Source organism: Ruegeria sp. CDSB086, from assembly GCF_059611065.1.
Genome location: NZ_JBXWOV010000002.1, coordinates 1 through 110,201 on the forward strand (window position 1 = coordinate 1; position 110,201 = coordinate 110,201).

Consider the following 110,201-nt stretch of genomic DNA (forward strand, 5'->3'; position numbering starts at 1 on the left):
CTTCATATCCGCGGACTTAGTTACTTGCGTTTCTTTAGCTGCCAATGTTCGTGGCAAAGCAATTCCGCTTTGGGCTCAGAGCAGACCTTCGCTGCAATTAGCACCAACGTCAGCCTTGCGCTTCATCGCTGACGTATGAGTTCGAAGCCGTGATACCCAACCCCAGGTCGCTGGAAAGCGCTCTCGCGTGGCGTCAGAACCGCATGCGGTCTTCCCTTCTTGGTCGTTCGGGTCGATAGTTGCCTTGGCGGCGACCGGTGTAAGGATCAGTATCGAGGTATGTGCCTTGGCTTCGACGCATGTATTCGGCGAACTGGGTCAGAGCATCCACCTGATCATCTTTGAGAGCATCCGGAAACGCCAGCAGTTCCCTGCGGAACTCATCAAACCAGGGCTTGTCCGTGGGGATGACCAACTTGCCGGATCTAATCCAGTCGGTCTGTGGGATGAAGCGATCCAGCTTGCTGCTGACCACATTGACGGGCATGAAGACGCCTGCTGCGGTGCGTTTCAACTCATCAAGCAAGTGGATGCCCATCGCCGAGGACTCGATCAGGACTCTGTCAGCGCGCCATTGCTTGCGCAATCGAAGAACAGCGTTCCGCACCTCCGTATAGTTCGTTCGAGCCCGAAAGACGTCGAGTAAGTACCATCTTTCTTCATACGCATGCCAACCAAAGGTCAGCCCCACCGTAAAGTCCGAACGCGGACTATCCTTCGCCGCTGTATCCCAGCTCTGGACCCGCCGGACAAACACGCTTTCGTCCGGCAAGGTTTCCACCAGATGCAAATCGGACATTGAGAGAAATTCGTTTTCACCGTCTGTGGGGTTCTGTTGATACTGCGCCTGGAAAGCAAAATTGCCTATGTCGGCCTTGATCCGATCAAGAACCTCCTGCGGTTCCCGCTCTGGGTTCAACAAGTCCCCTGGCCGACGCTTCAGCACACTATTGTTGTAGAGCGAGATCTCTTCAGGGATCTCCGCGATCGACGGCAAACATAGATGGTCAAACGTGTCCTTTTCCAAAAGGTAGGCGGAGAAGTCATCCGGGTGCAATCGCTGCTGGATCGAGACAATACGGTCCGTGCGCTTGTCGTTCAGCCGTGAGAATAGGGTCTGGTCGAAGAAGTCACGCAACTCCTGCCGGTACGTATCGTGGCGCATTTCGGAGGGTTTACCCAGATCGTCGATGATAATGAGGTTTGCACCGAAGCCAGTGATACCTCCGCCAAGAGAGACCGATTTGCGCCCGCCTCCTTTAGTGGTTTTCATATGTTCGAACCGGTTGTGTTTGGGATCGACCTTCATCTTTGGAAACAGGCGCTGATAGAACCGACTGGTTACCAGCCGTCGAAACTGTTCGGCATGTTCGCGCGCCAGATCTTTGCCGTAACTGACAACAACCACTTTCTTTGCCGGATCGCGTCCAAGCTCAAAGGCTGGCAACAAAACAGATCCACAGATCGATTTCAGATGCCGAGGGGCTATCGAGATCATCAACCGTTGGCACTCACCAGAGGCCACACGCTGAAGGGCGTAACACATGGCCTCCAGGTAAGGGGCTCGGGCAAGCCTCTCACCCGGACACAAGATACCAAAACTGCCCGCAAGGAATGCGTAGAGGTTTTCACGCATCGCAGCCTCTGCCAGTCTTTTGCGATCATCAGAATTCAGGGCATTCATCGTCGATGCCTCCCTGGATGCTTGCAAAAAGCTGATCCGGATCGCTGCCAAACATATCCGCCAGCACTTCCAGGGCGGCCAGATCTGAACCGGAGTCGGCCGCTGATGCACCTTCGCCACCCGCCAACTCTGCAGCACGTGCCTCCTGAACCGCAGGCAACAGTTTGAGAACCCGGTCAATCGAACGCATCTCGCCCTTAACTGCCCCATTCACCAGCTGGCGCAGGATTGCTTCCAGCATAGTGACCTCGCGGCGTGATCCATTCTCGGTGATCGGGATTTTCCGAAAGAAGACTTCCTCAAGCATCGACCCAACATTCTTCGAGGCTTTCGGTCGTCCTTTCGGATTGCCGGATTGGCCTTTCTTGAATTGGGTCGCTTTGGGCGGCTTGCCGTAGCCCACCTCAAACTCTTTCGTATCGTCAGACATGATCCGCCTCCAGCTCTGAGGTGGCATTGGTTGCCGCAGAATGCGCATCGAACGTCTGGCCGGTCACCGCGTGCACGGCGTTCTCACCAGTCATCTCCTGCCAGCGGCGGATGGCGACATCGACATAGGCCGGGTCGAGCTCAATGAGCCGCGCCCGGCGCCCGATTTTCTCAGCTGCCAGCAAGGTCGCGCCGGACCCGCCAAAGGCGTCCAACACGACAGCGCCGCGATGGCTCACATCCATGATGGCATCTGCCACCAAAGCTGTCGGCTTCACCGTGGGATGATCCGCGAGATCCGCCTCGCGCCCTGCCCCAAAGCTGTTCACACCGGCATAATCCCAAACATTGGCTCGATTGCGCCCGTGTTTGCCCAGTTCGACATTGTTGATATGCGGCGCACCGGGCTTCTTAAAGATGCAAACCAGCTCGTGCTTAGATCGGTAAAGGCTGCCCATGCCTCCGTTCGTCTTGTTCCAGACGCAGAGATTGATGAGGTCCAATCCACCTGCTTTGCCCGCCGCAATCAGTTCTTCGATGTGACGCCAGTCCATACAGATCATCACGATACCTCCGTCCGGCAGATATACAATCAGCCGGTTGATCACGTCCGAGAGAAAGCCACGGAACTCGCTGTCCGACATTTCTCCGGACGCCATGGCAAACTCGCGGTGATCGCCACTGGCGCCACTGCGGACATGCCCATTGACCGGTACGTTGTAAGGAGGATCGGTGAAGACCATCTGCGGGCTCTCGCCATCCAGCAATGTGTCGTAGCTATGCGCTTGCAAGGCATCCCCGCAGAAGATGCGATGATCTCCAAGAACCCAAAGATCGCCCGGCTGCGTGATTACGGGTGCCGTAGGGTCCGGGGCCTCTACAGTCTCCGCTTCCGTCTCCGTGGCCTCGCCCGTACTATCGATGAGGATGTCGATCTCCGGTGCCTCGAACCCGGTGATATCCAGATCAAAGTCCAGTTCACCATCAAGGCTGAGGTCCGTCAGCTCGGCAAATTCGATCTGCAGCGCCGCTTCGTTCCAGTCCGACAGTTCCGCCAGCTTGTTATCCGCGATGCGCAAAGCACGAACTTCTGCATCTGACAGGTGACCCGCGACAACAGTCGGAACGGACATCAACCCCAGGGCCTTGGCGGCTTCATAGCGGCCATGGCCCGCAATAATAGTACCGCTAGCATCCAACAGGATCGGGGTGACGAACCCAAACTGGGCCACCGAAGCTTTCAGCTTGTCAATATTCTTGGCCGCGTGCACGCGGTTGTTGTTGGCGTAGGGCTTGATCTGGCTGATCTGGGATTGGATAACTTTTTCCGCCATCCAGATCGGCGCATTGGACGCCGTGGCGTCGCTCTGTGGTTTCTTGGCAGGCATATTCGCCCCCTTTTGCTTGGCGCCATATGGACGCCGAGATGGAGGGATCGCGTTGGAAAATCGGAGAGAGCACAAATCGCAACTCCCCGGACCTATCGATCCGAGACGTTGCTCCTTTGAATGCTCTCTGCGGAAACCTGTGTTTCCAATGAGTGCTGCCTGCGGGAGCAGTTTCCCGCCCTGATAGTCCGGGCGATTGGGTTGAATGTAGGCGCCATCACTACGATACGCAACCCCCAAACAAAAAGTAACCGATTAAGATTGTTGACGAATAATCGGGGGTACGGCAGCAACGCCCTGCAAAACACACCCCTCCAGAGCTCGCCCCAGAAAGCGCTGGACTGTTGCTGTGAACCACGCATCACTGAACCCACGCCCGAGCCATTCGGGCGCTCCTCAGTACCAGGGTTCGGCATTCCGCCAGCCCCGGATCAGAGGAGACAATACATGTCCAAATCCAAACAAACCAAAATCGACAAGGTGCAAGCCTTGTTGCGTCGCCCGAGCGGCGCCAGCCTTGAGGCGCTCTGCAAAGCAACGGGGTGGCAGCCTCATTCGGTCCGAGCAGCTATAAGCGGTCTGCGGAAAAAAGGCGTCACAATCGAACGGCGCGAATCCGACAAGTCACATGGTTTTTCCGCATATCACCTCACAGCAAACAAAGGCGGCGAGCCATGACCAAGACGAGCGATGTCGCCGATCTTGCCGCCATGGGTCGATCGGATCTGGTCACGCTTTGGGAGCAACTGTTTGATCAACCGGCGCCCGCCATGCTCAGCCAACCCTTCCTGCGCCGTTTTATCGCTTTTGAGATGCAGTCCCGCTGTCATGGCGGGCTACCCCGGCAGGTCAAAGCCACGCTGGAAAAGGGCTTTGAGAAGAAACTCCGGCCCACATGCCCTGCCCTAAAGCCCGGCGGACGCCTGTTGCGCGAGTGGAATCGCGTGACCCATGTTGTCGATGTGACAGAAGACGGCTTCAGTTGGAACAGTCGGTCCTATCGCTCGCTCTCGGCCATCGCCCGAGAGATTACCGGCGCGCATTGGTCGGGGCCGCGTTTTTTCGGACTCACCGGCAAGGGGGCCAAATGAGCCCGCGCCGCAAAATCAGATGCGCGATCTACACGCGCAAGTCCTCAGAAGATGGGCTGGACCAGGGTTTCAATTCGCTGGATGCGCAGTATGAGGCCTGCGCAGCCTATGTCGCCAGCCAGCGACATGAAGGCTGGACCCTGTTGGCCGAGCGCTACGATGACGGTGGCCTGTCGGGCGGCACCCTAGAGCGCCCTGCACTTCAGCGCCTTCTTGAAGAGATCGATGCAGGGCGCATCGACATGGTTGTGGTCTACAAGATCGACCGGCTGACCCGATCGCTCGCCGACTTCTCCAAGCTGGTCGACCGGCTGGAACAGGCGAACTGTTCTTTTGTGTCCGTCACACAAGCATTCAACACCTCTTCCTCCATGGGTCGGTTGACCCTGAATGTACTGCTGTCCTTTGCTCAGTTTGAACGGGAAGTCACCGCCGAACGTATTCGTGACAAGATTGCAGCGTCTAAGAAAAAGGGGCTTTGGATGGGTGGCAACCTGCCTCTCGGCTATGACCGCCACCCCGATCCAAAAGCAAGAACGCTGGTGGTGAATGAGGAGGAGGCCAGAACGGTCCGGCATCTCTTTGGGCTTTATGGCGGGCTGGGATGCCTGCGCAAAGTAGAAGAACGGGCAACAGCAGACAACCTGCGGTCGAAGCGGGTTGTTCGGGCGGATGGAAGCATAAAAGGGGATTGTCCACTGTCACGGGGTCAAATCTATTACCTGCTGCGCAACCCGGTTTATCTCGGAAAAATTCGCCACAAGGATAAGATCTGGGACGGGCAACACCCGGCGATCATCGACCAAGGCGATTGGGACCGGGTGCAAGAGAAGATGCGGCAGGCCTCCAATCGTTCTCGGGCACGCGGCGGCTCCGATACGCGCCAACATTCCAATGACCCCGGCGCCTGGCTCACCGGTCTGCTGCAGGACGAAACTGGTGATCGGTTGACGCCGACCCACACCACGCGCAAAGGCCGACGGTTGCGCTACTATGTCTCCAACAGACTGATCTCGGGCGGCAAGGATACTTCCGGCTGGCGACTGCCCGGCCCGGCGCTGGAAAACGCGGTCATTGATGTCATCGTCAGACATCTGCAAGACGCCGCCGCCGCGCACCAGATACTGGCGCAGCCGGAGGCCGGGTCAGCCGAGGCAGTTCAGACTTCAGTTGCCGATTTGGTGACCCGGCTCCAAGGCCAAGGCGGTCAGGTCGGCGTTGATATTCTGGCCCGCGGTGGAATTGCACGAGGACAGATCGACCTCGAACTGAACCCCGAAACCCTGGCAATCTTACTGGGCATCGCTGCAGATCTTATGCACACTGATCTCACACACATCACCGCGTCTTTCGATCTGCGCCGCCGCGGCGCCGAGGCCAAGGTCATCGCTGGAGACATGACACCCCAACCCGATCCCCACCTCAGGTCCATGCTGATCCGCGCCCATGGCTGGGCGCGCGATCTGAAAGCCGGAGTTCAGCTAATGGAAATTGCGCGCCGCGAAAGCGTCCCTGGCGCCTTCATCCGCACCCGCGCCCAGCTCGCCTTTCTCTCACCGAAGATTCAGGCCGCGATTCTCGACGGCACCCAGCCACCCGAACTTACACTCAAGCGTCTGGTCAGCGTGCCCCACCCACTTGACTGGGCTGAACAGGAACGCCTGTTCGGCTTTTGATAGCTCCAGATCCTGCGTCCCTGATGCAGGGTTCGCCCTCCCTGATCCGGCGGAACAATTCCCTGTTCCCGCGAGAAAATTCCCTGTTCCACTTTTTAGGGAATTTGCAACATAAACCTCTGAAAAACATGCAGTTCCGACAGGTGAAATGACGGAACTCAGACCTGTTTTGCAGAAATTCCCTGTAAATTGCAGGTTATCAGGGAAATCCAGCCCAAAGCGACCCCGCCAAAATGCGGCACTGAGACTGCGGCCGGAATTACGCTCTGAGTGTACGATCTGCTCCGTCTCTGATTGAATGCGCACGGGCCAACTCGCGGGAATTGCGGAACAATTCCGGGTCAGAAAACACAACTGAAGTGAGACAGGTATGAGTGGCGGGGAGACAGGGATTCGAACCCTGGGAACGCTCTCACGTTCAACGGTTTTCAAGGCTGGCGTAGATTGAGACCTTTCAAAACCTTAGCTACAAGATTTCCCACGACAAACCGTGAACAATGGTCGAACGTGGGAAACTGTTCTATGCGTTGATTTTACTGTAGCGGCAACGGAACAACTCGCTAACAACGTCTTGTCCGTGGAGGACCATACAAGGTTTAGTCGTCCCTTCCCCAACCATCTAAACAGCGATAACAATGCTATTAAATTAGAATACTAGGAAGATAATCAGGCATGAATTTAGAAGAACCCTGGGATGGCGATTTACTTGATTTTGGAAGTATCGGAACGGCATTCACCAACTTAGTCAAATCGATTGACTCCACCAAAGTAATATCCATTGAAGCTGGTTTTGGGAGGGGGAAAACTTTCTTTCGAAAGGCTTGGTCAAAGCATCTCAAACAAGCTGGTGAAGTTGTTGTTGAGGTGGACGTACTGCAATCAGATCACTCAGGTGATCCAGTCATCACGTTACTAGGAGCACTTGTAGAAGCTGTGCCCAATAAAAATGCTGACAAAGCACAAGAAGCGCTTCGTTCAGCAAAACGTATTGGTGCTGTCGGGGCAAGAGCTACAGCTCGAGTACTGCTTCGATCAGGAGCAGACGAAGTAATTGATCTGATTTCAGACAAAGCTATAGATGCCCTTGGCGAGTTTGATGCACTCGACGGCATCGTTAAGGACCTTGGCGAGGGTATGTCAAAAGCCGCCGGTCAGCTTATAGCCACCCAGATGGCCGCTGAAAAAGTTCGACGGGACGAATTACCTCAACAATTAAGCGCGCTTCGCAAGGCACTGGTACAAGATCAGGACACCGACCGAGTTGTAGTGTTGATTGATGAACTTGATCGCTGTCATCCTGACTACGCACTAGCGTTTCTGGAGGCAATGAAGCTGATTTTCGACCAGTCGGGATTTGTTTTTTGTTTGATGGTCAACGCGGACTATCTCGAACGACTTGCAAAGCATCAGTTTGGCTCACCTACAAATGATGAGAAGTATTTGGACAAGTTTGTAGATATACGCCTTGCTCTTAACCCTGAGAAAGAAACGTTCAAACAGGCAGTAACCGAACTGGCAAAAAACCTTCCGGTAGCGATACCTTTTGCTGATACTCCAGAATTTTCTTTGGATCATGCGGCGGCACTGGCAGGAGAGCTTTCTGAGCTTTCCGGTTTGTCGATGCGAAAGGTCAAGCGAGTATTGTTGAAAGTAGAAATGGCGTTACGCTGCTATTCTGATCGTCCGCTTGATACTTCATTGTTGGTTTTTCTAGCCTTCCAAGAAGTCTCCGAAACAGTACAACAAAATCAACTTCCAAGGGCCTTTCTAACCCCCGAAGAAGGTAAAAGAAGGTGGGAGAGCGATGAAAGTAGAGATCTAAGGGTCATGCTCGATGAAAGACAGCTCGGTGCGCAGATGAATTCCGTCATTCAAGACACTGCGCCAGAACTTCTTGAGCTTCCGCGGGATCGATACCAGGCGCCCGATGACAAGGACTACATGAATTGGGCATTGGTTTTCAGATTTCTGGCACCACACTATATCCCTTCCCATAAAAAGGTATTGAATGCCGTGGCTTCCGTTTTGGTCCCTGCCGATTAGTGGCGGCACGAGATGTTCCTACAACTGCTAACGCGAGACTCTCCATGCAGAGGATTTTGAATTCTAACGACTTTCAATAATTTCAGCACCTTATCCGTTTCTACTCACACAAACATACCAAGAACGGAACGTGAAAGTGTGAGTGGGCGCAATCAAACAAATTCGACGGTTTTGTTTTTTCGTATATTTGAGTACAGGATGAATTTAGGATTTTATTCAAAGGCATTTTGCGCATGGGCATCAACACGGCACCGGATGGTTGGAAGTGGTACGAAAAAATTATCGTGTACCTCTTGCTCTTAGCGTCGACAGTCGCATCAGGCTATTCTGTCTACTACTCCGGCTACCGAGGTAACAACCTCGAAGAAGCACGCTTGAAGATAGAGGAAGACTTACTGAAGATTCAAAAAGAAGCCCAACAGCAAACTGCGTCTCTTAACGAAATTGAACTAGCCTTAGGTGAGCAAGAGAAAACAAAGAACAGAATAGACCAGAGACTAAAGTTCTTGGAGTTGGTGCAATTAGCAAGCCCAAATGTTGAGGTTTTTGCGACATCTGCCTCAAGTTCTGCGTCGCACTCGGTCGTAAACTTCTGTTTCTTAAACCAGTCCAGTTTTTCCACTTTTGTAAGCACTGGGCAGATCGAAGTCCGGGGCGTTGGGCCATTGGGTGAAGACAAAGGGACGATCGAACCTTTTCTGTTTAATGACGACCCAAGTGTTGGGTTCATGACGCCACGCAGCGCATCTGGAAACTTGATTGCGTTCCGGCTTAAAGGTGTCGACCGAAGTAAGGAAAAATATAACATAACCGTGACCTTCAACTTTTCTACACCGGTCTATGTACAAAAGGAAATTCAGCTTCTTGCGACTGATATGAACATAGATATAGATGCGACGGCGTTTAAGCATACGGTCAGGCAAACCTTCTCCTTCTACGGTGGTTACTTTGAAAATGAGGAGTTCCGCAGTTGCGAATAACCTCTGCCTTCGGAGGGCAGCGCTAAACGCTTTGTTCGCGCCAAAACCCCTAATTGTTCCGATTTTTGACCCTTTTCCAACGGCTTCAAGACCGGGAAACGGCGGCTATCTCTGATAACGAGAAAGGCAACGCCGTACTCCAGCGACAAGTGTAAATCGAGTGCCACCGTTACAGACAAATCCACCGATTTATGGTATAATTTTCTTTTTTAGCAAGGAGATTAACGATGAAGGGTTTCGCGCATTTAGTTTTGATGTTCTCGATCAGTTTCGCTCTCGCCACACCTTCGGCAGCACAAACGCATCCATGCTGGAAGAACAACCAAGGACAAATTGTGGGTTATATGTTTAGCGATAATAGTATTTGTTTACCCAAGCCCACCGGAGAGGGCATAAACGACAACACACGTAGGGCGATGTACATTCGGTGCAGGGTCGAACTCGGCGGCGGAGATGAGTACACCGCAAACTGCTGTGACCATTTAACGTCAGCTCTAAGCCACGACCTCGGTGTTTGCGAACATCGATGCAACCCACCATGCAAACTCGATCGAGATATACAAATCGAAAAGACTCTTGGCTACTTGGAGTTAATCTCAAAATATACGGGATATTCAAACTAGCACCGCAACATAGTTGCTCTGCTACTTTTCGCGGGCCAACAGTGTTTTGATATCGTTTCGGATTTCTGAGAGATAATTGTTCGTCTGGTTTTCATGTCGAGACAGACGGGCGTGAACCGCGTCAATATCTTTCGCCGTCTCGGCTTTGATATCTCTGAAATTCTGCTCGAACTGGCGATTCCGCCATCTGGTCAGTGTCTGCCCGACCTCTACCCGAATGATAAAACCCAAAAGTAATACAGCCATCGGCCAAAGCAATTTGATCCACTCGACTATAGACATGCCTGCTCTTTCGTAATGGCGTTTCGTGCACCCTGCCCGACGTTCTTCGCCGTTTCCTCTGGCGGTTCCCTACTCTGGACGTTCAGCCCGCACGGCAGTCGTATAGCCAGCCTCCGAAACGGAATGTGACACGGATGCCACCAGCCAATCACCAGACGCGGCCGTGCTAAATCCTATCGGCACGACCTTGCCCTCGGCGACGATCGAGGGGTTGCCAGGCATTTCGAACTCTAGGGTTTCTTTTGCCCGGCTCGCGCGCCGCGCCTCGGATTCGGCAATCGCTCGGGCCTCGGCCTCAGACGCGAACCTCTGACGCAGACGCCGCACAGGCTCTTTGTCACCGATCTTGACCTCAATATCCTGTTTGAGTTTCAGATCCCGATACGTCGCTATCACTGTGCCCGCGACCTCGCCCAACCCACGCCGCATCGCCCATCGGGAAACGTCGCTTTCTAACAACGTCACGGTCGGTGTAGCGCCACCCGAGGCCTTCGTCGCGTCACCGCGCCGCCCAACGAACAGAACACCGCCGGCAGGCTTTGCCACGAGGTCGTGCGCTAATGCGATCCGCGTCAGAACCGAAAGATCGCTTTCGTCGAGCTGGTCAATATGCCCTAAGACGATCGACTTGGCCGCGTCAGTCACGCCCGCTTTCAGATTGTTTTCGCTGGCGATCGTTTGGACCAGCGCCCGCAATGTCATTCCAGCAGCCCAAGAGCGCGTCTTTTGCTGGTGAATGGGTGCCAGCCCGCCTTTGGTCTCGCCCTGCGCCTTTGCGCGCCCCACGATCGAGATATTGCGCGGTGGGCTGGATTCCTCGACTTCATCGGCCACAAACAAGCCCATGGACTTGAACTTGCCCAAGTAGCCCATGGCAATCTCTATCTCTGCCCCGGGCTCGGGCATGACGAACCGAGACGCCGGCGTCACATTGGCGAATGATACCTCAGCCGCATCCGACACAAACCCGGCAACGTCTGTAACTCGCACCGCCGAAAGCTGGGAAAACGCCAGATTCGACAGCGGCACGCCATCAACAACAACGCGCACCAATGGGCGAAAGTCAGTCAGCCCCATAGTTGTTCTGTCTCTTGTGCCGTTTCAGATAGTAGCTCTGGCAGCCATATCCGGACCCCGGCGTCAAGAACGGCGCCGCGTGCCGCAAGTCCCGGGTTGGCCTTAAGAACTGTTTCGACCTTTTCGACGTCTTCGCCGACGTAGTGGGCGCGGACGATCTGATCGAGGACGTCACCGTCCCGCGAGACGTAGTATTGATCTGGGGCCACCGTCATACCGTGCCATCCTCATTGTGAAATCCTGCCGTTGTGGAATGCCCTGCGCCACAAACACTGCTTGGCCCTCTGTGACGCCCTCGATCACCCAAAGCCCCAGCACGTCGCCAATGCCGGAAACCAGCGGGTAAGGGATGCCCAGCGCGCCTTGCGTCCGCATCTTTTTGACCTGGCTAAGCCCACCGCGAAAATGCGGATAGATCACGCCCTCAACCTCGATCGTCTCGGACCCAAGCCCCGTGAACTGTAGGGCGTCGTTTGTTCCAATCCGCGATTGCCGCGCCCAACGGTATTCCGTTGATCGGGTCAGGCTCTGATAGGTCGCCGTATCGATTTCGAACTGGAACGCCCCGAGCTGCATCATTACCTCGGCCATGATCTACCCCCCAAAGTTCCCAATGGCCCCGGCAGCGTCATACAGTGCGTTTTTGGACGCGCGCCGTTCTTCCTGTTTGATCTTGCGAATGACTTCCTCGGCAGAGGTGCCCTGCGCATAAATATGGTGTGTTATGTGCTGCACGACCCCGCCGGCGGTTTGGGCGGATGGTCGACTAGACGATCCGGACAGCAACGCATTCACTCGGGCTGCTCGATCAGCCAGGCGTTGGGTGTCGCGGTTATTTGCAATGTAGCCGGCTCGGTTCTCAAAGCGCATTTCTGCGCCCTTTTCTCCGACCATGATCGGACCCTTGGAAAAGGAGCCACCCAAGGCAAAGCGCCGATTTGGCCCCACCCCGGCCGGTGCTTGATCGGTGTTCGCGGCAGAACTGGAAACCTCGCCACCAAGCCCCAGACTGCCAAGTACCGACGCACCTTTTTCCTTGGTCCATTTCAGAACATCGACAACAGGCTGAACTTTACCCAATAGCCATTCGAACTTTGCCCCTATCCAGTCCAGAACAGAACCCAGAGACGATTGCAGCCCGGTCCACGCATCTCCGATCGCGGCGACGCCGTTGCTCAACCCGCCGATCAAAGGTTTGCCCGCGTTGTCCCAGAGCCAAAGGAACTTGTCGCCCATCCAGTCAATGACAGGTTTTAGGTATGGTTCGACCTTTTCCCAGTTCTGATAGATCAGAGCGGCACCGCCTGCGATCACCGCAATGGTCGCGCCAATCGGGTTCGCTATCATCGCAGCCCCTATGGCACGCACTACCCCGACCACTAGCGGCCCTGCCCCAACCAAGGCCAACATTGCCCGGCCGAGACTAAACACGGCCGAGCCAAACTTAACGACGGTCGCGATTGTCTTCCCGGCTAACACCGTGCCAATAATGACCCCGAAATTTTCCCAGCCGCCCACCATTTCCGCCGTCTTGCCGACAACGCTACCGGTCACCTCAAGAACGCTGCCGATCCCTTTTGCGACTTCCCCGACGATCGGCAAGGCGCGCTCGACGCCATCTGCGAAACTTTCCGCCCAGCGCTGCACGTCTTCCCGGTTGTCGACCAGCGTATCTCCGACCTTGCGCATGGCCTGCGTCACGACCGGTAGCAGCTCGGCCCCTACGGTGTTTTTCAGCCCCTTCATGACCAGTTGGGTATCAAGCAAGGTATCCTGAAACACCTCGGCCTCGCGCGCAGCCTTTTCAGACAGGACATAGCCCGTGCGGCGCGCATCGGATTGAAGCTGCTGCAGCCCTTTAGACCCGCCGCGCAACATGTTGATCATGCCAATACCCGACCGCCCGAAAATGTCGTTGGCAAGCGCCGCACGCTCAGCCGCGGTCTCGACCTTACTCATGCGATCCGCAATCAGGGCAAGTGCTTCATCTGGCGACAACTTGATAAGATCCTCGGCGGCCAGCCCGAGATCCTTCAACGCGTCTTTGGCTGTCCCCGTCCCCCCAGCGGCTTCGCCGAGGTTCTTCTGCATCTTCTCAAGCGCGTTATCGAACGCACCCGTCGCCACACCCGACCGTTCGGCCGCATAGCGTAGTTCCTGCAACTGAGTGGTGCCGATGCCCAGCTTGTCCGCTGTCTTGGCTACATCATCGCCGAGGCTTGCCGTTGAGGCCGCGAGCCCAAACACGGCCCCGCCTGCCAATGTAGCCCCGAGGGTTACCGCACGGGCGGTACGACCCACTTCTGACCGCATGTCGCGCCAGGTCGACCCGACACGACGCGAGGCGGCCGCTGCGTTGTTCCAACGCTCTTGCGCGCGGCGCAGATCCTTAAGGGTGCGTTCAAGCTTTTCGTATTCGCGATCGAGGTGTTCGACCGATTGGCCCTGCTTTTTCAGAACCTCGCGCTGACGGTCGAGTTCTTTCTGCCGGCGGGTCACTTCCTTGATGGAATCGCCAACTTGGCCAAGGCCGGATTTCAGAAAGCCGATGTTCTGCTTTACGGACTGTTCAAGAACAGATCCGATTGTGATCGTCGAACTGAGGCGCTGTTTCTTGCTCATTCTTTCGGCAACCCTTCAATCCACCACACAAAGCGGCTCACCGGCATTGCCAAGATTTCCGCTGCGCCCCAGCCCGTGAACCGGGCGAGGCTCAGAACACCCGCCCGCACTTGGTTACGGCCTAGGACAAAAAATCTTCGTAGGCCGCCTGCAACCGCTTGTATTGGCGCAGCGTCAACCCTCGGACGTTTTCAGGCGACAGCTCCAAGAGGTTTGCGTAAACCGTGACCTCTGCGTCAGCCGTGTTGCTTGTAGCTTGTTGCGCGGTGATCTGGTCCTCGACGGTCGGTTCCCGCATGATCAGCTTTTTGACCTCAGTCCCGTCCAGCTTTACCGGGCGGTCAGAAAAGTCGATTTCCATGCGCCCGTCGTCTAATTCCTTGTGGTGCTTCTTCTTGTCCATGCTTCCCTCGCTGCCTGGAATTGGTTGCGGCGTAACGGGGGCTTTCCCCCCACCACACCCTTTGTTAAAGGCCGATATTGGCGCGATGCTCGGCGAGCTGGTCCACGCCGTTGACGATCCGAACCATATTGATTGGATCGATTTCGTTGATCGTGCGTTGGCCGTGCTGCTCGCGGTAGTAGCGCAGAGACATGTTCACTGTCAGAGTTGGCGCATTACCGCTGCCCCACGTGCCGCGCCCAAGCTGGATCAGCTTGCCGCGCATATTCATAACGACCTGCGTTGTGGTTCCGTCGAGGCTTTCGATCGAGCCGCGGGCGGTCAGTTGCACGCCGGCATTTTGTTTGATGCCCCAGAGCGCCAGAACGTCGGCGTCGTACGATTTCAGGACGAACGAACAGGTCAGCTTTTCCAGCCCCATATCGATATCAATCGGCGCGTCCATACCGCCGCCCCGAAACTCTTCGGTCGAAACAGTCAGATCAGGGGGGCTGAACTCTTCGATCTTGCCCGCGTAACCGCGACCATCGACGATCAGGTTCAGATACTTGAGAATGTCCTCGGCGGCCATCAGTTGAATACCTCCTCAACGTAGTCGTTCACCAAGTGGGAACGGAAAATGATATGTTCGGCGGGGTAAGGCGGGGTGAAATCAAAATTGAAATACACCTTGCCAAGCTGAATGTTTGACGGCGTGTTCAGATCCGGATCAGCCCAGCACTTGCCGCCAAGGATCGCGCCCAGCGAGACCAGGTCGCGAAGGTAGTTGTTCACCCCTTCGGTCACGTCCTCGACGTAAGTCTTGGTGATACTGCGATCGACGGCCCACAGGTGCGCTCGCAACAGCGAGTCATTGATGATATCGGCCGTGCGGCGCACGCAGAGGAAATGCCACTTGCTGTCCGCTGTCAGCGAGCGGTTGCCCCACAGGCGATAACCGTTCTGCCGGATCGTGGTCGCGACCTTGTTCTCGTTCAGTAGGTTCGCCCGGGAACTTGCGTCACCCAGCTTGAAATCGACGGGGCGCGTTGTCCCTATAATGCCGTTGATAAGCTGGTTAGACGGTGACGCCCAGAACCCGATCTCTTTGTCGACCCGGGCGATAATGCCCGCGACGCGCGAAGAGGGTGGAACATCGACGATGTTCGACCCGATCTGCACTTTGTGCCACGGGTCCACGAGGTAGATCCGATCGGAACCGAAATCACCGGCCGATGTTTGGGCGGCTGCATCGGTGATGTTTGGGCCATCCGCGATCACGACGGCGCGCAGGCGCGATGCGATGCCCTGCAACTCTGCCACAACCGGATTAGCGAGGTTTGTCGGCCGTTGATGGGTGAAGCCGGGCGCGATCAGGATACGAGGGGAAAACCCGACCACGCTCTCGGCCCCCACGAGGGCATGCACGCCCTCGAAGTCACCCGTTCCGGCGTTCACACCACCAATCACGTTCGCAAGCGTGGCGGCCTCGTCTGCGCCTTCGTCCACACGAACAACGACCACCACTGCGCCGATCTGGTCGAATATGCCGTCGAGCGCCGCCGGCAGCGTTCCTTTGCTGTCGCCTGTCGTATCCAGTCCAGCCGCTTCACGGCGCGAACCTGCGACCAAAACCGGCTTGTTCAAGGGAAACAGAGCGGCGTCGGCGTCTGGCGCGGTGCCAACGATACCGATAACCGACGATTTAACCGTCTGGATTGGACGGGGGCCGGAATCGATCTCTACGACCTCGACGCCGTGCAGAAATTGTGTGGACATGCTGACCTCGCGCTCGGGTGTTGCTTTGGTCAGAGAATTTCACGCCCAGCGCCGCATTTCCTCTGGCGGTTTCCCCACTTTCGATCAGGCCCCGAAACTGTAACCCGCTACGATGAAGTGTTTCACAGCAATGTTGCGCGGGCGCGTTTCAGTCTGACCGGAAAAGCTGGTGCGGAATGTTTGCACGCCCAAGCTGGTCCCGCTATTGCCCGGAATGTGGTTTTCGTTGGTGACGGAACCGCCCGTTGTTCTGGTGACCGAAATTCCGTGGTCGTGGGACTGAACCTCATAGTTCTGAAGGTCTCCCAAGACCCGCGCATTGTCGACGCCGCGACCGTTATCCAACCCACGCTCAAATTCTCCGCGCGCGTCGAATAGCTGAAAAGTCGTCGAACCATCGCCGGGGCCATAGGCTGCCTCCGACGCCCCTGTCGCATCATATCGGCCGGAAGTCTGAACCTTCGCCCACAAATCGGCATATGTCGCCCGCGAGATGGTTGCCCGGTTCAACTCTAATGCCACGACCTCTGCCGGGATGTCGGGCGTATCATGATACGACTTCACCGGCCTTCCAATTGGGTATGCGTCACGGATTGACTGCTGTCGCGCGTTCGCCAACTGTGCAGTGATTGTGGCCGCAAGATTGCTGTCATTGCCCAGCGCGTCTGCAATCTCTTTCAAGGTGTCCAAAGCTTCGGGCGCATCGCTCAACAGGCTATCGAGTCTTGCTTTCAGGAAAACAGTTCGATCGGCGAGCTGTTGCGCCGCGACGTTGGCGATGCCTTTCGCTTGCGGTAGATCCGGCGGGCCACCAAGTACCGGATCTTGTGTTTCGATTTGATAGATACCAGCAGGCCATTGGTTGGCTTCGATGAGATTTGCCATCAAGCGACTCCGTGCGTGAATTGCCCGTCGTAATTGATCCGGGCGTTGTATGTGTTCAAAGCTTCGGTGAAATCCAGCGCCTTAAGGTGGCACCTGGCGGGCGCTACGTTCGCCAATATCGCGCGTACTTGGTTCGCCTGCTCAACCGTTATCGGGCGGGTCAGTCGTACCCGGTATTCGGCCCAATGGTCCGGTTCGGTATAGTTGATCATCCCATCGAACCGATGCGCACCATCATGCTTTTCCCAGCCGTAGCGCTCTATCACTTCGGCGTCACCGTATCCGGCAGCGGCAAGCGCCTCTTTGACCGAGGCAATCGTGCCTTTGCGGCGATGTACATCGATCGAGGCCTTGATCGCCGAGCGTTTTGCATCGTCGGACCATTCCGGGTCCCAATCATCGACAGAGAACGCCCACGCCAGCCACGGCAAGATATGGGCCGGGCACGTTTGTGGACGCCACAACTCACCAATGGGCTGCGCAAAATCCGTGTGCCGGCTGGAAAGCTGCTCAAGGTCGTATTCGATCTTTTGAGCGTTGAGAGGTAACAACGTGGACAGATCAGACATTGCGGCCCCCGATTGCGACCGTCACCCCCGTACAATGGGCCGCCTGATGAGGCGCAACAACGATATCAGCAGCCGGGCTGGCCAGCGCCACGTTTTGCACACCGGTTTGATGCAAGGCAGCGTGCAAGCCAGAAACAGTGATGTCATGGCCTAGGCGGTGATGATCCGTGACATAAGCGTTAGCGGCGTTCTCAGCGGCCGCGCGCACAACCTCACTGTCTGGCCCCTCATACAAGGTCAGTGTCGCGTTTACGGCGTAAGGCTGGATCGTTGCCGCCTGAACCACGACCTGATCGGTTAGCGGTCGGATCGATTCCTCGTTCAGTTTCGAGTTCACAGCCGTCAACAGATCCGCATCAGCCGAACCGTCGCCGTCAGTCGACAACACCGTCGCCACAACCTGCCCCGGCGTGGGCGATTCAATCCCGATATCCTTGACCTGCGCCGAAGCCGTCAGCCCCCAAAACACATATGATCCACGCGAACCCGCCGTGGTGCGCCCTTCAAGAGACAATTGCACCCTCTGCCGAAACCGTCCGTCATCTTCAAGAATTTCAGCCACGGGCGGAATTGCATCCACGACGGCAGCCTGAACTACAGCGCGTTCGACACCATAGAATGACCCAAGATGGTCGAGCTGTGGCCCGATGGCAAAGGCCAGCATGTTCCCGCGCCCGGCGTCGTCCACCTCTGCGCGCAACAGGCTTTCACGATAAGCCCACGCCTCAAGAAGTTTGGTTATCGGTTCGCTTTCCAGATCCAGCACCGGTGCCAATCCCGGTTCGCGCTCAATCAGCCAGGCCCTGATCTCTGTCAGAACCGTCTCGGCATTCTTTCGCGCGACGATTTGGGGCGCCGGCAGTTTGTCCAGATTGATTTCGGTGAATGCACTCATGACACCTCGATCCCTTCAATCGACACACTGCGACCATCAGGCAGATAACGGCCGGTCAAATCGATCGTGATTTGCCCCGGCTGGAACGTGCGCAAGGTCACGTTCTCAACTTCAATGCGGGGTTCCCAAGTCATCAACGCCTTGGCGGTTGCGGCGATAATCGCCAACTTGGTGCCGGACGAATACGGCTTATCGATCAGCTCAAACAGGCGAGAACCATAGTCACGACGAATGACCCGCGACCCTATGGGCGTGGTCAGAACGTCCCGGATGGACTGGCGCAGATGGTCGATTCCGCTGAGTTTCCGGCCGGTGGCCGCATTGATCCCGTACATGCGGCCATCATGGCCGGCAAACGCACGGCAATCCTCTGGCGGTTTCCCCGTGGTATATGAAGCAGCGGGGGGAGGAACGGCAAGCGCTCCTTATTGTTGACTTAAAAAGCTTCAAAACTAACCGGTACGCCGGTCTAGGCCGGTAACCTTAAGCATTGCTTGCCTTCATAAAATGGCTGCAGCATCCAATTGACGTTTCGAATAACCATCATTCTGAGATAAACAGCCATCGCAAGTTCGAACCATAGCACGTCCTGAGTAAACTGTCCGGTGACCTCGTCCAAACGAACTCGGACCTGTTTGCCCGTCGGATTTGTGTGAAAGACCTCTTCCTTGAATGCGGCATCAACTACATCATCTATGCTGAAATCGTTGTGCCAACCACATACCACGCTGCACTCGGCCCAGTCATCTTTAAATCTATCAAGTTTCGCCTTAACCGAGGCGTCTCTACAGCGACGTTTCAATGTCTTTATGATCTTAAAAAAGCGAGTAGGCTCATCTCCCGAAAAATGACGATAGTCTACAAGATATCCCTTTATTCGAAACCTACTAACCCCCAGCTTTACATCGGTACTGATTGTCCCGCCGGACTCTAGTGTAACCCCCCCTGATAGGTTGAATCCAGAAGCCTTCAAGTCTTCAAAGTTATCCCATAACTCCCGAAATCTCTTCCTAACCAACATTAGATCGAGCTCTTCCTCAGGGGAAAAAGGTTCGGTTAGAGCTACCAGTTTTTGCCTATGGCCATTGGTCAAGAAACATTGCTCCCTTTTGTGAACTCCTGGTCCAGGTACTCTTGACCAGCTTCGAGAATACTGACGCCAGCGATGTTGCGCAGCTCGTTCGGAATACCCGGCGTGGGTCCCGCAGGCATTCCTCGATCAACGCGGATGAATCCGAAGCGCTCAGCCTCTTCCAGCCCAGACAAAATCCCGGTCGCAGGCTCATCTAACAACAGCTGGTGTTGCAACAACTCGGCCAAGCCCGGCCCAACCCCCTGAACATCAGAACCAACAAGGCTACGGATGGCATACAAAATCTTACTGGTGGTTTCATGAAGCAATTTTTCTCTCCTTATTGTGAACTTGGATTATCGAAGCGATATAGGAACAAAAGGTTCGCCATTCTTCTGCAACTCCGCTTCAAGCCGCCTAACATGATCATTCCAATCTGGAAGTTCATCGACGCCGAAGTAGTTGCCGAAATGGGCGGCCAGTTCCTTTTTCTGATCTGAAAGCGACCGATCAGATTGAAACGCTCGACGGCACGCCTCATGCAATTCCTTAAGAGCCTTAACGGTCATACCCTCAAAATCCATGCTTCAACTCCCTATTGTGAACTATTTCGCGGGGCAAAAAACAACACGGCCGCACCCACGAAGCACACCGTACTGGTAATATGAATGGTGTCGTCCAAAGGCGAACTGCGGTCGAAAAAAGCACCATTCCATCCCGGAAATAGGATTTCCCCCATACCCACCGCAAACAAAATCAGTGCCCCCATGTTTGGATTGCCCACGACCTGCTCCTTATTGTGTGTCTCTACCCATTAGAATAATCGCCGTCGAACGCGGTTTTTTCCCACTCGCAATGGGGCTCAGCCAAAGCGTGAGCGACGATAGGCACCTCACCATTGTTGAAGTATTTTTGCCCCCAATACTGGAGGCAAACCTCATATGGCGTACTGGGTCGATCCTTCATATACAGATAGACACCACCGGCCCCTAGAAATAGGCCAATAGCCAGTGTCACCGCCTCAGGCTTTTCGCTGAAAATCTTTTCGAGCAATGCCACGCTCTACTCCTAATTGTGGGTTTCATTGCAATACGTATCACCACCATTACCGCAGCGCAGGCAGTGATGAAACGGGGCATCTGTGGCCCAGCGAACTCGCCACTTGTGACCGAATATCTTGCAAAGTAACCGCCGCACGCGCCGCTCCTACTTGTCGTCTACAGAATACCTTCTAACGCTCTGCCGCTTTTGCCGAATGAAAGCCCAGACCATGGAACAAATGCTAATCGGCAGAACGACATAGAGTCCGAAGTCCGCGTATCCGGACCATCCCGATGAATAGTAGAAGTAAGCCAAAGCTATTAAAGCCAAATAAAAAGCTAAGTCGACACCGAGATTGGAGGCACCAGTTGCCCACCTAAATACAACTATGGCCGCAACCATCACGCACAAAACCGCGAACTCGATCGACCGCCTATACACGCCTACTCCTATTTCCCATCAGAAATTATTTTTTGAAATTTGCTGTCGAATTGAGGTGCTTTGTTGGCAACTTTCTGAGCCGCGGCAAGGCACTTAACTCTCTTTGGGTCAGACCGCAGGGCCCAACTGAACCAACTCGTTGCCTCAGCTTCGTATTTCACCAGAGCAAAGTCATAAGTTAACTTCCCAACATTGAAATTATGTTCTGAAACACATGCGGAAATAACGCTCTTAAGCAAAGGAACGACGCTGGGGTTGATTTGATAGGTAACTAGGTCGCTGTCTGCGGCTAAGGCAAGCTCACGAAGCGCGTCAATCTGCTTCTGTTCTTCAGGGCTTGAAAAATTGTACCATGCACTCAAAATTCCTGCTCCCAAAGCAAGACCGGAACAGATGACAACCCCAGGGTGTTTCAAATCGAAAGAACTCACAAAGAAAAAATAGAGCCATGCGAGACAGAAAATCATTGCCAGAAAGGCGAAAAACGTCAGCACAATTGCAGAATATACCAAAAATACGGCTAGCAGGCTGAGTAAAACCAAGATGATCTTAGTTCGAATAGATAATGTAGAATTCCCTGCATTCATCACAGTTTCAATCTCTCAGACTCATTTTATGCATTCCGATACCCTCCGGCCACTTCTTGCAACCAGCGGTGATTACTTTACTATTTAGGTTTCCGCGCCCCTGATCCGGTCGCTTTTATGACTTGGTCACGCACCCAGTGGTCCGGCACCTCAGCTCCAACAATCTCTCGCGCTCGCGCGACCACAGCACTGCGCTTCATCTCTGACGTATGCCATAGCGCGACAATGGTTTCGATCTGCTGAACAGTTGGAACCGGCCCAAAAAGGCGTTGCACCACGCGCCTCTTTCTTTTCCACTGTGACGTTGATCGGCTCCAACTTTCGCAGATCGCGAATGCTTTGGTCGGTCGGGCATGTGCGAGGTTCGTGGCCGGGGATTTCGAACGTGACGCCACGCGAGGCGATGGCTTTCATCGGCACGACTGGCAGCAAGTTCGACTGCGCCAGAATGACGGTATCGCCCTGACGGAACACGAAGTCAGCCAAATCCTCGTCTTCAAGAATCCCGTCGAGTTCGACATGCGTGATGACCTTTTCAGCCCCCGCCGCAAACAGCGCTTTTTTCTGCGTAGGTATCCCGATTCCCATCTTCATAGGCGGACGTTGCATGGAATTATCTACGGGTTCCACTATTTTCTACACCTCCGTAGTTAATACGTCTTGTGCTGTAGATATTAAATCCGAAGATCATAGTCAGTGGAATTGTAGTCAATTAGGAAGCCAGTCATGACCTATCCCTTTTTTCCTGCTACTTCGGTTCGCCTGTTTCAACCGGCCCCGGCGCCACGTTGCCATGAACGTGAGTTACCAAACTTATTCCCTCGGCGACCACATCGCCTCCGCTGACGGTTACGTCGCCGTTCGAAACGACGACATTGCCTTTTCCAGAAACGTCACCTTCGAAATTGCCCGTCGGTGGTGCGGTTGCGAACGGGCCCGCCAAAATAATCCCTCGCGTCGTGTCGCCCCCCGGTGACAGGACAATAACTTGAGTGCCAACCGTTGGCGGTATCCAAAACTTAAGTGTCTCAGACCCAAGTTGAGCGATCGGTAGCCAGTCGCTTTTCGCACCGTTACGCCAATCCACCTTGGCCCGGGCATTGCCCCGATCGACTTCGATAACGGTCGAAACCATTATCAGGCGCTCAACAATCTGCATGAGCTGGGCAGTCGCATAGTCAGCCATCGGTGCGAACATCCTTATAGTCCGTTTCGTTGCCTGGCCCCACGTCAGGGGCCCATGACGCCAGAACCTGCGTTGGTGTCACGCCTGAATCGACAAAATAACTCGGCCCGACGCAGGCAAAGTGCACCCATTCCAAACGCCAAATATCGAAATTGTCGGCCTGCGGCGCGAACTCGTCGGGCTCAACGGCCAGCACCTCGGCGGTACCCCACTTTACGCCCAACCGGTTGTTGTGCACAAACGCAGCGAGCGCACCGGCTGCTTTGATGCTCTCCCGCCGCACACGTGGCGTTCTATGCCCCATGATGACGCGCGCCTCGACATTAACCAAGCACGGGAACTGACCCGTATGCGGGTCTTTCTTGGCTTCTGGCTCTAACTCCGATACCTGCAACAAGATCGCCGGAACCGGCAGGTCGCGTGGTGCCTGATCTTCGGCCGCAACGGTTTTGAACGCCTGAAACTCACTGGCAATGGTGGCGACGACGGTATCCAATGCCGCGCCCAGATCAATTTCGTCTGCCATCCCCTACCCCCAGAATTGTGCGCGCGCGGATTTCAGATTGAAAGTGCTTGAAGTAGATGCCGCCCACGTCGACGAAAACCTCATCCTCAAGATACGTCATCATCCGATCGGAAACTGGCAGCAAGGCCGGGCTAATTTTCCAACGCTCCGGACCGTTGCGAACCATCACTCTTTGTTTGCCATCTAATTTAGCAATGAATGCACCGAAGATCAGGGTTTCCCCCAACTTAACACCGCCTGCCACTTTGCGTGGACGCCCCTTGAACGACGAGAGAGGAAGATCGTTAGCCCCATACCAGAGCTTTAGGTTTCTCCGACCATTACCGGTGCGGTACTGTCGAAGTCGAACCCGCAATGCCTGAGCGTTCTTCAAGCCGAGTTCTGATCGCAGACCTTTCGATGAAATCCTGCGTAGCGTCGCGGCGGTTCTCTTCACCGCTCGAATTGCTGCCATGTCGATTTGCTTGGGTGTCGCGGCGTATTCCTTCGCGACGGCCTGCAACTCTCGATCATCGATATCAAACGGAAGCATTGTAGACCACGTTCTGGCTCGAAAGGATCAGCCTCGATAGGCCGGTCCCGTCACGCTGCGGCTCTTTCAGCAGATCATACTTTGTGCCTTCGACCTCGACCTCATCGCCCGCTTGCACATTGGCTACGGCGACCTCGGGGCAGGTGAACACCGGCTCATCATGATCCAGTTCATACTCGCCCAAACTGGCGACCTGATTAGGATCGTCAAAAATGCCTAAGACCTCACCGACTGTATTGCCGTCCCGAGTGATGATTGCTGTTGTTGCGAACACGTCGGCGTCAAAAAAGTCGGTGAGGTCTTCCCAATCCGGATGAGGCATTGGTTATTCGGCTTCGGCCGCCTCGATGGCCTCGATCAGCTCGGGCTTTTTCATTTTAGCCGCGCCTTCGATTTCGTATTCTTCGGCGATCTCGATCAGTTTTTTGACCGTGTGATCTTTCAGCGGTTTTTCGTCGCCGTTGTCATCATCTGTCGCCAGCTCGGCACGGCCGCGCTCGAACAGGTTCTTCGCCAAATCTTCCGGCACGGTCAGCGTCTGCCCGGGTGTACGGATTACGCCCTCAAGTGCGAACGCCGCCGTCACTAGAATTTTGATGGGTTTCTGAGCCATGGAAGGCCTCCAATTGTTCAGGTGAAAACTGAGGCGACCGTCAGGCCGCCTCCAGTACAGGTACAATCAGGTTGCAGGCTTGGTGCCGTATGCGAAGCTCTCGACATGCCGATATGCGAAGTCGAAATCTTGAAACGCGACGATCCGCACCCGGCCCTTTTTCGAGTGGGTGTATGGGTCGACAGTCAGGTCCAGGCCGCCCCACATGGCCGCAACCATGTCGCTAAAATTGCCATGGAACACGTCGCCGGTCTCAACCTGATTGGTGATCTCGGTACGGTACCCGTTTACGGTATTGCCCTGTTCCCAGATCGTCGCGCCATTGGTGCCGGGGAACTTCTGCGCGGTCTTGCAGTGACCCCGGAAACCCGCGTTCCCGATATAGGCCATCGTGTTCACGTCCGCATTGTCCGCCGCGATTTCCGATTCCAATTTCACCAGTTCCGGGAACGTCGGCTGAACAGCGGCAAAATCTACCGCGTTGATGCCCGGAATGTTCTTGATACCCAGCGGTTCGTTGCCCGTTCCAGCACCATAGAACCCGGTTTTATCCGCTTTCAGGGCAATGGCGATTGCTAGTTCAAACCGCAGCCAGGCCTCAACATCAAGCGAACTTTGCTGCAGCATCTTGCGAGTGACTTCGGTATAAGCCCCCAACGTTTTCGGCGACAACCCCAGCATGCGCAGCTCGGCCCCGGTTTCGGTGGCGTCGTCGTCTTCGCCCATCCAGAACGCATTCGCACCGGATGACTGGCCCGGAATATCAACATTGCCCTCAAGGCCTGCCATCGGCGTGGCCATGCCCAGCAAAACCGAGCGGTTGCGCAATAGGCCGATGAACGATTGCACCATCAGATCCGTTGCAATCGAGTGACCGCCGGTATCCCCGGCAGCGGTCGCGCTGGTCGAGGTGTTCAATGCACGACGCAACACGTCAGCTGGTACCATGATGCCTTGAGCGGCACGACTCGAGGTTTGCTCGGCCGCGCGCGAGGCTTCGAACTCGAAACCCGCCGCATCTTGGGCCGCGCGATCGTTTGGATTGGCCAGAGCGCGCAACGCACGCACAAAGCTGAACTCGTCGGCCTCGCGCTCGCTCATGCCGATGACGCCCGCGTCGTCGTTCAGCGGCTGGTTGCCCCGGCTGTTGCTTTCGTTGTTGCCCGAGACATGATCGAGAACCGTCCGGGTAAAATCCGCTACCGAAACATTGTTGCGAACAGCGTCAGCCACCAGCGATTGCGCGCCGTACTGCTCGCCAATTTCCATCAAGTCAGCAACGCGGGACTGTTCGCCATCGCGGCCGCGCGTTACCAGCGCCTGTGTTTCGGAGGCGCGTTCCAGCACTTCTAATTCTTCGACGATGTTGCCCTGCGCATCGACACGCGCGCGGACCAGGTCGCCAGCCGCATTGCGGAGAATTCGTTCCATATGTCCCGATCCTTCTGTTTGGTTTGGGTCGATCTCTGCGCCAGTATTGCCGCGCTCGTTTTCGGGTTCCTCTGGCGTTTCCCCCACAGACCGACCAACACCGACGCTCGGGTCTGCAGGCACACTGACCAGCGAGATCTCGTAGGGTTCCCACTCGGTGATTGTCACCTTGTCGACTTCGCCCTCGCGTTCCTCTGTAGTGATGGCGCGCACGAAATAGCCGACAGAAATATGCCGGGTGATACCGTCGACAATGTCATTCCAGATCTCTTCCGCGCGTGCCGAACGTCCGAGGCGCAACACGGCGCGACCGACACGATCACCGTCAACGCGGGAGCTTTCGACGACACCGATTTGCGTGTTGTGATTGTGGTTCCAGAGAACGGCTGCCCCATTGTCCAGCCGCTCAGTGATCATCGCACCCGTTGAGTGGTCTAGGACCTCGTCACCAAACCAGCGCGCGACGGGTGTCTCTGAACTGAACGCGACCTCGATCGTACGCGCATCCTCGTCGACGTTTCGCACCTCGGCGGTTCGGCACAAGGGGCCGTTGCCTTGGTTGGTGTTGATCTGTTCGGCGGTGATCGCACGCGTCAGAGATTGGCCGACCAGAACGGCCAGTTTATTCTTTCCCGTCATTTGGGGGCTCCTCTTGGCTTGGTGACGCTTTTGCGCCCATGGCCTGACCCATTGCTGCCATGATGAATTTGTCGGGGATTCCGGCGTCTTCCATCGACTTGATGTCAGCTGCAAACGTGCGCCAAACCGTTTCCGGGTCGCGCCCCTGTTTGCGGATGATCTCGGACGGGGACGACAGAAGATTGTCCTTGGCCGTAACTTCCGCGTTGATATCCTTCTGCGGATCTACCCACGCCCAGCGGCGAGCCTGCCAGAACACGTTGCGATACTTCGCGATCCGCTCGGGTTTCAGGCGCACCGGGCCATTCTTGACCAACCCGCGCAACAGTGCCGCCTCAAGCGCATGCTGATAGGCCCGGTCGACCAACACCTCGATCAGCCATTCTTGCAGATCCATCCAGTGATCGCGTTCGTCGATGACGCCCTGCCGGATCGAACTAAAATTCACGCCCTCAAGATCGTTGGCCAGGCTGACATATGCCACGCCCATGCCAGCACCCGCACCGCGCAACATAGCCTTGTGAAACGGGGTGAATTCTCCGCTCGGATAGCGCGAGTCGAATGCTTTGTGTTTCAGGCCCTCTGGCAGTTCTTGGAAAACGCCGCCTTCCGGCTCGACGTATAGTTCTTCGTGTTCTTCCGGTTCGTCTTTGCCTGGTTCAGGCCCATAGCCTTCTTCCCATTCCAAGAACCCGCCAACGCTGGCACCCATACGGGCGTTCACCACCGCCGCTTTTTCGAACTCGTTGAGCTGCTTCATACGCCAAAGAGCTGTTGCCGCCCACGGGATGCCGCGCCGCTGACCTTCAATCTCTTCAATAAATCCATGAATGATCTGATCGGCCGGCACCCGGTCGAGGCTTCGACCGTTGAAGGTATACCCGGTGTTTCCCGGGTCGCCGGTCATGAAGAAATAGGCAAGCGGCCGTCCTTCACGCGAGAACTCTATGCCTTGACGAATGACCCGGCCATTTGGCAAGCGTTCGACGTTGTAGTCGACCGGGCAGCGTTGCGGGTCGATGCTTTGCAGAGCGTAGCCCATTGGCGCAGCACGGCCCCGGATTTCCCGGATCATGAACTCGCCGTCTTTGGCCGCCGTGCGCACCGCCGATTTGCACATTCGTCGGAAATTGCGACGGCCCTTGATGTCGCAATTCTTGGCCTGGCTCCATTCTTTGAACCATGCCTCAAGCGCTTCGTTTGCCGCCCGATCGAGGCTACCGTCTTCATCCTTGGCTTGGGCCTGCAACACGACGCCACGAGGCCCGACAACGTTCTGATCGGACAAGCGCAGGAACTGCTTCATGTAATCGTTCTTGGCCGCCTGTTCGCGAGACCGTGCAACAAGGATGCGCTGGTTCCGGTCAATCACCTGATCGGCCGTAAGCGGCGTCGTTGTCCAACTGGCGGTTAACCTGTCTGTCTGTCCTGCGTCATAGGACCGAGAAGCCCGAAAGGTGCGTACGAGGTTCCGGCGACTCACCTTGGGAATATTGGATTCCGCGACTTCGACCACCGGTTCAGCGCGAACCGTCTTACTATTTTTTCCAAACCGCCACCCCATCAGAACCGCACCTTAACTTGGCGTCGCACAAGTTTCTTATGGCGGCCATTGCTGTTGAGTTTTGCGACTTCGAGCCTGTAGGTTTTGCGGAGCTTCAACAGCTCATCGATGCTGGTGCGCACCAGCGTCCGACCGTTGATCGTGTAGGATTGTTGATCCTTGGTCGCTCGTCTTTCGATCACAGCCTCGATCGCGGCCAAGACTTTTTCCGCGTGTTTGCGCGGATCATGACCCGCGTTCAGGCTGGCCACATCGGCGAGGATCTCGACCTCGCCGGATTCGATCTCAAAGACGTCCCCGTCTTTCTCGGCCCGCACCGTGACAGTGTATCGCCCAGCGTCATATGTGGCCGTGTTGGTCCCGGTCTCGGATAACTTGTGATCCGCCCCGTCAGCAACGGCCACAAGGTCAACGGCCTTCGGTCCGCGCAGATACGCTGCAACGGACCAATCGGGCGCGGGGTAGTCATCCGAGGTGATCGTCGCCCGTAGGCTCACCCCGGCTTTGATGGTTGTCGGAAACTGATTGAGCAATGTTGCACCCGCCGCCTAGTAATTATTCGAACGTCGCGCGCGCCTCCGCTTTACGGTGGCCTGCGCTTTACGACGCCTAGTTTTGCGGCGTTTGGTTTTTTCTTCCTCTGGCGGGTTCCCCTCTTCCTCGGCGGCCGCGTCGGGTTTCTGCTCATCGTCTGCGGGCTTGAGGCGGGACAACATAAGTTTGATGTTTGGTTTTTCGATTTTCAGCGCGGCGTAGGCGTAGACGCGGCAATCCAAAGCCTCGTTACGCTCACGCGTTTTGTGCCAATCACGCACCGGGAATCCGCGGATTAGTTTTGTGACCAAGCGTTCGGCGGTCATCTGTTCGAAGTATTCCGGATCGCGATCGATGTTGAAAACGCAAGACCCGGGCCCGGTCTCAAGCTTCAACCGGCGCTGGATTAATAGCTTGCCTTCGTCGGTGCCGATGGTGAACAACTTCACCGGCCGCCCTCTTTTGGGTGACTTCCTGCGCGCGGGTGCTGAAACAATCGGCCGATCCCATCCACCCTTGCCCTTGATGGCAAAAATCCGGCTGGTGTGCTTACCTGCGAGTTGTTCATACGCGGCTTGGGTAAGGCCTTTGTTGCCGCCGGTGTCGACACAGGTCGCACGGATGCGCAGCTCGGCTCCGCTTTCGTGGGTGAATGTCTGGCTAAGATAATCGAACAGCTCGTCCCAAACGTCGGATTGTGTCGGATCTCCCCAGAACACTTGATAGTCAATGTTCCAGCTGCATTCGCCGAGCCCCCACCCCACGACCTCGACCTCTAGTCGGTCGCCCTGCATGTCAACGCCAGCGGTGAGGACGCCGACCTCGGCCGGGACCTGAGCCTTGTATTTCTTTGCGCGTGCAATCAGCGCGTCGGCTTCGACCTCGTCGGCCTCTTCAACCCAAGTTTCAGCCAGAGAAACGTTGGTGAACGTCTGCAAATCGTTCGCCGCTTTCTTATCGAGAAACGATTGCACGATGTCTTTCAGTTTGCGGAAACAAGAATACAGTTCGTTTAGGTGATAGGACGCGTGACCCCGGAAAGGCTTTTCCGCTTTCCACCCTGCCCCGTCCGATTCCGCCGATCGAATTGCCGCCTTGCGTTCTTCGTCAGACCACCGTGCACCACAAACCTCCCCGGTTTCCGGGTCGTGGCCATCGCAAGAATAATATGCGGTTTCCGGCAGGTGGTTTCCGTCTTCATCTTTTTCCCATTTGACGTTCCGCCAGTTCAGCGTTTGGTGGTGACCGCATTCCGGACATGCGACGTGAAAGCGGCGCTTGTCCCCTTCCTCGAAAGAGCTGTCGATCCGGCTCGCGCCCTTGATTGTTGGCGTGCTGATTTCAGCCAGTAGCCGTTGATCACCAAATGTTGCGGCGCGCTGCGACAGCAGCTCGACCGGGTGTCCCTCGTTTGTTCGATCGTACCCGTCAACCTCGTCGCAAACGATCTTGGGCGCCGACCGGCCGCGCATTGTCTTCGGAGATCCCGACCATGAAAACATCATGAACCCACCGGGATAGGATTTCATTCGCTGGTTGTTGACGCCATCACGGCCGCGCGGCTTTGCGATCGCCTCTTGCAGCGCCTCGTTGGCATCCACCATCGGGTTGAATTTGGTTTCGAGCCAGGTCTGCAAATCGCCTTGGCTGGGCTGCATCATGATTTGCGAACATGGATCGTGTGCGATGAAATAGCCTTGCCCACACAAAGCCACCAACGTTTTGCCGACTTGTGCGCCCCACTTCAAACTAAGGTGATCGCACTCCGGATTTGCCATCATGTCCAGTGGCTCGCGCTGATACGGGGCATTGTCGAAACGGATCAAACCCGGGATCGCGTTACCGACAGGAATTTTGACGTTCTTTTCGGCCCACTCAGACGGCGAGAGTTTCGGCGGCGGCCTTAGAAAACGCTGGGCATTTCGGGTCGCGCGAACGATCGATGTAGCGTTTGAAAAATCGGCACGGGCATTCAATCGTCTTCCCCGTCGTCGTCTTCAATGTCGAGATCTGATTCCGCAATCAGATCTCCATCTGCCAGTGCCTCAAGCGACAGGTCGATTTCTTCCAGCAACACCGCCTTGATCTTGGTCTCGCTTTTCTCGCCGACGATCCGGCTCGCCGCGCGTGGCGGCAGCACGTTGCGCATATTGGCGCGGACCTCACCGAATGCCTTGGCCTGCGCGCGTTCCATTTGTTCGATGGGTGCCACCAGTCCTTTGGCCTCGGCTAGCTCAAGTTCGACCAGCTCAGTTTCGGCTTCGAGTTTGCGGCGCTTGAGTTCGTCAGCCGACGCAACCTGCACGCCGGCCGCCTCGGATCTGATATCGTCCTCACGCCATCGCGATACCTGCGCTGAGTTGAACGTCCAAGGTTTGCCGCGAGATCCTTTCTGTACTGCTGGGCAACCGCGACGAACCCAATCATCAAGCGTGGTCATCGCAATGCCGAAATAATCGGCCGTCTCAGCCCTGTTCAGTTTTCGTCCGCGACCGACTTTATTGCTCACGCCACCGCCTCAAGTAATAGTAGTAGTCCACGTTTCCCGGGCGCTCGCACAAATAGTTTTTTGCGCCATTGCACACCCACAGGCCTTACCCCCGCCGGAAGGACCCGCGCTCATCGTCTCAACACCTTCCATGCTCCGACGCCCGTTCCGACAAAGAACAACCACTGGATCATATTGCCGGCCCATAGCTGCATTTGCGGCGTCGGCAGGTCTGACACCTGCTGATCGCCGAACACGTCGCGCGCATACGGAATGCTGTCGATGATAACTGCTGCCCACCACAGCGCGAGCGGCACGAGGAACATGCCGGCAAACGCCCAGAACCACGGGAATTGCAATTTGGCCTTGTTGTAGTCGACCATGATCTGAGTCTCCGCCACTGCCTGGCGCGCGAGTTCGATCGTTGCCGTGGTCTTCAAGCGCTCTCTGTCGTTTTCCAATTCTGCTCGGCGTTCCAAATGACCGATGGCCTTGTCGACAATGCCGCCAAAGCCCAATCGGATCAGAAAGCCGAGGAATTTCGTCATCGCACCGCCAGCGGCTTATCGGTGACCGCCCGCAGGATGGCATTACCAACCAGAACTATGACGGTTAGGAAAGTGCGTGCAACCGCCTCATATCCGGCCGGAAACCCCAACGCCGTGAAGTGATCGAGTAAAGGCAGCAACTCGACGGCAAAAGCCACCAACGCCATGACAAAATTGAACCAGAGTGTTTTTGACAACCACCACGGTTTAGCCATTAGTCATTTCCTCCAATTTTTCACGATAGGCAGCGGCCCGGCGCGCATGTTGTGCCGCGTTCAAGGCAAGGATCAGGGTACAGACGGTCAGAACGCCCATAACGGACCACAAGGCCCATTCCGGCCAATCCACCAGCAGCGCGCCACCACCGCCCACAGGGGCCGCGCGTGCGCCCTTGGCCTGCGTTGCTCGGGCTTTCTGGGCTTTGTCCGCCTCGATCTTGACCCGCTCCGGTGATCGCGTGTCCATCGCGACGGCTTCTGCCTCGGTGTCGGCCACGCGACGGGCCCAACCGCGCCCGAACGCCGACCACGTGCGCAGCTTGCGCAGGAACCCCATACGCGCGGCGCTGGCCCTCTGGATGACTTCCACCCGATCAATGACGTTGATTGCAGCGCCAAGCGTAGCGCGACCGATGACACCATCTGCCTTAACGCCCAAGCCGGCTTGCAGCCACTTCGCGCCGCGTGACGGCCCCGAATTGACAGCGCCGTCTAAGGCAACCAGATCCAGCCCTTGGGGCAGCTCATCGCCTTTGACCTTGTTCCAATAGCGCAAGCGGTAGATGCTCCCGGCCTGCGCGATAGTAAGGGCTTTTACCTCTGCCTTAGTGACCGACCTGCCAAGAAACGCGGAAAGCGTCTTGTGCGTAATCCCGTGATTTGTCGCGCCGCCTGGGTCTTTCGGGTGGTCGACATAGCCACCTTCCCATTTCAGCACATGCGCAATACAAACGTCATAGTTCTTTCTGCTCATTGGAAGGTTCCACCAAGACTAATTTTTCCTTAGTCTTGCGTGGTTGGTCCAGCCAATCCTCTGGCGTTTCCCGGTGCTCAAAAAAAAGTGGGCCACGGAGCTGCCGTTCGCTGCAACCGCGAATAGTCTACTGCAAGAGCGAAGCCATCCAACTGCAGAGCGGAATGCAGTCAATCTCTGCGCTATGGAGCCACCCCAGCCACGAAGATGGAAGTTTACCTTCAGGCGGCCTCAATACTGAATTTCTCGCGGTGGTGAACCTGCCCGATACTAGAATGTACTCCAGCGTTTCAGTTCGTCTGCAAAAGTCATGGCGAACCGTGCGGTCGTGCAATCGGTAATAGCGGTGTCTTAGACTAGCCGAAACTCTATCGCCTCAGCCTAACATAGGCACGCAGAACAGGGTCAAGAAACTCGTATGTGCCTCTCTGATCTTGCTTTCGAACCAATGCGGGGCCGAATTTCTTATCAATCAATCTGGGGACAAGCTGGTCCATGTATTCGATTTCGAGTTCCTGCGCCGCTGATCGAATAGCCCTAAGGCTGATCCCACCTTCGACGTCGTCAATTGTAACATTCTCTTCAGCCAAAAGGGTCAAAAGCAAGGCTCGGCCTGCACTATCCCCTACAGCTCTCTGGAACTTCTGTTCCAAAACAGGAAAAGCCTTGCCTTCGGCAATTTCATCAAGAACGCATTTCAGTATGGACTGGTCGATAGTGTTCGTTCCATTCATGTTACCATGCTCCACGCAGCGCTTGCCAATTAGCTGGGCGAAATATGGATAACCCATTGAAACTTCGTGAATCTGGGTGACCACAGCGTTGTCAAAAATTAATTTATTGCCATAGAGCGTAGACGCAGTATCAAAGATCATCTTTGTCTCTGATTGCGACATGGGAGTTACGTGAGCGTATCCTTGCTCCAACAGTCGATCAATTGACGCATGGTCCTCGACAAGATTGGTAAGGTCATCGGCAATACCTGATATAGCGAACTTTAGAGTACTGGATGACAACGACTTGATTAGCGACCCAACACCGGCCTTGTCCTGCACAACGTCAAATTCGTCCAAAAAGATTATTAGGCCATCTCTTTTTCGCCAAAACTTATTATTGTGCCCCACAACAGAAGAGCAGAAGTTTCTAAATGTTTGAACAATGTCTGCTTTAAGATTTGACGCGTATTTCTCTGCGTCTTCTCCCTTTCCACCCCACTTAAGCAATTTTAGGTCAACCGCTGCCTCCTCCGCTGTGGATCGAGAAAACTCTTGCAATTCTTTCCCTTTGTCAGGAACCAACCTAAGCAAGCCATCGATTGGGTCAGTGTCGGTGCACAAACGCAGCAGGAGGTCTTCAATGCCGGTAATGTTGGAGTCACATGTATAAAATACTGTGTAGTAGCGTCGGGGTCTCTCAGGTATTATGTGATGCAAACCAGCGCGCGTCGCAATTTCGTAGTCTCCGTTTGCTATAAGTTGCACCTGTCTGAGTAGAGACGACTTCCCGACTCCTCTTTTTCCAAACACAGCAATTAGACTGGATGTGGCATTCACTGCGCGCATCGAACTTTCGATTAACCCTGCCCGTCCTACAAATCTCTTAGGGTCTGTAATAACCGCGGAAGTAAACCCAATTTCCGGATCAAGTGTTTGAAAAGTAGTCAAATTATTTTCTCCTGGAGCAGAGGACAGAAATTCAAAAGAAAATCCAGTGCTAGTTGTCTTGCGTGCTTTTTCTTCATCCAAAAGCGGTTCGTCAAGCCCAACCGAAGGTTGTTTGTGTTTGTCGTGGCGACTTAGATCGAACGATACTCTTATTCGATAGTAGCTCCATATGGGCCGGACGACTATGCCGCGATTGCGAACCGGTTAAGTTGGAGCAGTGGCGGCAATGGGCTCATACTTCCAGTTGAGGCACATCGCAAAGAATGACGGCAGAGAGCCCCGAAGCAGGCAATCGGTTCCTAAGCGGAGAAGAGCGGCTATGATGGGCTAAGTAATAGGGTCAATCATCACTGTGTCTTTTAACCCAAACTTTATTGACAGGTTCCGAATTCGGAGCTAAACCGGTGTTGTTCCGAATTCGGAACTAAATTCATTCACTGGCAGACGGCTCAGGGCCGCGCCACTCAGGAGAGAAAACGATGGATGGACAACATCGCCATGACGCTGCTTATGCGACAATGTGTTCTTACCTTGGTCTATCAGCGAGAGACGTAGCGGAAATCGGAGGGTTCTCTGATCGGTTTGCACGAGACATTCTCGCAGGGCGTAAGTCCTTCCCCCAAGACACCAAGATCGGGTTGTTCCAGTTGTTCAAAGATTACAAAACGATCATCGAAGCGATGAAAGCAGACGTGCGCGCTGGCGAAAGATCTTTTTACATCTACCGAACCAACGAACAGCTTCGGGCTTCGCCAGTCGGTGACATTTGGCCTGCGGTCGGTAAGGCCAAAGGTGGATTTGTAGGCCCCTACAGAAGCGCAGCATTCGAAGTCTATCAATGGGCTTCGGACGTAGTTAACGGACCCGCAACACCGATTACACTGGTATTTGCTAAGACTCCTCAAACAGGCTGATCGAGCAATCCCGAAATCTATGCCAAGCCAGCGCAGGCCACGTCTGCGCCCTGCTCTCGGCTGTCCAAATCAAGGGTGAAAAATGTCAAACCCGTTCGTCAACACTTTTAATGTGACCCGAACTTGCACTTTCAAAGGGGACATATTCGATATTCGCGATAACGGTGCGATACTTCGTCGGAAACGACCCGGTGGAAGAAAACGCAAACTCGACAGTTTTTGGACCTTCGGAACCAAGGACGCCAGCTCAGGATACGCAAACTTTGGGAACCACAAAGTTCATCGGATCGTTGCAACGGCTTTCCATGGGGCACCCCCAACCAGCCAGCATATTGTCGATCATATCGACACCAACCGCATGAACAATCGCCCGGAAAACCTGCGCTGGATCACGAGGCTTGAGAACATCTTGTTGAACCCGGTTACTCTGAAGAGGGTAATTGAGGCGTATGGGTCAGTCGAAAAATTCTTTTCTAATCCTGCGATGCCGAAGCATAAGCCGCTTCCGAGCCAATACGATTGGATGCGAGCGGTCTCTGCATCAGAAGCTAAGGAGAGTAGGCGCAAACTTGAGAATTGGGCGGCAAGCTCGAAATCGCCCTTGGGCTCTGGACTGGGTGAATGGCTGTTTGAACACCGCACTCAATTGGAGCGGCCTCAATTGCCCGAGATTATTCCTTCACTAACTGAGGGAGCCGCACAAATTAATTGGCGGACACCGTCGGAATTTCCGTGCTGCCCCAAGCCAGGGCAGGATCGGACGTTGATGGATTACTATCGGGCGCTTTCGTTTGGAGCGATATTTGCATCGAACGAGCACGGAAAGTCATATTTCGTTGATGGGTGTCCAGATCGTCAAAGCGACTGTCTGATAGTGATTTGCCGCATCGAGAATAATCCGATCAATGATTGGGGTATCACGTCGATCTATCTGTATGAAGGTGAATTCATCCATGAAAACAAGAACACTTTCTTCACATTGGTCGAAGCTATGGAGATTTATGCAGCAGGAACCGGAGAAGGTTTTTACCCAGAGAGATACGAGCCGGACTTGGGCCGTCACCCAGCGCTCGTCTCAGCTTCTGAGCAACGTCATCGCTAAGCTGGCATTCAAACAGGGCTCAGCGGACGGCAGTTGTGCCCCGCGTCCTGTGAGTTCGCCAATCAAGCCGTGAAGGTCAGCAATGGATCCAAAGCCGAAGAATGCAATTGCATCGGTCAAATAGAGCGGGAAAGGCAGGTAAGGGCTCAGAATCGCGAGACTCCAGGAATACTACAAAACGTGTTACTAGCGTCTTCAGATTTCCCCCAAAAAAACTCACCGCCCAAGCTTTCAAGAGCGCATTTGTCCTTAAAGAGCCGTTCTGCCTCTTCAGCTGCTTTCCGGTTAGGGAAACTGGCCTCCATAGTGGGTACCCAACGGGCTTTTGCCGCCGGTGGAATGCCCGAGTTCAGTTGGGCCATACGTGCATTCACATCGCTTGAGACGCCAATTTTGAACGCTTCCGGCTGCGGTCCAAACGTCTTGGGTTTACCTATGAAAGCGTGGGCATTTCCATCGTATTTTGCCAGGTAGAGAAAGGTCTCACCATCCTGATAGTTCGACACGCGCTTACCGTGAGAACCAGGGAAGCCACGGGATGGATTGAATTCTTCGCCAAAAGGCGTGTTTGAAAGCGCATCCGAGGTCACTGGCTTCTCGCCAAACACACTTGTTTCAGAGACCTTGATCTTGAGAGCGCTTTCGATCTCTTCTTCCTGAAGCTCCGCACCCCATACGCCAATCGCCTGGCCTGCTTCTGGTCTGTAGGTTCTGAAGGCAATGGTACTTATTGTGACTTTTTCATCGGCGCGCCAAGCGCGCCGAACAGGGATCCCATAAGTCCACTTGTCCTGCCAGCCACGGCTTTTCTTCCATGCCAGAGCTTCCTCGGTTGACCTATCGACATCACGAACTTGTTTAGCGTCCACCTGAACAAATCCCAGAACGTGCGATCTCAGCGTTTTTTTTGTTTCAACTGAACCGGCGCCATAGATCAAAATTAGGTCGCCATCCTGAATGTGTTTCAGAATATGGCTTCTGCCGGCTTCCTTGGACCAGCCGACGTAACCGTCATCTTCAGGACTGAAGCCATAAAAGGCGCGGATCCACATCTTTTTGCCCGAAGGTAGAATGGTATTCATCGAAAGCTCCAAAAAAATCTAACCGGAATGGTACACTGCACTAGGATACAGCGGTTCCCATCTGCGTCTTGCCGCCTTCAGATTGCTGTGGTTGCAAAGTCCAGTATGTCCCAAATGCTATAAAATGTTTCATCTTCGTTAACAGTATTTTGCTCTTTTGAGCCTGGACTTAGCTGCTGGTGTTTCCAGGTTCTTGTAACGCCCGCCGGAATAACGCGCGCAGTCAAGCGCATGCCCAGCGGCGATTACTGCCGCTCCGATGTCTTGACCGTTAAGGTAGCAGACGCCCACCCATCGATCATGGGTGCGGTCCCCATTGAGATCGCAGGTGACAGTCTTGTCCCGAAGGTAGTTGACCATCCAGCGCTTTGCATCCTGCCCGGATCTGGTGCCTAGCTCAGGTGCGTCGACACCGTTCATACGAACCGGAGTACCGTTGACAACAATCGTGTCGGCGTCTCTCACATAAACGCCATCAGCATGGGCGACGGTCGCGCAAACTGTGATTGCAAGGGATAGAAAGAATTTCATGAACAACTGGCTCTTGGGCTTCGCTTCAACACATGCATAGGTAGCTGACGCTCCTACAGCTGTCCATTTGCTCTGAATGAATACTCTTCCTTTTTTCCAATGATGACGTGGTCATGGATGAGAATACCTAAGGTATCGCAAGCCTCTCGAACACGCTCAGTCATGCTAATGTCTGCCTGGCTTGGCGTAGGATCACCAGACGGATGGTTGTGAACCATGATGAGCGAGCTTGCATTGAGCTCTAAACCGCGCTTGACGATCTCCCTCGGGTAAACCGGCACATGATCAACTGTCCCACGTGCTTGTTCTTCGTCAGCGATCAGAACGTTTTTTCGATCTAAATAGAGCACACGAAACTGCTCCGTTTCTCGATGCGCCATTGCCGTGCGGCAGTAGTTCACCAATTCGTCCCAAGAGGAAACAACATCGCGGGCGACGAGCTTGGCCTGAGCCATTCTATGCCCAAAGGCCTCGACAACTCGAAGGTGGTAAAAGACCCAATCGTTGGTCCCCTCTACCTGAAGTACACGATGCTTTGACGCTGCAATTACACCGTTCAAGTCTCCAAATTCAGCCAGTAACCGTTTTGCCAGTGGCTTGACGTCGATTCTAGGGACTGCGTTAAACAACAAGAGTTCCAAAAGCTCGTACTCAGGCATAGGTTCATGACCGCCCTTGAGAAAGCGCTGCCGTAAACGCTCTCTATGACCCCAATAGTGGGGTCTCTTTGCACCATCGTCCCCCTTTACCAAACCGCCTCCAGCCGCGTTTTTAGGGGACAAACGGTCGCGGTTAACAAATGCGGTCGAATACGCAGGTTCAATTATTGCGTCAGGCGGTGGAGTCCGCGCATCGAGATCCTCCAGCCCGCGAAGTGCGTCTTCCGAAAACCCAGTCAAATCGCGTCGTTTGTAGGATGCGCGTTTGTTCTTTTTCTTACTGCCTAGAGCGCTCTTTAGTTGGCTCAGTATTTGGCTTGTCATCTCCGAACCCATCTCATGCTTTCACAGCTGCTAGATTGGTGAATTGATGGTTAACGACTGGTAAACCATCGGCGATTACAAACACCCTGTCGAAATTTGGCAGCACATCCAATCTCGACACTCGATTTCTGGGCTGCCAAAACTATCGCAAATTGAAAAGGAAGGAATGTTAGTGACTTGGGGATTTGAAGTTGGCCAGACATACAACCGGCGCCAGGACATCCACGCTAAGTACTCGGGCCAAGAACAGGGTGGCATCATCACCCCTAAGGAACACAACCTGATCGTCATCGTTACCGGGAAAGAAGGAAGCAGTCACGGTTACGAAGATGGCATGCGATCAGATGGGGTTTTTGAGTATTTTGGCGAAGGGCAAATTGGCGACATGATTATGTCCAAAGGCAATAAGGCTATCCGCGATCATGCTGCTAATGGAAAAGACCTTCTTTTGTTTCAGAAACAGAAAGACGGCCTCCGTTTTGAAGGCCAATACCTAGTCGAAGGTGTGTTAGAACGGCAGGCTCCAGACACTTTAGGCAACATGAGAAAGGCGTTCGTGTTCGAACTTCGCCCACTAGGAGCCGTTCAAACACAGATGGCCGAAGCGCCTATCGACACAAGCTCTACTGACCTGGCCACTCTGCGAGAGCGGGCCTTGGCCGCGGCAGTAAACCAACCGAGCAAAGGGCGTTCCTCCTCAGGAACTGTTTTCGAACGAAGCAAAGCTGTACGGGATTACGTTTTCGCCCGGGCAAAAGGCAAGTGTGAAGACTGCGGTGATCCAGCGCCATTCCAAACGTCTAGTGGCGCTCCATTTTTGGAAGTGCATCACATTCGCAGACTTAGCGACGGTGGTCCTGATGACCCACGTTACATGATCGGGTTGTGCCCAAACTGCCATCGCAGAGCTCATTACGGCTCCGATGCAAAAACTCGGAACGAAGAAATGTTGTATTTCGTCAAAACTATTGAACGGGTTTGACCCTGAGAGAACATGCTCAGGTCTCGGCTAGGATCTCGCGCACTCGGTCAATCGACAGGTCGACCCCATGCGCGATTTCTTTGACCGAACACCCTTGATCAGCCATTTCTCGAATTCGCCGGTTTCGTGCGGCACGTACCAAAAATCTGCAATTCGAGGGCTGCAAGATCATTCCGGAAAAAGCATTCACCAGCTTGTTTGCATCCTTCCATCCCAGAACGTGAACCAGAGGATGATCAACAGAGGGAAGGTGCTTCGGGACGTAGAAGCATTTACGCCAGGCACGGGATCCTGATTGAGGCAAAGACCCAATCAAGTGCAAGGCTTGGTTCCGGCCTATCACCTCGGCAATCTCTGCGACGCTGTCGGGAAGAGGTAACGCTAAATCAGTCGGCACGCTCAGGTCACCAGCACCTTGATACCCTGCGCGGCAAGGATGGACTTTGTAAGCAGAAACTTGTCGGTCGCGTGGCCCTTGCGGTCTTCAATCACCTGAACGCCCAGCGCGTGATCGACATAGACGAAATCTGCAGCCCACGTGCGTTGCTTTTTGCCGCTATCCGTCATGATTGGGCCGTCTCGCCCCTCCAGCGGGATTTTAACCTGACGGCGCAATCCCGAGATCTTGCCAGCCCTCTGCAGCAGCTCCAATTCTCGCCACCGGGAATGCTCGGCTTTGCTGTCAAAGGTCAAACCGTCGACCGTGATGCACTGGGCACCACGAACTCGGCGTTTGTCCTCCTTGGTCGTCTCTGCATCCTGTAGGGCACGAAGCTGTTTGACGGTCATGCGTTCCATTGGGTTACCGTTTCTGCGCCAGAAGTTGTTGGCCGGCAAATTTCAGAGCGTCGGCGACGTCCTTCGCAACAGGGTCGGTTGCGGCCAGACCAACTTGGACCTGATAGGCCCCCCCGGATCTCGTCGAGGCTGTGCAAGCGCATCTTGCGGGGCACCGGGCCCACCGGCCCTTTTCTCGGCGCTGTGACTACGCAGTCACCGGCGGCCAGGTCAACGGTGACCACAACTTGCCCGAAACGTTGGCCGTGTGTGGCCGGATCTGAATGTGGAGACGTCACAGCAGTTTCCCCACGGTGCGGCAGTCCTGCATGGTCACAAGCTGGGCTTGCACGCATTCCCAAGCCGTCTCATCGGATATGGCGGTGCACAGGAAGGCCTTGCCGTCTTTGATGGTCTTGGCGTGGGATTCCAGAATGCGCGCCCGGTCCTCGGAAGCGGAAGTTGTGGGCGTGTGTTGCGTCCAGCGACTATCGCGCAGCCAATTCTCAGAATAAGCGATGTACTGTTTGCGGTTGCCCTTCTGCTCGGCAGCATAGGCGCGGGCCCCGGCTAGGATGGCGGTAGGATCGGCCCCGGCCTCGATCGCAACCTTGAGCGCTTCCACAGTTGCGGGCCCATCGCCGAGACGCGGGTATGCCGTTTCGAACTGGGCAACAAAATCTTCGAAAGAAAAATCTTGTGTGTGGGCCGCGTCAGTCGGCGCACAAGGTTCCTTTACAGGTTCTTTTACTGGTTCATCTATATAGGCTCCACCAGAGTGGAGACGGACCCCCCCTGAAAGTGGAGACGGAACTGCGTCAGAAGTGGAGACGGCTTTACCTTTTTTTCCGGCTCCACTGAGTGGAGGCGGCTTTGGTTGGTTTTCCAGTTCGAAGCCCAAGATGTAGTGTGTTGGTTTTTGGCGATTTGTGCGCGCGTCGCGCTCCTGTTTGCGCAGGATCAAACCCTTTTCCTCCAGGCAGGCCAAAGCCTTGTTGAGCCCGCCGTTAGACAGGCCGGAATGCTCGCGCAGAAAGGCTTGTTTCGGGAAACATCCCATACTTGCGTTGTGGCAATCACACAGGTGGAACAGTACCCGGAATTCGCCGTGCGTCATGGTTTCCGGCGGTAAATCCGCCAGCCAATGGGTAGCTGCGTGGCTCATGTGCCCTGCCTCGAATAACTGCTCGTGAGAATGGTTGACGGTGACAGAAACGAGGACGTTGCCCCGATCTGCCTCTGGCACCCGCCTGTGCCCCGGTAACTGCGCTTGTCAGGTGTGATGAAATCATGCCTTGCCGGGTCTGACACGCAGCACAGTCTTGGTTAAGGCCCTCTCGGGTCCGCTGTCCCGTGATGTTCAGCGGAAGAATGCCCCGGCTATTTCGTGAATTCGTTCGCCCAGCGCGGAAAGTGGGGAAACCGCCAGAGGAACCGCGTTGCGAATCCCCCCAGCCTGAGCCCATCGTTAACCGCGCGGGATGCGCGGCGGGGTCGCCACCCCACCGCGCGCATTCATCCCGCCCACAACCAGCAAAGGGGACGGAATGAAAACCGTTCTTCGGCCGCTTGGCGCGGCATTCAACCCTATCGTCGGAAACACCATTGGTCAGAGCCTGTCGATCGGCCAAACCATCAAACGGAGCCCAATAGTTGGCCAGGCACTTGCCGCCTCGATCCGGTGATATCGCGGGGGCGGCGTTCATTCGCCGCCCTCCTCGTCCGACATCATCAGCCCCCACAGGACAAAGAAGCCGATCAGGTAACAGGCCAGGTCCCAGAAGCTGTCCGCAATAACTACAACTGAGAACCCGCTGTTCGGAATGTCGCCCGCAACTTCTTTCAGCAGAATTACAGCGATCCCAAACCACAACCAGGTGTGCGACAGCCCGCGAAACAGGACAACCGAGCTGACGACCAAGCCTATCCCAAAGTGAGCCAGACTTACAGTCAGCCACCAAACGATCGTTCCTGAAACTGCTTCCGCCCCGGCACAGGAAAGGTCACTGTGCATAAGCGCGGACAATTCTCTGCCGACCACGCTCACTGCTGCCCAATCTGCCCGAGAATGTCATTGCGAGTTCGGTCGGACGTGAGGATCTCCATCGCCTTCCAGACCCCGAGAATGGCGCAAACTGTGTAAACGTCCTCGATAACCGGGCTGCTCAATCCTGACAGCCAGTTCTGAATCTGACGTTCTGATCGACCAAGCACCGGTGCAGCCACCCGGGCGACCTCATTGTCCGATGCTCCGGGAAATGCTTCACGCAAGGCTTCGGCAAACCGGTCGCGGGCCAATTCCCGAGCTTCAACCCTGTTCATTACGAAAGACTTTTCGCGCCCATTCAGCAGAAACTTGATGCCGGATGACAAAACCCGAGGAAACGATGACAACGACATCACCCTGCCCCTTCGTTCAGTTTGATAAACGAGAACAGTTCTTTACTCGGCTCAGTAACGTGAAGTTGTCGAGCCATCCGGCAAAGTGCGTCATACCAAGCAGCCGGAAATACGCCGGCCTGCATGTGGGTGTGCACCGTTGTAGGTTTTTTCCTGAGACGCTCAGCAACCTTTCGGTAGCCGCCGAGTTGATCAACAAGAGTCCGAACATCTGTAGTCATAAGTCACGAATAGTCCGAATTTTTCGAACTATCAAGGTCCGCAAGAAAAACAGTTCGCTTTTTTCGTACTATGGATAAACCAAGCCCATGGATATCGAGCAAAAAGAACACTTAGCCAAAACTGGCGACATAAGCCCGGAGGCGATTAGACAACGGCTGATCGCGGCCCGCCTAGTGACTGGCCTAAAGCAGAATGAAATCGCTAAAGCTCTGGGCGTATCAAAGACCACATACCATTCCCAGGAATCGCGCGGAGCACCAAGTATTAAGGCGATGCGTTACTTTTACCGCCAACATCGCATTGACTTTAACTTTCTTCTTCATGGCGACTTCGCTCAGCTTCCCTTAGACATCCAAGGCAACCTCTTTGACGCCCTTTCAAAGCCATCCGAATAGCCCAGACAGGATCAAAAACTAGATTCAGATCCACTCTCATCCGGGTCAACAACACCACCCACACGCGCATCAACTTTAATCGAATCAACTTTGTTCCCTCTTTGTTCTTACTTAGGTCAACATAGCTGCAATCACCAATCACAAGTTAGTCCGATTTTTTCGGATTTGTGGATTGACCAGTTCGATATTTTCGGACAGTCTACACTCTATCAACTCGATGGAGTCAGACCATGACTGCGAACGAACGGATCAAAACACCTTCAACGCCGTCAGGCCGTACAGACCAGCCACGGCCACAAAAACTGCCATCTTCGGGCTGTCTTTCAACAGACGAAAAAGCATGCACAGTGCAAGAACGAGATACATCCCGTTGTACTCCTCGAGATTCATGCGGGATGTTCCGGGCAGACGGTGCGTCAACACCTCTGTCCACTCCCGCGAGTGATTCATGCCTTCATGATTCCTCGCGGGTTGCAGGTTTTCCTCTGGCGGTTTCCCCGACACCCAGCGCAAACGTGCAATTCAAAACGATCGCCGAAGCCATCGCAGACCCGGGCCGGTTCTATCACCCGGCCCTTGCTGTCATCTCTTGGTGCAAGCTCAAGGCACTGCACGGCCACCCGATCAGTGACCAGCGTCTTGAGCGTCTGGGCATACAGGTCGACAAAATCGACCGCTCGACCATCGAACAAGCCGCACGCGATCAGCGCGTCCGCGACCGGGCGCGCGAGCATGCCGCCCAGCGCGGTTATTACGGCCCTGCCCCGCTGATCTGCCCCGATATCGCCTGATCTACCTCCTCGCCGTCTTCCCTGTTGGGACGTGCGACTGACTGGCCGGGGCAACCCTCCCAATGCCCCGGCCCCTTTCCCAAAGGGTTTTACGATGAACGACTTGATCAACGACAAGCTCGCGCGCCTGCTGACGGATCTGGATAACCTGCCTTACATCGGACGGCGGGATCGGATCGTAAACGAGGTTCTGGAAACGAACGGCGTCTACGTGATCCCCAACGCGACTATGCCCGGGCGTCACTTCGTTTGCGTACTAGATCTGCACGGCATTCGCGCCACTGGCGCTGACGAGGCCGACATGATCACCAATTGGATTGATGCGGCCATGTTCCAGAGCGCAGCGGCATGAGCGGGCGTCTGGATATCAAGCGCATCATCGTCGCGGTCGAGCAATTGGAGCTGACCACGCCCGCGCGCAAGCTGACTGCCCTCAAATACCTGGCTATGCACAACGGCGGCCGTTGGGACCTGCCCAGCGAGAACGGCGACTATGAACCGCTGATAAAGTCGATCGAACTGTTCGGCGTCTATGCGATGGCCGAGGACGTCGAGGAACTGCCCAAAAACTGGCTCGCAGCCGCTCACAATATCCTGCTGGCGGACGAAGCCGGATCAAATGACTCACTCGTTGCCACTCACGGCCATCGCCCCCTATCTGCCCGGGCACACCTCGGGCGAGATGGGGGGCAGGATCATCTCAAGTGATAGGCGCCATGCCCGATACTGGTATTCCACAACTCACTGTAGCAATTGGGTCAGACGCGCTTGTAGTCGTCGCCAAAAAGCGACTCTCCAGCCTGATTGTGTGCTTTGCGATTCATCTTGTCGATCAGCGGAGGTTCATCCGCATAAATCTCGATCATTCGAGTCTTCAGCCCTGCAACATCAAATGCGTTCTTTTCTGCCTCGGCGAGGAGCGCATAGTACCGCCGTTTCAAGTCGCGGTGGTCTCGAGACGTTCCGCCGAAGTCCCAAACCAATTGCGCCGCGCTAACGAGTGCAACTGCTACGCCAGCGGCCTGCCCATAACCTGGAAACTGTGCACCAAATGCGGCAATCGCACCCGACCCAAGCATGACGGTTGTAAACAACGCTGCTTTGTTAAACCACTGCCACTTTCGCTCGCCCATATCGTGGTAAAGGGCAGAGCGCAGAAGATCGAAGCGAATTTGATCTATTTCGGTGGACGTACTCCCGGCGGCTGCCCTCGAGTGTTCGGAATTGACGTCGGAGCCGATGGCTTGGGCACTGGCGACGGGTTCGAAGTTGGTTTCGCACATCTAATTTCTCCGGCATTTCTCATGTCTCCGGTGAACCTCCGCTTCATTGGGGACAAAGCGGGTCGTGCCGTTGCAGCGACGCGACCCGCAATTGTTACTATCCTGGATTGCATAATCTATCTATATTTCGCGCAGCACAATTGGAAATCACCTAGATTTGGTCATGAAAGTTCAAATCCGACGGCTTCCTCACCCGCTCCAAAGTACTTAGCAGCTGTTTTGTTAACCCTCTCTAAATTCATCGTTCGCCCCAGGGCGGCTTGGCCCGGATACCAATCGGGCACAAGCGGCTTACGCTTCGATCGGAACACTCAATGAACAGGGTCACTCCAATCGCCGTAACGGAAAAGAACGCCGCCAAGATGCTCGATATGCCGGTTGGTAGCTTTCGGGATTTGGTGACTGATGGCATCTTGCCAAAGCCTCGCAAAATAGGCCCCCACGAACGTTGGGACGCAGACGAGTTGCGTGCCATTCTGCGAGGCCAGATGATCGACGGCTATGAGGACGTCAAATGGTGAAGAAGAAATTCACAACTTCGAAGGTCATCAAGGGCCGAACATACCAGTACTTCCGAAAGGATGGTCGGTATGTGCGCCTACCAGATGACCCAAACAGCGAAGAGTATGATCGTGAATACTGGAGATTGATGCGTGGCGGCAGTGAGCTTGCAAACCGGTTCACTTTTGAAAAGCTGATCGCCAGTTATAAGCAAAGCCCAAAATGGCAGAGGCTCGCACCACGCACCAAATCGGACTATTCGAAAGTCCTTGAATACCTCTCCGATACGGTTGGAAAAAAGAACCCGACCAAGATGCGGCGCTCGACCATAATTGATGCTCAAATGGCCAACCGGCACCGTGCCAGGTTCGCCAACTACATCCCCCACATGCTTTCCATCCTGTTTGAACACGCAATCGATTTGGATTGGCAGCGTGACAACCCCGCAAAGGGAATTGAGAAGTTGAAAACAGGCGATGGTCACAAACCTTGGCCCGCATCTGCGATCAACACCTACCGCAGCAAGGTTTCGGGTCTGCCGCTATTGATCTTTGAACTGGCTATTGGGACCGGGCAGCGCGCAACGGATCTAACGCTTATGGAATGGGGCCACATTGACGATGACGGCATCTGGGTAACGCAGGGAAAAACAGAAGCTCGCCTTTGGCTTCCCTTTACCAATCGACTTCGGGACGTGCTGGCAGCAACATCCCGGCGTAGCCTGCGTTATATCCTTTGCGACGAACACGGTCGTAAACTGAACTACGACCAAATTCAGAAGGCCACGATCGCAGAACGCAAGAAGTTGGGCCTCGACGCTTACAGCCTTCACGGACTGCGATACAGCGCGGCGAGCGAGTTGGCGGAGGCCGGATGCACTGACCAACAGATTGCGGCCATTACAGGCCACAAAAGCCTTTCCATGGTCCAAAAGTACTCGAAGGGCGCCAGTCAAAAGCGACTCGCGAAGCAGGCCCAGACTAAGCGGGACCAGAACAAGAACTGAACATGAACGTGGGAAACTTTTTGGGAAACCGCAAAATCGACGGTTTCAATACGTGGTCAAAGGGTGGTCGGATTTGCCATATTTTTTATGGCGGGGAGACAGGGATTCGAACCCTGGGAACGCTCTCACGTTCAACGGTTTTCAAGACCGCCGCATTCGACCACTCTGCCACCTCCCCGCGTGGGGCCGGGTCTAAGGCCATCGCGAACCGGTGGCAAGACCAAATAGGGAATTCTTGCCGAAGCGCCCGCTGCGGTCTTTCCATGACACTTTGGCCGCGTTATGATCTGCAGGAAAGACCGAAGCAGGCTGGCAATACAGAACCAGCAATCGGCGGCGGGTCTCGGGAAACGAGGCCCAATCAGGCAAGGGATGACAAGATGAAGCGAGCGACAGAGACACGCGCACATCCGCGAGCGTTAGCGGCTTTGGCCGTTGTGTCCGTGGTTTTGGCTGGTTGCGATGAGGTGCTTTCCCCCGAAAATGTCTCGGCAGATACCCAGAGCTCCGAATCCGCACCAGACGGTCGGACCGACCTTTTCCCCACTCCAAGCGGAAGCCCGAAAGATGATGTCGAAGCGCCTGAGGTGTTTCAACTGTCTGAGCCCGGACTTTGGGACGGCCGCCCGTCTTTGGGCGGAATATGGGTTGCCCACCCGGATGTGACACAGCCCGAACGTGTGCGCGTCAAAAACCCCAAAAATAATAAAACGATCACAGCCGCGTTGTTCCGTCGCGAAAGAAACCTGCCGGGTCCTGAACTGCAGCTTTCCTCTGCTGCAGCCGAAAAACTGGGCATTCTGGCTGGTGCACCTACACAGGTTGATGTCGTCGCCCTGCGTCGCAAAGCGCCCGAACCGAAACCTGAGCCGGTTGAAGAAAAGCCCGCAGCCGAAGAGATCCCTGTCGAAGAAACGCAAACCGCAGCAGCGGATGAGCCCAAGACCGACATCGCCGAAAGTGAGGCCGCAGAAGCTGAACAGCCAGCCAAGCTCAAGTGGTGGCAACGCAAAAAACCTGCAGCGGCGGCCGGTGCCGCGACTGCGGCTGCCGTAGCCGCAGATGCCGCGACCGACACGGCAACCGACACAGCGGCGGAAACAGCCGCCGAGGCGGTCGAAACCGTCACAGAGACGGAAGTACCGGCCAAGCCCAAATGGTGGCAGCGCAAGAAACCAGCCACGGCGGCCGTGGCCGCTGATGCCGCGACCGATACGGCGACCGACACAGCGACTGAGGTGGTCGAAACGACGGCAGAAGCAACATCATCGGCTTCACTGGTGGATCCAGAGGTTACCCCCCCGACTGAACAACCGGCCAAACGTAAATGGTGGCAGAAGAAAAAGCCCGATGAAATCACCGAAACGCCGCTGGACCCGATAGCGGGCGCGGCTGCGGCGATTGACGCGGCAGAACCCACACCGGCCAGCCCCCCCTCTGCCGCAACAGCGGACGCATCGGCAGCTACGGCGGCTTCGGTATCGTCCTTGTCAAAACCGTTCGTCCAGGTCGGCACTTTCGGGGTTGAAACCAACGCCAATAGCGCTGCCAACAAGATCCGCCGCAACGGAATGCCTGCCGAGGTGCGAGAACTAACCTCGGACGGCAAAACGGTCTGGAGGGTCCTAGTCGGCCCAGCCACGTCGCGCTCGGAACGCAATGCCATGCAGCGCGATGTCAAAGACCTGGGCTTTAACGACGCGTTCACCGTCAAAAATTGAAACCTAGGAGGCCCCCATGCTGTCCTCACTGCGATCATCTGTTTTGACCCTCGGGCTGGCGCTGTTTGCCCTGCCCGCCCACGCTTTCGACACAACCGCCCGCGCGGCCTATGTGATCGATCAGACGACCGGAACGGTTCTGCTGTCGAAAGAAGCAGACCAGCCCCTGCCGCCTGCGTCGATGTCCAAACTGATGACGCTCTACGTCGCGTTTGAGGCGCTGCGCGATGGCCGCCTGACCCTGGGGGAAACCTTGCCCGTGTCGGAACACGCCATGAGCTATGGTGGGTCGACCATGTTCCTGAACACGCAGGATCGTGTCAGCGTCGAAGATCTGCTGCGTGGCATCATCGTTTTGTCTGGTAACGACGCATGTGTGGTGATTGCCGAGGCGCTAAGCCCCGATGGGACCGAGGCCGGGTTTGCCCGCTACATGACACAGCGCGCCAAACAGATGGGCATGGACAACTCGAACTTCGCCAACTCGAACGGATGGCCGGCGGCGGGCCACATGATGTCGGTCCATGACCTTGCCGTATTAGCCAACCGGCTGATCAGCGACTTCCCCGAATACTACCCACTGTTCGCTGAAGAAGAGTTTGAGTTTGATGGCCGTGCGCCGTCTAACAAACGTAACCGCAATCCGCTGCTGAAACTGGGGATCGGGGCCGACGGCCTGAAAACCGGGCATACGCAAGAGGCGGGTTACGGCCTTGTCGGCTCGGCCAAGCAAGGCGACCGTCGGGTTGTCTTTGTCCTGACTGGCCTCGATAGCACCGCCCGTCGCGCAGAGGAGGCTGAGGCCGTGGTTAACTGGTCGTTTCGCAATTTTGTCGAGAGGACAATTGCCGACGCCGAAACGCCGATAGCCGAAGCCCAGATCTGGATGGGCGCAGAAAAGACTGTTGGGCTGGTGCCCGAAGGGGATCTGACCTTGTTGTTCCCAGTTCTCAATGACAAGGATGTCAAAGCTGAGGTCGTCTATGAAGGTCCGATCAACGCGCCTGTGGAAAAGGGGCAGAAACTGGCTGAGCTGGTGATCACACCCGAAGGATTGCCCGAAATCCGTCGCCCACTGTTCGCGGCCAAAGACGTGCCTGTAGGCGGCTTTGTCGTGCGCATGAAAACCGTTGGCGGTATTGTTCTAGAAGACGTGATCGGCAATCCGCTGGAGGCGATGTGACGAAGGCAGGGTTGTTTCTGACCTTCGAAGGTATTGACGGGTCTGGAAAGTCATCACAAGCACGAATGCTTGCCGAACATTTGCGTGGCCTCGGTTACGATGTCGTTCTGACCCGCGAGCCCGGAGGATCTGCAGGCGCTGAAGAGATCCGAAGCCTTGTTCTGGAAGGTGACCCGGATCGCTGGTCTGCAGAGACAGAAATCCTGCTGTTTACGGCCGCCCGCCGGGATCATTTGGAACGCACAATCAGGCCAGCGCTGGCCGAGGGCAAAGTCGTGATCTGCGACCGCTTCGCCGACAGCACCCGGATGTATCAGGGCCTGTCTCGCGGCGATCTGCGGGGATTGGTCGATCAATTGCACGACCTGATGATCGGGCGCGAACCCGACATGACCGTTTTGATCGACATGGACCCCGAAACCGGGCTGTCCCGCGCCAAGGGGCGTCAGGGAACAGAAGAACGGTTCGAAGATTTCGGGCTGGATCTGCAACAACAGATGCGTGCAGGGTTTCTGGCCCTTGCGGATGAGTATTCCGACCGTTTCCGCGTGATTGATGGTAACCGGGACATGGACAGTGTTGCACAGGATGTGACAGATATCGTTCTGCAAGCTTTGCGATAGACGATAGATGAGCGACGACACCCCAACCCCGGATCAGGCACCCGGTGCCCCACACCCGCGCGAGACACTGCGCCTGTTTGGTCAGGACGCGGCGGAACAGGCTTTTCTGAGTGCCTATACCTCGGAACGTCTGCACCACGGCTGGTTGATTACTGGTCCACGTGGGGTCGGCAAGGCGACGCTGGCCTGGCGGATCGCGCGATTTCTACTGGCAACACCTCCGACTGAGGATGACGGGCTATTTGGTGCACCGCCACCGCCCGATAGCCTTGAGATCGATCCTGAACACCCCGTCGCGCACCGTATTCAGGCTGGGGCCGAGCCCGGCTTGGCCGCAATTACCCGATCTCTGAACGATCAGGGGCGGTTGCGTAATGAGATTGTGGTTGATGATATTCGCAAGCTTGGCAAGTTCTTCGGCCTTTCCTCGACTGACGGTGGCCGTCGCGTTGTGATCGTGGATGCCGCGGATGAGATGAATGTCAGCGCCGCCAACGCGCTGTTGAAAATGCTCGAGGAGCCCCCGGCCCGCACCACCCTGCTGCTGATCTCGCACCAGCCGTCGCGTCTGTTGCCGACAATCCGGTCGCGGTGCCGGACACTGCGCCTGTCTCCGCTGGGATCTGAGAATATGGAAGCCGCGCTGATGCAGACCGGCACAGAAATGCCGGGACAGGCGGATCATTTGGCTGCACTGGCTGCCGGGTCCGTGGGTGATGCGGTGCGCCTGATAAACCTGGGCGGGCTTGAGATTTACGCCGAGCTGATCGCCATTCTGGGCACCCTGCCCCGAATGGACCGTCAGCGCGCGCTGGCCTTGGCCGAGGCTGCTGCCCAACGTGGCGCGGCCGAACGATTTGAACTGTTACTGACGTTGATCGACGTTGCCCTGTCCCGGCTTGCGCTGACCGGTGCGACCGGCGCGGCCCCGATGCCCGAAGCCGCTCCGAACGAGGCAGAGACGCTTGCCCGCCTGTCGGCTTCACCACATCAGGCCCGCAAATGGGCAGAGGTCGCTGCAGTGATCACCGCACGTGCGCGTCATGGGCAGGCGGTGAACCTTGACCCTGCCGCTCTGGTCCTAGATACGGTGTTCAAGATACAGGAAACCGCCGGTCAGAGCAGATGAGCAATACGCCCGAAATCACCGACAGCCATTGCCATCTGGACTTCCCCGATTTCGAAGGTCAGCTGGATCAGATCGTGGCCAATGCTTCCGAGGCTGGCGTGACCCGCATGGTAACAATTTGCACGCGCTTGCGGAATGAACCCACCGTCCGCGCCATCGCCGAGGCCCACGCGCCCGTCTTCTACGCGGCTGGAACGCACCCAATGAGCGCGGCTGATGAGCCGATGGCATCGGTCGACGAACTCGTCGCCTTGTCCCGGCATCCCAAGTTTGTGGGTATCGGCGAAACCGGGCTGGATTATCACTATACCGCCGACAGCGCAGCGGTGCAGAAGCAATCCTTGCGGGTGCATATTGAGGCCGCCCAACGCACTGGCCTGCCTTTGATCATTCACGCCCGTGCCGCCGATGACGACATGGCACGCATTCTGGCCGAGGAACACCGCAACGCGCCCTATTCCTGCGTGATGCACTGCTTTTCATCTTCTGCCGAACTGGCCAAAGCCGCCCTTGAGCTGGGGTTTTATTTGTCGATGTCCGGCATCGCGGCCTTCCCCAAAAGCCAAGAGCTTCGCGATATCTTTGCCAGGGCCCCGGTTGACCGCATCCTTGTTGAAACCGACGCGCCATACCTGGCCCCTCCCCCGTATCGCGGCAAGCGGAACGAGCCCGCCTATACCGCCCACACAGCGCGCAAAGGGGCCGAGGTGTTTGGGATGGACTACGTCGATTTTGCTGCCCATACGCAGGCAAATTTTGACCGGTTGTTCACCAAAGCAGCGACCTACAAGGCGGCTGCATGACCGAATTGCGATGCACCATCCTTGGCTGCGGATCATCCGGCGGCGTCCCCCGGCTGGGCGGGCATTGGGGCGATTGCGACCCCAAGAACCCCAAAAACATCCGTCGCCGCTGTTCAATGCTGGTGGAACGGGACGGCCCGGACGGTACAACCTCGGTGCTGATCGACACCTCCCCCGACATGCGCAGCCAATTGCTCGATAGCGGAACCGGACGTCTGGATGGAGTTATCTACACCCATTCGCACGCCGATCACGTCCACGGCATCGATGACCTGCGTATGATTGTGTTCAATATGCGCGAGCGCGTGCCCGTGTGGGCCGATGGCGACACGCAGAACGCCTTGCTGGGACGGTTCGGCTACGCCTTTGTCCAGCCCGAAGGTTCACCCTACCCGCCGATCCTTGACCTGAAGTCCATCGACGGCCCTTTCGAGGTGGACGGCCCCGGCGGCCCGATCCCGTTCCAGCCATTCAAAGTCAACCACGGCTCGATCGACTCGCTTGGTTTCCGGATGGGCAACCTGGCGTACCTGCCGGATGTGGCGGAAATCTACGAAGAGGCCTGGCCGATGATGGAAGGGTTGGATTGCCTGGTCATCGACGCGCTACGTCGGAAACCTCACCCGACCCATGCGCATCTGGAAAGGACCCTGGGCTGGATCGAACAACTGAACCCCAAGCGCGCGGTTCTGACCAACATGCATATCGATCTGGACTATGCCACGGTTGATGCAGAAACTGCCGACAACATCACCCCAGCCTATGACGGAATGGTGATCCATCAGGCGCTATAAGACCCCACGCAACCGACCTGGGACGCAGCAATTTTGCGTCGGCCCAGCCTGCAAAGCGGTGCCATGCTTCAAAGTCTGATCGACGTCATTCTACCGGTTTTCCTTGTGATCGGGGCAGGTTATGCCTCGACCCGGTTGGGGTATTTCAAGGAAATTCACATCGATGGATTGATGAAGTTCACCCAGGGCTTTGCAATCCCATGCCTTCTGTTCCTTGCAATCTCGCATCTGGATCTAAGCGCTAGTTTTGATCCCCGGCTTCTGATCAGCTTCTACTCAGCAGCTGGCCTGTGTTTCACTGCTGGTCTGTTCGGTGCACGGTTGATCTTTGGCCGGGATTGGGAAGATTGCGTTGCCATCGGGTTTTGCTGTCTGTTCTCGAACTCTGTCCTTTTGGGACTGCCTATTACCGAACGCGCCTATGGCCCCGAAAACCTGACCGGCAACTATGCGATCATCGCCTTCCATTCACCCTTTTGCTACGGCGTTGGCATCACGGTGATGGAGGTTATTCGAAATCGCGGCCAAGGTGGCCCCCGCATGGTCAAATCCATCTTGTCGGCCATGTTCCGCAACGCACTGATCCTTGGCATCGCGCTGGGTTTTGCCGTGAACCTGTCGGGTATTGGCATACCTGCGGTCGTGGACGAAGCGCTGGGCCTTGTGACTCGCGCCGCCCTGCCCGGGGCGCTGTTCGCGCTTGGCGGAGTGCTTGTGAAGTACAAGCCCGAAGGTGACCTGCGCGCCATCGCCTTTGTCTGCGCGATTTCACTAATGCTGCATCCCAGTCTTGTCTGGTTATTCGGCTCAACAGTTGGTCTGCCGCAAGACCTGTTCCGCTCGGGCGTGCTGACGGCAGCGATGGCTCCCGGTTTTAATGCTTACATCTTTGCCAATATGTACGGACGGGCAAAACGGGTCGCGGCCTCGTCCGTTCTGGTCGGAACCGGCGTCTCGATCCTGACAGTCTGGCTTTGGCTGACATTATTGGGATAGCGTGACGTCCCACGGATTGACTTTGCACCAGCCGGACACACCTAACTGAAAAGCCACAGGATACTCCTAAATGCCGCACGCCCTGATCGTCGCCCACGGCCAACCCTCGGACCCGGCCCCTGCCGAAGCGGCGCTAGCTTCCTATGCGGCAGAGGTCGATGCGTATTGCGATGGCGTCAGCGTTCATTCAGCTACGCTTGCTGCGCCTGGAATGCTGGAGGCTCGTTTGGATGAACTGCCCGACGACACTGTCATCTATCCCCTTTTTATGGCCAAGGGGTGGTTCGTGACACGTGCGCTGCCCAAGCGTCTGGGTGATAGAAACATCCAAATTCTGGACCCGTTGGGCGTTGACCCAGAACTCCCCGCTTTGGCTGCGGGCGCATTGCTGGATGCGCTATCGGGCAAGGGGTGGGACGCGGACAAAACGGATCTGGTTCTGGCGGCACATGGATCGGGCCGTAGCCGCAATCCATCAGCTGTCGCCATTGAGTTTTCCAGGGAACTGGCCCGGTGCATGACCTTCCAATCCATCCGCGTCGGGTTTGTGGAAGAGGCCCCGTCCATTGCCGAAGCCGCGACCGGGGCTGGCGATCACTCTCTGTGCCTACCCTTCTTTGCCTGCACCGGCGGGCATGTTTTGGAGGACGTGCCACAGGAGCTAGAGCGAGCGCGGTTCAAAGGCCACGTGATGCCGGTTGTCGGAGATCTTCCCCCGATCAAGCGCAATATTGCGGAAATTCTGACACGAGCTATTGCGCTGGATTAACTTAAATACCCGCCCCGCGCGGAATTAGAAGTCATTGTGAACTGGCCGGTTTCAGCCCAGAGGCCGCAAGTGCCGAGTACAGACAATGCCGCGACCGTCCCTGCCGCTTTGCCTCGTACAGCGCCTGATCCGCTGCATTCAGCAGCTCTGCCGCATCCGGCGTGCCAAATTGCGTGGACAGAGCCGTTCCGATGCTGGCTGAAATCTTACACTGGGCACCCTGAAACATCATGGGTTGGCATAGCCTGCTGATCAGGCGCCCCGCTATTTCAGACAGGACACTTTCGTCGACCAGACCTTTAAAAATGATAACAAACTCATCACCACCGATCCGGGCGACCGTGTCCTCAGTTCGTGTTTCTTCCTCCATAATGCATGCGGCCTGTTGCAACACAAAGTCCCCCGCCGCATGGCCAAGGCGGTCGTTGACACTTTTGAAGAAATCCAAGTCCAGATGCATAAGCGCAAAAGCGCAATTGGCCGAGATCAGGTGGCCGAGAACCACATCCATCGCACGGCGGTTTTTCAACCCCGTCAACATGTCTGTCACCGCCTGTTCTTCAGCGGCCAGCATAGCTCTCTGCAGTCGCAAGTTCAGTGAGCGCGATGCCTCCATCGCGGCTGTTTTCGCCTCAACCAAGTACAGCAGTTCGATCGCCAGATCCGTGCCAGAGAAATCCGCGCTAGTCAGGGCATAGTCACGAACTGCATCCAGTATCGAAATCCCGAAGGACAGGTTGATGATGGCCCCGTTCCCCTTTGGCAAGGGCGCGATTAGCCCGGTCAGCGCGGTCCGAGGCTCGTCGTGAAATTTCAGATGTACTTTGCCACCGGTCAGAGATAACAGCGTGGAAATCGTTGTTATTGTTCGCGGTCGCACAAGTTCAAAAACGTCCAGAAAATCGCGCCCCTGCATCGGATGGTCCGGACGGAGCTTTTGCAGCGTTGGTCCTGCGTTTACGATCATGCCCTTGTCATCCACCATCACGAACATGGGGCACAAAGTGTCCAAAAGAGCTGAGAGTTCAGAGGCTTGCATCATGACTTGCGCGCCCCAAGATCGAAATGACGCCCTTCGGCAAAGGCGCTTTCGATCAGAACGATCGTGATGACCTCGGCGTCGGCCTGCTGCCCTTCATGCGACAACATGGCCAATGCTCCATAATCGTCTGCAATTGCCCGTAATACGCCGACCATCACGCTGGAATAGCCTGGCAGGCCAGGGTAGCAGTACAAGTGATATTCTGCCGGTGACACCTCACACAACTCCAGCATTGGCAGACGCAGATCGGATACTGCAAGGCGGGCACGATCCGATAAGTCATCCAGCGAGTGCAGGAATTCGACATATGTCACACCGCCGAACCGAAGCAGTCGGCGCAAATCTTCCATATTGGGGTGCGACACCAGATAGGTCCCAAGATCCTCCAGTATCTCGGCCCGTGGACGATTCAGGTCAGCACATAACACGTCCAAAACCTGCGCGGTCATGGCGTCGTCATAAAGCAGCATTGCCTCAAACTCGGCAAAACCCAGGCCCGCAGCCTCGGTCACCCGCAGCCAGCAGGGTTGTCCATAAGTCGCGCAAACAAATGATTGTATTGCCCGATTGATCAGACCATGCATGAGATGCCCCAAATTGGTTACGCCCCAATCTGGACAGATAATCCTTAACAAATAGCCAAAAAACACGTTGTATTGACGGCAATCCGACAGAGTCTTAATCTGGAAGTCACTGTTGTTACATTAGAAATCCGTCGGCGCGCCACCCTCGGCCTTTCGGCGGGCTACAAAGTCCTCCAACTCCTCGCGAATCCCGTCATCTATCGGCGGGGGCTCAAAGCTGGTTACGATTTCCTTGAACATGTGGTGGGCGCGCTCAGCCGTCCAGATACCACCTGCCACATCCCAACCTTCATAGTTTTTCCAATCACTCAGGAAGGGTTGGTAGAATGCGGTCGTGTAGCGGTCCTGGGTGTGTTGAATACCAAAGAAATGGCCATCGTTCCCGACAGACTTGATAGCATCCAGCGCGATTTCGTCTGGGCCTGTCGCTGTAATTTCTGGTTGCATATACCTTTGGATTTGCTGCAGAATTTCACAATCCATGATAAATTTTTCGGGGCTCGCAATCAGACCGCCCTCAAGCCATCCCGCCGCGTGATACACCATGTTGGTACCCGACTGCACAGCAGCCCAAAGTGAGTTCGACGTCTCCCAAACAGCTTGCCCATCGGGTACGTTCGCCGCACACACGCCCGAAGACCGCATCGGCAAACCATAGTATCTTGCCATTTGGCCGGTCATCTGGGTTGAGCGCATATATTCGGGCGTTCCAAATGCAGGTGCGCCGGATTTCATGTCAACGTTGGAGGTGAACGTCCCGATAACACAGGGAATTCCCGGCCGGACATATTGGAACAGCGCAATTGCGCACAGCGCCTCAGCCAGGGATTGCGCAACCGCACCGGCCATCGTAACCGGCGCCATCGCACCGGCCAATGTGAACGGCGTCACGACAATTGCTTGCCCGCGCCGCGCAAGACGCAGGCAGCCGTCAATCATCGGATGGTCGTGTTTCAACGGTGAGGTCGAGTTGATGTTGGTGTACATCCGCGGGGTCGCTTCGAACTCTTCATGGCTGTGACCTCCAGCGATCCGCACCATCTCCATCACGTCCTCAACGCGTTCCTTACCCAGCGAATAGGCATGCATCGCCTTGTCGGTCAGCGTCAGCTTGTCATAGAGCACGTCCAGATGTCGGACGCTGGCGTGGATATCGACCGGCTCGACCGGATAGCCCCCCGCAAAGTGGATGCAGTTAAAGTACTGCGTCAGCTTCAGCAAATTCCGGCACATCTCGCGATTACCGGCCACCTTGGTCCCAATCTCAAGATCCCAGTAGTTCGGAGGAGAAGACACGTTCCCGAACAGCAGGGTTTTGCCACCAACCTCAATCGTCTTGTCAGGATTTCGCGGCGTGATCGTGAACTTTGATGGCGCTTTGGCCACCATTTCCATCACAAAGTCACGACCCATACGAACGTTGTCGCCTTTGACCGTACAGCCCGCCTCTTTCAGGATACCAAGCGCTTCTTCGTTGTAGAACTCGATCCCGATCTCTTCGAGGATGCGCATGGCCCCCTCGTGGATCGCTTCGATGCCAGCTTGATCCAACGGTTCGGTGGGTTTGTCGATGTTGATCGGCGGATTCCACGGCATTTGGTCGATCACCGCGCTGCCCCTGCGTGCCGCCGCACCTGCCCGTCCCCCTCCGCGCCGTTTGCGAGTCTCTGTGTCAGCCATTGGAACCCTCCGGAACTTGCTTTCATCAAGCAAGCCCAGAAGTCGGCCCAGTGGCCGCTCTATCTGCGACAAGGTTTGTCGGTTTTATTACTTGGGCAGTCGAATTCAGCCGAAGCTGGATCAGTTTTCAGCCAACCAGGCGGGAATGTGACCGATATCCGGCAGCACGACATCCGCCATCGGCGCAAGTGCCTCGGCCGAGGCCAGCCCGGTTAGTACCCCAATTGTGGTCATTCCCGCTGCACGCCCGGCCTGAAGATCATGCAGGCTGTCCCCCACCATCGCCACGCGTGACGGGTCGACACCAACATGGGTCGCAAAGGCAATCAATTGCCCGGGTCCGGGTTTGAACCCATGGCCGCTGTCGTAGCCAGCAACAAAATCGAAGTGGTCGCGAATCCCGACTGAGGCGAGATGTTGCAGCGCAGGCATCTCTCCGTCGTTCGTGGCTACACCCAGTTTTAGACCCGCCTGCCGCAAAGCATCGAGGAAGGGAACCAGAGGAACAGCCGGCGCCTGTGTCGCCGTCGCCGATTCCGTGTTCAGAATGTCAATCAGCTCATCGCTGGGCATATCCGGGAAGTAGGGTGCAAGGGCTTCGGCGATCTCCTCGACGGTCCCCGCAATCACGATGCTGTCGTCGGCATATTCTTCCGAAACCGGATCAAACCCGATGGCCCGGCCCAGTTCGGCAGCCCGCTTTTGGTCGCCATCTGACAGCTTTTCCAACACGCTGCGCCCGAAACCACCCCATGTGTCCGCAAAGTCAAACAGTGTTCCGTCCTTGTCGAACAAGATCGCATCGATGGGCATTACATGCTCCTGTCAGTGAATTGAATCAGGTCCAGTGAACGTCGCCACCGGACAAAACAGCCCGCGCCTGACCCGGCAGGTCATAGGGCACGGAATTGGCGTCACAAAAGGCGATCACCCACGAATCGTCAAGCATCAAGAATTCAAGAACCGAACTCAGGAATTCCGACTCTGATGCGCGAACCCGCAAGTCCTCGGTGGATGCACCCGTCGAGCCCAAAAAGATCGGCAGCAATTCGTCATTCCCGACCAGCCAGCCCAGGACGTTCAGGGCAAGCGTTTCGGCGGATTGGGCGGTGATCGGCATAAAGAGGCCTCGAATATGCACTTGGAAAGGGTTTGTTAACCAGACTCATAAACACTTTGGCAACGCATGCAATCAACGGTGACAGATATGTCCGTGCAGGGAACCATCCTTGTCCTCGACGGGACTTCGACCAATCGCATTATGCTAAAAGTTCAGCTGACGGCGGCGTGGTATCACGTGGTTCAGGCTGAAAAGCTGCAGGGGCTGGCCGGGCTGCTAAGTCGCACACGCCCCGATCTGGTGCTGGTGGCGCAATCGCTGCCCGATGGCTCAGCTGCGGACGTCAAAAGACTGGTGATGGCCAACGCGGAACTGGCCGATGTACCGGTCGTTGCAATCGCGCCGCAGAACGACAAGGCGGCAAGATTGCAGGCACTGTCGGATGGGTTAGACGACGTGTTGGCAGCCCCGTTCAAGGACACCCTGCTTCTGGCGCGAATTCGCAGTCTGCTGCGCGCGCGCGCAGATACGCAAGAGCTTCAGCTGGGCGGCGGATCACATCCAGTCGGATTTGCAGAACCCGCGACCGTGCTGATTACGCCGTCGAAATCGGCCCATGTGGCCATACTGACCCAAAGCGCCCGGATCGGAACATTGTGGAAATCCGCGTTGTCCGAGAGATCGCATCACAGCCTAAGCACACATGCAGCTTCGAACATGCGTGCTTTGCTGTCAGGGCCAGTGCCAGACGCGATCCTAATCGAAATAGATACGACCGCCGCGGGCCTGAATACGTTGGCGGACCTGAAGTCACGCGGGGCAACTCGGCATACCGTATTGATCGCCGTCTTGGCCGATGAAAATGCGACAATGGCGAGCGAGGCGCTGGATCGTGGCGCTGACGCCGTGTGTATGGGGGGGTTCTACGTCGAAGAGGTTCAACTACATCTGGATAACCAGATCACGCGAAAGGCCCGAATGGACCAAATGCGCGCCTCACTAAAGCGCGGGCTGGCCGAGTCATGGGTCGATCCGCTGACCGGGTTGCACAACCGCCGCTATGCAATGAAAGCCATGGATCAGATGGCGCGACAGCCATCGCGATCTGGTTACGGTTTTGTCGTCATGCTGGCAGACCTGGATCATTTCAAAACCATCAACGACCGTTTTGGTCATGTCAGCGGCGACCAGGTTTTGACCGAGGCCGCAAAGCGAATGAAGCGCACGGTTGGCGCGGCGGGTTTTGTCGCGCGCATCGGGGGAGAGGAGTTTATGATAGGTCTGCCTGACAGCTCTCAGGCTGGGGCGATAGATCTGGCTAAAACCCTGCGCGACTGTATCAGCAAGACACCATTTTCTCTGCCCGATACCTCGGCCCCTGTGCCAGTCACCATTAGCATCGGCCTGACGGCACCGATCCCGCCCCTACCCCCTGGTGACCCGGTGGAGCGGTTGCTGAAATCCGCCGATACTGCTCTTTATGCAGCCAAGAAGGCTGGTCGCAATCAAGTAAGGATCAGGCAGAGCGCTGCCTGAAACCCTCAGTCCTTTTTCTTGTGGCCACGCGGGCCTCGTTTAACAACCTCCTCCAGCCGGTCGGCATAGACCAGACGCTCTTCATCGCTCATGGCTTCAACCCGGGCCAACCACTCTTGCTGCAGGGCATCCTGCAGGTCCGCCATGGACTGCGCTTGTTGGTCCAGTAGGGCCTGAACCGCCGCAGCGTCAAAGGGGTTTGCCCGCAAAGCAGTGCTGAGTTGGGCAAAATCCTGGGATCGGTTGTGTGCACCCTTTTTGTGTCGATCGAACAGCTCGCCCCGCATGGCTTTACGCTCTTCTTTTGGCAGCGCACGATACAGCGCCGAACCAAAACCTGGCGGAGATTTTGCATGATCCCCCCCTTTGACCCGCAGCGCGGTCCCCAGGGCAACGCCGACGATCAAAAGGTTCAAGGCCAGCGAGATGACCAGCAGAATCGACATCCAGCGGTTTTTGGGTTTGGGACTATCGCTCATTCGGCGTCCTCCAGAAAACTCGTATCCAGACTTAGGTCAGCGACCACGAAACTAACATCCTGCGCGTAGATGTAATTGGCGGGATCAGGCAGAAACGCCGGTGCTGAAAAGCCGATCCAGACACCCGCCATACTGGCAGCAACCAAACCGCCCATTCCCTGCCAGCCGCCAAACCCGGCCAGAAGGCGCGCCCAAAGAGAGTTTGTCTTTGGCTCATCTGGCTTCAGACGACCCAGCCGAACAGATTCCGCGTCGGTGAGAATGCGCACAGCCAGATCATCCGGCAACTCATGCCGATCCTGCCGGGCTTGGGCGAACAACAGATCCAGATTGTCTTTGTCGTCAGTCATCGTCGTACCCCAGTTCATCACGTCGCCCGGCCAGAATCGCCGCTAACGACCGTTTTCCTCGTGCCGTAAGGCTTTCCACCGCTTCCACCGAAATACCCATGATCCCAGCGATTTCAGGGTTGGGCAATTCCTCAATATGCCGCAAAACAACAGCTTGTCGTTGACGCTCCGGCAGTTGTGATAGTGCCATTTGCAGGGCATCCTTTCGGGCTGCGTCCTGCAGACGATCGGCCGCACTGGCCTTTTCATCTGCTGGCTCTGGCACATCCGCCAGTCGGTCCGGCGTCTTTTTGCGGCGCAGATCAACACACAGATTTAGCGTCACGCGATAGAGCCATGTCGATACTTTGGCCTGACCGGGCACCCAATCGGGTGCCATCTGCCACAGGCGCATCATCGCATCTTGTGTCACATCTTCAGCCTCGGCGCGATTGCCCAGAAACCGAAGGGCCACTGATAAGCTGCGCGGCGCAAGCCGATCGGTGAGAACGCGCGCCGCCGCAGCATCGCCATCGGCAAACTGCCTGAGCAACACATCGTCGCCCAATTCGTCCGCGGCGTAATCCACGCCGCGAACGTATTGTGGAGCAGAGGTCAGGTCCTCCATCCCGCATCAGCTGTCGTCAGAGTCCGCTTTCCCATGTTTCTTGTGGCGCTTTCCCATTCTGTCTTTTGCATCGGCAAATTCTTCTTCCGAGATAGCGCCGTCCTCGTTCGCGTCGATCCGGTCAAACATCTTGTCAGCACGGCGCGGCTTGGGCAACTCGTCCTCGCTCAGAAAACCGTCCTTGTTGGCATCGTTGCGTTCAAACATCTTCGTAACACGTTCGTTGGCCTTCTTTTGACCTGCTGCCTGCATCTCTTCGACGCTCAGCTGGCCGTCGCCATCGGTGTCGGCATTGGTGAAACGCTGATTCCGATGAGCCTGCATTTCTTCCTTGGTCACCTGCCCGTCACCGTTCGCATCGAGCTGTTGAAAGGTCACAGGTTCGCGATCTTTACCGCCTGCGGCGAAAACGGATGTGCCAGTGATTGCCAGTGCTGACACAATGATTGCCGGAATGAATTTGGCGCTTTTCATAACGTTTTTCCCTTGTTTTCGCGGCGCCATTGCCGCTGCTTACATAGGTTCAAACGGGGCAGGCATCCCATTCCGTCGCAGGAAGTGAAACTTTTTTAGAAACGTCTTAGCGATGCAAAGCGACGCACCCCCTTTCCCGAAGCTGCAAACAAGCGTTATATCCTCATCATTGGAACGCGCGAGTATCAACATGACAGATCAGACGATCGAAACCCACGATGTAGAAGACCGCCCGACAAAGCCAGCACTGGTCAAAGGGTTCCGTTGCCGTTGCCCAAATTGCGGCGAGGGCAAACTGCTGCACAGCTACCTCAAGGTTAACAACGAATGTTCGAATTGCGGGCAAGAGCTGTTTCACCATCGCGCCGATGACGGGCCGGCCTATCTGACTATTCTTCTGGTGGGTCACCTGCTGGCACCGGCGCTGCACTTATCTTATGTCCATTGGCGCCCTGAGCCCCTGACGATGTTCCTGGTTTTGGCAATTGGCTGTACTGCCCTGTCACTATTCCTGCTGCCACGATTGAAAGGGGCAGTTGTCGCCTATCAATGGGCTCGTCGCATGCACGGCTTTGGCCAGTCCGCGTGATCTTGGACCGCAAGTTGAGCAACGGATGACGGTGGACAAAACAGCCATACGCGACGCGGCGACAGTCATCGTTTTGCGGGATCGTCTGACCAATCCATCCATCCTGATGGGGCAACGCGGTGCAAAAGCCGCGTTCATGCCCAACAAATTTGTCTTTCCAGGCGGCGCTGTCGATGCGTCTGATGCAGATGTTGCACTGTCAACAGATCTGCCCGCTGTGTGCTGTGATCGCCTTGCGGAGCGGTCACAAGCCGGGCTGCAAAATGCCTTGGCGGCGGCGGCGATCCGAGAGCTTTGGGAAGAAACCGGACTGATTTTGGGCCAACCAGGTGATTGGGCGGGCCCGCGGACCGAAGATTGGGCGACATTTGCGCAGATGGGATACCGCCCATCGGCACAAGCACTTCAGTTCGTTTTTCGTGCCGTCACACCGCCTGGGCGACCCCGCCGGTTCGATGCACGCTTTTTCCTGGTAGACGCCGCCGCAATACAGGGCGATCTGGATGATTTCAGCCACGCCTCGGACGAGCTGTCACATCTGCAATGGGTGCCGCTGGACCGGGCGCGCGAATTCGACCTGCCGTTCATTACAGAAGTCGTGCTGGCCGAAATCGCCGCTCGGGTGACAGACCCAACGCCACCTGAAACTGTTCCGTTCTTTCTGAACAGTGAGGAGGAAAGCCTTTTCCTCAAACTTCGCGGTTATCCCATGCCAGAAGCAGACTGAGGGCCGGTGGCCCTCAGACACGTTATTTCATGCGGCTGATTACCGTGGTGACTTCGGGCTTTTTCCCAATCTCGGTCTTTGCTGTTTGGCGAACGATCCGGCGTATTGCCTCTTCCAGTTTGTCATCATCGCGCAGGGTCTTGGCATCGGCCCGCATCAGGAACTGATTCAGGTCTTCTTCTAGAACTTCAACCAATGCAGCCCGGGACGATCCAATCTCGGACAGACCCATCGTATCGCACCACGGCTCGCCCAGTGGTTCGTCCTCTTCGTCCAGAATGACCGTGACAGTGACGTGCCCGTTCAGCGCCATGCGAAGCCGGTCACGCACAACCCCATCCAGGGCGCCAACTTTGACCGTGCCGTCCAGATAGGTCCGTCCGGTTTCGACATAATCGACAACCCGTGGCGCATTCCCTGTCAGATCCAGCATGGTTCCGTTTACGGCCAGAATACCGGTACGCCCACCAGCTTCGGCCAGTTTGGCATGCTCGCGCAGGTGACGATGTTCACCGTGCATCGGAATGATCATCTGCGGATCGACCAGCCCGTGTACTTTCTCAAGATCCGGACGGTTGGCGTGACCAGACACATGGTACAGGCCCGCACTGTCATCGACCACATCCACGCCCTTTTCACTGAGCTGGTTCATGATGAAAATCACGCCACGCTCGTTGCCTGGGATGGTTTTGGACGAGAAGAGAAACAGATCGCCCTCTTTCAGTTCCAACCCGCGGTATTTGCCCCGCGCAAGTTGTGCGCTGGCCGCGCGGCGTTCTCCCTGGCTGCCGGTGACGATCAGCATCAGGTTCTGGCGCGGCATGTCCACAGCCTCTTCGGCGCTGACGACGCGTGGAAAGCTGGTCAGAATGCCCGTTTCGGTCGCGGCTTCGATCATCCGGCGCATCGCGCGACCCAGCAGAACGACCGAGCGCCCCGCCCGTTCACCCGCCTCGGCCAGCGTTTTCACACGTGCGACATTCGACGCAAATGTGGTGGCAACAACCATGCCGCTGGCTTCCTCAACCAGCCTGGTGATCTCGGGGCCGACCTCGGATTCCGAACGACCCGCATGGGGGGAAAACACGTTCGTACTGTCACACACCAGCGCTTTGACGCCAGACTTGGCAACCTCAGCCCAGAGATTGGGGTCAAAAGGTTCACCCACGATCGGATTTTCATCCAGCTTGAAGTCGCCGGTATGTACGATCCGCCCCTCTGGCGTGTCGATCACCAGGGCAGCGCTTTCGGGGATCGAATGCGAGACCGGCAGGAAACCCACCTTAAACGGACCAACGGAAATCTGTTCGGGCCAGGCCGATGCAGTATGTACGGCATCCTCGGGGTGTCCGTGCTCTTCCATCTTGCGGCGCGCGATGTTGGCGGTGAAGGCCCGTGCGTAAACAGGCGCACCCAGCGCCTCATAGCAATGCGCCACAGCGCCCACGTGGTCCTCGTGTGCGTGGGTAACGAACACGGCTTCCAGCCGGTCGGCACGTTCGCGCAGCCAAGAAATGTCGGCATGGATCAGGTCAACGCCCGGGGTGGTGTCCATGTCCGGAAATGTCACGCCCAGATCCACAAGGATCAGCCGTTCCTGACCGGGTTTGCCATAGCCGTAGACATAGGCGTTCATGCCAATTTCGCCGGCACCGCCCAGCGGTAGGTAGATCAATCTTTCGCTGCTCATGTCGAGCCATTGTCCTTGTTATAGCGATGTATCACGGTAAGCCCGTGCATCGTCAGATCATCTTCGATTGCGTCAAACCCCACGTCCGCCTGATCGAACAGCGGCGCGAGCCCACCGGTTCCAACGACTTTCATCGGCATTCCATATTCCGCCTTGATCCGGGAAATCAGCCCCTCGATCAATCCGGAATAGCCCCAATACACGCCGGATTGGATACAGCCAACCGTATTCGTGCCAATCACATTTTCAGGGCGGGTGATATCGATATGCGGCAGGGCAGCCGCGCCCTGGTGCAACGCCTCGAGGCTGAGATTTACGCCCGGCGCAATGATCCCGCCGACATAGGCCCCATCCGCCGCAACCACATCAAAGTTCGTCGCCGTGCCAAAATCCACAACAACCACGTTGCCGCCATGCCGGTCAAACGCAGCCACCGCGTTGGCCAGACGATCCGGACCGGGCACTGTGCCCTCGTCTACACGCGGATTCATCGGCAACAGACAATCGGGCTTGCCCACGACAAGCGGCCGACATCCAAAGAACCGATCAGCAAAGACCCGCAGGTTGAACACAACCCGAGGCACGGTCGAGGCGATGATCACATCAGTAATTTCAGCCTCGATCCCATAGTGTTTCACCAGCGTCGAATACCACGTGAAATAGGCATCCGCCGTGCGCGCATGGTGGGTCGATGTGCGCAGGGTGCACAGAAACCTTTCACCGTCCCAGATCGAGAACACAGTGTTCGTGTTGCCGCAATCAATAGCCAGAAGCATCTGGGCCTCCTTCAGAAAAACACATCCGCCGCCGGAATGCTGACGCGGCCTTTGGCGGTGTTTAGGACAAGATTGCCCGCTGCGTCCACCGTTTCAAAGGTTCCAACCGTTTCCGACGCTGCGGTACGGGCGGTGATGACCTCACCCAACTTGGCAGCCCGGGCCAACCACGCGGTCCGGATCGGTTCGAACCCGTAAGTCACGAATTGGTTCTCGTATCTGGCATAGGCGACAGCCAGTTCGGTCAGAAAATCCTCGGGCGTTACGTTGGCTCCGGCTTCCGATAATAGGGAAACCGGTCGGACGGCGCCGGGTTCTACCTGATCTGCTCCGGGTGCCTCTGACAGGTTCACACCGATGCCGATGGACAGGTGCGAGACGCCGTGCCCCTGCCCTGTGCTTTCCAACAGGATACCTGCTAGTTTGCCACCGTTCAGCAATACGTCGTTGGGCCATTTTAGGGACAAGCCTGTCGCCCGACCTGTCACTGCAACGCAGGCGTCAAACAGCGCCAGCGCAGCCACAAAGCTGCGCAGTGCGGCCTGTTCCGGATTTCCGTGTGGCCGCATCAAAAGGGTCGCGGCAAGATTTCCCTTGGGATTTGCCCATGCCCGCCCCCGTCGCCCACGCGCCGCCGTTTGGTGATGCGCCATGATCCACACCGGACCGGTCGTGGTCGGGGCCATGCGGGTGGCCTCGTTCAATGTGCTGTCGACCTCTTGCAGCACGTGCAGGCCGTATCCCTGTGGCCAGTCTGTCATGTCAAAAAGGCCCGGTCTGCTGACCGAGCCCCCAAGTTTGCTGTGTTACGCTGATCAATTGACAAGAGTGGCCGCCGCAGCTGCCGCCGCGCCTTCAATACCGAACTGATAGAACACACCCACCAGCATCAACGCAGCCGAGCCCATTAGAGCAACCCACAGAACCGGCGAAGAATGCGTTTCGATCGGGTCGTCGTTTTCAGCTCCGAAATACATGTAGAACACGATCCGCAGATAATAAAACGCGCCGATGACCGAGGCGATGGCTGAGGCGATCACAAGTCCGGTCAGGCCCGCGCTTACGCCGGCCTGCCAGACACCGAATTTGGCAAAAAAGCCCAGCATTGGTGGGACGCCCGCCAGGCTGAACATCAGGATCAGAACCGCCAGTGCCTTGCCCGGTTCGCGTTTGGAGTATTGGCGTAGGGCGTCGATGTCCGTGACCGGTTTGCCGTCTCTCTCCATCATCAGGATGAAAGCGAAAGTGCCGATATTCATCGTCACATAGATGGCCAGATACATCAGCATAGCCATGATGCCCAACTCGGTACCTGCAGCCAGTCCGATCAGCGCATAGCCCATATGGGCAATCGACGAAAACGCCATCAGCCGCTTGATGTCACGCTGGCCAATCGCTGCGACCGCACCCAACAGCATCGACAGGACCGAGAGCAAGACGATCACCTGCTGCCAGTCCTTGATCACACCACCAAAAGCGTCGTGCATTACGCGTGCGAACAGGGCCATGGCCGCCACTTTCGGCGCTGTGGCAAAGAAAGCGGTGATAGGCGTGGGCGAGCCTTCGTACACATCCGGTGTCCACATGTGGAACGGTACAGCGGACACTTTGAACGCTAGACCCGAGATCAGGAACACCAGACCAAACAGAAGGCCAACCGAAATCTCACCATCCTGAACCGTTTGAATAATGCCCGAGAACAGCGTGGTGCCTGTGAACCCATAAACCAGCGAGGCACCGTACAGCAGCAGGCCCGAGCTGAGCGCACCAAGCACGAAGTACTTCAAACCGGCCTCGGTCGATTTGGCACTATCCCGGCGCAGCGCGGCCACGACGTACAGCGACAGTGACTGCAGCTCTAGCCCCATGTACAGCGACATCAGATCGCCAGCACTGACCATCATCATCATACCTACAGCGGCCAGCGCAACCAACAGAGGGAATTCGAACCGCAGCAGATCGCGACGCGCCATATATTCCTGGCTCATCACCAGAATGGCAGCCGCTGATAGCAGGATCGCCACCTTCGAGAACCTTGCGAACCCGTCATCGACAAACATGCCATTGAACGCGACATTGGTACCATCGCCGTTGGTCGCGATCCAAATCGCCAGCAGCGCCATCAACCCAGCGGTCGTCCAGACCAGCAAAGGTGCCAGCCCGTCTTTCGTCGTGTAGACAGCCGCCAACAGCGCCGCCATCGCATATACGGCCAGAACAATCTCTGGCAGGATTATCGTCAGATCAGCCTGGATCATGTCTCCAAAGCCCCCTTAATGCGATGCGGCTGACTGGGTCGCGGCCTCTGCCGCGGCCAGAGCCATGTCATAGTTCGAAATCAGCGCGGCGGTCGAGTTGCCGATTACATCGGTCACCAGCGACGGGTAGACGCCCAGCAAGATGGTCATCACGATCAGCGGCGCAAAGATCAGCCGCTCGCGCGAGCTCATGTCCGTCATCGCCTTGAGGCTTTCTTTGATCAGATCGCCAAAGACCACCCGACGATACAGCCATAGCGCATAAGCTGCCGAGAAGATTACGCCAGAGGCCGCAACAGCTGTCACCCATGTGTTGACCTGGAAGGTGCCCATCAGTGTAAGGAATTCTCCGATGAATCCACTGGTGCCAGGCAGACCTACATTGGCCATCGTGAACAACATGAAAACCAGCGCATAGGCTGGCATGCGAATGACCAAACCACCGTAAGCCTCGATGTCGCGAGTATGCATCCGGTCATAGATCACGCCAACACACAGGAAGAGCGCAGCCGAGATGAACCCGTGGCTGAGCATCTGGAAGATCGCGCCGTCAATGCCCTGCTGGTTCGCCGCAAAAATACCCATGGTCACAAAGCCCATATGCGCGACTGAGGAATAAGCTATCAGCTTTTTCATGTCTTCCTGCACCAGCGCCACAAGCGAGGTATAGACAACGGCTATCGCTGACATCCACAACACTACATCGGTCATTACTGCCGAGCCCACCGGGAACATCGGCAGGCTGAACCGTAGAAAACCATAGCCGCCCATCTTCAACAGGATCGCCGCCAGAACGACCGACCCGGCGGTCGGCGCCTGAACGTGCGCATCCGGCAACCAGGTGTGTACTGGCCACATCGGCATCTTCACTGCGAATGATGCAAAGAATGCCAGGAACATCAGCGTCTGCATGCCGCCGACAATATAGATGCCAAGCACGCTGAACCCTTCGGACGAGAAGTGGTGGCTCATCAGTGCTTCGATATCCGTAGTGCCCGCGTCCGCATACATCGCAACCATCGCCACCAGCATCAGCACTGATCCAAGGAAGGTATAGAGGAAGAACTTGAAGCTGGCATAAACCCGGTTCGCACCGCCCCATATGCCGATGATCAGAAACATTGGGATCAGACCTGCCTCAAAAAACAGGTAGAACAGCACCAGATCCAGCGCCATGAACACGCCCAGCATCAGCGTTTCCAACAACAGGAAGGCGATCATGTATTCCTTGACGCGGTCCGTGACGTGCCAACTGGCCAGAATGGTCAGGGGCATGATGAAGGTGGTCAACAAGACAAACAGAACGCTGATACCGTCCACGCCCATCTTGTATTTCAGACCCAGCAGCCATTCGCCTTCTTCCACCATCTGGAAGCCGGTGTTGGACGGATCAAACCCCGTATAGATGCCGATCGAGACCAGGAACGTCACCGTGGTTGCCACCAGCGCGACCCATTTGGCATTGCGCTGTGCGGCCGCGTCCTCGCCATGCAGGAACAGGGCCAGAATGCCTGCTGCCACAGCGGGGATGAATGTGACGATGGAGAGGATATTATCCATTAGTGTGCGCCTCCGCCGATCGAAATCCAAGTGACAAGGGCAGCGATACCCAGAACCATCCAGAAGGCGTAAGTAAAGATGTAGCCCGTCTGCGCCTTGCCAGCGAGGCGGGTAAAGAAGGGTACAACACCCATGGCCACCCCGTTGAGGAAACCGTCAATGGTGTTGCCGTCACCCCGCTTCCACAGGAACCGGCCGAGCGCGATGGTGGGTTTGACGAAGACCGCGTCATAGATCTCGTCAAAGTACCACTTGTTCAGCAGGAACAGGTACAGAGGACGCTGGTTCTGCGCCAAACGCGCCGGCAGCGACGTGTTCACGATGTAGAACCAATAGGCCACGATAAAGCCCAAAGCCATGGCGACAAAAGGCGAAACCTTGACCCACTTGGGGGCAGCATGCGCATCGTCCAGAACATGATTGTCCGGCGCGATGTAAATCGCGCCCTCGCCCGGTTCGCCCGCAAAGACGTAATGGTGGTCGTCGCCGTGAGCCGCTTTTTCTTCGTGTCCGGCGTCATCACCATGGCTTTCATCCGCGTGCGCCTCATCCGCATGCGTATCGTCACCATGGGTCGCATCAGCAGTACCGTGATCACCAGTCTCAGCATGCTCGGACGCCTCAGCCACTGGTATTCCGTAGAACTTGCCGACTTTGTCTGTGTGACCAAAGAAATTGCCATACCAGATCATCCCGGCAAACACCGCGCCCAAGGACAGAACACCCAGCGGCACCAGCATGGTCATCGGGCTTTCATGCGCGTGCTCATGCGTATGCTTGTCGCCACGCTCTTCGCCATAAAAGGTCAGGAAAATCAGACGCCAGCTGTAGAATGACGTGAACGCCGCCGCGATCACCAGCATCCAGAAAGCATATCCGGTGCCGCCGGCAAAAGCGCTTTCGATGATGGCATCCTTGGACAGGAACCCGGCGAACCCAATTTGGGTCAGCGGGATGCCGACGCCTGTAATCGCCAGGGTGCCGACCATCATCGCCCAGAATGTATAGGGGATCTTCTTCCGCAGGCCGCCGTATTCGGTCATCTCCTGCTCGTGATGCATCGCGTGGATCACCGAACCTGCGCCAAGGAACAACAGCGCCTTAAAGAATGCGTGCGTCAGCAAGTGGAACATCGCTGCCGAATACATACCAACACCCGCGGCCACGAACATGTAGCCCAACTGAGAACAGGTCGAATAGGCAATGACGCGCTTGATGTCGGTCTGAACCAGACCAACGGTTGCAGCAAAAAACGCGGTCGAGGCCCCAAGGAAGGTGATGAACCCGGTGGCACCCGGTGCAAATTCCATCAATGGCGACATCCGGCAGATCAGGAACACACCCGCCGTCACCATGGTAGCAGCGTGGATCAGCGCCGACACAGGCGTTGGGCCTTCCATCGCGTCCGGCAACCAGGTGTGCAGGATCAACTGCGCTGATTTACCCATCGCGCCAATGAACAGCAGAACGCAGATCACCTCAATTGCGGTCCACTCACCCCACAGGAAGTGTAGCTTTTCTTCGGCCAGCGCAGGGGCCGACGCAAAAATGTCCGAGAAATTGATGCTGTCCGTCAGGAAGAACAGCGCGAAGATGCCCAGAGCAAAGCCAAAGTCGCCAATCCGGTTTACGATGAACGCTTTCATCGCTGCCGCATTGGCCGTGGGCTTGCGATAATAGAACCCGATCAGCAGGTACGAGGCTACACCCACACCTTCCCAACCAAAGAACATCTGAACCAGATTGTCCGCTGTCACCAGCATCAGCATGGCGAAGGTGAAGAACGACAGATAGGCAAAGAAACGCGGCTTATAGCTCTCGCCCTCGCGCCATTGCGGATCGTGATCCATGTAGCCGAAGGAATAGAGGTGCACGAGCGCCGAAACCGTCGTCACCACGATCAGCATGATCGCGGTCAGACGATCCAGTCGAACGGCCCAGCTTGTCGACAGCGAACCGCTTTCGATCCAGCGCATGATCTCGATCTGCTGTGTCACACCGTCGAACGAGAAGAACACGATCCAGGACAGCAGACAAGCCAGGAACAGCAGGCCAGTGGCGGTCCACATGGCGGCTTTCTCGCCAATGAACTTCCAGCCGAACCCGCAGATCAGCGCGCCCACCAACGGGGCAAAGAGGATGGTGGTTTCCATGTTCTCTTACCCCTTCATCATATTGACGTCTTCAACCGCGATGGTGCCACGGTTGCGGAAGAAGCAGACCAGAATGGCCAGCCCGATCGCCGCCTCGGCCGCCGCCACGGTCAGCACGAACAGCGTAAACACCTGCCCGACCAGATCGCCGAGGAAGCTTGAGAACGCCACGAGGTTGATATTCACCGCCAGCAGCATCAGTTCGATGCTCATCAGCAGGATGATGACGTTCTTGCGGTTCAGGAAGAGACCGAAGATGCCGATGACGAACAGCGTCGCCGCGACTGTAAGATAGTGTTCAAGTCCGATCATCGTCTTAAAGCCCCTGCCCCGGTTTTACGTCCTTCAACTCCATCGCCTTGGCCGGGTCGCGCATCATCTGGCCGACGATGTCCTGACGCTTGATGTCCTTGCGGTGGCGCAGCGTCAGAACGATGGCGCCGATCATGGCCACCAGCAGGATCAGGCCCGCCAGTTGGAACAGAAGGAAGTATTGATCATAAAGGATAACACCTAGGGCCTCGGTGTTGTGCCGGTCCACCGGGATCGGCTGCGCCAGATTGGCCGCTGCACCCTGCGCGCTGTCCCATGCGCCAAAGGCCATGACGAACTGCATTAGGATGACCAGACCGATCAGCAAGGCCAGCGGCATATAACGCGCCATCTCGGCCTTGAGCTCGGCAAAGTCAACATCCAGCATCATCACCACAAACAGGAACAGCACCGCGACCGCGCCGACATAGACGATGATCAGCAGCATCGCCACGAACTCGGCCCCCAGCAGAACGAACAGCCCTGCCGAGGACAGGAAGGACAGGATCAGCCACAGAACCGAGTGCACCGGCTGACGGCTGATCACCGTGAACAGCCCGCCGGTGATGGCGCTGATTGCAAACAGGTAGAAGGCAAAGACGGTCATTGATCCTCATCCTCGTTGTCGCCCATGACCTCTTGCGCCAGTTCCAACGCGCGGGTCATAGCCGGGATGCCGGCAAAGACCGACATCTGACCGATCGTTTCCACGATCTCTTGTTTCTTTGCGCCCGCCTCCAGTGCATGGCGCACGGTCTGCCTTACGGCCGCATCCGCCTGCGCGCCCTGACAGGTCAGCCCGGCCAGCGTCAACAGCAGGCGTGTCTTGGCATCCAGCCCGTCCTTGTTGACAGTGTTGCCGAACATCATCTCCATGACCTCTTTCGGCATGGTCGGCCACAGCGCCTCGAACCCTTTTGGCGAGAAATTCTCCATCGCCGGGTTCATCGCCTTGGCCATGTCCTGAGCCTGCTTCATCATTAGGTCGAACGGATTTGTAGGATTATCAGTCATTGGGGGCGCAACCAGCATGCTGTCCACGTCGCAAAGACGAGAATATATAAAAGGACGTCCAATCCCGGCTTTTTGAATTTCGAAAGCACTAGATCAGCGGCAAAGTACAAAGTGCAAAGGAGAATCCCACCAACGAACGCATCGAAGGGCCTATCGAAACCCATGTACCAATTAAGACCAGAGAACAGCGAAAATCCCGCAATTATTGCAAGATAGAATTTTCGCCTGGACAAGAGCACATTCATCATCGGTACGGCGCGTCCATTTCCAGATTGCGGGCGATCTCGGCTTCCCAGCGTTCGCCGTTATCCAGCAGTTTTTCCTTGTCGTAAAACAGCTCTTCGCGGGTTTCGGTGGCGAATTCGAAATTCGGACCTTCGACAATGGCATCGACCGGGCAGGCCTCCTGACAGAAGCCGCAATAGATACACTTGGTCATGTCGATGTCATATCGCGTGGTGCGGCGGCTGCCGTCTTCGCGTGGTTCGGCGTCGATGGTGATCGCCTGCGCCGGGCAGATCGCCTCGCACAGCTTGCAGGCAATGCAGCGTTCTTCGCCGTTGGGATAACGGCGCAAGGCGTGCTCACCGCGGAAACGCGGGGACAGAGGGCCCTTTTCGTGCGGGTAGTTGATGGTGGCTTTCGGGCCGAAGAAATACTTCAGCCCCAGCTTCATGCCGACCCAGAAGTCCTGAAGCAGAAAGTATTTGGCAGCGCGGGTGTAGTCTATGTTTGCCATATCAGCCTCCTACGCTCCAACGCGCAAACGCGCCCCAGAACCAATCGAATTTTGCCGCAAAGGCCACGAAAACCACCCAGGCCAGAGAGAACGGCAGGAACACTTTCCAGCCCAGACGCATCAGTTGGTCATAGCGGTAGCGCGGCGTGATCGCCTTGACCATCGCGAACAGGAAGAAGAAGAACGCCATCTTGGCGACCATCCACAGCACTCCGTCCGGCAAGCCGGGGATCGGGGACAGCCAGCCGCCGAAGAACAGCAGCGTGGTCAGCGCACACATCAGGAAGATAGCGATGTACTCGCCTGCCATGAACAACAGGAAAGGCGTGGCCGAGTATTCGACCTGATAACCGGCGACCAGTTCCGATTCCGCCTCCGGCAGGTCAAACGGTGGACGGTTGGTTTCCGCCAGCGCCGAGATAAAGAACAGGAAGACCATCGGGAAATGCGGCAACCAGTACCAGCTGAAGAACCCGAACCGACCGTCCTGCGCCTCGACAATGTGGCCGAAATTCATCGAGCCGGTTGAGATGATTACGCCGATAATGATCAGGCCAATGGAAACTTCATAGGAAATCATCTGAGCCGCAGAGCGCAATGATCCAAGGAATGGGTACTTTGAGTTCGACGCCCAACCGCCCATAATCACGCCATAAACTTCCAGTGAGGACACGGCAAAGACATACAGGATTGCGACATTGATATCCGACAGCACCCAGCCATCATTGAACGGGATCACGGCCCAGGCGATCATTGCCAATACGAATGAGGTCAGCGGAGCGAGGATGAACACTGTGCGGTCGGCCCCGGCGGGTATGACCACCTCTTTCACCACGTACTTCAGGGCGTCAGCCACAGATTGCAGCAAGCCATAAACGCCAACCACGTTCGGGCCGCGGCGCATTTGGACGGCGGCCCAGATCTTGCGGTCGCCGTAAACGAGGAACAACAGCGAAATCATCACGAAGGCAACGACTGCAAGCACTTGCGCCAGAATGATGATGGCTATTCCGCCTGGGGTGTTAAAGAAATCAGCCATTGGTCCTCACACCGTGGGTATTCAATTTTTCGCGCGTGATGTTCAGGCCAAGGGCCTGCGCATCTTGCGGTTGGGTCGGCGCATAGGTGTAAACAGCATCCACAGCCATCGCGCTACCTTTTTCATTGCGTTTCATGCGCAGTTCCCTGGTGCCCGCATCGCAAGCGATGTTGGCTTCTGAAAGCGATATGAAACGGGTCTGGTTCATTCTGCCGCAACCTTCCCGGTATTCCGAGACTGCGCCTGAGCAGAAAGCTCGGCCATCAACTGCGACGCCCGTGCAATCGGGTTGGTCAGATAAAAATCCCTGATCACATTGCGGAACGTTGCCTGACCCAGAGGGCCAGCATCCAACGGCTGGACCTCATTCTCGATCACGTGGTCGATTTGGGCCAGATGCGGCACGGCTTCGATCAACGCTGTGCGCAGTTGCGCCAGCGAGTCGAAAGGCAACGTAGCGCCCAGCTCTGCCGACAGCGCCCGCAAGATGGCCCAATTCTCTTTCGCCTCACCCGGGGCGAACCCGGCACGCATCGCCAGTTGCGGGCGGCCTTCAGTGTTCACGAACAGGCCGTTTTCCTCGGTATACGCGGCACCAGGAAGGATCACATCGGCACGGTGCGCGCCACGATCACCATGGCTGCCCTGATAGATCACAAAGGCCCCTTCGCCGATTTCAACCTCATCTGCGCCGAGGTTGTAGATCACGTCAGCCGCACCAACCGCATCCATGCCGCCTTCGTTGGTGGCATCCACATCCATCGCCCCCACGCGAGACGCAGCACTGTGCAGGATCAGCAATCCACTTTCGGTATTGGCTGCAATCGTTTGCGCAGCGGCCAGCACAGCTGCGCCGTCAGCCTCAAGCAGCGCACCTTGCCCGACGATGACCAGCGAGGCTTTGCCCTTGATTTCATCATCGCCGCCCATATCGACGACCTTTTGCAACGCCGCGCGGTCGTCGCCCATATGGTGATACGCGTAGGTCAAATCGACTGCAGGCCCAACCAAGGCCACCTCGGTCCCATGTGCCCAAGCCTTGCGGATACGCGCGTTCAAAACCGGAACTTCGTCGCGCGGGTTCGTTCCGATCAGCAGAATACGCTCGGCTGTGTCGATATCCTCGATCGCGGCCGTCCCAGCATAGGAACCGCGATTTCCCGCAGGCAGCTTGGCTCCATCGGTTCGGCATTCAACAACACCGCCCTGCCCTTCGATCAATTTCTTCAGCGCGAACGCGGCCTCGACCGGAGCGAGATCACCCACGATACCCGCTGGTTTTTCGGCCCCTTTCAGTGCCTCGGCCGCCTTGGTCAGCGCCTCGGGCCACGAGGCCGGGCGTAGCTTACCGTTTTCGCGCACGTAAGGTTTGTCCAAACGCTGACGACGCAATCCGTCCCAGACAAAACGGGTCTTATCACTGATCCATTCTTCGTTCACGCCGTCATGATTGCGCGGAAGGAAACGCATAACCTCGCGCCCCTTGGTGTCCACGCGGATATTGGACCCCAGCGCATCCATGACGTCGATGCTCTCGGTCTTGGTCAGCTCCCACGGGCGGGCGGTAAAGGCGTAAGGCTTCGACGTCAGCGCCCCAACCGGGCACAGGTCGATGATATTGCCCTGCAAGTTCGAATTCAGCGTCTGGTTCAGATAGGACGTGATCTCGGCATCTTCACCACGCCCGGTCTGACCCATTTGCATGATCCCGGCGACCTCGGTCGTGAACCGCACGCAGCGGGTACAGCTGATGCAGCGGGTCATCGCGGTTCCGACCAGCGGCCCCAGATCCAGATCGTCTACGGCGCGCTTGGCTTCCTTGAAGCGCGAGCCCGACACACCATACGCCATCGCCTGATCCTGCAGGTCACACTCGCCACCCTGATCACAGATCGGGCAGTCCAGCGGGTGGTTGATAAGCAGGAACTCCATCACCCCTTCGCGCGCTTTCTTGACCATGGGCGAGTTCGTCTTGACCTCTGGCGGCTGACCTTCCGGTCCCGGGCGCAGATCGCGTACCTGCATCGCACACGACGCCGCAGGTTTCGGCGGGCCGCCAACAACTTCGACCAAACACATCCGGCAATTCCCGGCAATCGACAGACGCTCGTGATAGCAAAAGCGCGGCACCTCGACCCCGGCCTGCTCACAGGCCTGGATCAGCGTCATCGCACCATCGACTTCGATTTCCTGCCCGTCGATATTCACTTTGCGGAGGTCAGACATGGTCTAGTTCGCCCTCAAATACACGCCAATGGCGCTGTTTCTTTCGATCTCTGCCTGCCCCAACGTGCAGAAAGATTTCGGATTGTCATAAGACACACCGTTCGCGGCCAGATATGTCTCGCCTTTGGCACGCATCCGGTCCTTTTCGGCATCCGATTCCACGTAAGCGCGGATTTCGCCGTCCGAATACCCCAGACTGTTCGCTTTGGACTTGAGCCCCCACATCACGCCAATCGCCTTCAGCCTGCGCCCGCTGATTGACGGGCAGTAATCCGAAATCTCGTTTGCGATAGCGATGTAATAGAGTTCGTCGTCAATCTCTTTGACTTCGCGCAAGGGCGGTTTGGCGTCGGCCATGGCCGGGATAGTCAGAACAGACAGCACAGTAAGCAGTTTCACACCAGACATGACAAATCCTTTCGTCTTGGACAGGCCAAAACGATCCAGGACTGGCGCGCTATTTAATAACACGCCCTGCGTCACGCTCTGATATGCGAAAAACCGGTTCATGGTCGCTGGCAGGTTCCTGCAAAGGTCAATTTATTGTCGGTGATGCGCAAATTCTGCGGTTCGGTGTCGGGTCCGACTATCCAGTTGATTTTAGAAGTCCCAAAGGCGTCGATACAGAATTTGGTTCCTTCGTGCCGCCCCGCTTCGCGCGCGCCATCCAAAGACGCGGACACGCCGTTCACCACAACCGTAAAATCCGTCGGAGCGTTCCTTTTGTCGACGGCCTTCGCTTTGGCCCGGAAGGCTTTGCCATCAAAGAGGATTCGGTCACTGGACGACGTGCCGCAGGCCGAGACAAAAACTGCAGCACCCAAGGCGGCGGTCAGTACCACACGTCCCTTCCTGAATTTTGATCCAGTCAACGGATAAGTACCTTTCTTTTCCATTAGAACGCCGCCACCAATGCCATGAAGCCCATCACAACCATGCAGGCCCATCCGATAACGTAGGATACCGATCGAACGCCGCTGTGCGGTTGTCCAATACCACGCATGTGAATAACCAACATGACGATGCGCGCAATCAGAGCGACCGATGCCAATAGGTTCACCCAGAACGGGCTGACCCCAAGCAACATGGCCGCGACCGTGACAGCGATATAGGCCGGCAGCGTCTCGGTCCCGTTCAGATAAGCCCGGTTCAGGCGATACGCCTTGTCGGAATAGTCCTGTTCCGGCGTTGCCCCGGGGGCCAAGCCCTTGCCCTGTTTGGCCAGCGCGGAAAACGGCGCAAGCGCCAGAATGATCAACGTAAAGACCACGAGGGATGCGATTGCATGTGAATACTCAGCAAAAGATTCCATTAGTTCAACTCCCTGATCTCAACTTGGTTTGGGTTTGATCCGATATCCCGCAACTTGATCACTCCGCCGCCATCGCGCCCATACGGCCCGATTTCTGGACCTTGATACGGTCTTCAATCTCTTCGCGGAAGTTGCGGATCAGGCCCTGGATCGGCCAGGCGGCAGCATCGCCCAAAGCACAGATCGTGTGGCCTTCGACCTGCTTGGTCACGTCAAACAACATGTCGATCTCTTCCAGTTCGGCCTCACCCCGCACCAGACGGTCCATCACGCGCATCATCCAGCCGGTGCCTTCGCGGCAAGGAGTACACTGACCACAGCTTTCATGTTTGTAGAACTTCGACAAACGCCAGATCGCTTTGATGATGTCGGTAGACTTGTCCATCACGATTACAGCCGCCGTCCCCAGACCGGACCCCAGATCATTGCGCAAATGATCGAAATCCATGATGGCGTCGCGCATGTCTTCACCGCGGACACAAGGAACTGATGAACCGCCGGGGATCACGGCCAGCAGGTTGTCCCAACCGCCACGAATGCCGCCGCAATGGGTTTCGATCAGTTGCTCAAACGGGATCGACATCGCCTCTTCAACCACGCAGGGGTTATTTACGTGGCCCGAGATCGCAAACAGCTTGGTGCCCGCATTGTTCTGGCGGCCAAATCCAGCAAACCAATCCGCACCACGGCGCAGAATGGTCGGCACAACGGCGATGGATTCCACGTTGTTCACCGTGGTCGGGCAGCCGTAAAGCCCCGCCCCCGCCGGGAACGGAGGTTTCATGCGCGGCATGCCCTTCTTGCCCTCAAGGCTTTCGATCAGGGCTGTTTCCTCACCGCAGATATACGCCCCGGCCCCGTGATGCAGAAACAGGTCGAAATCCCAACCCGAACCGGCGGCGTTTTTGCCCAGCAATCCGGCATCATAGGCCTCATCAATCGCGGCTTGCAGTGCCTCGCGCTCGCGAATGTACTCACCACGCAGGTAGATATAGCAGGTATGTGCATTCATCGCGAAAGACGCGATCAGGCAGCCTTCGATCAGCGTATGCGGATCGTGGCGCATAATCTCACGGTCTTTGCAAGTGCCGGGCTCGGATTCGTCCGCGTTCACCACCAGATAGGCCGGACGACCGTCGCTTTCCTTGGGCATGAACGACCATTTCAGACCGGTGGGAAAACCCGCACCGCCGCGACCGCGCAGGCCCGAGTCCTTCATCGTCTGGATGATCCAGTCACGCCCGTTCCCAATCAGGCCAGCTGTGCCGTCCCAATGCCCGCGGGTCTGCGCGCCTTTCAGCGTACGCTCATGCATCCCGTAGATATTGGTAAAGATCCTGTCCTGATCCTTCAGCATCATGTCTTACCTTCAGCTGTCCTGACGCATGCGCCAGAGTTGAAAAATGTTCACGCCCGCATAGATGAAACCCGCCAAAGCGGCGAAATCAAACAGCAGCGCATAGCGCCCGGGCAATCCCAGCGCCGGGCCGATGAACAACGAAATGGCAAGCCACAACAGCATGGTCACTGCGATGACCACCCCGATATGTCGGCCCTTGCGGGCCATGGCCTGTTCTTTTTCTTTGTCCATCTCACCTTGATGCCCCGAACGGGCACCGTCCTATTCAGTCTTGGTAGGTGCCGTCTTCTTTGGCACGTTTTGCAAATTCGGTTTCTTCGCCTGTCGCCAGTAGGGCTGCTTGTCCGATCCAACCGTCCCGCTCGATCCGGCCCTTGAATTTTAGCCGCGCATCTACCCAGGCCACCTGTTCCGGCGTCCATGCTGCGATCTGGTCAAAGTGGAAAAAGCCAAGTTCGTTCAGCGTCTGTTCAAGCTTGGGGCCCACACCTTTCAGCATCTTGAGGTCATCCGCTTTCCCCTCCCGCGCGGCGGTCAAAGTTTCGGGCTGATCCTCTTTGATCAGTGCCTTCTTTGCCTCTTCCGCCTGCTTCACGGCGGGTTTGGCGGGTGCCGGCGCCTTTGGTGGCTTTGGAGCGGCCTTGGTCGCCGCAGCCTTGCCGTCTTTGCCCAGCCATGGCGTCAGGATCGGAACCTCGGTCCCGTCGATGCGCTTGACCGTATCACCAAGTTCTTCGGCCAGTTCAACACTGGCATTGTACTGCGGTTTTCCGGCATCGTAGTCCGTGAGGCTGGTCAGACCGCTCAGCGGTTCTGCCGCGTATCTGCCATTCTGCGGACCCGGTGTCGGCACCTTGCCTGCGGCCAGATCGTCAATGATCTTGCCAAAACTGTCAGCGGTCAGATCTTCGTAATAGTCCTTGCCGATCTGCGCCATCGGCGCATTGGTGCAGGACCCAAGGCATTCCACCTCTTCCCAACTCAATTTACCATCAACTGAAAGCTCATGCGGTTTGGCAGCGATCTTCTCCTTGCAAACCGCGATCAGGTCTTCGGCCCCGCAGATCATGCAGGAGGTCGTTCCGCAGACCTGAATATGCGCGACAGATCCAACCGGTTGCAGTTGGAACATGAAGTAGAACGACGCAACCTCGAGCACCCGGATATAGGCCATGCCCAGCATGTCGGCGACAGATTCAATCGCGGGACGGCTCAGCCAGCCTTCTTGTTCCTGCGCGCGCCAAAGCAGCGGGATAACCGCGCTGGCCTGACGGCCGTCAGGGTATTTGGTGATCTGTGCTGTGGCCCACTGCTGGTTGGCAGCAGTGAAGGCAAAGCTTTCAGGTTGTTCGGGGTGCAGACGGCGCAGCATTAGCAGGCATCTCCGATCACGATAATATAGGGGTCTTCCTGATGCGCGCGGCGTTGATTGACAAGGCGGGCAATCAGATCAGGCGTTTCGGCCTGAGTAAAACCGGCGGGGCGCAATTTGATCTGAGCTTCTTCGTCGACCATGCGGCACCCGTTCAGACGCACAAAATCATAAAGTGCATCGGCACGGCCCGCCGCATCTTCGAGTGCCAGCCCATGCGCACCGCAAATCGCCGGAGCAATTTCGAATGTCGCACCGTCCAGCCCGGCTACCCCCTGTTCAGCCCAGGAATTAATCACAGCGCTGACATCTTCGGGTCGCAGGTCATGGGCAGAAAAGGCTTCCTCGGCGCGCGATACATCCAGCCGGCAGCCGTTTTCGCGCATCACCTCAAGCACTTTTGCCGTCGGATGGGTCGAGGCGGCCTGCAACGGTGTGGCGGCTGCTAGCGCCAGGATCAAAACAAGGCGTCTCACCGGTCAATCTCTCCGAACACAACATCCATCGTCCCGATGATCGCGGCCACGTCAGCCAGTTGGTGGCCCCCGGCGATATGGTCCATGGCTTGTAGGTGCAGGAAACCCGGCGCGCGTAGCTTGGCGCGGTAAGGTTTGTTGGTGCCATCAGCGACGAGGTAGACGCCGAACTCACCCTTGGGGGCCTCGACGGCGGCATAGACCTCGCCTGCGGGCACATGGAAGCCTTCGGTGTACAGCTTGAAGTGATGGATCAGGCTTTCCATCGAGGTTTTCATGTCCGAACGTTTCGGCGGAGTGATCTTGCCGCGTGCCAGGACGTCACCGGGGCAGTCACGGATTTTGACAATGGCCTGCTGGATGATCGACAGCGATTGACGCATCTCTTCCATTCGGACCAGGTAACGGTCATAGCAGTCACCGTTTTTGCCGACGGGGATCTGAAACTCGAACTCGTCATAGCATTCATAGGGCTGCGCGCGTCGCAGGTCCCATGCCAGACCCGATCCACGCACCATCACGCCCGAGAAGCCGTATTTCTGGATATCTTCCTCGGTCACGACACCGATATCGGCATTGCGCTGCTTGAAGATGCGGTTTTCGGTCAATAGGCCATCTATGTCGTCCAAAACGGCGGGAAATTCGTGGCTCCACGCCTCGATATCGTCCAGCAGTTCGGGCGGCAGGTCCTGATGCACACCACCGGGCCGGAAATAAGCCGCGTGCAGGCGGGCACCGCAGGCACGCTCATAGAACACCATCAGCTTTTCGCGTTCTTCAAAGCCCCACAGAGGCGGGGTCAACGCGCCCACATCCATCGCTTGCGTGGTCACGTTCAAAAGGTGGTTCAGAATTCGCCCGATCTCGGAATACAAAACCCGGATCAGTGAGCCACGGCGCGGAACCTCGACGCCGGTCAGCTTTTCGATGGCCAGACACCAGGCGTGCTCCTGGTTCATTGGCGCCACATAATCCAGACGGTCGAAATACGGCAGGTTCTGCAGATACGTTCGGCTTTCCATCAGCTTTTCGGTGCCACGGTGCAGCAGGCCGATATGCGGGTCACAGCGTTCAACGATCTCGCCGTCCAGCTCAAGCACAAGACGCAAAACCCCGTGCGCCGCAGGGTGTTGCGGGCCGAAGTTGATGTTGAAATTGCGGATCTTCTGTTCTCCGCTCAGCGCGTCAGTGCTGCCGTCATCGTATCTTGAGCCGTCCATCAACGCCCCCGTTTCTTTTTCGCATCAGCCCGAACCCGGACCTTTTCCGCCTCGACAGCCTTGGCCGCAGCCCCTGCCAGCAGGACCCCCAGCGCACCCAAAGCGATCAGTTCCCCCAGCAGCATCAGCATCTTATCGGCGCTCCAACTCTTGTAGTTTCAGCCCGACCCACCACAGCAACGCGATCGTGCCGAATGGAACCAGACAAAGAAGGCACCAGAATTTATTGATCCCGAAAAACGGCAATATCTTCACCATCGGGATGATGGTCAGCGCAGACAGGATCAGCCACCAAATGCCACCCATTATTCGGCCTCCTGCTTTTCATCACCCGGTAGTATGTAATTCGCGCCTTCCCACGGGGACATGAAATCGAACTGACGGTATTCCTGGACTAGCGACACAGGCTCATACACAACGCGCTTTTGGGCCTCGTCATATCGAACTTCGGTGTATCCTGTGGTTGGGAAATCCTTGCGCAGCGGATAGCCACGGAATCCATAGTCGGTCAGGATGCGCCGCAGATCCGGGTGGCCTGAGAACAAGATGCCGAACATGTCGAACACTTCGCGCTCAAACCAATTGGCCGAGGGATGCACATCCACGATCGAAGGCACCATGTCCTCTTCGCGGATCGAGACCCGCAGGCGGATACGCTGGTTCTGATACATCGACAGGAAGTGATAAACCACGTCAAAACGCTTGGCCCGTTCCGGGTAGTCGACGCCGGTGATATCGACGAGCGTGGAGAACTGGCAGCCGCGGTCGGACTTCAGGAATTCAATAAATTCCACAACGTTCGACAGCGCCACATCTACGTTCAACTCACCATGGGTTACGTCCCAGGACAGAACACAATCAGTTCGCTTCAACTCCAGCTGGGTGCCGAGTTCTTTGAGTGCTTCGCTCATCAACTCTCTCCTCAGCGCACGATGGTGCCGGTACGGCGGATTTTGCGTTGCAACTGCATCAGACCGTACAACAGCGCCTCAGCGGTCGGGGGGCAGCCGGGGACGTAGATGTCCACTGGAACAATACGGTCGCAGCCACGCACAACGGAATATGAGTAGTGGTAGTAGCCGCCGCCATTGGCGCAAGAGCCCATTGAGATCACATAGCGCGGCTCGGGCATCTGGTCATAAACCTTGCGCAGAGCGGGGGCCATCTTGTTGGTCAGGGTGCCAGCCACGATCATCACGTCCGACTGTCGGGGGGAAGCACGGGGTGCGATGCCAAACCGTTCCGCATCGTAACGCGGCATCGAGGTGTGCATCATCTCAACCGCGCAGCAGGCCAGACCGAAAGTCATCCAGTGCAGCGAGCCGGTGCGAGCCCAGTTGATGATGTCCTCGGTCGAGGTCAGCAAAAACCCTTTGTCCTGCAGCTCGGCATTCAGGGCCTGGGTGGCGACTTCTTTGTCGACGCCGGCGGTGTTTGCACCCGTCATCACTCCCATTCCAGGGCCCCCTTCTTCCATTCATAGGCAAAGCCGATGGTCAGAACACCCAGGAACACGATCATGGACCAGAAGCCAACATCGCTGATGTCCTTGAAGCCGACAGCCCAGGGGAACAGAAACGCGATTTCCAGGTCGAATATGATGAAGAGAATCGCGACCAGATAGAACCGGACATCAAACTTCATCCGCGCATCATCGAACGCGTTGAAACCACATTCATATGCGCTGACTTTCTCGGGGTCGGGATTGCGGACCGCCAGAACGACTGCCGCCAGAATCAAAACGATTCCAAGGCCCACAGCTACGGCCAGAAACACCAGAATCGGGAGATACTCCCGCAATAGGTCTTCCACGTACAGCTCCTTTCCTGCGCATACCCTGAAAGGGAGCGCCGTCAATTGGCGTGTTGACTGGACATTCTCTATCCCTGCGGGGTCAGAGGGTCAACCGAACACAAACGCACAGGGGGTTAATATTCGACTTATCGAAGCTCTGTCCCAGAAGGTCACCCACACAATCGCGGCCACATCACAAGTGGCGCCTAAACCTTACTAATCCATGCAGGTTTTCTTTTTTCAAAGAATGCGCCGATTCCCTCCTTGGCCTCTTCGGTTTCCCACCTGTCAACCAGCTCGCGGATCGTGTGGTCGATCACGGCATCGTCAATGCGCGGCCCCAGCTGGCGAACCAATTGCTTGGCCGATGCCACCGCGCCGGATGCACAGGTAAGATAGGGCAGGACTTCGGACTCAACCGCATCATTCAGGTCGGCAGCGGGCACAATTCTGGCCAGCAGGCCCAGCTCTACAGCTTCTGCGGCTTCGAAGACCCGGGCCGACATGAACACGCGCCGCGCGCGGGCTTCGCCCATGCGGGCGATGACATAGGGGCCAATCGTGGCCGGGATCAGCCCCAGCTTGGTCTCTGTCAGCCCCATTTTGACCGTTTCCACTCCGATCGCTACGTCGCAAACCGACGCCAATCCCACACCGCCGCCAAAGGCATTGCCGTGGATCGCGCCGATTAGCGGTTTGGGCAACGTGTTCAGCGCCTGCAACATTTCGGCCAGCTTACGCGCCTCGACAAACCGGGTCTCGGATTCTGCCGCCATCTGAGATTGCATCCACCCAAGATCACCGCCAGCACAAAAGCTTTTGCCCGCACCGGTCAGTACAACAACACGCACGGCGTCGTCGGTTCCAAGCTGGTGCGCGGCTTGCGTAAGATCGGTGATCATCTGGGCCGACATGGCGTTGTGCTTGTCGGCACGGTTCAGGGTCAGAGTGGCCACACCGCGCGCGTCCGTGGTCACCGCAATCGTTTCAAACATGTCCGCTCCTTACTGGGATCGTATGGCGCGTGTCATCTGCGCGGCCTCTTCAATGACCGCAAGGTCGAGGCCGGTCTGATATCCAAGCCGCTCCAAATGAGCCACAACAGCTTCGGTGGCGACGTTTCCGGCAGCGCCCGGCGCGTAAGGACACCCGCCCAAACCGCCAACGGCGCTGTCGAAAACCCGAACGCCCAGCGCCAGCGCAGCGTCGATATTGTCGATGGCCCGCCCGTTGGTGTCGTGGAAATGCCCCGCGAGCCGCGTCATCGGAACGCGTTCGCGCACGGCCAGCAGCATATGGGCAATGGTGTCGGGCGTGCCCTGCCCGATCGTGTCCCCCAGCGATACTTCGTAACATCCCAACGAGAACAGCCGGTCCGCAACTTCAGCCACTTTCTCGGGCGGTGTTGTTCCGTCAAAGGGGCAATCAGTCACGCAGGACACATATCCACGTACAGGCAAGTCGATGTGGCGCGCAGCTTCAAGGATCGGGACAAAGCGGTCGATGGATTCTTCAATAGTCGCGTTGATATTGGCTTTTGAGAACCCTTCCGAAGCCGAAGCGAATACCGCGATCTCATCCGCCTTTGCGGCCAAAGCGTCTTCGTATCCCTGCATGTTCGGTGTCAGCGCTCCATAGCGGACACCGTCGGCCCGTTTGATCCCGGCCAACACGTCCGCGCTGCCCGCCATTTGCGGCACCCATTTGGGCGAGACAAAACTGGCCACTTCGATGCGGTTGAAACCGGCCTTGCTCAGGCAATCGACCAGCGCCACCTTGTCCGCCACTGCAATTTCGCGCTTTTCGTTTTGCAGACCGTCGCGCGGACCCACTTCGAAGATTTCGACCCGTTCACCCATTGCTGTGTCCTTCTCTGATTGCCGCATTCGATTCGACTGTGCCACGTTGTTCGAAAAGGGGACAGTTCATTCCTCCTCCAGCCGGACCAACGCGGCCCCAGCCTCAACCTGCGCCCCGGCATCCGCCAGCACTTCGGCAACGATGCCGTCACGGGCGGCCAGCAGGGAATGTTCCATTTTCATGGCCTCAAGGATTGCCAGCCGGTCGCCTTCCTGCACGGCTTGACCCACCTGCGCAAAGACAGCTTTGACCAGACCCGGCATCGGGGCCTCAATCACATTGGTGTCGCCAGCGGCACCGGCATCGCGGTCCAACGGATCAACAATTTCCAGGACTTGACCATAGTTTTCAAAGACTGTGATCTGCGAACCCGAGACAGACACGCGCGGCATAGGGGCTCCGTCGATCATCCAACCGCCCGGACCGCGCTGGGCAAGGATTGTTTGCTCTCGGACCTGCCAGACCTGACGGTTCTGACCTTCTACCTGAACGTCCAGATCAATATCATCACCTGCCCGCAAATGGACCGCGCGATGCAGCGGTGCCCACAGCGAAAACCCTGTTTCCTCAACTGTATCCACCAGATCCAAAGCCGTCATCGCGGCCGCGACGATCGAAGACGCCGGGATCGGCTCTGCACGGGCCAGCACATCCAGATCGCGACCAATCAGGCCAGTATCAACATCACCGACGGCAAAGCCCGGATGCCGCGTCAGTGCACCCAGAAAGCCAAGGTTCGTGACTGTCCCCGCAACCTCAGTGCCTTTCAGGGCGCGATGCAATTGTTCCAATGCGACAGCGCGTGTGGGGCCGTGCACGATCACCTTCGCGATCATCGGATCATACCAGGGGCTGATCGTATCGCCCGCACGAACGCCACTATCTGCGCGGCATGCCGCCGGAAAGCGCAGATGGGTCAGTGTACCGGTCGCCGGCAGAAAGCCCTTTGGCACGTCCTCGGCATAAAGCCGCGCTTCGAAGGAATGGCCTGAGATCGACAGGTCACTCTGCTGCTTCGGCAGGCTCTCGCCCGCCGCAACACGCAACTGCCATTCGACAAGGTCCACGCCGGTGATCGCCTCGGTCACCGGGTGTTCAACCTGCAGGCGGGTGTTCATCTCCATGAACCAGAAACGGTCCGGACGCAGCCCGTCCGAGGCATCCACGATGAATTCAACCGTCCCCGCGCCTTTGTAACCAATGGCCTCGGCGGCACGCACGCCCGCCTGCCCCATCGCCTCGCGCATCTCAACGGTCATGCCCGGAGCTGGAGCTTCTTCGATTACCTTCTGATGTCGCCGTTGCAGGGAACAGTCGCGTTCAAACAGATGCACCGCATGGGTGCCGTCGCCAAACACCTGAACCTCGATATGGCGGGGCTTGGAGACGAATTTCTCGACCAGAACAGCATCATTGCCAAATGCGGTGCGGGCCTCACCCCGGGCGCTGTCCAATGCCTCGGTAAAATCTGCGGGCCGCTCGACCAGCCGCATGCCTTTGCCACCGCCACCCGCGACGGCCTTGATCAGGACCGGATAGCCAATCGTGTCGGCCGCACCCGCCAGATGCTCGGGGTCCTGATTGTCGCCGTGATACCCCGGAACAACCGGCACGCCTGCCTGCTCCATCAATACCTTGGCCGCGTCTTTGAGACCCATCTTGCGGATCGCATCCGCCGAAGGGCCAATGAAGGTCAGGCCAGCCGCCTCGACCGCATCCACGAAATCGGGGTTTTCCGAGAGAAATCCATAACCCGGATGGATCGCCTGCGCCCCGGTATCGAGCGCGGCTTGAATGATCACGTCGCCCTTGAGATAGCTCTCAGCCGGCGCCGCACGACCAATATGAACAGCCTCGTCCGCCATCTGCACATGCCTGGCCGACGCATCAGCATCAGAAAACACAGCCACGCAAGTTACACCCATTTTCTGAGCGGTTTCCATCACCCGACAAGCAATCTCGCCCCGGTTGGCGATCAGGATTTTTTTGAACATAGTTTAGCCCTTATCCACCAGGTCTTCGATCAGGCGGAACCGTTCGCAAAGCAATTCCATCTCGGGATCAAACCCGCCGTTACGCTCAAAGTAACGCCGGTGATCCTCACGCCACCCATCTAACGTTTCGTTTTCACCCTCGGCCAAGGCGAAGTCTTCGGTCATGTCACAATAGCGGCAGATCGAAACTTCGACCGTCTCAATCACCAATGCGGGACGATCATCCCATTCAAGGGCAATATCGCGCCGCCCAACAACCGGGGTATCAAGGCTGCCTTCGGGATAATCGCGCAGTGCGCCGCAGGTTGCCGTTTTTTGCCCTGCCCGAACCAGCGCTAAAAGCTCGGCACTCAGGATTGCACTGTCGCCGAATTTGAACGTCTGTGCATCGGGATAACGCGCTTTTATTTTTTCCAGGTCGATGCTCATCTTACATCCTGAACACGCCAAAGCGTGTCTCCTCAATCGGCGCATTCAGTGCCGCGTTCAACGACAAGGACAGCACGTCCCGGCTTTTGCGCGGGTCGATAATTCCGTCGTCCCACAGCCGCGCTGAGGCATAGAGCGGATGGGATTGTTCTTCGAACATCTCCAGCGTGGGGCGCTTGAACTCGGCCTCTTCTTCCGCCGACCAAGTTCCGCCCTGGCGTTCAATCCCATCGCGTTTTACGGTGGCCAGAACACCCGCCGCCTGCTCTCCACCCATCACGGAAATGCGCGAGTTTGGCCATGTCCACAGGAACCGCGGTTGGTAGGCCCGTCCTGACATGCCGTAATTCCCCGCTCCGAATGAGCCACCCACCAGCATGGTGATTTTTGGCACATTGGTCGTCGCGACCGCAGTCACCATCTTGGCCCCATGCCGCGCGATGCCTTCGTTTTCGTATTTCCGCCCAACCATGAAGCCAGTGATATTTTGCAGAAACACCAATGGAATTTTGCGCTGTGAACACAGTTCCACAAAATGCGCGCCCTTTTGCGCAGCTTCCGAAAACAGCACGCCGTTATTGGCGATGATCCCAACCGGGCAGCCTTTGACATGAGCGAACCCTGTCACCAGCGTCTCACCAAAGCGCGGCTTGAATTCGTCAAAGCGCGAGCCATCGACCAACCGCGCAATCACCTCGCGAATGTCATAGGGCGTGCGCAGATCGGCGGGGACGACGCCCAGAATCTCTTCGGGGTCATAGGCCGGATCCTCGGGGTTGGCCCAATCCACCGTCTGTGGCTTGCGCCGGTTCAGCGATCCGACGGCCCGCCGCGCCAAAGCTAGCGCGTGGGCGTCATCCTCGGCCAAATAATCCGCCACCCCGGACAGGCGCGTATGGACATCTCCGCCACCCAAGTCTTCGGCGCTGACCACCTCACCCGTCGCGGCCTTGACCAAAGGTGGTCCGGCGAGAAAGATGGTGCCCTGTTCCCTGACGATGATCGTTACATCTGACATCGCGGGCACGTAGGCCCCGCCAGCCGTACACGACCCCATCACCACAGCGATTTGCGGGATGCCCTTCGCGCTCATCCGCGCCTGATTATAGAAGATGCGGCCAAAGTGATCGCGATCGGGAAACACCTCATCCTGATTGGGCAGGTTTGCGCCGCCGCTGTCGACCAGATAGATGCAGGGCAGTTGGTTTTCCTCGGCAATCTCTTGCGCGCGCAGGTGCTTTTTGACTGACAACGGATAATAGGTGCCACCCTTCACGGTGGCATCGTTGCACACCACCATGACCTCTTGCCCCTGCACCCGGCCAATCCCTGCAATTACCCCGGCACAGGGAGCGGCGTCGCCATACATCGCATGCGCCGCCGTCGCGCCGATCTCAAGGAACGGCGACCCCGGGTCCAACAGGTTCGCCACCCTACGACGCGGCAGCATCTTGCCCCGCGATTCATGCCGTGCGCGGGATTTTTCGCCGCCGCCCATGCGGGCGGCCTCGGCGGCGTCGACAATTTGCGCCAACGCGTCCAGATGAGCCGCGCGGTTTTCCCGGAAGCCTTTGGACGAGGGCAAAGCAGAGGATCGGAGCTTCATCTTGTGTACTCTCTTAGAAAATCTCGAACGGGGTTTTCGCTGACTGCAAAGCTCTGCATCAGACGCGCGTAACCTTGCGCCACGTTGCTGGAACAAACTGCGTCAAGTTTTTTGATCTCTGGCTCTTCCAGAAAATCTTCCAGATCCGACATCGGGACCATAAAATAGTAGTCAAATGGCAGCATCTCGGCCGCCATCTCCATCGCCTCGATGGCCTCTTCGTTATCCCCGCGGCACAAATAGGCCAGGGATAGGTTGTGATAGGCGCCTCCCATTGCGTCATAGTCGCCGTCCGCCTCGTACTGGCTCACGGCAAGTTTGAAACGCCCGACGACTTCGCGATTGTAAAAATTCTCATCAGCTTGCGCTTCCGGCAGGAACATCGAGACATAGGCCAGATTTTCATCATGCCATCCGTCGGTTTGCATCTCGGTGCTGAAGACACTTCTCAGCATGCGAATTTCGGGTTCATATTTCAAGGTGCTGTAAGAGGCAGAGATCGCATCTAAATAGTTGTCGTAAAATGCAATTTTTCGTTTGTCTTCGTCATCAAGGCTCGCCACTCGACCGGCTACTTTGCGCAATTCAGAGATAGCCTCGTCGGGATAATCATAATAAACTAGAAGGTCTGCCAGTTGCAGTTGCTCTATGACTGCAATTTTGTCTTCGACGGCTTTATCGATTGTGTCCCGCATCCACGTCTCGAAGTAAGCCTTACCGGCCCAAGCCGCGCCAATGACCGCAATTGCCGTCGCGCTGAATTCAATCCCCGTTCTGATACTGGACTTATCCGCCATGATTTCCCTCCTCAGACGCGCGACGCTTCAATTCCTTTCGGATTACTTTTCCGGTCACGGTCAAAGGCAACTCTTGCACAAAAGCCACTTCACGGGGGTAAGAATAATGCGCAAGGCGGGTTTTAACCCACTCCTGCAACTCGGATTCCGAGGCGTCAGCCGCCGGTTTCAAAACCACATATGCCTTGACGATTTCTGTCCGCAGCTTGTCGGGCTTGCCGACCACGCCCACCGTTGCCACCGCCGGGTGGGTCAGCAGGCAATCCTCGATCTCTGCCGGGCCGATACGATAACCGGACGAGGTGATGACATCATCGTCGCGCCCTACGAAACGCAGGTACTCACCCTCCCACACACCGCGGTCGCCGGTAATCAGCCAATCGCCGCGAAATTTCTCAGCCGTTGCCTCGGGGCGGTTCCAATATTCCAACAGCATTGAGGCCGAGCCTCGCCGGATGGCCACGTCACCCTCATCAGCCGTCGGGTTGCCGTCCTCGTCGATCACCGCAATTTCGTGCCCCGGGACCGGTTTGCCTATGCAGCCGGGCCGCACCGGGAAGTCATCTGAGCAGGAAGAGACAACCATGTTGCATTCGGTCTGGCCGTAGAATTCGTTGATCGTTAGACCGAAGGCCTTCTGCCCCCATGCTAACATCTCGGCCCCCAGCGGCTCACCCCCGGACGCGACTGACCGTAGCCCGGGAAGTGCCTGATCCGCCGCCTTGAGCATTCGAAGTGCCGTTGGGGGAAAGAACACGTTTCGCACACCACCGCGCGCAATCACATCGGCGCAGGCTTCTGGGGTGAATTTATCCAGCCGTGCGGCGACTACGGGGATTCCCAGCGCAAGACCGGGCATCAGCACATCGAACAACCCGCCGATCCAGGCCCAATCGGCCGGTGTCCAGAGGCAGTCGCCTTCGCACAGGTTGTTATGGCTGATCGAAACCCCCGGAAGGTGGCCGGTCAGCACCCGGTGGCCATGCAACGCACCTTTCGGGCTTCCCGTGGTGCCAGAGGTATAGATCAACACCGCCGGATCCTCTGGCCCGGTGTCAGCGAATGGCACAACGCCTCCGTCTTCGCCAATCTGGTCCGCCATGAGCGGTTCTGCCAAGTCGCCTAACAGCGTCGCGCCGTCCGGGTCGGTCAGCACAACCTGCGCTCCGGCATCGCCTACCCGAGACCGCAGGGCATCTTGCTTGAATAGTTTGAACAACGGCACAGAGATCGCGCCGATTTTCCAGATCGCCAGATGCGCCGCCGCACACCACGGTGACTGGCTGAGCAACACGCCCACGCGATCCCCCGGCTGCACTTTCTTCGACAGCGCACGCGCGATGCCGTCTGTCATTTCAGCAAGCTGCCCGTAGGTGACGCGCCGCTCGTCGCTTCCTGTCAAGTCGATCACGGCGACCTGATCCGGTGCGTGATCAAGACACTGACGCGCCATATTCAGACGAGATGGCACGTCCCAGCCCCCCGCTGAACGCAAACCCGGTATGCGATTAGCTTCTGGCACGCTGCAATTCCCTTATTTTCAAGGGCCTTACCGGAGAAACCTCCGATGACCCCGTCACACAAATTTGATGCAGATCAGAGTGCGCGGATCGCGCGGCTGTCAATTCAATCTCATCAACTGAACCAAAGGCAAGACCATGACCAACAAACTCGCCGCTTTGACACTTTCCACCGCGCTGGTGGCGCTTGCCGCCCCCGCCTTTGCCCAATCGCAGGGTGATTGGACCGTCGGTGTCGGTGTCGGTTACCTCAACCCCAAGTCCGATAATGGCACGCTGGCCGGACAAAAGGCCGAGATCGACTCGGACACCCGCCCGATCTTCACTGCCGAGTATTTCATCCGTGACAATCTGGGCATCGAATTGCTGGCCGCGACACCGTTCAAGCACACCGTAACCCTGGGCGGAAGCACCGAGGCTGGCACCGTCAAGCACCTGCCGCCCACCCTGTCGCTGAACTATCACTTCCCGACCAACAGCGCATGGAAGCCCTATGTCGGTGCCGGTCTGAACTACACCATCTTCTTCGACGAGCAGTCCGCACTGGGTGATCTGAAGGTCGATGACTCTTTCGGTGTCTCGCTGCAGGCCGGTCTGGACTATATGGTCTCGGACAATGGTGCTGTCCGTCTGAACGTACGTTGGTTTGATATCGACACGGACGTCAAACTGAACGGAACCAAGATCGGCAAAGCCGATATCGATCCCTTCCTTGTCGGCGTATCCTACGTTCATAAGTTCTGATCCTTCCAAGGAAAACGCTTCGCAGTTCCCTCGTCTGCGAAGCGTTTTCTTCTCTCAGCGCATCTCGTTCATCAGTTCCCGCCCGATCAGCATCCGGCGGATTTCGCTGGTGCCCGCGCCAATCTCCATCAGCTTGGCATCGCGGAAAATCCGGCTGACCGCCGAGTCAGACAGGAACCCTGCCCCACCCATCGCCTGAACAGCCTGATGCGCCTGCGACATGCCCTGTTCTGAAGCATAAAGACAGCACGCCGCCGCATCCTGACGGGTTACATCCCCCCGGTCACAAGCCTTGGCGACCTCATAGACATAGGCCCGTGCGGAATTCATCGCGGTGTACATATCGGCGATCTTGCCCTGCATCAGTTGAAAGCTGCCGATCGGTTTGCCGAACTGCTTTCGCTCTGCCAGATAGGGCATGATCTCATCCAGACAGGCCGCCATGATGCCGGTTCCAATTCCGGCCAGAACCACACGTTCGTAATCCAGCCCGGACATCAGAACCGCAACGCCCTTACCTTCTTCGCCCAAAACGTTTTCGAACGGCACCTCGACATCTTCAAAGATCAGCTCGGCCGTGTTCGAACCGCGCATCCCCAACTTGTCGAAATGGGGCGAGGTCGAGAAGCCCTTCATCTCTTTCTCAATCAGAAACGCGGTGATGCCCTTCGATCCGGCCTCCGGGTTGGTCTTGGCATATACGACCAGCGTATCCGCGTCCGGCCCGTTGGTGATCCAGTATTTGTTGCCGTTCAGCCGGTAGTGATCATTGCGTTTTTCCGCACGCAACTTCATCGACACAACATCGGATCCGGCGGAAGCCTCGGACATGGCCAACGCACCAACATGTTCGCCCGAGATCAGGCGCGGCAGGTATTTCGCCTTTTGCTCGTCATTACCGTTCAGCTTGATCTGATTGACGCACAGGTTCGAATGCGCGCCATAAGACAGAGAGACCGAGGCCGATGCCCGCGCAACCTCTTCCACAGCTACAGTGTGGGCCAAATAGGACATCCCTGCCCCACCGTATTCCTCGGACACAGTGATGCCGAGCAAACCCAGATCGCCCATCTCTTTCCAAAGCTCGTTTGGAAATGCGTTCGAGGCATCGATTTCACCCGCCATCGGCTTGACCCGCTCCTGCGCCCACCGGTGTACCATTTCACGCAGGGCATTCACGTCCTCGCCCAGATCAAATTGCATGGCCGCCGTGAACATAAGCGATCTCCTCTTTCGCATTAATGAACAGTTGTTCAATAAATAGCAGCGAATCTGAATTGGGTCAACGACGGCATCCCAAAAACAAACCGCCGCCCTGATCGGGGCGGCAGTTTCATACAAATAAAGCGTGCGCGTCACGCGCACTCGATTGGATTACGACTGATACACTGCGCTCACCTCTGCCCGAATGATCCGTGCGATCAGCGCGCAATCATCAAGCGAAAAGGTTAAGGGAACGCGCATGTCGACGATCCCGGCGAGGATTCGATCACTTTTTGGCATCGGCGCGCTGTCGGCATATCGCCAGCTGTCATAGCGCGATGTAAAGCCGTTCGGCTCGGCCCCGCCGAACCACTTAAGCTCGACCCCCCGGGCCGCGCAGCGCTGGATAACCTCGTTTACCCGCTCCGCCGACCAATCGAGCAACAGGAACTGGATCGAGGAACCGACAAATGTCTCGGCCTCTGGCCGGTCGACAACGCTCAGACCTGGCGTCTCGCGCAGGCCTTTTTCGATTTCGAAATAGCGTTCGTTCCAGCGTTCAATCTGCCGATCCAGATCGCGCAATTGCGGGCGCAGGATTGCGGCCCGCAGATTATCCATTCGCCCCGAGACATTGGGGGTATGATACTTGATCCGCTCAAACACCTCTGGCCCCGGTGCCGCAAGGTGGCGTTCGTACAGCATGTAGGACCCCGACAGCATCGTTGCCTTTGCCGCCAGTTCCTCATCATCGGTGATAAGCAAGCCGCCCTCGCCCGAATTGACGTGTTTGTAGGTCTGGCAGGAATAGCAGCCAATCGCGCCTTGTCGGCCCGAAACCTGCCCATGCCACGCAGCGCCCATTGTGTGGGCGCAATCCTCGATCACCGTGACACCTGCGGCATCGCACATCTGCATCAGCCGATCCATGTCACACAGATGACCACGCATATGGCTCAGCATCAAAACGCGGGCCTGATCCAGCTTGGTTTCGAGATCGTCCAGATCAATCGTAAGGTCTTCGGTCACACCCACAAAAACGGGGCGCGCACTGACCGAAGCAATAGATCCGGGCACAGGTGCCAGAGTGAACGTGTTCGTCAGCACCGGGTCCCCCGGGTTGACCCCCACGGCCCTCAGTGCCGTTGCCATCGCATAGCCGCCCGAGGACACGGCCAGACAGTATTTGGCACCTGTCTGGGCGGCAAATTCCTGTTCCAGCAGGGCGGTTTCGCCCAATTCGCCAGGTACGACGTTATAACGATGCAGACGCCCGTGGCGCAGTACCGCCAGCGCGGCCTCAACCGCCTCTTCTGGAATGGGTTCCTGCTGTGTGAAGCTGCCAGTGAATATCTCGGTCATAAGAGTGTTCTGGTCCTGCAAAACGTTCGGGTCAAGGGATTACGCGGCCGCGCCAATCAACTCTGCAACCAATTCTGGTAAATCATGGAAATGGTGCAGCAGAGCTTCGGGTTCCAGCGCGGCCATATCATCGCCGGACGGGCCGAAGGTAACCAATACCGACGGCACACCCGCGGCGCGGGCCGTGTTTCGGTCAGTGTCGGAATCGCCAATCAGAACACATAAATCAGGATGACCACCCGCCCGGCGTGCAGCTTCACGCAGCGGTTCCGGATCAGGCTTGCGCACCGACAGCGTGTCTGCACCAACTAAAGAGGCAAACAGGTCACGCACTCCCATCTGCGTGAGCAACTGATGGGCCAAGGCTTCAGGCTTATTGGTACAGATGCCAACCCCGTAACCTGCGGACTTCAACATTTCCACTGCGTCCAGCGCGCCAGGGTAGAAATGGGTATGCGTGTCGATATCGTCGGAATACGCTTCAAGCAGCATCGGGTAGTAGTCTTGAACCGTTGCATCGTCATAAGCGCCCACCCGTTTCAACCCATGGGTCAGCATCATTCGGCCACCGCGCAGCGCAACGCCCGCATCTTCGCCGTGAACCAACACATCCCCATGCCCCATATGCCGAAAACAGTGGTTGGCGGCGGCCAGCAAATCGCCCGATGTATCGGCCAAGGTCCCGTCCAGATCGAAGATAACCGTACGCATTTTGCCCCCTAATTCGGCGAGACTTCGCCATAAGTGTTGCAAACGGCAATCTTGTTTGATGCCCGAACCGCTTGCGACTTTGAACTCAGCGGATAAAACGGGCCGCAACAAAACACAAAGAGAAATCGTTTTTATGACCATCGCCCTTGTTATCCTTGCCGCCGGAAAAGGCACCAGGATGAATTCGGATACCCCGAAAGTTTTGCACCCGATTGCCCAAACGCCGATGTTGGTGCACGCGATGCGCGCCGGTGCGGTGCTGTCACCCGAACGAACCGTTATTGTCACTGGTCACGGCTCTGAGGAGGTTGCTAGGACCGCCACTGCCGAGGATGAAGCCGCGCAGATTGTCGTTCAGGAAGAACAGCTTGGAACAGCGCATGCAGTTGCGCAGGCGCGGGATGCACTGGCCGATTTCGATGGCGATGTGATCATCCTTTACGGCGACACGCCCTTTATCGACCCCAGAACACTGGAGCGTATGATTGAGGCGCGCGCATCCTTTGATCTGGTCATGCTGGGCTTTGATATTGCCGAAGTTCAGCCCCGCTATGGCCGATTAATCATGGATGGCGAAAAACTGGTCGAAATCGTCGAGTACAAAGACGCAACCGAAGAACAGCGCGCCATACGCTTTACCAACAGTGGATTACTGGCCTGCAACGCAAAAGTACTGTTCGAATTGATTGACGCGGTCGGCAACGATAACGCCTCGGGTGAATACTACCTGACCGAAATCGTGGCACTGGCAAATGCGCGCGGTCTGTCGGCAACTGCCATCAAATGCGATGAGGCTGAAACGCTGGGCGTGGACTCTCGTGCTGATCTGGCTGCGGCCGATGCCGAGTTTCAGACCCGTGCGCGCAATGAGTTGTTGGCTTTGGGCGTGACGCTGATGGCCCCCGAAACGGTTTATCTGTCCGCTGACACGATCGTAGGTCGAGACACGGTGATCGAACCCAACGTCGTCTTCGGCCCCGGCGTTACCGTCGAAAGCGGCGCGACGATCCGTGCGTTTTCGCATCTGGAAGGGTGTCATGTCAGCCGCGGTGCCATCGTCGGCCCCTACGCGCGCCTGCGCCCAGGTACAGAACTGGCCGAAAACACCCGTATCGGCAATTTCGTTGAGACAAAGAATGCCCAGATCGCTGAAGGCGCTAAGGTCAACCATCTCAGCTATATCGGCGACGCCTCGGTTGGAGCGTCGACCAATATCGGCGCGGGTACGATCACTTGTAACTATGACGGCGTGATGAAGCACCAGACGACCATCGGAGAGAACGTCTTTATCGGCTCCAACACTATGCTAGTTGCCCCGGTTTCTGTCGGTGACGGCGCGATGACCGCAACAGGTACAGTCGTCACGCGGGATGTAGAACCCGACGCGCTGGCCGTGGCACGTGCCAAGCAGGACAACAAGCCCGGCTATGCGCGCAAATTGTTTGAGATGTTGAAGGCGAAGAAGGCTCGCCGCAACAAGGGAGCCTGAGTTATGTGTGGAATTGTAGGTGTACTGGGTGAGCATGAGGCCGCGCCAACTTTGGTCGAGGCGCTAAAACGTCTTGAATATCGTGGCTATGACAGCGCCGGGATTGCCACGGTCAATGGTGGCACGCTTGGACGTCGTCGGGCGGTCGGCAAGTTGGTCAACCTGAGCGATCTGCTGGTGCACGACCCGCTGCCCGGCAAATCCGGTATTGGTCATACCCGTTGGGCTACCCATGGCGTACCGTCGGTGACCAACGCGCACCCGCATCAGGCCGGCCCTGTGGCGGTTGTTCATAATGGTATCGTCGAAAACTATCGTGAGTTGCGGGCAGAACTGGCCGAACATGGCATCGGTTTCGCGACCGAGACGGACACCGAAACCGTCGCCCTGATGACGGAGTATTACCTTAAGACAGGCCTGTCGCCGGTTGAGGCCGCCTTCAAGACCATCGATCAGCTTGTTGGTGCGTTTGCGCTGGCCTTTCTGTTCGACGGTCAGGACGATCTGATCGTCGCCGCGCGCAAGGGATCACCTTTGGCGATCGGTCACGGAGATGGTGAGATGTACGTAGGTTCAGACGCCATCGCACTGGCCCCGCTGACCGACCGTATCACCTATCTTGAGGAAGGCGACCGGGCTGTTCTGACCCGAACCTCTCTGGAGATCCGCAACGAAGCCGGTGAATTGGCTAATCGCGAGACTCGCCAGATCAAACTGGACCACACACAGACCGAAAAGAACGGCCATAAACACTTCATGGCCAAGGAAATTGCCGAACAACCCATCGTGATTGCCGACGCGATCCGGTCATACCTGCCAAGTGGTGGTGATCAGGTGGTTCTGCCTGGCGACGATCTGGATTTCACCAAACTGGATCGTTTGACCATGGTGGCTTGTGGCACCGCATTTTACGCCTGCCTGACGGCGAAATACTGGTTCGAGCAATTGGCCCAAATGCCCGTCGAGGTCGATATCGCCAGCGAGTTCCGCTATCGCGAACCTCCGATCACGGAGCGCACGATGGCGCTGTTCGTCAGTCAGTCGGGTGAAACTGCCGACACTCTGGCGGCGCTGCGCTATTGCGAAGGCAAGGCGGACAAGATCGTCTCGGTCGTCAACGTCCCCGAAAGTTCGATCGCCCGCGAAAGCGATATCGCCCTGCCCATCCATGCGGGCGTTGAGATCGGCGTGGCTTCGACCAAGGCGTTCACGTGTCAACTGAGCGTTCTGCTGATGATGGCGCTCAAGGCGGCTGCGGATCGTGGTACGCTGACCGACAACGAGCTGGCCGACCACTATGCCGCGCTACGCGGCCTGCCAACGGTGATGAATGCAGCGCTGGATCAGAATCCGGCCATCAAGACGTCCGCACAGCGCCTGTCCGAAGCCCGCGACGTTCTGTTCCTGGGTCGCGGCCTGATGTATCCGCTGGCGATGGAGGGGGCGCTGAAGCTCAAGGAAATCAGTTATATCCACGCCGAAGGTTATGCTTCGGGTGAGCTGAAGCACGGACCAATCGCCCTGATCGACAAGAACATGCCTGTGGTGGTCATGGCCCCGCGCGACGCCGTGTTCGACAAAACGGTGTCGAACATGCAAGAGGTGATGGCGCGCAAGGGTAAGGTCATTCTGGTCTCGGACGATGACGGGATTGCCGAGGCTGAAGATGGCGTGTGGAGCATCATCCGGATGCCGCATGTCCACCCTAGCCTGGCGCCGATCCTCTACTCGGTCCCGGCGCAACTGCTGGCCTATCACACGGCGGTGGCCAAAGGCACGGATGTAGACCAGCCGCGCAACCTGGCAAAATCGGTTACAGTGGAGTGAGACATGGCCAAGCAATTTCCGGAACTGGACGACGGGCAGCGTAAATTCATCGAAGAACAGCACATGTTCTTCGTCGGCACTGCGGCACCCGACGGACGGGTCAACATCTCGCCCAAGGGCATGGATTCGCTACGCGTTCTTGGCCCGAACCGGATTGCATGGATGAACCTGACCGGCAGCGGCAACGAAACCGCCGGTCATCTGCTTGAAGCGAACCGCATGACGCTGATGTGGTGTTCGTTCACGACCCGCCCCATGATCCTGAGAACGTATGGCACCGCGCGCACGCTGCATGTGGGGGACGATGGCTGGGATGAATTGGCTGGCCTTTTCCCTGATCACCGCAGCGCGCGTCAGATCTATGATCTGGATATCGATGTGGTCCAGACTTCGTGCGGCTATGCCGTGCCGTTCATGGAATATCAGTCCGAACGCGACACGATGCAGAAATGGGTCGATGGCAAGTCCGACGAGCAGATCCAATCCTACTGGGTTGAAAAGAACCATCAGACCATTGATGGCAAACCCACGCGCACCCGACCCTGAGTTTATTGATGCTTGAAGCCTATCTGAACCAGATCAAAGCCCATTCCGATCCCGAGCGCGCCGAACAAATGGCGGCCTACCACAAGGCCGACCGCACCCATCTGGGCGTGGCAAACCCGATCCTGAATGATCTGACCAAAACCTGGCGACAGGAGTTGGATGTGGCAGCGCGCGTCGAATTGGCAGATGCGTTGTGGCAGACCAATATCCACGAAGGACGCCTTGCCGCTGCAAAACTGCTGACACAGGCACGCATACGACCTGATGATGCCGTTTGGGACCTGCTGCAAAGCTGGTTGCCGGATTTTGATGCCTGGGCTGTGGCGGATCACGCCTGCATGGCGATGCAAAAGCGCCTGTCAGCCGACCCTTCGCGGCTGGATCAGGTGGAAAGCTGGACAAAATCGGACCACATGTGGACCAGGCGCGCGGCGCTGGTGGCGACCCTGCCCTGGACCAAACAGAACCACCCCAAACCGGAAGACCTGCAACGCCGAGACCGCATTCTGGGTTGGGCTGCAGGCTACGTGCCCGATCGCGACTGGTTCATTCAAAAAGCCGTCGCTTGGTGGCTGCGCGAATTGTCCAAGCACGACCCGGACCGGGTCATTGCCTTTTTGAAAACACACGGCGACGTGATGAAGCCATTTGCGCGAAAAGAGGCCGGTAAATATCTGAAAGGTCAGTTGGAATAAACTTCCAGCTCAACCAGTTCATCAAATGGCAGCAGCAGGGCCCGCATCGCATCCAGCGAAAGGCGGCTGCCGCCCCCGGCTGGCCCGGATGCCGGAATCAGCGTGATATAGGCCTGCGCGCCCGTCCGCGGTACAACCACGCGCCCGGTGAATTCAGTCTCCACCAAAGACGTTTCCAGCCATCGACCAGGTGTTGTGGGATCTCCCAGACCGGCAATCGTGGTTTTTGGACCGAGCCAACCAGTGGCGGCAACGGCAACGGGTTGCGGCTCGACCACCTCTTCTACAACGGCTGGTTCTGCCTCTTCAGGGGGCTTGTCACCACCAAAGACACGATCGGTGGTCGACCGAACGGTGTCACATCCCGCCACCAGAACACAAAAAGCCAAAAGCGCATATCTCATGACGCAAACCTATCGCCCTGCGCGCATCTGTTCCAGCGCAAAGCGCAGTTCGCCCTTGTCGCAGGGCGGTTGCAGCTTTACCTATGTCGCATGACAGCTCCGCTTATCGACCCGTTCGCACGTGCCATCACCTATCTCCGCGTATCCGTCACGGATCGCTGCGATTTCCGCTGCGTCTATTGCATGTCCGAGGACATGACCTTTCTGCCCAAGAAAGACCTACTGACGCTGGAAGAGCTTGACCGCATGTGCTCGACCTTTGTGAACATGGGTGTTGAAAAGTTGCGCATCACCGGCGGTGAGCCTCTGGTGCGCCGCAATATCATGACATTTTTCAATTCGATGACCCGACACCTGGACAGCGGCGCACTGAAAGAGCTGACGCTAACCACCAATGGTTCGCAACTGCACCGATTTGCCGATGATCTGTACGCCGCAGGTGTGCGTCGCGTGAACGTATCGCTGGATACGCTGGACGAGGATAAATTTGCCAAGGTCACCCGTTGGGGACGCCTCAAACAGGTTCTTAACGGAATCGACGCCGCGCAGAAAGCGGGTCTGCGGGTCAAGATCAATGCGGTCGCCTTGAAAGGGTTCAATGAACCCGAATTGCCAAAGATCACCGAATGGTGTGCCGAGCGTGATATGGATCTGACCTGGATTGAGGTCATGCCCATGGGTGATATCGGAAACGAAGACCGCCTGGACCAGTACTGGTCTCTTGAAGATGTGCGCAAGGAATATGAAAAACATTATTCCGTCACGGATCTGGCCGAACGTACCGGTGGCCCTGCGCGCTATGTACGGCTTGAGGATACAGGCCAGAAAATCGGCTTTATCACACCGCTGTCGCATAACTTCTGCGAAAGCTGCAACCGCGTGCGCCTGACCTGCACCGGTGAGCTGTACATGTGCCTTGGGCAAGAGGATATGGCCGACCTGCGCGCGCCGCTGCGCGATCATCCCGACAGTGATAGATCATTGGAAGAGGCAATCAGGTCCGCGATCACGCTCAAGCCCAAAGGGCATGATTTCGACTATTCCCGTCAGGCCGTCGGCGGCCAGATGAGCCGCCACATGAGCCACACGGGCGGCTAAAGTGCCAAACAACCCCGACCAGCCAACGCTGCTGTACAAGCTGTATTGCGGCCTGACTTCCATTGCGGCCCCGCTGGCATGGCGCACGGTTCGCAAAAAGCTGCAGACGGCGGGCGTTCCCGAAACGCGCCAGCAGGAACGCCTTGGCCACGCCACGCAAACCCGCCCGGATGGGCAGCTGATCTGGTTCCACGCCGCCAGCGTTGGCGAAACTCTGTCCGTCATCAGCCTCATCAAACGTCTGGGCGAACGCCTGCCCCAGGCTGAGTTTCTGATTACCTCCGGAACTCCAACTTCGGCCGCGCTGATCGAAAAACGAATGCCACCGCGCGCACGCCATCAATACCCACCACTGGACACAGCCGGACCGGTGAAGCGTTTTTTGGATCACTGGCGCCCTGACGCCGGCGTCTTCGTCGAAAGTGAAATCTGGCCACGCCTGATTGTCGAAGCATCTCGGCGCGAGGTTCCGCTGGCGCTGCTCAACGCGCGTCTATCGGATCGCTCGGTCGAGGGATGGAAGAAGCGACCCAAAACCGCGCGATTTATTCTGGACCATTTCACACTGTTCCTAACCCAGAATGACAAGACGGCGGGAAATCTTATCGACATGGGTGCACTCCCCGATCGGGTACAGCCCGGCACCAACCTCAAAGCCATGTCGGACCCCCTGCCGGTCGATCGGACCACGCTGAGCGATATCCGCGCTCAAACCGCCGACCGCCCGGTCTGGATCGCCAGTTCGACCCATGCAGGTGAGGAAGAAGCGGTTCTGGCCGCGCATGCCAAGCTGTTGCAACGCTGGCCCGATCTGCTGCTTCTGCTGATCCCCCGGCACCCCGAACGACGGTCAGAGGTTGCAGATCTTCTCGAGTCCGCCGGGCAGTCCGCCGCCTTCCGCACCAAGGGCGACAAGATCGCGCCGCAGACTCAAGTTTACGTCGCTGACACACTGGGCGAAACCGGCACATGGTACGCATTGTGCCCAATCGTGTTCCTGGGCGGCTCGCTCAAGGAAATCGGCGGTCACAACCCGTTTGAGCCCGCACAGGCCGGTGCCGCTGTGATCACTGGTCCGGGGTACTTCAATTTTTCTGAAACCTTCGCGCCACTGATCGAAAGCGGTGGCGCGGCCGAGGTCAACTCCGCCCCGCAACTCGCGGATGCCGTTGCAAATTTGTTGTCAGACGACACCGCGCTGGACAAAGCGCAGGCTGGCGCGAAATCCTGCGTAAATCTCCAGAAATCCGCGTTGGGCGATGTGATCAACACCTTGTGCGAGACACTCAGCCTCGCCTGACGCAGCAAGGGTCCACTTTCATCTGCCATAAATATCCCGGGGAGCGCGAGGGGCTGGCCCCTCGCTTCCTTACGCCTACATCAGGCTGCGGGCATCCGTTGTTCCACGATCCCGGCCCACCAACTGCATCCAGCCGGAATCGCCTCGTCGTTAAAATTGTATTCAGGATGATGCACAGCAGCCGTGTCGCCATTGCCAACCAGGATGTAGGCTCCTGGCCGTTCTTCCAGCATAAAGGCAAAATCCTCACCGCCCATGATCAGGGGCGCTTCGTCACAGTTTCCGGACACCGAGCGCGCGACATCCGCTGCAAAATCGGTTTGCTCGTCGCTGTTTACCATCACCGGATAACCCCGGTAATAGGTCACATCGGCCGCGCCGCCAAAGGTGGTGGCGATACCTGCGCAGATTTCCTGAACGCGCTTCTCAGCCAAGTCGCGCATTTCCTTGCTCATCGTGCGCACGGTCCCTTTGATCTTCACCGATTGGGGGATCACATTGAACGCGTTTGACGACGTCTCAAACGACGTGACCGAAACCACAAGACGATCAATCGGATCGGCATTGCGCGATGCAATGGTCTGCAGCGCCAAAACGGCCTGCGCAGCCATTACCGTAGTGTCGACCGTTTCATGCGGCTTGGCAGCGTGCCCGCCTTTACCTTCGAAAGTGATATCGAACTGATCTGTTGCCGCAAAAAAGGCACCAGGCCGAATGGCGAAACTGCCCACCGGGCGGCCGGGCCAATTGTGCATGCCATAGACCTCCTGAATGCCCCAGCGGTCCATCATGCCGTCTTCGCACATCTCGCGCCCGCCGCCACCGCCTTCTTCAGCGGGCTGGAAGATCACAACCACGGTGCCGTCAAAATTGCGCGTCTCGGACAGGTATTTCGCGGCCCCCAACAGCATGGCCGTATGCCCGTCATGCCCACAGGCATGCATCGCGCCATCGGTTTTTGAGGCATAGTCCAGCCCGGTCGCCTCGTGGATCGGCAGCGCATCCATATCCGCCCGTAGCCCGATCACCTTGCCGCTTGTGTCCGTCTTGCCCTTGATCACGCCGACAATTCCGGTTCGGCCGATGCCTGTCACCACTTCATCACAGCCAAAGTCCCGCAACCTGTCGGCGACCAGGGCACTGGTGCGGTGGGTTTCGAACAGGATTTCCGGGTTTTCATGAATATCGCGTCGCCACTCGGTGATTTCACCCTGCAACTCGGCGAACCGGTTTTTGATCGGCATGTTGGTCTCCTAACTGTTGGTTTTCCGGCCTGCTGCTCCGCTATGGCTCCGCCATGACTTCAATCTGTTTCGGCGGGTCGCAACGAACCCGCCAACAGGACGATGAATACGGCCAGCGGCAACAGCGCCGTGAATGCTATGCGCAATGTAAGCATCTCTGCGAGAAACCCAATAAGCGGTGGGCCAATCAACAGGCCTCCGTACCCCAGCGTGGCGACGCTGGCGATCGCCTGCCCCGGCGGTACGTTGGGATCACTTGCCGCCCGGCTGAACGCCAACGGCATGATCACCGCGTACCCGATCCCCATCATCGCAAAACCTGCCAATGCCAGTCCTGCCTCGGCAGCGGACACAACACAGAACACACCCAAAGCGGCGCAAGCCCCGCCAAATCGCGCTGTTGCCACCGGTCCAAACCGCGCAATGACAAACCCGCCTGCCAAGCGGAAAGCAACCATGGCTACCGAGAATACCGCATAGCCCAATGCCGCAATGCTTTCGGCGGCGTCGGTCACGTCCCGTAGGAAAATCGCACTCCAATCCGCCACTGCACCTTCCCCCAAAGCTCCGCACAGAGCGGTGAAGCCCACAAGGATCAAAGCGCCTGAAGGCAAAGCAAAAACCTTGCCTCCGGACACGGCCGCGCGGCGCGATGTCCAGCGTACCCATGACAATGCCAATGCCAGCCCAACGACGATCCCGCCCGCCAGCAAAAAGTGTTGGATCACTGTCAGCCCCATCTGCACCGCTGCAAATCCGCTGAGGGCGCCCAACCCAGCCCCAAGGCTCCACATCGCGTGGAATGATGACATCACGGGCTTCTTGTACGCCTGCTCAACCTCCGCCGCCCAGGCGTTCATCGCCACATCCATCGAGCCGTGGAAAGCCCCGAATACAAACAAAAAAGCCGCAAGCGACCAAAAGCTACCCGCGAGGGCCAGAAGGATCAACGAAACCGTATAGAGAACGGCAATGTACCGCGTCAGAACCACCGCGCCGAACCTGTCGGTCAACCGGCCTGTGATCGGAAATGAACACACCGCGCCCGCCGCCATGAACAACAGGCCATATCCCAGTGTCTCATGCGTCAGGTCCAGTTTGTCCCGGACCGCTGGAATGCGCGATGCCCAGATGCCGAACAATGCGCCATTCAATATGAACATGGCGGCCACGGCCCGCCACGCCGACACGATTCCAATCACAGAGAATTCCTCGACCCAAGTGTCAAACGCGTTTGTTGTACAACTCGCAGGTCCAAAGGCAAATACGGATCTACTCCAACCGCTTTCGAATCCTGCGAACGGCAAACCATACCGCCAAGACAACCGGAATCGTCACTGCTGCGCTTAACATCCCTTTACTGATCCCGGCACCCGTCAGGGGGTAGAGCAGATAGCTGACCAGCGATACAGCGTAATAGCTGATCGCGACCACGGAAAGCCCCTCGACCGTGTGCTGCAGACGCAGTGCCAGATCCGCCCGGCGATCCATACTTTCCAACAGGGCCTGGTTCTGTGCGCTTCGCTCAACATCTACGCGGGTTCGCAGCAATTCCCCTGCACGGATGGCCCTATCTGACAGGGCTTGCAGGCGACGTTCCGTGGATTTCACCGTACGGATCGCCGGGTCGTATCGGCGCATCATAAAGTCCGCAAAGTTCTGACCGCCTTCAAAACGCTCTTCGCGCAGGACCTCAATCCGCTGATTTACGATGGCCTCATAGGCACCCGTGGCTCCGAACCGGAACGAACACTGCGCCGCCAAAGTTTCCAGTTCAATCGAGGTCGACAGCAAGTCCTGAAGCAACTCGTCGGGCTGGGCAGAATTGTCGGTCATCTGCCCCATCAGGCGCGTCAGTTTTTCATCCAGCTTTCCGATACGAGGCATCAGTTGTTTGACCCGCGCAAAACCCAGCATAGACATTGCCTTGTAGGTCTCGATTTCACACAAACGCTGGACGATCCGTCCCGTCCTGCGCCGACCGGTTCCATTCGCGACAAACAGCGCAAACCGCATGTGCCCTGCCGGATCGATACGAAAATCACTTGCACAAACAGCTGCGTCATCCAGCACCCGAGCAACAGCCAGGCTTTCTGGTTCGAACCATTCCAGCAGCTTGGATTTGATCACCTCGTCGCCTTCGCGTTCGACAACACGCACCATGGCCGACGTGACCCTCTGACCGGGGCTGGCCATCAACCAGTCGGGGGGAAAAACCTCAAAATCAGCCGGGTTGAACGCACGCTCGCTGACGTTCTGGGCGATGGCCGTATAGGTCACGAACTCGGTATGTTGTTCCCACTTCAACCAATGGCGGCCGATTTGTCCGGCATAGTGTGTGGCGTCCGGCTGCGGATGCTGCGCCCCGTGGCGGTCGAGAAGATCGATCAGGTGATCCAGATCTTCGCGGCGATCCCGTGCGACGGCGGCAACAGATTTCTTGATCGCAAGAAAGACCACTGTACAGGGCATTGCCGCCACCGGAAAGGGACGGGCGTGCAATTCATTAGCCAGCGCATAGCGCAGCGGATGGTCATCTATCGGCGTCATCTTGGGCTCCGTTTCGTCCGAGGCACTATACGACACCTATAAAATTCATCAATTCTCTTTTTATTTCATATACTTACAAGGATACTACGGTATACAAACCCGCTATCTCATTGATTTGGCTGCCACAGCTCGATCGGGTTGCCCTCAGGGTCATGGATGCGCGCGAACTTGCCAACCTCACTGTCCCACTCTGCGTTAGTTTCAACCTTGATCCCTGCGGCTTCAAGCTGTGCAATCATGGTGGCTAGGTCATCGACACGAAAATTGATCATCCACTGCTGCTCGGATCTTCCGAAGTACGCGGTGTCCTGCGCAAAGGGGGCGAAGACTGTGTAACCCTCGCGCTGTTTCCATGGCTCCGGGATATAGTGATTTACGCCCAGGTGCTTTTCATACCACGCGCTCAAGGCCTCGGGATCACGAGCGCGAAAGAACACGCCGCCTATGCCGTTCACTTTTTCCATCGGGCACCTCCTTTTCAATTCAGAATACACCAAAAACAGAAAAGGCGCCCACTGGGGCGCCTTTCCGATAGTTATCCTGACCCGTTCAGTCGATCATGGGCAGTAATTTGTCCAGGCTTGCCTTTGCGTCGCCGTAGAACATGCGGGTGTTTTCTTTGAAGAACAGCGGGTTTTCGATGCCCGAGTACCCGGTGCCTTGGCCGCGTTTGGACACGAAGACCTGCTTGGCCTTCCAGCATTCCAGAACCGGCATGCCGGCGATGGGGCTGTTGGGGTCTTCCTGCGCCGCAGGGTTCACGATGTCGTTCGAGCCGATGACGATGGCCACATCCGTTTCGGGGAAGTCATCGTTGATCTCGTCCATTTCCAGCACGATGTCGTATGGCACCTTCGCCTCGGCCAGCAGCACGTTCATGTGGCCCGGCAAACGGCCCGCGACCGGGTGGATCGCAAAGCGCACATTCTTGCCCTGTGCCCGCAGCTTGCGGACCAGTTCGGACACCGATTGCTGTGCCTGCGCCACCGCCATGCCGTAGCCGGGGATGATGACAACGCTGTCAGCGTCGTTCAGGGCCGCAGCCACACCGTCGGCTTCGATGGCGATCTGCTCGCCCTCAACCGCCATCTGCTCACCCTGTGGGCCACCAAAGCCGCCCAGGATCACGCTGACAAAGTGACGGTTCATCGCCTTGCACATGA

Annotated in this window: 131 protein-coding genes and 1 tRNA gene (1 of these 132 running past the window's edge); 33 read left to right on the forward strand and 99 right to left on the reverse strand. The window is 56.8% G+C overall.

What is annotated here, in order from left to right:
- Positions 1-193 precede the first annotated feature (193 nt).
- From terL to AC2FIO_RS03535, 3 genes are read right to left on the reverse strand one after another with little or no spacing between them, the layout of a single operon-like run.
- The gene (terL, locus tag AC2FIO_RS03525) at positions 194-1,684 is read right to left on the reverse strand and encodes a phage terminase large subunit (protein WP_496695661.1); all 1,491 of its coding nucleotides are present in this window, start codon (positions 1,682-1,684) and stop codon (positions 194-196) included.
- A complete protein-coding gene (locus AC2FIO_RS03530) occupies positions 1,665-2,114 on the reverse strand; it encodes a DUF5681 domain-containing protein (RefSeq protein ID WP_496695663.1) in 450 nt (149 codons plus the stop codon). The genes terL and AC2FIO_RS03530 overlap by 20 nt, the downstream gene beginning before the upstream one ends.
- A complete protein-coding gene (locus AC2FIO_RS03535) occupies positions 2,107-3,501 on the reverse strand; it encodes a site-specific DNA-methyltransferase (protein ID WP_496695665.1) in 1,395 nt (464 codons plus the stop codon). The genes AC2FIO_RS03530 and AC2FIO_RS03535 overlap by 8 nt, the downstream gene beginning before the upstream one ends.
- Before the next feature lie 447 nt (positions 3,502-3,948).
- Here AC2FIO_RS03535 and AC2FIO_RS03540 point away from each other — a divergent pair, with 447 nt between their 5' ends.
- The 5 genes from AC2FIO_RS03540 (at position 3,949) to AC2FIO_RS03560 (ending at position 9,291) form a co-directional block, all read left to right on the forward strand.
- Positions 3,949-4,179, forward strand: a complete 231-nt coding sequence (locus AC2FIO_RS03540; RefSeq protein WP_496695667.1) for a DUF3489 domain-containing protein — start codon at positions 3,949-3,951, stop codon at positions 4,177-4,179.
- The gene (locus AC2FIO_RS03545; protein WP_496695669.1) at positions 4,176-4,592 is read left to right on the forward strand and encodes a DUF2924 domain-containing protein; all 417 of its coding nucleotides are present in this window, start codon (positions 4,176-4,178) and stop codon (positions 4,590-4,592) included. Before AC2FIO_RS03540 ends, AC2FIO_RS03545 begins: the two co-directional genes overlap by 4 nt.
- Positions 4,589-6,268 carry a recombinase family protein gene (locus AC2FIO_RS03550; RefSeq protein ID WP_496695671.1) on the forward strand — a complete coding sequence of 560 codons (1,680 nt, stop codon included), beginning with the start codon at positions 4,589-4,591 and terminating at the stop codon, positions 6,266-6,268. The genes AC2FIO_RS03545 and AC2FIO_RS03550 overlap by 4 nt, the downstream gene beginning before the upstream one ends.
- Before the next feature lie 672 nt (positions 6,269-6,940).
- The gene (locus AC2FIO_RS03555; protein WP_496695673.1) at positions 6,941-8,311 is read left to right on the forward strand and encodes a KAP family P-loop NTPase fold protein; all 1,371 of its coding nucleotides are present in this window, start codon (positions 6,941-6,943) and stop codon (positions 8,309-8,311) included.
- A gap of 233 nt (positions 8,312-8,544) precedes the next feature.
- Complete coding sequence (locus tag AC2FIO_RS03560) at positions 8,545-9,291, forward strand: hypothetical protein (protein ID WP_496695675.1); 747 nt, start codon at positions 8,545-8,547, stop codon at positions 9,289-9,291.
- A gap of 644 nt (positions 9,292-9,935) precedes the next feature.
- On the opposite strand, the gene AC2FIO_RS03565 is transcribed toward AC2FIO_RS03560, so the two are convergent.
- The 34 genes from AC2FIO_RS03565 to AC2FIO_RS03730 all read right to left on the reverse strand — a co-directional run bounded on the left by AC2FIO_RS03565 (position 9,936) and on the right by AC2FIO_RS03730 (position 34,324).
- Positions 9,936-10,160, reverse strand: a complete 225-nt coding sequence (locus tag AC2FIO_RS03565; protein WP_496695677.1) for a hypothetical protein — start codon at positions 10,158-10,160, stop codon at positions 9,936-9,938.
- Positions 10,161-10,265: 105 nt separating this feature from the next.
- Complete coding sequence (locus AC2FIO_RS03570) at positions 10,266-11,273, reverse strand: phage late control D family protein (RefSeq protein WP_496695679.1); 1,008 nt, start codon at positions 11,271-11,273, stop codon at positions 10,266-10,268.
- On the reverse strand, positions 11,264-11,488 hold the full coding sequence (locus AC2FIO_RS03575; RefSeq protein ID WP_496695681.1) for a tail protein X: 225 nt from the start codon (positions 11,486-11,488) through the stop codon (positions 11,264-11,266). Before AC2FIO_RS03575 ends, AC2FIO_RS03570 begins: the two co-directional genes overlap by 10 nt.
- Entirely contained in the window at positions 11,445-11,864 is a 420-nt protein-coding gene (locus AC2FIO_RS03580; RefSeq protein WP_496695683.1) for a phage tail protein, read from the reverse strand. The genes AC2FIO_RS03575 and AC2FIO_RS03580 overlap by 44 nt, the downstream gene beginning before the upstream one ends.
- A 3-nt stretch (positions 11,865-11,867) precedes the next feature.
- Positions 11,868-13,895, reverse strand: a complete 2,028-nt coding sequence (locus tag AC2FIO_RS03585; RefSeq protein ID WP_496695685.1) for a phage tail tape measure protein — start codon at positions 13,893-13,895, stop codon at positions 11,868-11,870.
- A gap of 121 nt (positions 13,896-14,016) precedes the next feature.
- The gene (locus AC2FIO_RS03590; RefSeq protein WP_496695687.1) at positions 14,017-14,298 is read right to left on the reverse strand and encodes a phage tail assembly protein; all 282 of its coding nucleotides are present in this window, start codon (positions 14,296-14,298) and stop codon (positions 14,017-14,019) included.
- 64 nt (positions 14,299-14,362) lie between these two features.
- The gene (locus AC2FIO_RS03595; protein ID WP_496695689.1) at positions 14,363-14,869 is read right to left on the reverse strand and encodes a phage major tail tube protein; all 507 of its coding nucleotides are present in this window, start codon (positions 14,867-14,869) and stop codon (positions 14,363-14,365) included.
- Complete coding sequence (locus AC2FIO_RS03600; RefSeq protein WP_496695691.1) at positions 14,869-16,056, reverse strand: phage tail sheath C-terminal domain-containing protein; 1,188 nt, start codon at positions 16,054-16,056, stop codon at positions 14,869-14,871. Before AC2FIO_RS03600 ends, AC2FIO_RS03595 begins: the two co-directional genes overlap by 1 nt.
- 84 nt (positions 16,057-16,140) lie before the next feature.
- Positions 16,141-16,941 (reverse strand): hypothetical protein, encoded by an 801-nt coding sequence (locus AC2FIO_RS03605; RefSeq protein ID WP_496695693.1) that lies wholly within the window; start codon positions 16,939-16,941, stop codon positions 16,141-16,143.
- Entirely contained in the window at positions 16,941-17,510 is a 570-nt protein-coding gene (locus AC2FIO_RS03610) for a phage tail protein I (RefSeq protein ID WP_496695694.1), read from the reverse strand. The genes AC2FIO_RS03605 and AC2FIO_RS03610 overlap by 1 nt, the downstream gene beginning before the upstream one ends.
- Positions 17,503-18,405 (reverse strand): baseplate assembly protein, encoded by a 903-nt coding sequence (locus AC2FIO_RS03615; protein ID WP_496695696.1) that lies wholly within the window; start codon positions 18,403-18,405, stop codon positions 17,503-17,505. The genes AC2FIO_RS03610 and AC2FIO_RS03615 overlap by 8 nt, the downstream gene beginning before the upstream one ends.
- Complete coding sequence (locus tag AC2FIO_RS03620) at positions 18,402-18,740, reverse strand: GPW/gp25 family protein (protein ID WP_496695697.1); 339 nt, start codon at positions 18,738-18,740, stop codon at positions 18,402-18,404. Before AC2FIO_RS03620 ends, AC2FIO_RS03615 begins: the two co-directional genes overlap by 4 nt.
- 134 nt (positions 18,741-18,874) lie before the next feature.
- Positions 18,875-19,498, reverse strand: coding sequence for a hypothetical protein (locus AC2FIO_RS03625; RefSeq protein ID WP_496695699.1), 624 nt, complete (start codon positions 19,496-19,498; stop codon positions 18,875-18,877).
- Positions 19,495-19,806, reverse strand: coding sequence for a hypothetical protein (locus AC2FIO_RS03630; protein ID WP_496695700.1), 312 nt, complete (start codon positions 19,804-19,806; stop codon positions 19,495-19,497). The genes AC2FIO_RS03625 and AC2FIO_RS03630 overlap by 4 nt, the downstream gene beginning before the upstream one ends.
- A gap of 27 nt (positions 19,807-19,833) precedes the next feature.
- Complete coding sequence (locus AC2FIO_RS03635; RefSeq protein ID WP_496695702.1) at positions 19,834-20,061, reverse strand: hypothetical protein; 228 nt, start codon at positions 20,059-20,061, stop codon at positions 19,834-19,836.
- Positions 20,062-20,072: 11 nt separating this feature from the next.
- Complete coding sequence (locus tag AC2FIO_RS03640; RefSeq protein ID WP_496695704.1) at positions 20,073-20,261, reverse strand: hypothetical protein; 189 nt, start codon at positions 20,259-20,261, stop codon at positions 20,073-20,075.
- A gap of 23 nt (positions 20,262-20,284) precedes the next feature.
- Positions 20,285-20,536 carry a hypothetical protein gene (locus AC2FIO_RS03645; RefSeq protein WP_496695706.1) on the reverse strand — a complete coding sequence of 84 codons (252 nt, stop codon included), beginning with the start codon at positions 20,534-20,536 and terminating at the stop codon, positions 20,285-20,287.
- A gap of 9 nt (positions 20,537-20,545) precedes the next feature.
- Complete coding sequence (locus AC2FIO_RS03650) at positions 20,546-20,674, reverse strand: DUF1660 family phage protein (RefSeq protein ID WP_496695708.1); 129 nt, start codon at positions 20,672-20,674, stop codon at positions 20,546-20,548.
- Between the two features lie 293 nt (positions 20,675-20,967).
- Positions 20,968-21,546: a hypothetical protein gene (locus tag AC2FIO_RS03655; RefSeq protein ID WP_496695710.1), complete on the reverse strand. Its 579-nt coding sequence runs from the start codon at positions 21,544-21,546 to the stop codon at positions 20,968-20,970.
- Positions 21,547-21,696: 150 nt separating this feature from the next.
- Positions 21,697-22,155 carry a hypothetical protein gene (locus tag AC2FIO_RS03660; protein ID WP_496695711.1) on the reverse strand — a complete coding sequence of 153 codons (459 nt, stop codon included), beginning with the start codon at positions 22,153-22,155 and terminating at the stop codon, positions 21,697-21,699.
- Positions 22,156-22,294: 139 nt separating this feature from the next.
- Entirely contained in the window at positions 22,295-22,732 is a 438-nt protein-coding gene (locus tag AC2FIO_RS03665) for a phage baseplate assembly protein V (protein ID WP_496695713.1), read from the reverse strand.
- Positions 22,725-23,258 (reverse strand): hypothetical protein, encoded by a 534-nt coding sequence (locus tag AC2FIO_RS03670; protein ID WP_496695715.1) that lies wholly within the window; start codon positions 23,256-23,258, stop codon positions 22,725-22,727. The genes AC2FIO_RS03665 and AC2FIO_RS03670 overlap by 8 nt, the downstream gene beginning before the upstream one ends.
- The gene (locus tag AC2FIO_RS03675; RefSeq protein WP_496695717.1) at positions 23,242-23,790 is read right to left on the reverse strand and encodes a phage tail protein; all 549 of its coding nucleotides are present in this window, start codon (positions 23,788-23,790) and stop codon (positions 23,242-23,244) included. The genes AC2FIO_RS03670 and AC2FIO_RS03675 overlap by 17 nt, the downstream gene beginning before the upstream one ends.
- Positions 23,777-24,112: a head-tail joining protein gene (locus AC2FIO_RS03680; RefSeq protein ID WP_496695719.1), complete on the reverse strand. Its 336-nt coding sequence runs from the start codon at positions 24,110-24,112 to the stop codon at positions 23,777-23,779. The genes AC2FIO_RS03675 and AC2FIO_RS03680 overlap by 14 nt, the downstream gene beginning before the upstream one ends.
- 3 nt (positions 24,113-24,115) lie before the next feature.
- Positions 24,116-24,403 (reverse strand): Rho termination factor N-terminal domain-containing protein, encoded by a 288-nt coding sequence (locus AC2FIO_RS03685; RefSeq protein WP_496695720.1) that lies wholly within the window; start codon positions 24,401-24,403, stop codon positions 24,116-24,118.
- 66 nt (positions 24,404-24,469) lie between these two features.
- Positions 24,470-26,473 (reverse strand): phage major capsid protein, encoded by a 2,004-nt coding sequence (locus AC2FIO_RS03690; protein ID WP_496695722.1) that lies wholly within the window; start codon positions 26,471-26,473, stop codon positions 24,470-24,472.
- Entirely contained in the window at positions 26,457-28,037 is a 1,581-nt protein-coding gene (locus AC2FIO_RS03695; protein ID WP_496695724.1) for a phage portal protein, read from the reverse strand. The genes AC2FIO_RS03690 and AC2FIO_RS03695 overlap by 17 nt, the downstream gene beginning before the upstream one ends.
- On the reverse strand, positions 28,037-28,570 hold the full coding sequence (locus AC2FIO_RS03700; protein ID WP_496695726.1) for a hypothetical protein: 534 nt from the start codon (positions 28,568-28,570) through the stop codon (positions 28,037-28,039). The genes AC2FIO_RS03695 and AC2FIO_RS03700 overlap by 1 nt, the downstream gene beginning before the upstream one ends.
- A 15-nt stretch (positions 28,571-28,585) precedes the next feature.
- Complete coding sequence (locus tag AC2FIO_RS03705; protein ID WP_496695728.1) at positions 28,586-30,547, reverse strand: phage terminase large subunit family protein; 1,962 nt, start codon at positions 30,545-30,547, stop codon at positions 28,586-28,588.
- Complete coding sequence (locus tag AC2FIO_RS03710) at positions 30,544-31,080, reverse strand: terminase small subunit (RefSeq protein ID WP_496695730.1); 537 nt, start codon at positions 31,078-31,080, stop codon at positions 30,544-30,546. The genes AC2FIO_RS03705 and AC2FIO_RS03710 overlap by 4 nt, the downstream gene beginning before the upstream one ends.
- 110 nt (positions 31,081-31,190) lie before the next feature.
- Positions 31,191-31,607 carry a hypothetical protein gene (locus AC2FIO_RS03715; protein ID WP_496695732.1) on the reverse strand — a complete coding sequence of 139 codons (417 nt, stop codon included), beginning with the start codon at positions 31,605-31,607 and terminating at the stop codon, positions 31,191-31,193.
- Positions 31,604-31,822: a hypothetical protein gene (locus AC2FIO_RS03720; protein ID WP_496695734.1), complete on the reverse strand. Its 219-nt coding sequence runs from the start codon at positions 31,820-31,822 to the stop codon at positions 31,604-31,606. Before AC2FIO_RS03720 ends, AC2FIO_RS03715 begins: the two co-directional genes overlap by 4 nt.
- Positions 31,815-32,579, reverse strand: coding sequence for a glycoside hydrolase family 108 protein (locus AC2FIO_RS03725; protein ID WP_496695735.1), 765 nt, complete (start codon positions 32,577-32,579; stop codon positions 31,815-31,817). Before AC2FIO_RS03725 ends, AC2FIO_RS03720 begins: the two co-directional genes overlap by 8 nt.
- A gap of 368 nt (positions 32,580-32,947) precedes the next feature.
- Positions 32,948-34,324 (reverse strand): ATP-binding protein, encoded by a 1,377-nt coding sequence (locus AC2FIO_RS03730; RefSeq protein WP_496695737.1) that lies wholly within the window; start codon positions 34,322-34,324, stop codon positions 32,948-32,950.
- 398 nt (positions 34,325-34,722) lie between these two features.
- Between AC2FIO_RS03730 and AC2FIO_RS03735 the strand changes: the two genes are divergently transcribed.
- Together AC2FIO_RS03735 and AC2FIO_RS03740 are read left to right on the forward strand one after the other, a co-directional pair.
- Positions 34,723-35,157, forward strand: coding sequence for a hypothetical protein (locus AC2FIO_RS03735; protein WP_496695739.1), 435 nt, complete (start codon positions 34,723-34,725; stop codon positions 35,155-35,157).
- A gap of 82 nt (positions 35,158-35,239) precedes the next feature.
- The gene (locus AC2FIO_RS03740; RefSeq protein ID WP_496695741.1) at positions 35,240-36,259 is read left to right on the forward strand and encodes an HNH endonuclease signature motif containing protein; all 1,020 of its coding nucleotides are present in this window, start codon (positions 35,240-35,242) and stop codon (positions 36,257-36,259) included.
- Between the two features lie 146 nt (positions 36,260-36,405).
- Here AC2FIO_RS03740 and AC2FIO_RS03745 read toward each other — a convergent pair whose 3' ends face one another.
- From AC2FIO_RS03745 to radC, 3 genes are all read right to left on the reverse strand, one after another.
- The gene (locus tag AC2FIO_RS03745; RefSeq protein WP_496695743.1) at positions 36,406-37,341 is read right to left on the reverse strand and encodes a GIY-YIG nuclease family protein; all 936 of its coding nucleotides are present in this window, start codon (positions 37,339-37,341) and stop codon (positions 36,406-36,408) included.
- A 138-nt stretch (positions 37,342-37,479) separates the two neighbouring features.
- On the reverse strand, positions 37,480-37,872 hold the full coding sequence (locus tag AC2FIO_RS03750) for a thermonuclease family protein (protein ID WP_496695745.1): 393 nt from the start codon (positions 37,870-37,872) through the stop codon (positions 37,480-37,482).
- A 53-nt stretch (positions 37,873-37,925) separates the two neighbouring features.
- A complete protein-coding gene (radC, locus tag AC2FIO_RS03755; RefSeq protein WP_496695747.1) occupies positions 37,926-38,855 on the reverse strand; it encodes a RadC family protein in 930 nt (309 codons plus the stop codon).
- Between the two features lie 172 nt (positions 38,856-39,027).
- Here radC and AC2FIO_RS03760 point away from each other — a divergent pair, with 172 nt between their 5' ends.
- On the forward strand, positions 39,028-39,837 hold the full coding sequence (locus tag AC2FIO_RS03760; RefSeq protein ID WP_496695749.1) for an HNH endonuclease: 810 nt from the start codon (positions 39,028-39,030) through the stop codon (positions 39,835-39,837).
- Between the two features lie 399 nt (positions 39,838-40,236).
- On the opposite strand, the gene AC2FIO_RS03765 is transcribed toward AC2FIO_RS03760, so the two are convergent.
- Both AC2FIO_RS03765 and AC2FIO_RS03770 read right to left on the reverse strand, forming a co-directional pair.
- On the reverse strand, positions 40,237-40,635 hold the full coding sequence (locus AC2FIO_RS03765; protein ID WP_496695751.1) for a DUF1064 domain-containing protein: 399 nt from the start codon (positions 40,633-40,635) through the stop codon (positions 40,237-40,239).
- A 274-nt stretch (positions 40,636-40,909) separates the two neighbouring features.
- Positions 40,910-41,779 (reverse strand): helix-turn-helix domain-containing protein, encoded by an 870-nt coding sequence (locus tag AC2FIO_RS03770; protein WP_496695753.1) that lies wholly within the window; start codon positions 41,777-41,779, stop codon positions 40,910-40,912.
- Between the two features lie 382 nt (positions 41,780-42,161).
- Here AC2FIO_RS03770 and AC2FIO_RS03775 point away from each other — a divergent pair, with 382 nt between their 5' ends.
- Positions 42,162-42,299, forward strand: a complete 138-nt coding sequence (locus tag AC2FIO_RS03775) for a hypothetical protein (protein WP_496695754.1) — start codon at positions 42,162-42,164, stop codon at positions 42,297-42,299.
- A gap of 17 nt (positions 42,300-42,316) precedes the next feature.
- Here AC2FIO_RS03775 and AC2FIO_RS03780 read toward each other — a convergent pair whose 3' ends face one another.
- Genes AC2FIO_RS03780 through AC2FIO_RS03790 form a run of 3 tightly spaced genes read right to left on the reverse strand, consistent with a single transcriptional unit; the run spans position 42,317 to position 43,235 of the window.
- On the reverse strand, positions 42,317-42,628 hold the full coding sequence (locus AC2FIO_RS03780) for a hypothetical protein (RefSeq protein WP_496695756.1): 312 nt from the start codon (positions 42,626-42,628) through the stop codon (positions 42,317-42,319).
- Positions 42,629-42,657: 29 nt separating this feature from the next.
- On the reverse strand, positions 42,658-43,014 hold the full coding sequence (locus tag AC2FIO_RS03785; RefSeq protein WP_496695757.1) for a hypothetical protein: 357 nt from the start codon (positions 43,012-43,014) through the stop codon (positions 42,658-42,660).
- Positions 43,014-43,235, reverse strand: coding sequence for a hypothetical protein (locus AC2FIO_RS03790; protein WP_496695759.1), 222 nt, complete (start codon positions 43,233-43,235; stop codon positions 43,014-43,016). The genes AC2FIO_RS03785 and AC2FIO_RS03790 overlap by 1 nt, the downstream gene beginning before the upstream one ends.
- An 87-nt stretch (positions 43,236-43,322) precedes the next feature.
- Here AC2FIO_RS03790 and AC2FIO_RS03795 point away from each other — a divergent pair, with 87 nt between their 5' ends.
- On the forward strand, positions 43,323-43,631 hold the full coding sequence (locus tag AC2FIO_RS03795; protein WP_496695761.1) for a helix-turn-helix domain-containing protein: 309 nt from the start codon (positions 43,323-43,325) through the stop codon (positions 43,629-43,631).
- 249 nt (positions 43,632-43,880) lie between these two features.
- Here the strand turns inward: AC2FIO_RS03795 and AC2FIO_RS03800 are convergent, their stop codons facing one another.
- On the reverse strand, positions 43,881-44,081 hold the full coding sequence (locus AC2FIO_RS03800) for a hypothetical protein (RefSeq protein ID WP_496695764.1): 201 nt from the start codon (positions 44,079-44,081) through the stop codon (positions 43,881-43,883).
- A gap of 65 nt (positions 44,082-44,146) precedes the next feature.
- On the opposite strand from AC2FIO_RS03800, the gene AC2FIO_RS03805 reads away from it, so the two are divergent.
- From AC2FIO_RS03805 to AC2FIO_RS03815, 3 genes are all read left to right on the forward strand, one after another.
- On the forward strand, positions 44,147-44,422 hold the full coding sequence (locus AC2FIO_RS03805; protein ID WP_496695766.1) for a hypothetical protein: 276 nt from the start codon (positions 44,147-44,149) through the stop codon (positions 44,420-44,422).
- Between the two features lie 94 nt (positions 44,423-44,516).
- A complete protein-coding gene (locus tag AC2FIO_RS03810) occupies positions 44,517-44,774 on the forward strand; it encodes a hypothetical protein (protein WP_496695768.1) in 258 nt (85 codons plus the stop codon).
- Positions 44,771-45,130, forward strand: coding sequence for a hypothetical protein (locus AC2FIO_RS03815; RefSeq protein WP_496695770.1), 360 nt, complete (start codon positions 44,771-44,773; stop codon positions 45,128-45,130). The genes AC2FIO_RS03810 and AC2FIO_RS03815 overlap by 4 nt, the downstream gene beginning before the upstream one ends.
- A 50-nt stretch (positions 45,131-45,180) precedes the next feature.
- Here the strand turns inward: AC2FIO_RS03815 and AC2FIO_RS03820 are convergent, their stop codons facing one another.
- The gene (locus AC2FIO_RS03820) at positions 45,181-45,705 is read right to left on the reverse strand and encodes a hypothetical protein (protein WP_496695772.1); all 525 of its coding nucleotides are present in this window, start codon (positions 45,703-45,705) and stop codon (positions 45,181-45,183) included.
- Between the two features lie 314 nt (positions 45,706-46,019).
- On the opposite strand from AC2FIO_RS03820, the gene AC2FIO_RS03825 reads away from it, so the two are divergent.
- Positions 46,020-46,226, forward strand: coding sequence for a helix-turn-helix transcriptional regulator (locus tag AC2FIO_RS03825; protein WP_496695774.1), 207 nt, complete (start codon positions 46,020-46,022; stop codon positions 46,224-46,226).
- A gap of 128 nt (positions 46,227-46,354) precedes the next feature.
- The gene (locus AC2FIO_RS03830; protein ID WP_496696505.1) at positions 46,355-47,212 is read left to right on the forward strand and encodes a tyrosine-type recombinase/integrase; all 858 of its coding nucleotides are present in this window, start codon (positions 46,355-46,357) and stop codon (positions 47,210-47,212) included.
- 88 nt (positions 47,213-47,300) lie between these two features.
- Here the strand turns inward: AC2FIO_RS03830 and AC2FIO_RS03835 are convergent.
- Positions 47,301-47,390: transfer RNA gene (locus AC2FIO_RS03835), tRNA-Ser, on the reverse strand.
- 202 nt (positions 47,391-47,592) lie between these two features.
- Here AC2FIO_RS03835 and AC2FIO_RS03840 point away from each other — a divergent pair.
- The 8 genes from AC2FIO_RS03840 to AC2FIO_RS03875 all read left to right on the forward strand — a co-directional run bounded on the left by AC2FIO_RS03840 (position 47,593) and on the right by AC2FIO_RS03875 (position 55,230).
- Complete coding sequence (locus AC2FIO_RS03840; protein ID WP_108861611.1) at positions 47,593-48,933, forward strand: SPOR domain-containing protein; 1,341 nt, start codon at positions 47,593-47,595, stop codon at positions 48,931-48,933.
- A 16-nt stretch (positions 48,934-48,949) separates the two neighbouring features.
- The gene (locus AC2FIO_RS03845) at positions 48,950-50,116 is read left to right on the forward strand and encodes a D-alanyl-D-alanine carboxypeptidase family protein (protein ID WP_108861555.1); all 1,167 of its coding nucleotides are present in this window, start codon (positions 48,950-48,952) and stop codon (positions 50,114-50,116) included.
- Positions 50,113-50,739 carry a dTMP kinase gene (gene tmk / locus AC2FIO_RS03850; RefSeq protein WP_496695777.1) on the forward strand — a complete coding sequence of 209 codons (627 nt, stop codon included), beginning with the start codon at positions 50,113-50,115 and terminating at the stop codon, positions 50,737-50,739. The genes AC2FIO_RS03845 and tmk overlap by 4 nt, the downstream gene beginning before the upstream one ends.
- 7 nt (positions 50,740-50,746) lie before the next feature.
- Complete coding sequence (locus AC2FIO_RS03855) at positions 50,747-51,868, forward strand: DNA polymerase III subunit delta' (protein WP_496695779.1); 1,122 nt, start codon at positions 50,747-50,749, stop codon at positions 51,866-51,868.
- Entirely contained in the window at positions 51,865-52,671 is an 807-nt protein-coding gene (locus AC2FIO_RS03860) for a TatD family hydrolase (RefSeq protein ID WP_496695781.1), read from the forward strand. Before AC2FIO_RS03855 ends, AC2FIO_RS03860 begins: the two co-directional genes overlap by 4 nt.
- Positions 52,668-53,465: an MBL fold metallo-hydrolase gene (locus AC2FIO_RS03865; RefSeq protein ID WP_496695783.1), complete on the forward strand. Its 798-nt coding sequence runs from the start codon at positions 52,668-52,670 to the stop codon at positions 53,463-53,465. The genes AC2FIO_RS03860 and AC2FIO_RS03865 overlap by 4 nt, the downstream gene beginning before the upstream one ends.
- A 63-nt stretch (positions 53,466-53,528) precedes the next feature.
- Positions 53,529-54,461: an AEC family transporter gene (locus AC2FIO_RS03870; protein ID WP_282119204.1), complete on the forward strand. Its 933-nt coding sequence runs from the start codon at positions 53,529-53,531 to the stop codon at positions 54,459-54,461.
- 70 nt (positions 54,462-54,531) lie between these two features.
- Positions 54,532-55,230: a sirohydrochlorin chelatase gene (locus AC2FIO_RS03875; protein WP_496695786.1), complete on the forward strand. Its 699-nt coding sequence runs from the start codon at positions 54,532-54,534 to the stop codon at positions 55,228-55,230.
- Positions 55,231-55,261: 31 nt separating this feature from the next.
- Here AC2FIO_RS03875 and AC2FIO_RS03880 read toward each other — a convergent pair whose 3' ends face one another.
- The 5 genes from AC2FIO_RS03880 to AC2FIO_RS03900 all read right to left on the reverse strand — a co-directional run bounded on the left by AC2FIO_RS03880 (position 55,262) and on the right by AC2FIO_RS03900 (position 59,656).
- Entirely contained in the window at positions 55,262-56,272 is a 1,011-nt protein-coding gene (locus tag AC2FIO_RS03880) for a diguanylate cyclase domain-containing protein (protein ID WP_496695788.1), read from the reverse strand.
- Positions 56,269-56,856 (reverse strand): heme NO-binding domain-containing protein, encoded by a 588-nt coding sequence (locus tag AC2FIO_RS03885; protein ID WP_058274418.1) that lies wholly within the window; start codon positions 56,854-56,856, stop codon positions 56,269-56,271. Before AC2FIO_RS03885 ends, AC2FIO_RS03880 begins: the two co-directional genes overlap by 4 nt.
- Before the next feature lie 120 nt (positions 56,857-56,976).
- On the reverse strand, positions 56,977-58,536 hold the full coding sequence (locus tag AC2FIO_RS03890) for a trimethylamine methyltransferase family protein (RefSeq protein WP_496695791.1): 1,560 nt from the start codon (positions 58,534-58,536) through the stop codon (positions 56,977-56,979).
- A gap of 120 nt (positions 58,537-58,656) precedes the next feature.
- A complete protein-coding gene (locus tag AC2FIO_RS03895; RefSeq protein ID WP_496695792.1) occupies positions 58,657-59,349 on the reverse strand; it encodes an HAD family hydrolase in 693 nt (230 codons plus the stop codon).
- Between the two features lie 25 nt (positions 59,350-59,374).
- Entirely contained in the window at positions 59,375-59,656 is a 282-nt protein-coding gene (locus AC2FIO_RS03900) for a DUF3572 domain-containing protein (RefSeq protein WP_058279646.1), read from the reverse strand.
- A gap of 87 nt (positions 59,657-59,743) precedes the next feature.
- On the opposite strand from AC2FIO_RS03900, the gene AC2FIO_RS03905 reads away from it, so the two are divergent.
- On the forward strand, positions 59,744-61,132 hold the full coding sequence (locus AC2FIO_RS03905; protein ID WP_282168769.1) for a diguanylate cyclase: 1,389 nt from the start codon (positions 59,744-59,746) through the stop codon (positions 61,130-61,132).
- A gap of 5 nt (positions 61,133-61,137) precedes the next feature.
- Here AC2FIO_RS03905 and AC2FIO_RS03910 read toward each other — a convergent pair whose 3' ends face one another.
- Genes AC2FIO_RS03910 through AC2FIO_RS03925 form a run of 4 tightly spaced genes read right to left on the reverse strand, consistent with a single transcriptional unit; the run spans position 61,138 to position 63,042 of the window.
- Positions 61,138-61,611: a periplasmic heavy metal sensor gene (locus tag AC2FIO_RS03910; RefSeq protein ID WP_496695794.1), complete on the reverse strand. Its 474-nt coding sequence runs from the start codon at positions 61,609-61,611 to the stop codon at positions 61,138-61,140.
- A complete protein-coding gene (locus AC2FIO_RS03915) occupies positions 61,608-61,961 on the reverse strand; it encodes a hypothetical protein (RefSeq protein WP_109310457.1) in 354 nt (117 codons plus the stop codon). The genes AC2FIO_RS03910 and AC2FIO_RS03915 overlap by 4 nt, the downstream gene beginning before the upstream one ends.
- Positions 61,954-62,568: an RNA polymerase sigma factor gene (locus AC2FIO_RS03920; protein WP_282119195.1), complete on the reverse strand. Its 615-nt coding sequence runs from the start codon at positions 62,566-62,568 to the stop codon at positions 61,954-61,956. The genes AC2FIO_RS03915 and AC2FIO_RS03920 overlap by 8 nt, the downstream gene beginning before the upstream one ends.
- Before the next feature lie 6 nt (positions 62,569-62,574).
- Positions 62,575-63,042, reverse strand: coding sequence for an EF-hand domain-containing protein (locus AC2FIO_RS03925; RefSeq protein WP_496695797.1), 468 nt, complete (start codon positions 63,040-63,042; stop codon positions 62,575-62,577).
- Between the two features lie 190 nt (positions 63,043-63,232).
- Between AC2FIO_RS03925 and AC2FIO_RS03930 the strand changes: the two genes are divergently transcribed.
- Both AC2FIO_RS03930 and AC2FIO_RS03935 read left to right on the forward strand, forming a co-directional pair.
- The gene (locus AC2FIO_RS03930; RefSeq protein WP_058279642.1) at positions 63,233-63,631 is read left to right on the forward strand and encodes a DUF983 domain-containing protein; all 399 of its coding nucleotides are present in this window, start codon (positions 63,233-63,235) and stop codon (positions 63,629-63,631) included.
- A gap of 25 nt (positions 63,632-63,656) precedes the next feature.
- Positions 63,657-64,358, forward strand: a complete 702-nt coding sequence (locus AC2FIO_RS03935) for an NUDIX hydrolase (RefSeq protein ID WP_058279673.1) — start codon at positions 63,657-63,659, stop codon at positions 64,356-64,358.
- A 22-nt stretch (positions 64,359-64,380) separates the two neighbouring features.
- On the opposite strand, the gene AC2FIO_RS03940 is transcribed toward AC2FIO_RS03935, so the two are convergent.
- The 33 genes from AC2FIO_RS03940 to AC2FIO_RS04100 form a co-directional block, all read right to left on the reverse strand.
- Complete coding sequence (locus tag AC2FIO_RS03940; RefSeq protein ID WP_496695801.1) at positions 64,381-66,048, reverse strand: ribonuclease J; 1,668 nt, start codon at positions 66,046-66,048, stop codon at positions 64,381-64,383.
- Positions 66,045-66,824, reverse strand: coding sequence for a type III pantothenate kinase (locus AC2FIO_RS03945; RefSeq protein WP_058274409.1), 780 nt, complete (start codon positions 66,822-66,824; stop codon positions 66,045-66,047). Before AC2FIO_RS03945 ends, AC2FIO_RS03940 begins: the two co-directional genes overlap by 4 nt.
- An 11-nt stretch (positions 66,825-66,835) precedes the next feature.
- Positions 66,836-67,585, reverse strand: coding sequence for a biotin--[acetyl-CoA-carboxylase] ligase (locus AC2FIO_RS03950; RefSeq protein WP_058279640.1), 750 nt, complete (start codon positions 67,583-67,585; stop codon positions 66,836-66,838).
- A 54-nt stretch (positions 67,586-67,639) separates the two neighbouring features.
- Complete coding sequence (gene nuoN, locus AC2FIO_RS03955) at positions 67,640-69,082, reverse strand: NADH-quinone oxidoreductase subunit NuoN (protein WP_496695804.1); 1,443 nt, start codon at positions 69,080-69,082, stop codon at positions 67,640-67,642.
- 15 nt (positions 69,083-69,097) lie between these two features.
- Entirely contained in the window at positions 69,098-70,642 is a 1,545-nt protein-coding gene (locus AC2FIO_RS03960; protein WP_496695806.1) for an NADH-quinone oxidoreductase subunit M, read from the reverse strand.
- Entirely contained in the window at positions 70,642-72,795 is a 2,154-nt protein-coding gene (gene nuoL, locus AC2FIO_RS03965) for an NADH-quinone oxidoreductase subunit L (RefSeq protein WP_496695808.1), read from the reverse strand. Before nuoL ends, AC2FIO_RS03960 begins: the two co-directional genes overlap by 1 nt.
- A 6-nt stretch (positions 72,796-72,801) precedes the next feature.
- Positions 72,802-73,107 (reverse strand): NADH-quinone oxidoreductase subunit NuoK, encoded by a 306-nt coding sequence (gene nuoK / locus AC2FIO_RS03970; RefSeq protein WP_005984024.1) that lies wholly within the window; start codon positions 73,105-73,107, stop codon positions 72,802-72,804.
- A gap of 4 nt (positions 73,108-73,111) precedes the next feature.
- Positions 73,112-73,714, reverse strand: coding sequence for an NADH-quinone oxidoreductase subunit J (locus AC2FIO_RS03975; protein ID WP_281994868.1), 603 nt, complete (start codon positions 73,712-73,714; stop codon positions 73,112-73,114).
- Positions 73,711-74,121, reverse strand: coding sequence for a carboxymuconolactone decarboxylase family protein (locus AC2FIO_RS03980; RefSeq protein WP_496695810.1), 411 nt, complete (start codon positions 74,119-74,121; stop codon positions 73,711-73,713). The genes AC2FIO_RS03975 and AC2FIO_RS03980 overlap by 4 nt, the downstream gene beginning before the upstream one ends.
- 244 nt (positions 74,122-74,365) lie before the next feature.
- Positions 74,366-74,860: an NADH-quinone oxidoreductase subunit NuoI gene (gene nuoI, locus AC2FIO_RS03985; RefSeq protein ID WP_496695812.1), complete on the reverse strand. Its 495-nt coding sequence runs from the start codon at positions 74,858-74,860 to the stop codon at positions 74,366-74,368.
- A gap of 1 nt (position 74,861) precedes the next feature.
- Positions 74,862-75,899 (reverse strand): NADH-quinone oxidoreductase subunit NuoH, encoded by a 1,038-nt coding sequence (gene nuoH, locus AC2FIO_RS03990; RefSeq protein ID WP_058274400.1) that lies wholly within the window; start codon positions 75,897-75,899, stop codon positions 74,862-74,864.
- On the reverse strand, positions 75,892-76,107 hold the full coding sequence (locus AC2FIO_RS03995) for a hypothetical protein (RefSeq protein ID WP_496695815.1): 216 nt from the start codon (positions 76,105-76,107) through the stop codon (positions 75,892-75,894). Before AC2FIO_RS03995 ends, nuoH begins: the two co-directional genes overlap by 8 nt.
- On the reverse strand, positions 76,104-78,125 hold the full coding sequence (gene nuoG / locus AC2FIO_RS04000) for an NADH-quinone oxidoreductase subunit NuoG (protein WP_496695817.1): 2,022 nt from the start codon (positions 78,123-78,125) through the stop codon (positions 76,104-76,106). The genes AC2FIO_RS03995 and nuoG overlap by 4 nt, the downstream gene beginning before the upstream one ends.
- A 3-nt stretch (positions 78,126-78,128) precedes the next feature.
- Positions 78,129-78,635, reverse strand: coding sequence for a DUF5333 domain-containing protein (locus tag AC2FIO_RS04005; RefSeq protein ID WP_496695819.1), 507 nt, complete (start codon positions 78,633-78,635; stop codon positions 78,129-78,131).
- Positions 78,632-78,967 (reverse strand): hypothetical protein, encoded by a 336-nt coding sequence (locus AC2FIO_RS04010; protein ID WP_496695821.1) that lies wholly within the window; start codon positions 78,965-78,967, stop codon positions 78,632-78,634. The genes AC2FIO_RS04005 and AC2FIO_RS04010 overlap by 4 nt, the downstream gene beginning before the upstream one ends.
- 53 nt (positions 78,968-79,020) lie before the next feature.
- Positions 79,021-79,437 (reverse strand): MAPEG family protein, encoded by a 417-nt coding sequence (locus AC2FIO_RS04015; protein ID WP_496695823.1) that lies wholly within the window; start codon positions 79,435-79,437, stop codon positions 79,021-79,023.
- A 58-nt stretch (positions 79,438-79,495) separates the two neighbouring features.
- Positions 79,496-80,794: an NADH-quinone oxidoreductase subunit NuoF gene (gene nuoF, locus AC2FIO_RS04020; RefSeq protein ID WP_496695825.1), complete on the reverse strand. Its 1,299-nt coding sequence runs from the start codon at positions 80,792-80,794 to the stop codon at positions 79,496-79,498.
- Between the two features lie 12 nt (positions 80,795-80,806).
- Positions 80,807-81,028: a DUF5337 domain-containing protein gene (locus AC2FIO_RS04025; protein WP_058274396.1), complete on the reverse strand. Its 222-nt coding sequence runs from the start codon at positions 81,026-81,028 to the stop codon at positions 80,807-80,809.
- A gap of 34 nt (positions 81,029-81,062) precedes the next feature.
- On the reverse strand, positions 81,063-82,169 hold the full coding sequence (gene nuoE / locus AC2FIO_RS04030) for an NADH-quinone oxidoreductase subunit NuoE (protein ID WP_496695828.1): 1,107 nt from the start codon (positions 82,167-82,169) through the stop codon (positions 81,063-81,065).
- The gene (locus AC2FIO_RS04035) at positions 82,169-82,645 is read right to left on the reverse strand and encodes a hypothetical protein (RefSeq protein WP_472723306.1); all 477 of its coding nucleotides are present in this window, start codon (positions 82,643-82,645) and stop codon (positions 82,169-82,171) included. Before AC2FIO_RS04035 ends, nuoE begins: the two co-directional genes overlap by 1 nt.
- Positions 82,642-83,865, reverse strand: coding sequence for an NADH-quinone oxidoreductase subunit D (locus tag AC2FIO_RS04040; protein ID WP_472723305.1), 1,224 nt, complete (start codon positions 83,863-83,865; stop codon positions 82,642-82,644). Before AC2FIO_RS04040 ends, AC2FIO_RS04035 begins: the two co-directional genes overlap by 4 nt.
- On the reverse strand, positions 83,865-83,996 hold the full coding sequence (locus AC2FIO_RS04045; protein ID WP_255415356.1) for a hypothetical protein: 132 nt from the start codon (positions 83,994-83,996) through the stop codon (positions 83,865-83,867). Before AC2FIO_RS04045 ends, AC2FIO_RS04040 begins: the two co-directional genes overlap by 1 nt.
- A 1-nt stretch (position 83,997) precedes the next feature.
- Positions 83,998-84,171 (reverse strand): hypothetical protein, encoded by a 174-nt coding sequence (locus AC2FIO_RS04050; RefSeq protein WP_058274391.1) that lies wholly within the window; start codon positions 84,169-84,171, stop codon positions 83,998-84,000.
- The gene (locus AC2FIO_RS04055) at positions 84,171-84,776 is read right to left on the reverse strand and encodes an NADH-quinone oxidoreductase subunit C (protein WP_058274390.1); all 606 of its coding nucleotides are present in this window, start codon (positions 84,774-84,776) and stop codon (positions 84,171-84,173) included. Before AC2FIO_RS04055 ends, AC2FIO_RS04050 begins: the two co-directional genes overlap by 1 nt.
- A gap of 11 nt (positions 84,777-84,787) precedes the next feature.
- Positions 84,788-85,321 carry a NuoB/complex I 20 kDa subunit family protein gene (locus AC2FIO_RS04060; RefSeq protein WP_037307875.1) on the reverse strand — a complete coding sequence of 178 codons (534 nt, stop codon included), beginning with the start codon at positions 85,319-85,321 and terminating at the stop codon, positions 84,788-84,790.
- A complete protein-coding gene (locus tag AC2FIO_RS04065) occupies positions 85,312-85,677 on the reverse strand; it encodes an NADH-quinone oxidoreductase subunit A (RefSeq protein ID WP_058274389.1) in 366 nt (121 codons plus the stop codon). Before AC2FIO_RS04065 ends, AC2FIO_RS04060 begins: the two co-directional genes overlap by 10 nt.
- Positions 85,678-85,865: 188 nt before the next feature.
- Positions 85,866-86,654, reverse strand: coding sequence for a crotonase/enoyl-CoA hydratase family protein (locus tag AC2FIO_RS04070; protein ID WP_496695831.1), 789 nt, complete (start codon positions 86,652-86,654; stop codon positions 85,866-85,868).
- Positions 86,655-86,663: 9 nt separating this feature from the next.
- Positions 86,664-87,518 carry a hydroxymethylglutaryl-CoA lyase gene (locus AC2FIO_RS04075; RefSeq protein ID WP_496695833.1) on the reverse strand — a complete coding sequence of 285 codons (855 nt, stop codon included), beginning with the start codon at positions 87,516-87,518 and terminating at the stop codon, positions 86,664-86,666.
- 66 nt (positions 87,519-87,584) lie between these two features.
- Positions 87,585-89,513 carry an acetyl/propionyl/methylcrotonyl-CoA carboxylase subunit alpha gene (locus AC2FIO_RS04080; RefSeq protein WP_496695835.1) on the reverse strand — a complete coding sequence of 643 codons (1,929 nt, stop codon included), beginning with the start codon at positions 89,511-89,513 and terminating at the stop codon, positions 87,585-87,587.
- A gap of 3 nt (positions 89,514-89,516) precedes the next feature.
- Positions 89,517-89,942 carry an ASCH domain-containing protein gene (locus AC2FIO_RS04085; protein WP_496695837.1) on the reverse strand — a complete coding sequence of 142 codons (426 nt, stop codon included), beginning with the start codon at positions 89,940-89,942 and terminating at the stop codon, positions 89,517-89,519.
- A gap of 1 nt (position 89,943) precedes the next feature.
- Positions 89,944-91,548: a carboxyl transferase domain-containing protein gene (locus tag AC2FIO_RS04090; RefSeq protein WP_496695838.1), complete on the reverse strand. Its 1,605-nt coding sequence runs from the start codon at positions 91,546-91,548 to the stop codon at positions 89,944-89,946.
- Positions 91,545-92,345, reverse strand: coding sequence for a hypothetical protein (locus AC2FIO_RS04095; RefSeq protein ID WP_108861589.1), 801 nt, complete (start codon positions 92,343-92,345; stop codon positions 91,545-91,547). The genes AC2FIO_RS04090 and AC2FIO_RS04095 overlap by 4 nt, the downstream gene beginning before the upstream one ends.
- On the reverse strand, positions 92,335-93,798 hold the full coding sequence (locus AC2FIO_RS04100; RefSeq protein WP_496696507.1) for an AMP-binding protein: 1,464 nt from the start codon (positions 93,796-93,798) through the stop codon (positions 92,335-92,337). The genes AC2FIO_RS04095 and AC2FIO_RS04100 overlap by 11 nt, the downstream gene beginning before the upstream one ends.
- A gap of 205 nt (positions 93,799-94,003) precedes the next feature.
- Here AC2FIO_RS04100 and AC2FIO_RS04105 point away from each other — a divergent pair, with 205 nt between their 5' ends.
- Entirely contained in the window at positions 94,004-94,609 is a 606-nt protein-coding gene (locus AC2FIO_RS04105) for an OmpW/AlkL family protein (RefSeq protein ID WP_109310444.1), read from the forward strand.
- Positions 94,610-94,663: 54 nt separating this feature from the next.
- On the opposite strand, the gene AC2FIO_RS04110 is transcribed toward AC2FIO_RS04105, so the two are convergent.
- From AC2FIO_RS04110 to AC2FIO_RS04120, 3 genes are all read right to left on the reverse strand, one after another.
- The gene (locus tag AC2FIO_RS04110) at positions 94,664-95,827 is read right to left on the reverse strand and encodes an isovaleryl-CoA dehydrogenase (RefSeq protein ID WP_282153997.1); all 1,164 of its coding nucleotides are present in this window, start codon (positions 95,825-95,827) and stop codon (positions 94,664-94,666) included.
- 156 nt (positions 95,828-95,983) lie between these two features.
- Positions 95,984-97,174 (reverse strand): DegT/DnrJ/EryC1/StrS family aminotransferase, encoded by a 1,191-nt coding sequence (locus AC2FIO_RS04115; RefSeq protein ID WP_496695841.1) that lies wholly within the window; start codon positions 97,172-97,174, stop codon positions 95,984-95,986.
- Between the two features lie 39 nt (positions 97,175-97,213).
- A complete protein-coding gene (locus tag AC2FIO_RS04120; protein WP_496695843.1) occupies positions 97,214-97,885 on the reverse strand; it encodes an HAD-IA family hydrolase in 672 nt (223 codons plus the stop codon).
- 133 nt (positions 97,886-98,018) lie between these two features.
- On the opposite strand from AC2FIO_RS04120, the gene glmU reads away from it, so the two are divergent.
- Genes glmU through AC2FIO_RS04140 form a run of 4 tightly spaced genes read left to right on the forward strand, consistent with a single transcriptional unit; the run spans position 98,019 to position 102,442 of the window.
- On the forward strand, positions 98,019-99,374 hold the full coding sequence (gene glmU / locus AC2FIO_RS04125; RefSeq protein WP_496695845.1) for a bifunctional UDP-N-acetylglucosamine diphosphorylase/glucosamine-1-phosphate N-acetyltransferase GlmU: 1,356 nt from the start codon (positions 98,019-98,021) through the stop codon (positions 99,372-99,374).
- Between the two features lie 3 nt (positions 99,375-99,377).
- Positions 99,378-101,201, forward strand: a complete 1,824-nt coding sequence (gene glmS, locus AC2FIO_RS04130; RefSeq protein WP_496695847.1) for a glutamine--fructose-6-phosphate transaminase (isomerizing) — start codon at positions 99,378-99,380, stop codon at positions 101,199-101,201.
- A gap of 3 nt (positions 101,202-101,204) precedes the next feature.
- Entirely contained in the window at positions 101,205-101,747 is a 543-nt protein-coding gene (locus AC2FIO_RS04135; RefSeq protein ID WP_496695848.1) for a pyridoxamine 5'-phosphate oxidase family protein, read from the forward strand.
- 8 nt (positions 101,748-101,755) lie between these two features.
- Entirely contained in the window at positions 101,756-102,442 is a 687-nt protein-coding gene (locus AC2FIO_RS04140) for a DNA alkylation repair protein (RefSeq protein ID WP_496695850.1), read from the forward strand.
- Here the strand turns inward: AC2FIO_RS04140 and AC2FIO_RS04145 are convergent.
- A complete protein-coding gene (locus AC2FIO_RS04145) occupies positions 102,430-102,846 on the reverse strand; it encodes a hypothetical protein (RefSeq protein WP_058274375.1) in 417 nt (138 codons plus the stop codon). The genes AC2FIO_RS04140 and AC2FIO_RS04145 overlap by 13 nt on opposite strands.
- A 90-nt stretch (positions 102,847-102,936) precedes the next feature.
- Between AC2FIO_RS04145 and moaA the strand changes: the two genes are divergently transcribed.
- Positions 102,937-103,944, forward strand: a complete 1,008-nt coding sequence (moaA, locus tag AC2FIO_RS04150; RefSeq protein WP_496695853.1) for a GTP 3',8-cyclase MoaA — start codon at positions 102,937-102,939, stop codon at positions 103,942-103,944.
- 1 nt (position 103,945) lies between these two features.
- Complete coding sequence (locus tag AC2FIO_RS04155; RefSeq protein ID WP_496695855.1) at positions 103,946-105,244, forward strand: 3-deoxy-D-manno-octulosonic acid transferase; 1,299 nt, start codon at positions 103,946-103,948, stop codon at positions 105,242-105,244.
- A gap of 80 nt (positions 105,245-105,324) precedes the next feature.
- On the opposite strand, the gene AC2FIO_RS04160 is transcribed toward AC2FIO_RS04155, so the two are convergent.
- From AC2FIO_RS04160 to AC2FIO_RS04180, 5 genes are all read right to left on the reverse strand, one after another.
- Positions 105,325-106,488 (reverse strand): M20 aminoacylase family protein, encoded by a 1,164-nt coding sequence (locus tag AC2FIO_RS04160; RefSeq protein ID WP_496695856.1) that lies wholly within the window; start codon positions 106,486-106,488, stop codon positions 105,325-105,327.
- A gap of 59 nt (positions 106,489-106,547) precedes the next feature.
- The gene (locus AC2FIO_RS04165; RefSeq protein ID WP_496695858.1) at positions 106,548-107,690 is read right to left on the reverse strand and encodes an MFS transporter; all 1,143 of its coding nucleotides are present in this window, start codon (positions 107,688-107,690) and stop codon (positions 106,548-106,550) included.
- A gap of 70 nt (positions 107,691-107,760) precedes the next feature.
- A complete protein-coding gene (locus AC2FIO_RS04170; RefSeq protein ID WP_282168803.1) occupies positions 107,761-109,038 on the reverse strand; it encodes a DUF3422 family protein in 1,278 nt (425 codons plus the stop codon).
- A 107-nt stretch (positions 109,039-109,145) separates the two neighbouring features.
- Complete coding sequence (locus AC2FIO_RS04175) at positions 109,146-109,502, reverse strand: VOC family protein (protein ID WP_282119160.1); 357 nt, start codon at positions 109,500-109,502, stop codon at positions 109,146-109,148.
- An 85-nt stretch (positions 109,503-109,587) separates the two neighbouring features.
- A protein-coding gene (locus tag AC2FIO_RS04180; RefSeq protein WP_109313492.1) for an NAD(P)(+) transhydrogenase (Re/Si-specific) subunit beta crosses the window boundary here: on the reverse strand, positions 109,588-110,201 show its end. The gene runs 841 nt beyond the window's last position; 614 of the gene's 1,455 nt are visible here — the last part of the coding sequence; its start codon lies off the right edge, out of view; the stop codon is at positions 109,588-109,590.

Coding starts and splice junctions, on each gene's coding strand:
- AC2FIO_RS04105 (WP_109310444.1), top strand. CDS start 94,004: ATGACCAACAAACTCGCCGCTTTGACACTTTCCACCGCGCTGGTGGCG.
- AC2FIO_RS03795 (WP_496695761.1), top strand. CDS start 43,323: ATGGATATCGAGCAAAAAGAACACTTAGCCAAAACTGGCGACATAAGC.
- AC2FIO_RS04080 (WP_496695835.1), bottom strand. CDS start 89,513: ATGTTCAAAAAAATCCTGATCGCCAACCGGGGCGAGATTGCTTGTCGG.
- AC2FIO_RS03545 (WP_496695669.1), top strand. CDS start 4,176: ATGACCAAGACGAGCGATGTCGCCGATCTTGCCGCCATGGGTCGATCG.
- AC2FIO_RS04085 (WP_496695837.1), bottom strand. CDS start 89,942: ATGAGCATCGACCTGGAAAAAATAAAAGCGCGTTATCCCGATGCACAG.
- AC2FIO_RS03950 (WP_058279640.1), bottom strand. CDS start 67,585: ATGACAGACTGGCCACAGGGATACGGCCTGCACGTGCTGCAAGAGGTC.
- AC2FIO_RS04145 (WP_058274375.1), bottom strand. CDS start 102,846: ATGAGATATGCGCTTTTGGCTTTTTGTGTTCTGGTGGCGGGATGTGAC.
- AC2FIO_RS03785 (WP_496695757.1), bottom strand. CDS start 43,014: ATGTCGTTGTCATCGTTTCCTCGGGTTTTGTCATCCGGCATCAAGTTT.
- AC2FIO_RS04135 (WP_496695848.1), top strand. CDS start 101,205: ATGGCCAAGCAATTTCCGGAACTGGACGACGGGCAGCGTAAATTCATC.
- AC2FIO_RS04170 (WP_282168803.1), bottom strand. CDS start 109,038: ATGACGCCGATAGATGACCATCCGCTGCGCTATGCGCTGGCTAATGAA.
- AC2FIO_RS03830 (WP_496696505.1), top strand. CDS start 46,355: ATGCGTGGCGGCAGTGAGCTTGCAAACCGGTTCACTTTTGAAAAGCTG.
- AC2FIO_RS03870 (WP_282119204.1), top strand. CDS start 53,529: ATGCTTCAAAGTCTGATCGACGTCATTCTACCGGTTTTCCTTGTGATC.
- glmS (WP_496695847.1), top strand. CDS start 99,378: ATGTGTGGAATTGTAGGTGTACTGGGTGAGCATGAGGCCGCGCCAACT.
- AC2FIO_RS03980 (WP_496695810.1), bottom strand. CDS start 74,121: ATGACTGATAATCCTACAAATCCGTTCGACCTAATGATGAAGCAGGCT.
- AC2FIO_RS03750 (WP_496695745.1), bottom strand. CDS start 37,872: ATGAAATTCTTTCTATCCCTTGCAATCACAGTTTGCGCGACCGTCGCC.
- nuoF (WP_496695825.1), bottom strand. CDS start 80,794: ATGCTGAAGGATCAGGACAGGATCTTTACCAATATCTACGGGATGCAT.
- AC2FIO_RS04095 (WP_108861589.1), bottom strand. CDS start 92,345: ATGGCGGATAAGTCCAGTATCAGAACGGGGATTGAATTCAGCGCGACG.
- nuoG (WP_496695817.1), bottom strand. CDS start 78,125: ATGTCTGACCTCCGCAAAGTGAATATCGACGGGCAGGAAATCGAAGTC.
- AC2FIO_RS04075 (WP_496695833.1), bottom strand. CDS start 87,518: ATGGGTGAACGGGTCGAAATCTTCGAAGTGGGTCCGCGCGACGGTCTG.
- AC2FIO_RS03570 (WP_496695679.1), bottom strand. CDS start 11,273: ATGGGGCTGACTGACTTTCGCCCATTGGTGCGCGTTGTTGTTGATGGC.
- nuoK (WP_005984024.1), bottom strand. CDS start 73,107: ATGATCGGACTTGAACACTATCTTACAGTCGCGGCGACGCTGTTCGTC.
- nuoL (WP_496695808.1), bottom strand. CDS start 72,795: ATGGAAACCACCATCCTCTTTGCCCCGTTGGTGGGCGCGCTGATCTGC.
- AC2FIO_RS03735 (WP_496695739.1), top strand. CDS start 34,723: ATGGATGGACAACATCGCCATGACGCTGCTTATGCGACAATGTGTTCT.
- nuoE (WP_496695828.1), bottom strand. CDS start 82,169: ATGCTGCGCCGTCTGCACCCCGAACAACCTGAAAGCTTTGCCTTCACT.
- AC2FIO_RS04100 (WP_496696507.1), bottom strand. CDS start 93,798: ATGGCGCGTCAGTGTCTTGATCACGCACCGGATCAGGTCGCCGTGATC.
- nuoI (WP_496695812.1), bottom strand. CDS start 74,860: ATGGCAAACATAGACTACACCCGCGCTGCCAAATACTTTCTGCTTCAG.
- AC2FIO_RS03780 (WP_496695756.1), bottom strand. CDS start 42,628: ATGCACAGTGACCTTTCCTGTGCCGGGGCGGAAGCAGTTTCAGGAACG.
- AC2FIO_RS03720 (WP_496695734.1), bottom strand. CDS start 31,822: ATGGCTAAACCGTGGTGGTTGTCAAAAACACTCTGGTTCAATTTTGTC.
- AC2FIO_RS03610 (WP_496695694.1), bottom strand. CDS start 17,510: ATGTCTGATCTGTCCACGTTGTTACCTCTCAACGCTCAAAAGATCGAA.
- AC2FIO_RS03615 (WP_496695696.1), bottom strand. CDS start 18,405: ATGAGTGCATTCACCGAAATCAATCTGGACAAACTGCCGGCGCCCCAA.
- AC2FIO_RS04060 (WP_037307875.1), bottom strand. CDS start 85,321: ATGGGAGTGATGACGGGTGCAAACACCGCCGGCGTCGACAAAGAAGTC.
- AC2FIO_RS03745 (WP_496695743.1), bottom strand. CDS start 37,341: ATGAATACCATTCTACCTTCGGGCAAAAAGATGTGGATCCGCGCCTTT.
- AC2FIO_RS03820 (WP_496695772.1), bottom strand. CDS start 45,705: ATGTGCGAAACCAACTTCGAACCCGTCGCCAGTGCCCAAGCCATCGGC.
- AC2FIO_RS03810 (WP_496695768.1), top strand. CDS start 44,517: ATGAACGACTTGATCAACGACAAGCTCGCGCGCCTGCTGACGGATCTG.
- AC2FIO_RS03565 (WP_496695677.1), bottom strand. CDS start 10,160: ATGGCTGTATTACTTTTGGGTTTTATCATTCGGGTAGAGGTCGGGCAG.
- AC2FIO_RS03740 (WP_496695741.1), top strand. CDS start 35,240: ATGTCAAACCCGTTCGTCAACACTTTTAATGTGACCCGAACTTGCACT.
- AC2FIO_RS03690 (WP_496695722.1), bottom strand. CDS start 26,473: ATGACGGGAAAGAATAAACTGGCCGTTCTGGTCGGCCAATCTCTGACG.
- AC2FIO_RS04005 (WP_496695819.1), bottom strand. CDS start 78,635: ATGAACCGGTTTTTCGCATATCAGAGCGTGACGCAGGGCGTGTTATTA.
- AC2FIO_RS03910 (WP_496695794.1), bottom strand. CDS start 61,611: ATGAGCGATAGTCCCAAACCCAAAAACCGCTGGATGTCGATTCTGCTG.
- terL (WP_496695661.1), bottom strand. CDS start 1,684: ATGAATGCCCTGAATTCTGATGATCGCAAAAGACTGGCAGAGGCTGCG.
- AC2FIO_RS03855 (WP_496695779.1), top strand. CDS start 50,747: ATGAGCGACGACACCCCAACCCCGGATCAGGCACCCGGTGCCCCACAC.
- AC2FIO_RS03770 (WP_496695753.1), bottom strand. CDS start 41,779: ATGAGCCACGCAGCTACCCATTGGCTGGCGGATTTACCGCCGGAAACC.
- AC2FIO_RS03900 (WP_058279646.1), bottom strand. CDS start 59,656: ATGCCGATCACCGCCCAATCCGCCGAAACGCTTGCCCTGAACGTCCTG.
- AC2FIO_RS03905 (WP_282168769.1), top strand. CDS start 59,744: ATGTCCGTGCAGGGAACCATCCTTGTCCTCGACGGGACTTCGACCAAT.
- nuoH (WP_058274400.1), bottom strand. CDS start 75,899: ATGGCTGATTTCTTTAACACCCCAGGCGGAATAGCCATCATCATTCTG.
- AC2FIO_RS03585 (WP_496695685.1), bottom strand. CDS start 13,895: ATGAGCAAGAAACAGCGCCTCAGTTCGACGATCACAATCGGATCTGTT.
- AC2FIO_RS03825 (WP_496695774.1), top strand. CDS start 46,020: ATGAACAGGGTCACTCCAATCGCCGTAACGGAAAAGAACGCCGCCAAG.
- AC2FIO_RS04040 (WP_472723305.1), bottom strand. CDS start 83,865: ATGGACGGCTCAAGATACGATGACGGCAGCACTGACGCGCTGAGCGGA.
- AC2FIO_RS04115 (WP_496695841.1), bottom strand. CDS start 97,174: ATGACCGAGATATTCACTGGCAGCTTCACACAGCAGGAACCCATTCCA.
- AC2FIO_RS03940 (WP_496695801.1), bottom strand. CDS start 66,048: ATGAGCAGCGAAAGATTGATCTACCTACCGCTGGGCGGTGCCGGCGAA.
- AC2FIO_RS03915 (WP_109310457.1), bottom strand. CDS start 61,961: ATGACTGACGACAAAGACAATCTGGATCTGTTGTTCGCCCAAGCCCGG.
- AC2FIO_RS03675 (WP_496695717.1), bottom strand. CDS start 23,790: ATGCTTCCGTTTGATATCGATGATCGAGAGTTGCAGGCCGTCGCGAAG.
- AC2FIO_RS03655 (WP_496695710.1), bottom strand. CDS start 21,546: ATGAATGCAGGGAATTCTACATTATCTATTCGAACTAAGATCATCTTG.
- AC2FIO_RS04090 (WP_496695838.1), bottom strand. CDS start 91,548: ATGAAGCTCCGATCCTCTGCTTTGCCCTCGTCCAAAGGCTTCCGGGAA.
- AC2FIO_RS04015 (WP_496695823.1), bottom strand. CDS start 79,437: ATGGAATCTTTTGCTGAGTATTCACATGCAATCGCATCCCTCGTGGTC.
- AC2FIO_RS03880 (WP_496695788.1), bottom strand. CDS start 56,272: ATGATGCAAGCCTCTGAACTCTCAGCTCTTTTGGACACTTTGTGCCCC.
- AC2FIO_RS03845 (WP_108861555.1), top strand. CDS start 48,950: ATGCTGTCCTCACTGCGATCATCTGTTTTGACCCTCGGGCTGGCGCTG.
- AC2FIO_RS03550 (WP_496695671.1), top strand. CDS start 4,589: ATGAGCCCGCGCCGCAAAATCAGATGCGCGATCTACACGCGCAAGTCC.
- AC2FIO_RS03575 (WP_496695681.1), bottom strand. CDS start 11,488: ATGACGGTGGCCCCAGATCAATACTACGTCTCGCGGGACGGTGACGTC.
- AC2FIO_RS03600 (WP_496695691.1), bottom strand. CDS start 16,056: ATGTCCACACAATTTCTGCACGGCGTCGAGGTCGTAGAGATCGATTCC.
- AC2FIO_RS03945 (WP_058274409.1), bottom strand. CDS start 66,824: ATGCTTCTGGCTATTGATTGCGGCAACACGAACACTGTGTTCTCGATC.
- AC2FIO_RS03840 (WP_108861611.1), top strand. CDS start 47,593: ATGAAGCGAGCGACAGAGACACGCGCACATCCGCGAGCGTTAGCGGCT.
- AC2FIO_RS03960 (WP_496695806.1), bottom strand. CDS start 70,642: ATGGATAATATCCTCTCCATCGTCACATTCATCCCCGCTGTGGCAGCA.
- AC2FIO_RS03925 (WP_496695797.1), bottom strand. CDS start 63,042: ATGAAAAGCGCCAAATTCATTCCGGCAATCATTGTGTCAGCACTGGCA.
- AC2FIO_RS03695 (WP_496695724.1), bottom strand. CDS start 28,037: ATGGGGTGGCGGTTTGGAAAAAATAGTAAGACGGTTCGCGCTGAACCG.
- AC2FIO_RS03590 (WP_496695687.1), bottom strand. CDS start 14,298: ATGGACAAGAAGAAGCACCACAAGGAATTAGACGACGGGCGCATGGAA.
- AC2FIO_RS03540 (WP_496695667.1), top strand. CDS start 3,949: ATGTCCAAATCCAAACAAACCAAAATCGACAAGGTGCAAGCCTTGTTG.
- AC2FIO_RS04045 (WP_255415356.1), bottom strand. CDS start 83,996: ATGCTGATGCTGCTGGGGGAACTGATCGCTTTGGGTGCGCTGGGGGTC.
- AC2FIO_RS03580 (WP_496695683.1), bottom strand. CDS start 11,864: ATGGCCGAGGTAATGATGCAGCTCGGGGCGTTCCAGTTCGAAATCGAT.
- AC2FIO_RS03895 (WP_496695792.1), bottom strand. CDS start 59,349: ATGCCCATCGATGCGATCTTGTTCGACAAGGACGGAACACTGTTTGAC.
- AC2FIO_RS03715 (WP_496695732.1), bottom strand. CDS start 31,607: ATGACGAAATTCCTCGGCTTTCTGATCCGATTGGGCTTTGGCGGCATT.
- AC2FIO_RS03530 (WP_496695663.1), bottom strand. CDS start 2,114: ATGTCTGACGATACGAAAGAGTTTGAGGTGGGCTACGGCAAGCCGCCC.
- AC2FIO_RS03660 (WP_496695711.1), bottom strand. CDS start 22,155: ATGCAACGTCCGCCTATGAAGATGGGAATCGGGATACCTACGCAGAAA.
- AC2FIO_RS03605 (WP_496695693.1), bottom strand. CDS start 16,941: ATGGCAAATCTCATCGAAGCCAACCAATGGCCTGCTGGTATCTATCAA.
- AC2FIO_RS04160 (WP_496695856.1), bottom strand. CDS start 106,488: ATGCCGATCAAAAACCGGTTCGCCGAGTTGCAGGGTGAAATCACCGAG.
- AC2FIO_RS03935 (WP_058279673.1), top strand. CDS start 63,657: ATGACGGTGGACAAAACAGCCATACGCGACGCGGCGACAGTCATCGTT.
- AC2FIO_RS03560 (WP_496695675.1), top strand. CDS start 8,545: ATGGGCATCAACACGGCACCGGATGGTTGGAAGTGGTACGAAAAAATT.
- AC2FIO_RS03815 (WP_496695770.1), top strand. CDS start 44,771: ATGAGCGGGCGTCTGGATATCAAGCGCATCATCGTCGCGGTCGAGCAA.
- AC2FIO_RS03865 (WP_496695783.1), top strand. CDS start 52,668: ATGACCGAATTGCGATGCACCATCCTTGGCTGCGGATCATCCGGCGGC.
- AC2FIO_RS04110 (WP_282153997.1), bottom strand. CDS start 95,827: ATGTTCACGGCGGCCATGCAATTTGATCTGGGCGAGGACGTGAATGCC.
- AC2FIO_RS03725 (WP_496695735.1), bottom strand. CDS start 32,579: ATGAGCAGAAAGAACTATGACGTTTGTATTGCGCATGTGCTGAAATGG.
- AC2FIO_RS03800 (WP_496695764.1), bottom strand. CDS start 44,081: ATGAATCACTCGCGGGAGTGGACAGAGGTGTTGACGCACCGTCTGCCC.
- AC2FIO_RS03680 (WP_496695719.1), bottom strand. CDS start 24,112: ATGCCTCATCCGGATTGGGAAGACCTCACCGACTTTTTTGACGCCGAC.
- AC2FIO_RS03775 (WP_496695754.1), top strand. CDS start 42,162: ATGAAAACCGTTCTTCGGCCGCTTGGCGCGGCATTCAACCCTATCGTC.
- AC2FIO_RS03670 (WP_496695715.1), bottom strand. CDS start 23,258: ATGGCAGACGAAATTGATCTGGGCGCGGCATTGGATACCGTCGTCGCC.
- AC2FIO_RS04070 (WP_496695831.1), bottom strand. CDS start 86,654: ATGTTTGAAACGATTGCGGTGACCACGGACGCGCGCGGTGTGGCCACT.
- AC2FIO_RS03635 (WP_496695702.1), bottom strand. CDS start 20,061: ATGGATTTTGAGGGTATGACCGTTAAGGCTCTTAAGGAATTGCATGAG.
- AC2FIO_RS03860 (WP_496695781.1), top strand. CDS start 51,865: ATGAGCAATACGCCCGAAATCACCGACAGCCATTGCCATCTGGACTTC.
- AC2FIO_RS03890 (WP_496695791.1), bottom strand. CDS start 58,536: ATGGCTGACACAGAGACTCGCAAACGGCGCGGAGGGGGACGGGCAGGT.
- AC2FIO_RS03995 (WP_496695815.1), bottom strand. CDS start 76,107: ATGAACCAGACCCGTTTCATATCGCTTTCAGAAGCCAACATCGCTTGC.
- AC2FIO_RS03620 (WP_496695697.1), bottom strand. CDS start 18,740: ATGTACGGGATCAATGCGGCCACCGGCCGGAAACTCAGCGGAATCGAC.
- AC2FIO_RS03920 (WP_282119195.1), bottom strand. CDS start 62,568: ATGGAGGACCTGACCTCTGCTCCACAATACGTTCGCGGCGTGGATTAC.
- AC2FIO_RS03665 (WP_496695713.1), bottom strand. CDS start 22,732: ATGGCTGACTATGCGACTGCCCAGCTCATGCAGATTGTTGAGCGCCTG.
- AC2FIO_RS04050 (WP_058274391.1), bottom strand. CDS start 84,171: ATGGGTGGCATTTGGTGGCTGATCCTGTCTGCGCTGACCATCATCCCG.
- AC2FIO_RS03975 (WP_281994868.1), bottom strand. CDS start 73,714: ATGACCGTCTTTGCCTTCTACCTGTTTGCAATCAGCGCCATCACCGGC.
- nuoN (WP_496695804.1), bottom strand. CDS start 69,082: ATGATCCAGGCTGATCTGACGATAATCCTGCCAGAGATTGTTCTGGCC.
- glmU (WP_496695845.1), top strand. CDS start 98,019: ATGACCATCGCCCTTGTTATCCTTGCCGCCGGAAAAGGCACCAGGATG.
- AC2FIO_RS03535 (WP_496695665.1), bottom strand. CDS start 3,501: ATGCCTGCCAAGAAACCACAGAGCGACGCCACGGCGTCCAATGCGCCG.
- AC2FIO_RS04055 (WP_058274390.1), bottom strand. CDS start 84,776: ATGAGCGAAGCACTCAAAGAACTCGGCACCCAGCTGGAGTTGAAGCGA.
- AC2FIO_RS04025 (WP_058274396.1), bottom strand. CDS start 81,028: ATGGACAAAGAAAAAGAACAGGCCATGGCCCGCAAGGGCCGACATATC.
- moaA (WP_496695853.1), top strand. CDS start 102,937: ATGACAGCTCCGCTTATCGACCCGTTCGCACGTGCCATCACCTATCTC.
- AC2FIO_RS03930 (WP_058279642.1), top strand. CDS start 63,233: ATGACAGATCAGACGATCGAAACCCACGATGTAGAAGACCGCCCGACA.
- AC2FIO_RS03790 (WP_496695759.1), bottom strand. CDS start 43,235: ATGACTACAGATGTTCGGACTCTTGTTGATCAACTCGGCGGCTACCGA.
- AC2FIO_RS03595 (WP_496695689.1), bottom strand. CDS start 14,869: ATGGCCGCCGAGGACATTCTCAAGTATCTGAACCTGATCGTCGATGGT.
- AC2FIO_RS03685 (WP_496695720.1), bottom strand. CDS start 24,403: ATGGCTCAGAAACCCATCAAAATTCTAGTGACGGCGGCGTTCGCACTT.
- AC2FIO_RS04175 (WP_282119160.1), bottom strand. CDS start 109,502: ATGGAAAAAGTGAACGGCATAGGCGGCGTGTTCTTTCGCGCTCGTGAT.
- AC2FIO_RS03885 (WP_058274418.1), bottom strand. CDS start 56,856: ATGCATGGTCTGATCAATCGGGCAATACAATCATTTGTTTGCGCGACT.
- AC2FIO_RS04140 (WP_496695850.1), top strand. CDS start 101,756: ATGCTTGAAGCCTATCTGAACCAGATCAAAGCCCATTCCGATCCCGAG.
- AC2FIO_RS04120 (WP_496695843.1), bottom strand. CDS start 97,885: ATGCGTACGGTTATCTTCGATCTGGACGGGACCTTGGCCGATACATCG.
- AC2FIO_RS03875 (WP_496695786.1), top strand. CDS start 54,532: ATGCCGCACGCCCTGATCGTCGCCCACGGCCAACCCTCGGACCCGGCC.
- radC (WP_496695747.1), bottom strand. CDS start 38,855: ATGACAAGCCAAATACTGAGCCAACTAAAGAGCGCTCTAGGCAGTAAG.
- AC2FIO_RS03765 (WP_496695751.1), bottom strand. CDS start 40,635: ATGGAACGCATGACCGTCAAACAGCTTCGTGCCCTACAGGATGCAGAG.
- AC2FIO_RS03555 (WP_496695673.1), top strand. CDS start 6,941: ATGAATTTAGAAGAACCCTGGGATGGCGATTTACTTGATTTTGGAAGT.